The following is a 115,343-nucleotide window of genomic DNA, read 5'->3' on the forward strand; positions in this document are numbered from 1 at the left end:
ATTCAATACAGGCTACAAAGAAACGGCCCGGCCGGAGCAGCAAGCGCTCCGCCGGGCCGTTTTTGATACGCCGGTTTCTGATACTCCGGCCTCTTAAACCTACTCGAAATCCAAAAGCTTGTGATAGTTGTCCTTCAGCATCCGCTCCACGTCCGCCTGCTTCACACCCTTGTAGGTCAGGCTCTGGGCGAACATGCGGCTGGTCTCCGGGGCCATGGTCTTTCTGGGATGGCCCGTGTCGCTGGAAATGATAAAGTTCTCGCTGCCGCAGGCGTCCACTGCCTCCTTGTAGAGCTCCAGCGGAATGGGCGCGGGAATGGGGCTTAGGGCGTTTCCGGAACAGAATTCGCAGAACGCTCCCAGCTCCACCGCTTCCTTGATCTGCTCGACGGTGCAGGAGGGCGGCGCGAAGAAGGGATGGGTCAGCACCACCTTGCGGCAGCCCACCTCCCTGGCCGCGCGGATCAGCTTCAAGCCCTCCTCAGAGCCCAGATGGCTGGTTCCCAGGATAGCGTCGTGCTGTTTGACCAGCTCCAGGATGGGCCAAATCTCCGGGATCAGCTCCCCCTTCTCGTCCAGAATGGTGATGGGCTTTACCGGGTAGTTGGTGGTCACATCCGCGCCCTGGTGGCCGTAACCGCCCATTTTACCGGTGGCCTTGTAGTGGGCCAGAGAATGGTAGGAGGGCATCCACACCTCCACCGCGCCCAGCTTCAGGGCCACGTCCACGGCCGCGGGGTTGATGCCGCCTACGTTTAAGTTCAGCACGATTCCGCCGAACACCCGGATTCCGGGCACCTGGCGTTCTGTGTGCCAGGCGCGGGTCATGGTGGTGTCCGCATGGCATTTGAACACGATGGCTTTCATCCCGGCGTCCCGGCAGGCCTCCGCCGTCCTGACGTCGTCCGCGATCCGCTCAAATATATCCGGGCTTGTATGAATATGAAGGTCGCATGCGCCTTCCATTGTAATTAATCCCATTTGATTACGCCTCCTTTAACTGCTTTTTGTTGCCTGCACAGAACACGAACGCCACGATGCAGAGCGCCAGGCCGATCAGGCTGACCATCATGTGGGGCACGATCATGGCGATGCCGCCCACAAACATCAGGGCGCGGGGTATAAGACTCATCTCCCGCTTCATAAATCCGGCGATGGCAAGACCGATAAAGTACACGCCAATCGCGCTGGTGATCACGCCCAGAACAATGTCCATCAGGGAACCGCTGAGCATCAGGGCGTCATTGTAGGCAAAGGTAAAGGGCACTACAAAGGCCGGGATTGCGATCATCACCGACAGGCCGCCGGTTTTGAGCCAGTTGGATTCCGCGATGCCAGAGCTTAGGAACACCGCGGCGCACACAGGCGGCGTGATGGCCCCGAAGTTGGCAAAGTAGAATACGAACAGATGGGCGACCAGCGGATCCAGTCCCAGGGAAATCAGGGCCGGAGCCAGGATTGCCGCCGCCAGGACGTAGGCCGCCGTGGGCGGAAGGCCCATTCCCAGGATAAAGCACACCACCATGGAGAGCAGCAGGCAGAGGAACAGGTAATTGCCGCCCAGGCTCATGATCAGGCTGGAAAGCTTGACGCCGAAGCCGGTCTGGGAGATCAGGGCGATGGAAATCTGCGCGCCCGCCAGCAGTCCCGCCATGCCGAGGATGCTCTCCGCGCCGGATTTCGCCACCTTCATGCACAGCCCGCCGGCCTGCTTTGCCGTCTGGGCGGGGTTCTTTGTGGCCATTGCGAAACTGAACACGGTCACGATCACGGACACCACCGTGGCGTAGAACGCGGCCTTGGTAACGGTGTAACCCACGGCCAGGAACGCGATGAACACGGCCAGCGGGACGAAAATAATGGCAAACTCGATTACGCGGATCTTCTCTTTGCAGCCCTCGCCGAAGATCTTAAGCCGCTTGGAGAGGTAGTGCAGGGCCACGAACGCGCCCATGTAGTACAGCAGGGCCGGAACGATGGCCGCCTTGGCGATGGTCAGGTAGGAAAGTCCGATCAGCTGGGCCATGATAAAGGCGCCGGCTCCCATGATCGGGGGCATGATCTGGCCGCCGGTGGAACCCACGGCCGAGATGGCGGCGGACCACTCCTTGCTGTAACCCGCGTCCTTCATCATGGGGATGGTGAAGGTGCCGGTGGCCACCACGTTGGCCATGGCGCTTCCGGAAACCATTCCGAACAGACCGCTGGCGATCAGGGCCACCTTGCCGGGCCCGCCCACCGCTTTGCCCGTCATCTTCTGGGCCAGGCGGATAAAGGTCTGGGAACCTCCGGTCACCGACAGGATCGCCCCGAAAATGCCGAACATGGCCAGCATTCCGGCGGAGAGTCCCACCATCTGACCCCAGATTCCGTTGGTGGTGTGGTACAGGTTCTGGAAAATCTGGTTAAAGCTAAAGTTCTTGTGAGCCCACAGGCCCGGGAAAATCTGGCCGAAGGCTGCGTAGAACAGGAAAAATGCCGCCATAATGGGGAAGGTCAGGCCCACGGCCCTGCGGCTTCCCTCCAGAATCAGAATCGTCAGCAGCACGGCGCAGATCTTGTCAAAGCTGTTGATCCACTGGCTGGGATCCCAAAGGATTTTCTCGTAAATCAAAATCATGTAGCCGGTACACACCATACAGATCATGGACAGCACCACGTCGTACCACGGCACTGTGTCCGTCTTTTTCTTCTTGTTCGCCGGCATGAGCAGAAACAGCATGGTCAGCACAAAGAACAGATGCACGCTTCTCTGCACAATATCCGGAAATACGCCGAAGCCGGCGGTGTAAAGCTGGAACAGCACGAGCATAACGGACAGGGCCGTCACCACATGCCGCCAAAAGCCGGTAAGTTTTCTCATTGTTTACCCTCCTATTGTATTACAGCCCAACCGGAATCCGTTGGGCCGTAATGTGATTGATCGCTCTGTTTTACTGAACCGCTACATATTCCGGCGGAATCAGCTCTTCCGGAACTTCGATGCCCTGCTCCACGAAATACTGAACCGTGCCTGCGTGCAGCGGAACGGTGGAGGCCAGGGTCATGGCCACATAGTCGTTCTCAGCGCCGGAAGGATACGCCGCCTGCCAGATGGATTTTCCATCGTCGAACATGGCTTTCACAATATTGTAACCATCCTGCTGGGACAGCTTGGTGGTGGTCTGCGCGCCCTGGGGCGTGCCCACGGTGTTGACGTCCTGATCGATTCCGTCGTAGGTGCCCGCGGGAATGGTAACCTTGATTAAGAAGGGATACGCCTCGATGATCTTGGCGATCTCCTCGTCGCTTAAGTTGATCACGTTCACCGGAACGCTGGCGTTCAGCTGCATCACGTAGCTGTCAACCACCGGGCCCAGCTTGATGGTTCCCACGATCTCACGGTTGGAGTAAGCGTCCGCGGCGTCGGCCTGGCTGGCTACAAAATAGTCGGGGTTCACGTCGAACAGGCCCAGAATCTTGTGGCAAAGGTCCTCAGCGGAGGTTCCTGTGCCGCCGGGGTTAAATCTCTGGCCATCCAGTCCCTTTAAGTCCGTGATGCCGGAATCCTTGGTGGTGCAGAACATTTCCGCGGTTACCTCGTAGTAGAACAGCATTCTCAGATCCTTGAAGGGCTGGCCCTCAAAGGTTCCGGTTCCGTTGTAGTTCTCATAGTCGGTGGAGGACACGGAGTTGCCCACATCCGCCTCGCCGTTGCGCACGCTCTTGGTGATGGCTACCGCGCCCTGGGACTCGGAAGTGGTGATCTTATACTGTGGGAAAACGGTGGATACAGCCTGTCCCACGGACACCCAGTACGGATACAGCGCGGAACTTGCGGGCGGTGCTGCAAAGGTCCAGAACACATCCTTTGCCTCTGTTTTTGCTTCTGCCTTTGTCTCGGCGCTCCCTCCCTGGGCCGCCGCCTGAGTGGTTGCTCCGCTGTCAGAGCCGCCGGAACCTCCACAACCTGCCAAAGTGCCTGCAGCCAAAGCTGCGCTTAAGGCTAACGCTAACATTTTTTTCATTTTCTGACTCCTCTCTTCATCTACTTCATTTTATATTGCCGGAATAATATTGACCGCTCTCGGGAGAACGATGATATGCTCCGGTTTTTCTCTCTCACAGACCAGGTCCACCGCTTCCTGAAGGGACGGCACTCCGTCCAGCATCATATTCTGCAGATCCGACCGGTCCACCTGATCGCTGACGATCAGAACCTTTCCCTTCAACATGGCCCTGGCGTACATAAACGCCTTGTTATTTCCCACGTTAAAGCCCTCTTCCCGGAAACGCTCGATCACTTCCCCGGGTTCCTTGGCCTCCTCCAGCCAGGTGCGGAACAGCCCCTCGCCGATGCCCTCGTCCGCCTTGGCGCAGAGAATGAAGGTGCAGCCCTCTTTTTTGGCGAATACTTCGCCCACGGAAAGGGCCTTCTGGGCCTGGTACAAATCCTTGTCCCGGGGCGCCCCGCCGGGGCTTACGATCACCACCTCGGCCAGGCTGTCCATTTTCACGGTATTGGCCTTGCGGCAAATCTCCACTCCGGCCTGGTGGGCCTGCTCCAGATCACCCGCCACACAGGCGATGTTCTGTTTGTGGGTGTCCTGCACCAGATTGGCGATAAAGCGGACTTTGGTCATTTTGGCTGCCTCCAGCGCCGCCTGGTGGAAGAGATTCTCCTCGAAATATCCCATGGCCGGGTCAAAGGGGCGGATGGGCAGGGAATGGTGGATGTGAAGCGTCTCGATCCCCGCAACTCCCGGCACAATGCTCTTTCTGCCGCCGCTGAACCCCGCGGTGGCGTGGGGATTTATAAGCCCCGTGGTGATGATAAAGCTGGACTCCGCCACCTCCCGGTCGATCCAGACCGGCATGCCGGACTGGGTGGTTCCAATGTTCACGTGGTCGCCGTCCCGGCAGTCGTGGTTGCGGACCCGAATCCGTTTGCGGTACTTCTCTCCCAGTATCTTGTCCAGCTCCTCCGTGGTGGAAGCTCTGTGGCTTCCCGTGGCGATCACAAAACAAATCTGCTCGTCCGCCACGCCAGCGGCTTCAAGGCGTTTCATCAGCGCGTCCACCAGCTGGGCGTTGGGTCCGGGGCGGGTGTGGTCGTTTACGATAATGGCCACCTTGTCCTGCTTCGACACCATCTCTTCCAGCCTGGGCGTGCCGATCGGGTGATCCAGAGCTTCCTCAACCAGCTCCTCCACCGGAGTTTCCACCGGCTCGCAGGCCGGGTCGATCACCTGGACGGATACTCCGTCCGGAATCTGCGCCTCCTGCCATCCGTCCCCGTAGGGAACTCGTATTGTCGTCATTTTCTCCCTCCTTCAGACTACCGGCAGCCCGCTGCGCCCGGACAGGGACAGTATCGCTGCCACAATTTCCTCCGCCTGCGCTCCGCAGGTCTCCCGGACCAGGGCCGTCACCTTGCTGCGGACCTGCTCCTCGCTCAGCGGATTGTACACGCTGCCGGAAGCGTCCTCTACCTCCTGCTCCATCACACGGCCGTCCTTGCAGGTGGCAATGACCCGGCAGCCCCAGTGGTCGGGGTATTTTTCCGTAAACCGGCCGTCCGTCACCACCGTCACTTTGCGAAGCAGCTCCTGAATCTCGGGCCGGAGGATATATTCCTCCTTGAAATGTTCCAGAGTCACCTCCCCGTACAGCAGCGCCGCGGCCACGGTAAAGGGGGTGGAAAACTTGGCGTCCACCGGCTTTTTCGGATTCCGGCTTCCATCGCTCATGCCGCACTGCTTGTTGCCCACCAGGTAGGTTCGCACCTCAATGGACTCCACATCCTCCGCCCGCAGCCCCTGCCTGCGCAGGCTCAGCGTGCCGTCGATGGTGCAGTGGGTACTTCTGCAGCAGGGGTAAGGCTTGTTGTCCATCTCCATGATGTACCACTTCTCTCCCAGACCATTGGCCACCATCTCCGGCTTCGGCTCATTGGTCATGTTGTTAAACAGCCCGCCGTCCTCAGCCGTCAGAATGAACTCCGGCCCGGTCATCCCGGCCTTTGCCAGGAGCGCGGCTTCGCAACCGCTTGCCGCCGCCCTGGCCGGGTGAAGCACCTTGTTGGTGGCTCCGTCCGCCAGGAACGCCCAGGTCCCGAAGGACTGGGTTCCCGCCAGGCCCAGGGCGCTGACAGTCTGATCCTCGTCAAGGCCCAGGAGCTTGGCGCAGGCCGCCGCCGCTCCGAAGGTTCCGGCCGTGGATGTCACATGCCATCCCAGATTCCGGTGGGCTGAGACCCCCAGGGCCATTCCGATCCGGGCCATGGTCTCGTAGCCGCAGATCACGGCCAGCAGGAACTCGTCCCCGGTTTTTCCCAGGTACTCCGCCATGCTCCAGGCCGCAGGCACCACCACGGTGCCAATGTGGGTCTTGGAATCCGTGTGCACGTCGTCCAGCTCCAGGGTGTGGCCCATCATGGCGTTCATGAAAATCGCGGTGAGTAACGGCACCCGCTTCCCGGTTCCCCAGATATGGGCGCTCCCTTTATTGCCGCATATCTCCAGATAATCGCGCAGCACATTTTGGATCTGCGGGTTTTCCTTTGCGCCGATGGCTACTCCAACGGAGTCCAAAATGCACAAGTTCGCAGTTTTTTTGACAATTTTATGTATGTTTTTCAATTCTAAATTAGTCAAAAAATGTGCTAAATCCCTTAATTCCAATTTATTTCCTCCGAAATTGTCAAATTTCCGTAAAATCAAGCTTGTTTATTGGTTGTTTTTATTATATAATTGTTTTTAGTTATAAGCAAATACTAAAAAAGTATCGGCACAACAGGAAAAACCTATGGATTTTTACAGCTTCTTCTCAATACTTTGGTTATATTTTGAGTAACTTTATAAAAATGCTTTATTTATATGGGGGGATTTTTGTGACAAGTAAAGAACTGCTTTATGTAAAGACAATCGCCGAGATCGGAAACATGTCCAAGGCGGCTAAGAAACTGTTTATCGCCCAGCCCTCGCTGAGCCAGTCGCTCCAGCGGCTGGAGGACTCTCTGGGAGCTCCGCTGTTCAACCGGACGCCGGGCGGGCTGACGCTGACCTATATCGGAGAAAAGTATTACCAGGCCGCCAACCAGATTCTGAAGATTTACGGAGACCTGGAGGTGGCAGTCAGCGACCTGAACAATCTGAAAACCGGCCGGATTCATCTGGGTATCACGCCGCACCTGAGTTCCATTGTGCTGCCCAAGGTGCTGCCCAAATTCAAGGACCAGTGTCCGGCCATCGAAATCTTTATCACGGAGGCCAACTCCACCATCCTGGAGGAGAAGCTGGTCAGCGGAGACTTGGACTTCGCCGTCATCCACGTGTCCCCGGTCTGCCATAAGCCCATGTTCAAATACAATTCCCTGCGCCGGGATCCTTTTATCGTGGTGGCTTCGGAGGACAGCCATTTAAACCAGCTGGCCGTTTCGGACCCGGATTACCCGTTTCCGCTGCTGGATCTCTCCTATATAAAGGAGGAACCTCTGCTTCTGCTCCAAAAACAGCAGCGCATCCGCCAGGTATCCGAGGGAATTCTGCGAAACGCCGGGCTGAACCAGTTCAATCTGGCCCTGACCCTGGGCAACTACCGCACCGCACAGCTCCTCGCCACCGAGGGCTACGGCGTCACCCTGGTGCCCACCTCCTACTCCGTGGCCGTGTCCTACGACAAAAAGCCCGCCTTCTTCTCCATCCATGATCAGTATGATCCGTATTGGAATATGTGTATCACCACGATGCCGGAGGCTTATCTGTCGAAGGCGGATCTGCGGTTTATTGAGACGCTTAAGAGTACGCTGAGCAATGATGTGGGGAACAAAAAAACCGCTGAGAATTGATTCTCACGGTTCTTTTGTCTATTATAGGATCTATATGGGCTGAGCCGTCACATATCTTCTGCCAGCAGATATGGGCTAAGCTTTTCAATCAGCTCAAACACTTTTGTTCCGGGTGCGGATTGCGACGGTGGCTTACCTGCGTTTTCCGCATCCAACCGCTTCGCGTTGTGAATCGCAAATCCAATATAGGGACAAAGAATCGTATACATATCCTCGCGATTCTTTCTATAGCATCCGGCATCGATACGCTCCAGACACTCCGACAGTTTCGGCCAATATGCATTCCGATGCAGGTCCGAGTGCATATATCCGAAATGCAGCAAAAACCATAATTCGATGCATTGGTTGGACCAGATTGCATGATATTCCGTCTCCTCCGTGGAAATTTCCTTACAGAGAACCGCAGTCTTATCAATATGCCGGGCAGGAAAATCGTCGGTATCATATACAACCCATACGTGCTTATAAACATATGGGCTCATCCGTTTTCTTTGGCGTGCTCGTTCCAGAAGACTCAGTGTGTTATCGCCTTCCCCAAAAATATCTAGCTGAACTTTACCGCGATATCTGCGATTGACCGTGTCTCTAACTGCGCCAAAATATGCCGGTTCCGTATTCGTCCCTTCTGTCACAATCAGATGGTATTCCGGCTGGATCTTTCTGGGCTTGTCTCTTCTGGTTCTCATCCACTCTTTATTCATATCGCTCTTTTTAAGAGGCTTTAAGCTCACTTCCAATCGCCTCCATTCAGCATATTCTGGAGGTAGGGATCTGCGCCATATCTTCCTTCCAGATACTGTTTATCATAGGCGGCCGTATAATTCACCCGCTCGTTATCCTCGCGCCTGATCTCATAGAGCGAATAAAGCTCGCTGCCGTGTTCCTGGTTTTCCGCGGCAAACCATATTTCATCCCGGCGAAAGACCGTGTTTTTCATCGTACTCATATCATGGGACGTAAACAGCAACTGTGCTCCCTTCATATTAATCCCAGGATTCTTGAATAGTGAAATGACATAGCGCAAAAGCTTCGGATGTAATTTCGCGTCCAATTCATCGATGATGACCAATCGCCCTTCATACATTGCCAGCAAAATTACCGGCAAGGCGGCGATCAATTTCTTCGTTCCATCCGATTCATAATGAAAGGGCAGCTCATATCCTTTTCCATGTATCGTCCGTTTTAGATAAAGCTGCTTTTCCTCGGAGTCCAGGCGGTAATCATCGATATCAATTCCCATATCATTCAAAAAGCACAGAATTTTTTCTTTAAACGCCTCTTTTTCTGAAAGCATGATCTGAAATTCCGCCATTGGGTTTGCGTAACTGCGGATCATGCAGGACTCGAACCATTCCTGTACTTCGGAAATAACCGGCAGATTATAGTTGATTGCCAAAAAGGAAAGATATGGCATTTTCGCATTCACATCTGTATTTATGTTACTTTTGCTGATGCTTGGGCCGAGAACGATCTCCTCCCCTTCCCGCTCAAAAATACGAGCCGGTTTCTTTCCTCCGATTTTTTTCCTGTACAGTGATTCGGCCACGATCTCCTCTCTCAGAATTGCCAAATAGTAGCGGAACTCATTTTGCGCTGTGCGAAAATATATCTGAAACTCGGACGGTTCCTTAACCGAGTCTTCGTTGAATAAAAACGGAACACAAGCGACCCGTTCCTGCAAAATCACATTCAAACGATTCTTTTCCAGATCGTGAATAGGTTTTACGACTGTAGAGATCAAGCAGGACAACGCCTGTAACAGATTCGTCTTGCCGCCGCCGTTTGGACCGTAAATGACGCCTACCGGCAATAGATCGCCGCATTTTTCCATTCGGATCAGCGTATCGGCAAACTCCGGCAAGGTGGCTGCCTGAAAGTCAAATACCGTTTCATCTCTGTATGATTTGAAATTTTTAAAGGAAAACTGACACAACATTTCGATAACCTCCCTTCTGGCTTTTATTATAGCATGATTCTGTGTGCATTTCAAATTTTATATTCATTTTCGAAAAATATTTTTCTGAAAACTAATATAAAAATCATTTTCTTTAGTTTTATATAAGGCTTCTGATTTTATTAAACGAAAAAAGGCCCCGGATCTCTCCGAAACCTAAAAGATTGTGAGCAGGACGATAAGCCGGGTTATGTCGTTGAATGGCCATCTATCTAGGACTGCCGTCACCGGCAGCCTCCAGCAACCTACCCGGAAGCTGACGGGCCGCCATATGCTTCCTGTTCGGTCTTGCTTCGAGTGGGGTTTACATGTGCCCCGCCTGTTACCAGGCGGGCGGTAGTCTCTTACACTGCCCTTCCACCCTTACCGTCCGCGGACAGGCCGCGGGCGGCGGTACATTTCTGTTGCACTGTCCCTGGAGTCGCCTCCGCCAGACGTTATCTGGCACCCTGCCCTGTGAAGCCCGGACTTTCCTCTCCTGCAGCCTTTCGGTATTGCAGCAGCGGCCATTTGTCCTACTCACAACTGTTTTAGTTTAGCACAGCGGGCGGGATTTGTCCAGTCAAAACAAGCGGGCTGAAATTTACCGATTAAACATTTTCCATCCAATATAAACACAATCCTTACTTGTATGGCATTTCGCCGTAACACACAAGCTCGCCAAACAAGTCAGTGTGCGCACAGCATCAGACGTCCTCTCCTCCCTCCGCCAGCCTCAACCCCGCATACCGGCTGTAAGCCTCCCGTTTCGCGGAGCTGTACCCCCAGGAATCCCGAAACTCCCCTTCCCAGGCCCAACGTTTCCCCATCAGCACGTCCACCGCATAGCAGACCGCCCCGCGCACCTTGTACGGCTCAAATTCCGCCTCGGATATGATCCCCTGTTCCAGGTCCCGGATCAGCCTGATCAGACAGTCCGGGACACTTCGCTCCATGCCGAAAAAAGTCAGCTCAAAAGAGGGCGTCCCTCCCATCATGCCACCTCCTGCCGTTATTTTTCAACCGGTTCCGGTCCAATCTTCCGGTCCGCCCTCCACCGTCGCAGCTTCTCGTTGAGCTTTCCGTAAATCCGTTCCTTGAACCATGGCTCCGTGGAGGCTTTCACCGCCTCCTCCAGGTCGAACCAGGCCACGCCGCTGTTCTCATCCGCTTTCATGGACAGCGCGTCCCCCTCCCGGGCCTCCAGCAGGTAGGTCAGGTTCAGGTGCAGGTGGGACGGCACGTATTTCCCGCGTTTTTCATGTCCGTCCACGGTGAGAATTTCCAGGGAAAATATCTCCTCCGAAAGGGGCCTCACATGGATAACGCCGCTCTCCTCCCCCACCTCCCGCAGGGCCACGGCCAGCAAGTCCCGCTCCCCGTCCGCATGTCCGCCCAGCCAGGACCAGGAATGGTAAATGTTGTGGTAGGCCATCAATACCTTGTCCCGGGCCTCATTCACCACCCAGGCCGAAGCCGTCATGTGGGCCGTCAGGTTTTCCCTGGAATACACGTCCTCCGCCCCTGAGAGCAGCCTTAACAGCACCTCCCGGTCCCGCTCCTCCTGTTCGTTAAAGGGCTTATATTCCCTGATCTTCTGAATCATCTCATCCGCCATGGCTGCGCTTCCTCTCCGCCCCGGACCGCGTCCGAAGCTCTCGTTTCTCTTCCGTTCCAATTATTGTAACACGCCCCAAATGCCCCGTCAACGCAGACCGCTCCAAGCCTTAGCAAACGTTAGCAAACTCCGGCGCCCCCGCGCAGCTACCAAAAAGGGGCTAAAAAGGGCCGGGCATTTCACAGCCGCCCGGCCCTCTTTCCATTTATTTAAATCCAATCAGCCATTTACACGGCCCCAGACCCACTTTTAAGGATTCGACCCCTATGTTTAAGCCTCAACCTCGCCGGAAGCGATCCGTTTGGTCAGCCACTCCTTGCCCTCCACCATACGTGCGATCATCATGGAAGCGATGGCGTCGCCGCTGGCGTTTAAGCAGGTTGCAGCCGGGTCAAACAGGAAGCCCAGGGTAGCGATTAACGGAAATGCTTCCGCTGGGAAGCCGAACAGGCTGACGATCAACATCTCGCCCACCAGGCCGCCGCCCGGAGCGCCGGACAGCACGAATGCGCTGAGGATCGCCACCACAATAGCCATGGCGTAGGTGCCAACGCCCGTAAAGGGCTGGCCGAACACGCCGAACAGGAACGCGATTTTCACAATCGAGGACAGCACGGAACCGTCCATATGCATGGTTGCGCCCATGGGAAGCACGATGTTGCTGATGTCCTCGGGAACACCCATTTTTTTACAGGCCTCCATATTCACCGGGATGGTCGCAACGGAACTCTGTGTGGCAAACGCCGTGATGGCGGGGCTGAAAATGTTCTTCAGCATGCGCTTCACACCCACGGTTCCGCCTGCAAAGTAGGCGTAAGCCGGGAAGGCCACCGCCACGTAAACCAGGCACATGGGGTAATACACCAGCATGGAACGGCCGTAGTCGCCGATCAGCTCGGGTCCGAACTCGCCCACCAGGTTGGCAAAATACGCGCCCAGTCCGATGGGAGCCAGCTTCATGATCAGGCCGACGATCTTGAAAATGATGTCGTTTAAGTTGTTGAGCAGCTTACCCACCGGGCTCTCCTCGCCGCCGCAGGCGCTGACGCAGATGCCGGAAATGATCGCGAACACGATGATCGGCAGCATGTTGCTGCGGCTCATCAGGCCGGAAAAATCGTTTACGGTCAGGGAGTTTACGATCATATCCCCAACGCTGGCCGCCTCCGCCATCTCAGCGTTTGCGAACTGGATGGAGGTGTTGGCCGCCGGAGGCCAGATGTTGACCACGGTCAGCACCAACGCGGCTGCAAACAGGCCGGTTACGATAAAGGTCAGCACCAGGTTGCCCAGAATCTTGCCCAGGCGTTTCATGTTGACCATGTTTCCAACCGCCGTGGTGATGGACACAAATACCATTGGCACCACAATGGTAAACATCAGGTTCAGGAAAATATCGCCCAGCGGCTTTAATACGGTGGCCTTTTCTCCCAGGGTAACGCCCAAAAGCGCGCCCACTACAATGCCGATTACCAGAATAATCGGAAACCGGTAGCTCTTCCAAATACTTTTCTTATCCATATTCGTCCCTCCATATGTATGTTTTCCTCTGTAATTTACGCCTGCGAGCGCCCCGCGGGCCACGCGATTCCCATTTCCCGCAGCCGTGGGGGCCGCACAGTTCCCCTTGCCGTAAATTTACAGTGTCTCAACCGCTTCCTTCAGCTGTTTCATCGCCTGTTCCAGCACGCTTCTGGGGCAGGCCGCATTGAGCCGCATGTATCCGGACAGGCTGCGCCCGAAGGTATAACCCTCGTTCAATCCTAGGCCGGCTTTCTCAATCATAAAGCTTCTCAGCTGCTCGTTGTCCATACCCAGCTCACGGCAGTCCAGCCACACCAGATAGGTGGCGTCCGGAACGCTGGGTTTGATTTTGGGAATGTACTTGTCACAGTATTCCTTGATGTAATCGAAGTTCCCGGAGATGTACTCCAGAAGCTGCTCCAGCCATTCCTCGCCCTCGTTGTAGGCCGCCTCCATTGCCACGGAGCTGAAGGCGTTGTTGCGGTGAATATCCATATTCATCCAGAACCGGTCGAATTTCTTCTTCATGTCCAGGTTCGGGAAAATGGTGGTGGACGCCTGCAGTCCCGCCAGGTTGAAGGTCTTGGTGGCCGACACGCAGGAGATCACCTTGCCCGCGATCTCCGGGGAAAGGGTGGCGGTGGGGATGTGCTTCTTGCCGTGGAAGATCAGGTCGGAATGGATCTCATCGGACACCAGCAGCACGTCGTTGGCAATACAGATATCCGCCATACGCTGCAGCTCCTCGCGGCTCCAGACAATGCCCAGCGGGTTGTGGGGGCTGCACAGCAGGAAGATTTTCACTTCCTTGGCCTTTTTCTCAAAGTCCTCGAAATCGATGTGCCACGTTCCGTTCTCCTCCACCAGCTTGTTCTCCACGACCTCCCGCTCCCAGGCCTCGGTCACATCGTAGAACTCGGAGTAAACGGGCGTCTGAATCATCACCTTGTCGCCGGTGTGGGAAAAGATTTTCACCAGCACGGACAGGGCGGGCACCACGCCCAGGCTCCAGCTCATCAGAGAGGTGTCCACATCCCAGTTGTTGCGTCGTTTCTCCCACCCCTTTACAGCCTCAAAATAGCTGGCCGGTCTGGAAGTGTAGCCCCAGATCCCTTCCTCCGCCTTCTTTACGCAGGCATCGATAATGGGCTGGGCCGTCTTAAAGTCCATATCCGCCACCCAAAGCGGGATCACCTTGTCGGTGCCGAACTTCATCACCCGCTCGTCATACTTGGAGGCGCGGTTTCCGCTCCGGTCAATCACCTGATCAAAATCATATTTCATTTCTCATCCATCCTTTCCGCAGCCATTTTCGGCTGCCCGGTGTTTTATTCCTTATGCCATAATATATAGCAATTATCGTGCCAAATGCAAAAGCAAGGTGAAATAAATTAAAAACCACGATTTTGTGTACTTTTTCCAGTACATGAGACGGGGAATAATGTCTGGTAGTTTCAATTTAATTGGTTTAATTGGTTCGTTTTTTATTTTAATTGGTTATTATAATTTTAATTGGTCAATTATTTCAAAAAGAGAGAGCCAGGCGTCCCAGCCGCCCGGCCCTCTATCCCGCCCGCACTGCCAGCGGGTCCATTTTTTATGCCTCCGCCTCACCGGAGGCGATGCGTTTTGCCAGCCAGTCCCGGCCCTCCACCATGCGCGTAATCATCATGGAAGCGATGGTGTCGCCGCTGGAGTTCAGGCAGGTCGCCGCCGGGTCAAACAGAAATCCCAGGGTCGCGATCAGCGGAAATGCCTCCGCCGGGAAGCCGAACAGGCTGACGATCAGCATCTCGCCCACCAGCCCTCCTCCCGGCGCTCCGGAGAGCACAAACGCGCTCAGGATCGCAACCACCACGGACATGGCGTAGGTTCCCACTCCGGTGAACGGCTGCCCGAAGATACCGAACAAAAATGAAATCTTGATGATGGAGGAGAGCACGGAGCCGTCCATGTGCATGGTCGCGCCCATGGGTAATACGATATTGCTGATATCCTCCGGAACTCCGATCTTCCGGCAGGCCTCCATGTTGGCCGGAATCGCCGCCACGGAGCTCTGGGTGGCAAAGGCCGTGAGCGCCGGACTCAGGATGTGCTTCAGCATGCGCTTCACAGCCGTCATTCCACCTGCAAAGTACGTGTAAGCCGGAAATGCGATGACCACGTACACCAGGCACATGGGGTAATAGATCACCATGGCCCGGCCGTAATCCCCGATCAGCTCCGGCCCGAACTCGCCCACCAGATTTGCAAAGTATGCGCCCAGCCCGATAGGAGCCAGCTTCATGATCACATCCACCATTTTAAAGATGATGTCATTTAAATTGTTTAACAGACGGCCCGCCGGGCTTTCCTCGCCGCCGCAGGCGCTGACGCATACGCCGGAGAGGATGGCGAACACGATGATCGGAAGCATATTATTGCGGCTCATCAGCCCCGAGAAATCATTTACCGTCAGGGAATTTACCAGCAAATCGCCCACGCTGGCCGCCTCCTGCATCTCTGCGTTTGCCAGCTGGATGGTGGTGTTGGCCGCGGGAGGCCAGATATTGACCACCACCAGAACCAGCGCGGCCGCAAACATTCCGGTGATGATAAAGGTGACCACCAGATTGCCCAGAATCTTCCCCAGACGCTTCATATTCACCATGTTGCCCACCGCCGTGGTGATGGACACATACACCATGGGCACCACGATGGTAAACATCAGGTTCAGGAAAATATCGCCCAGCGGTTTCAGCACCGTGGCCTTCTCCCCCAGCGTCACGCCCAGCAGAGCGCCCACAATGATTCCCATCACCAGAATGATCGGAAAACGATAACTCTTCCAAATACGCTTCTTATCCATATTTTTCCCTCCAATTCTTTTTCGTTCTCAATACGGCCCCGAAATGCCGGAGTAATCCCAGCCTCCAGGCTGATCCGTTATCTGGTTAAAGCTGCGCTTCGCCCCCTTCCGTTCCGTCCCGGCGCCTTAAAATCGGCGCCTGATCTGATCGCTCCTTCTACCTTTATATAGAGCAACTTATGTGCCAAAACAAAAGGAGATTCTGAATTTTCTTCAGAACCTCCCGTTTTGCGTACCATTTCTGCTCAATTTTCTCGTTCCCGGCCAAAGCCAGGGCTATAATTGGTTGTTAACACTGCGCTAAATCCCCTGGAAAAATTGGTCTATCTGGTTATTTGCCGCTTTTTCCACAACTCCATGCCCGCCGGGGTGACCCGGCTGCCGCCTCTGCCGCGGCCGATCTTGGCCAGGCCTTCCCGCTCCATCTCCTCCAGCAGGCCGCGCACCTCCTTCTGGGATAACGGAAACACCGCCTCTCTGGCTGCCGCCAGAATGGACTCCCGGCCGATCAGCCTGCCCTCCCGGGCCGCTCTGCAAAGCTGTTCCAGCACAAACCAGAATTCCATGCTACGCTCCTTCTGTCCTTCCTGGCTACAGGCTTCGGGCTCCTCCCTCCAGGCGGCGTTGCGACCCGATTTCTGGCGGGCGGCTCCGTGCCAGTCCGGCCCTGTCATTTCCCGTCCCCTGAGAAAGGTGGGCGGAAGGTCCTCGGGCCTTATCACTTCCTGGCCCGTATAGCTGAAATATTCCGCCACATTGTGCAGCTCCCGGATATTGCCGGGCCAGCTGTATCCGGCCAAAATCTGCTTTACCTGGGGCGAAAGGCTGAATTTTCTCTGAGTCTCCCCGGCAAACCGCTCCAGCAGCAGAAAAATATCGTTTCCACGCTCCCTGAGCGGAGGAATCAGGGCGGGCAGCGTGTTGATCCGGTAATACAGGTCCCGCCGGAAGCTGCCCTCCTCCACCTTTTTCTCCAGGGATTCGTTGGTGGCGGCGATGATGCGCACATCCACGTGGATGATCTGATTTCCGCCCACCCGCATGATCTCCCGCTCCTGGAGAACCCGCAGCAGCTTGATCTGCATGGCCTGGCTCATGCCCTCCACCTCGTCCAGAAACAGGGTTCCGGTGTGGGCGAACTCGAACAGTCCCGGCCTCCCGCCCTTTTTCGCCCCCGTAAACGCTCCCTCCTCGTAGCCGAACAGCTCGCTCTCCAGCAGGTTCTCCGGCATGGCCGCCACATTGATGGCCACAAAGGGGCCGTCGCTGCGCTTGGAGGCGCTGTGCACCGCGTGGGCGAACAGCTCCTTTCCGGTTCCGGTCTCTCCGATCAGAAGCACCGGGGATTCCGTGAGAGCCATACGCTTTAAAATCTCCTTGGTGCGGCAGATTCCCGCGGACTGGCCCACGATGTCGTCGAAGGTGTATTTCGCCCGGTGCCCCTTGTGAAACAGCTGGCTGCGCAGCTCATTCTGCCGTTTCTCCACGTCGTTGAAGCGCTGCAGCGTGGCAAAGGCCCCGATGCACTCGCTCTGGCGCATCACCGGAATCACCGTCAGGTTTACGTTGGTCCCGCCCACATTGATCACCTGGGCCTGCTGGACGGTTCTGGTCTCCAGACATTTCCGGAATGGGATATAGGGAAATACCTCCTCCCCGCGCCGCCCCGCAATCAGGTTCGGGCTCACTCTGGTGATCTCCCGCGCCTTCTCATTGCAGGCGAAAATCTCCCCCTTTTCATTGATGCCGATCAGCCCCTCGTCCAGAATCTCCATTAGAATGTCGAAACGGCTCTCCACGCGGGTGGACCGCTCCAGCATGTGGCCGAAGCTGTAATCGTTGGTGGCCATGGACAGGAAATAAGCCTGAAACTCCCTGGTCTCCAAAAGCTCCTCAAAACCCAGGCGCAGCGCGATCTCGATCATCATGCCCGAGGTGCAGGACCGGTGGGGAAGCTTGATCACCTGCCGGATCCCCTTGGGCACGTACCGCTCCTCGTCCGGCGTCACCGCCAGGTCCACATTTTCCGCAAGCTCCGCCCCCGGATAATAGGCGATCAGCTCCAAATGATTGACGCCCAGGTGCTCCAGCTGGGTGATACCCTCCCGTGCCATTTTCAGGGTCATGTTCACGAACAGGGCCCTGGTGCCCTTGGGAATCTCCCGCAGCTTCTGGATGGTGGACCAGCGGTAGGAAACCTCGATTCCCATGACCTGGCAGTCCGCGGGAATGTGCTGCTGCATCTCCTCCGTGGTGTCAAAGGCGTCCGTGGACACCACAAACAGGTCCGCCTGCTCCAGATGCCCCATGGCGGAACCGTCCCGCACGCTGTACATGCGGACCGACACATATTTCCCAAACAGCGCCTGAATCTCATCCGCGTAAAAGCTGCCCGCCCTGGGGTCCAGCGCCACCACGGAAATCGTCTTTTTCATATCCTATACTCCTCTCAGGTATTCCCCGCAGGCCGCCCCGGTAACGCGCCGCATTCGCAAACCGCCCACACAGCAGGCCCGCAGCCCAGCCCATCCGCTCACGCGCCCTCTCCGCATCTAAAAAATGCGGATCCCCCGCGCAGTCCGCCGTGACTGCAACAGGGCATCCGCCCGGCGGGCTATACGTTCAGACAGCTGCCGCCGATAAACTCCCGCAGGATCGAGTTCTTCGGTATATCCTCGCTGCTCACGCCCAGGAAATAATCCAGGAACTTGAGCAGGCGCTTTGCCTCCAGGTATTCGTCGCAGTCCTTGGGGATGCCGAAAAGCAATGGCTCCGCGTACTGCTTCAAAATGGCCAGCTCATAGATCAGGGCCGAGTTGAACATGGCGTCCGCCTCCTCCTGGAAGGGGAAAATGTTCTCCTCCTCCCCCTTGCGCACCGAAGGCCACATGCGGATCGTCTCCCTCGCAGGGTTGCCCCTGGTCCTGGCGTCCCGGACCATGCGGCGCAGAAGCCGCCCGTCCGTGGTGGGAATCCGGTTGTGCTCGTCGATATTTAACTGAGTCAGCGCGCTGATGTAAATCTTGAACTTGCTCTCCTTGGGCAGGGCGTGGGACATCTTCTCATTGAGGCAGTGGATGCCCTCGATCACCAGAATGTCCGTGGGCCCCAGGCGCATGAAATCGCCCTTGTACTCCCGCACGCCCTTCTTGAAATTGTAATAGGGCAGCTCCACCTGCTCCCCTGCCAGAAGCTTCAGCATATCCCCGTTAAACTGCTCCAGATCCAGACATTCCAGGGCCTCGTAATTGTAATTGCCCTGTTCGTCCCTGGGGCTGTTCACCCGGTCCACAAAGTAATTGTCCACGGAAATGGGATGGGGCTTTAAGCCGATGGCCTCCAGCTGAACGCTGAGGCGGTGGGCAAAGGTGGTCTTGCCCGAGGAGGAGGGGCCTGCAATCATCACGAATTTGACATTTCCCCGCTCCGCGATCTTTGCCGCGATATCCGCCAGCCGCTTCTCCTGCAGCGCCTCCTGCACCAGAATTAACCGCTGCATCTGCCCCGAGGCGATGCGGTCGTTGAGCGCGCCCACATTTTCCAGGTCCATGCGCTTTCCCCAAAGGGAGGATTCCGTCAGGGTAGCGAAAAGCTTCTCCTGAGGCTCAAAGGCAGGAAGCTTTTTGGGGTCCGACATCTGGGGCATCATCAGCACAAAGCCGTAGTGGTAGGGAATCAGGTCAAAATACCGGATATACCCCGTATTCTGTACCATATACCCGTAATAGTAGTCCTCAAAGCCGCCGATGCTGTAGATATTCACCCGGGAAACCCGCCGGTAGTTAAACAGCCTGGCCTTGTCGTACATGCCGTGGCGGTGAAACAGCTCCACCGCGTCGTCCGTGTGAACGCTGCGCTTCATGATGGGGATCGCTTCCTCCACATACTCCTGCATCTTCGCCTTCACCTGATTTAACAGCTCAGGCGTCAGCTCAAAATCCCCGGAGGGCTCCACGAAAAATCCCTTGCCGATGGAAAAGTCCACGGACACCTTGCGCACCCGCTCTGCGCCCACCACGTCGTAAAACGCCTTCAACATGAGCAGCGAAGCGCTGCGCTGGTACGCGCTCATACCCGGCTTATCCCTGGCGGTGATGAAGGTCAGGTTACAGTCCCGCACGTGCTTGTGCAGCTCCTGCAGCTTGCCGTTCACCCGCACCAGCAAAATATCGTTCTCATAAAAGTGCTGGTACTCCCCGGCCACCTCCAGCCAGGTCGTTCCCTCCGGATACTCCCGCACTTCATTTCCGATTCTTACCTGCGCCATATCCATCTCCTCCAATCCAATGGACGCCTCCGTCCGCTACAGCACCACCGCCGGCCACTCCGGCAGCGCCTTCACCAGTTCCAGGTCCCGGCCGAACTGCTCCTCCAGGAATCCTGCCATATAGTCGATAAAAATATGCTCCAAGCCGTAATGGCCCGCGTCGATCACCGCCATGTTCCGGGCCACGGAGTCGATGCCCTGATGATGGCTGATATCCCCGGTCACCAGCACCTGCGCCCCTCCGGCGATGGCCCGCTCGATCTCGCTTCCGCCCGCTCCCGGGCAGATGGCGGCCCTGTGAACAGGATCTGGCACCCGGTTCTGTCCGTAGACCACCACAAAGGGCAGCCCGAAGGCCTCCTTCACCCGGCGGGCCAGCTGCTCCAGCTCCATAGGCTGCTTCAGGCTGCCGATCTTGCCGATGCCGTAGGGTTTCTCTCCCATCTCCCCCATAAGCTCTAAGGGCTCGCAGTCCCGCAGGCCCAGACGCGCCGCCGCCAGATCGGCCATACAGCCGGGCGCGGAGTCAAAATTGGTGTGCATGGCAAAATAGGAGATATCCGCCTGGATCAGCCGCAGGATGCGCCGGGTGATAAAATTCTGGTCATTGACCTGCTTCACCGCCTTAAAGATCAGCGGGTGGTGGGTCAACAGCATGTCGGCCTTCAATGCCACGGCCCGCTCCACCACCGTGTCCGTGGCGTCCAGTGCTATATATATGCGTTTTACCTCTTTGTCATGACGGCCAGCCAGAAGCCCCGGATTGTCCCAATCGCAGGCGCATGTCTCCGGCGCCAGCTCCCTCAGCCGCTCAATAATCTCACTGCATCTCATTCTGTGCCTCCTTGATCCACTGCAATTCCTCCGCCAGAAGGCGGCGCGCCGTCTCCTGTCCCCCGGTGGCCGGTCCCCCCGCCGCGTTTAAACGGTCGAGAATCCCCTCCACCCGCTTTTTTTCGCTCTGCAAATATTCCTTTAACACCGGGTTTTTATCCCGGATCAGGCAGGCCCCGTAACGGTACAGCGCCTCGCTGCCGTACTCCATGGATCCGCGGCCCACTTCCATAACGGTATAATATTTCCCCTCATCCTTTACCATGTTCTCCCCCAGGATGCAAAACCCCTCCTGAGACAAAAAATGCCGGACCTTCTGCAGCTCCGACTGAGGGGAGAGAATCAGGCGTCTGAGACTGTCCCACATATGGCGTCCCTCGTCCAGGATGCGGATCATCAGCTCGCCGCCCATTCCGGCGATCACCACCGTGTCCGCCTCCCCCGGCGAAAGCGCTTTAAGCCCGTCCGAGAGCCTGGTTTCAATCCGCTCCCGGCATCCGGGGGACAGCCTGTCCACATGGGCCCTGGCCCGCTCCAGAGGACCGGGGCGCACGTCCATGGCCAGCGCCCGGTCCGCGATCCCGGTCTGCACCAGGTAGATGGGGATGTAACCGTGGTCCGTGCCCACGTCCGCCACCCGGCTTCCCGGCTCCACCAGAGCGGCCACCGCAGCCAGGCGCGCGGATAATTTCACTGTCTTTTCCGTCGTATCATTGGTTTTTCTATTCATCCAGATAATCCTTTAACTTTTTACTTCTGCTGGGGTGGCGCAGCTTGCGCAGCGCCTTGGCCTCGATCTGCCGGATCCGCTCCCGGGTGACGTTAAACTCCCGTCCCACCTCCTCCAGGGTCCGCGGACGGCCGTCGTCCAGGCCGAACCGCAGGCGCAGCACCTTCTGCTCCCGTTCGGTCAGGGTGGTCAAAACCTCCATCAGCTGCTCGTGCAGCAGCGTGTAGGTGGCCGCGTCCTGGGGTACGGTGACGTTGTCGTCCTGAATAAAATCCCCCAGATGGCTGTCCTCCTCCTCGCCGATGGGCGTTTCCAGGGAAACCGGCTCCTGGGACATCTTGAGAATCTCGGAAACCCGCTCCACGGTCATATCCGCCCGGGCCGCGATCTCCTCGGTAGTGGGCTCTCTCCCCAGCTCCTGAAGCAGCTGGCGGGAGGTACGCACCAGGCGGTTGATATTCTCCACCATGTGCACCGGTATGCGGATGGTCCTGGCCTGGTCCGCGATGGAGCGGGTGATGGCCTGCCGGATCCACCAGGTGGCGTAGGTGCTGAATTTATAGCCCTTGCGGTAGTCGAACTTCTCCACCGCCTTGATTAATCCCAGGTTTCCCTCCTGGATCAGGTCCAGAAACTGCATGCCTCTGCCCACATAACGCTTGGCGATGCTCACCACCAGGCGCAGGTTCGACTCCGCCAGGCGTTTGGCCGCCTCCCGGTCGCCTTCCTCCATCTGTCTGGCCAGCCGTATCTCCGCCTCCATGTCCAACAGCGGAATCTTGCCGATCTCCTTTAAATACATGCGGACCGGATCCTGCAGGCTTATGCCCTCTGGCACCGAGAAGTCGATGTGCTCCACATCGATCTCCTCTTCCTCCTCCAGCTCTTCCTCCAGGAAAAGGTCCGGATCCAGATCGTCCTTTCCGTCCACCCGGAGCACGTCCACACTGTTCTGATCCAGAAATTCAAATATCCGGTCAAGCTGGTCCGCGTCCGGAGGCGGCGTGCCTAAAAAGTCCATGATTTCCTGGTACTCCAGCACATTTTTCTTTTTCTTTGCCTCCGCCAGCAACCCTGCCAGCTTTTCCTCGAGTCCAACGGTCTTTTCGTCCATAACGGTCCACCCCTCTTTGCCAAAATGCACTCCAACGGCTTTGGCCCTGGCCCCAAATACAGTCTAGTCCAGGGTGATTCGCAGTTGCTTTAACGCCGCCTGCTGCCGGATAATCTCCTGCAGTCCGGCAATGTCCTTCGCATTTTTGCTGGCCGTGTCCAGGCTATTCTTGCGCACCTTGTACACGGTCTCCGAAAACGCCTTCTTTTGTTCCTCATTACTCAGTGAGTCGCTCAGGCTTGCATTGAACAGCGCCGCAACTTCCTTGTACTGGTCCTCGTCGTTGATGTACCGGCTGAGTATGGCAGCCGGATTTAAGGTTCCCGCTGCGTGGCCCCGAAATACTTCATCCGCCACCTGGTGGTATAAATCCTCCACAAAATCATCCGCCGTTATGATTCCGTCGATCTTGTCAAACAATTCCGGGTTCTCGATCAGCCAGGTGAGGAGCAGCCGCTGTGATTTGCGGATTCCGTCCTCCTTGGCCGGGCGTTTTTCCCGTTTTGCCCCGGGCCCCCGGGCGCCGTAGCCCTCCTGGGAGTCCGGCGGCCCTCCGCTCTCCTGGGCGTATCCGCCCTGCGCGTTCCCGGCGGACTGGCCCCGCGAGGCCGCCTCCCCCCTCTCGGAGTAGGCGCCGGCCTGCCGGTTTGTCCGGCCTGCGGCCTGCTTTGAGTAGCTCTCCCCCGCCTTTAAGCCCATGGTCATCCCCAGCCGGTTCACCAGCTGGCGCAGCTCCTCGTAGGGGATCATATGTTCCCTGGATACGGCCTGGATATAGTTGTCCCGCTCCAGGGGTTCCCCGAAGCGCAGCAGCATCTTGGCCGTCTCCAGATAAAATTTCGTTTTCTGCTCCGGGTCCTCCAGCTGGTAGTCCTTCTTCAGCACGTCCACCTCGAACATAAAGCTGTTCCTGGCCTCCCCGATGCGCTCCCTGAAGGCCTCCGCGCCCATGTTCTTGATGAACTCGTCCGGGTCCTTGTAGGGGCGCATGTTCAGCACCTTGATGGACATGCCCACCTCCTTCAGAATGGGGATGGCCCGCAGGGCCGCCTTGACCCCCGCCCCGTCGCTGTCGTAGGTCAGAATCACCTGATCCGTGTAGCGCTTGAGCACATTGGCGTGCTGGACTGTGAAGGCGGTTCCCAGGGAGGCTACCGCGTTGGTGAATCCGGCCTGGTGGAGGGAGATCACGTCCAGATACCCCTCGCAGATCAGAAAAAACTTCTCCCGGGACGTCCTGGCGTAGTTCAGCCCGTAGAGGTTGCGGCTCTTGTCGAAAAGCTTGGTCTCGGGGGAGTTTAAATATTTCGGCTCCCCGTCCCCCATCACCCGTCCGCCGAAGCCGATGACCCGGTTGTTCACATCCATGATGGGGAACATCACCCGGTTCCAGAACTTGTCCCGTCCGCCCCGCTCCTCCACGGTCACCAGCCCGGTTTCCTTTAAGAAGGAATCCTCATATCCCTTCTCCTTCAGATACCGGTACAGGTCATCGCTGGTCTTGTTGGCGTACCCCAGGCCGAAATGGCGGATCGTCTCGTCCTTCAGGCCCCGCTTGTCGTGAAGGTACTGATATCCCAGCTGCCCCTGAGGCTGCTTCAGCTGATAGTAAAAATAGTTGGCCGCCAGCTTGTTGGCCTCCAACAGCCTGGCCTTAAAATCCGCCTGCTCCCTGGCCTCCTTGCTGTACTCCATCTTGGGCAGGTTCACCCCCGCCCGGTCCGCCAGGGACTGAAGCGCCTCGGGGAAGGTATAATTCTCGTATTCCATCAGAAATGTGATCACATTTCCCCCGGCCCCGCAGCCGAAGCAGTAATACATCTGCTTGCCCGGGGACACGGAAAAACTCGGAGACTTCTCATTGTGAAAGGGGCACAGTCCGAAATAGCTGGCCCCTTTCTTTTGAAGCTTCACATATCCCGAAATCACATCCACGATGTCATTCTTCATTCTCACTTCTTCAATGACTTCATCCGGATAGTACATGAAAAGTTCTCCCTCCTGGCTGCCGCAGGCCGCGCGCCGGCCTGCGGTTCCTTATGTTAAAATGCAACGGGCCGCGCAATGAAAATTCCCGCCTCACAGGATCCATGAAGGCGGGCAAAATTCACAGAACATTCCACCGCTGCGGCACGAACAGATCCTCAAACAGATCGATGGCATAGATATCGCTCATCCCGGCGATGTAATCGCATACCACCCGGCTCTTCTTCTCGCCCCGCTCCTCCATCAGGAAGAGATACTCCTGGGGAAGCCGTTCCACGTGCTTTAAATAGTAGTCGTAGAGGGAGGCGATCATCTGCTGGGCCTTGCCCTCCTCGGCCTTTGGAATGTCGTTCTTGTACACGTTCTCAAACATCCAGCGCCGCAGCCCCTGCATGGCTTCCTCCATGCCCGGGGACATCTTGATCTCCGGTTTTCCGAGGCTGTTGAGGATGATGTCGTGGATCATGGTGTTGAGCCGCTCCCGCACGCTGTGCCCCAGTATATCGGTGTAAACCGCCGGCAGCTGCTCCTCCACAAACATCCTGGCGCGGATGGCGTCGTCGATGTCGTGGTTGATGTAGGCGATCTTGTCGGAAAGCCGCACAATGGCGCCCTCCAAAGTATTGGGATGCCCGGCGGTCCGGTGGTTTAAAATCCCGTCCCGCACCTCCCAGGTCAGGTTCAGCCCTTTTCCGCCCTTCTCCAGCAGTTCCACCACCCGCACACTCTGCTCATAGTGGGCGAAACCGTCCTCACAGATCTGGTTTAAGATAAACTCGCCGGAGTGGCCGAAGGGCGTATGCCCCAGATCATGGCCCAGGGCGATGGCCTCGGTCAGGCTCTCGTTCAGACAGAGGGACTTGGCGATGGTCCGGGCGATCTGGCTGACCTCCAGAGTGTGGGTCAGGCGGGTCCGATAGTGGTCGCCCTCAGGGGCCAGAAACACCTGGGTCTTGTGCTTCAGACGGCGGAACGCCTTGCAGTGCAGAATCCGGTCCCGGTCCCGCTGGTACTCCGGCCGGATATCGCACAGCTCTTCCGGCCTGTCCCTGCCCCGCGAGCGGGCGGAAAATGAAGCGTACGGACTTAAATACTGTTCCTCAAGGGCTTCCATCGATTCGCGAATGTTCATCCACCACTCCCCCTATCTCTATTATATTGCCTATTCCCCTATTTTACTACAAAAAATTATATCTGCCTAGAGAAATGCCCCGGATTTTCAGAAAATTTTATAAATAGAGCGATAGTTGGTTGCATTCTATTCATGACTCACAAAATATATGCCTTTTGTACCCTTTTTTGCCTCGTAAAGCATGTTGTCCGCCCGCAGCAGCAGCCGGTTCACATCCTGGACGGAGGCCACGCGGCCGCAGGCGATGCCGATGGAACAGGAGATGCCGTCCCGCTCGTCGATGAGTTCTCCCGAAACATGCCGGCGCAGTGTCCCCAGGAAATACTCCCGGCGCTCCAGCTCCCCGTATATCCTCCGGGCCAGCTCCTCCAGCTCCTCCTTTTTCGCATTGGGAGCGCAGATGACAAATTCATCCCCGCCGAAGCGCACCACAGCCCCGGACTGTCCGCAGACCGCCTCAAACACCCCGGCGATCTCCCGCAGCACCGCATCCCCCACCTGATGCCCAAAGCGGTCGTTGCAGTTTTTAAAGTTGTCCAGGTCTATGTAGAGCAGGCCCATCTGCCTTCCCCCGTGGGCCAGCAGCCCCCGCAGCCTGCGGTAAAAGCCCTCCCGGTTGAGGATGCCGGTCAGCTGGTCCGTGGTGGCCGCACGCCGCAGCTCCTCCTGCACCCGCCTCAGCTCAGCGTCCTTCTCGCTGCGGCAGATCACGCTGTTGAGCTGGTAAAACAGCATCTCAAAGACGTCCAGCTGCTCCTCGCCGATGACATAGTTCCCGGCCCCGTCGACGTTGCTGTCCCGCATATAAATCACCGCAAACACCGCGCATTCCAGACGGTTGTTGTTGAAAAACGGAATCCCGGCGATGGAGCACAGCCGGTCCTCGTCAAACAGCTCCGTCACCTCCCGGTACTGCCCGAAATGGCCGGTAAAACGGGATATGGCAAATCCCTTCTGCCGCATCTCAAAGAACCGGCAGAGCGCCTGACGCTCCCGCTCCCCAACGGCGCAGTCCAGGTCGCTGTAGAACACGTCTCCGGCTCCTTTTGCCGGAAAACGGACAATCAAAAGCCCGTCAAGGTTGAAATACCGCTCAAACAGGCCGACCATCAGTTCCAGCCGGTCCCGCCTTCCAATGTCGTCCACGTTGCTCAGAATCCGGATCCAGCTGGACACAAAACGCCGGTTGTTCCTCTGCTCCCGGTACCGGCACTCCTTTTCCCAGCTTCTGACCATCCGCTCGATCTCCCGCTCCACGGCCTCCACGGTTTCGTTCTCCGGCGTTCCCGCCAGGTTCAAAGCCGTAGGGATAAGGGAATCTCCGCTTCCGGCCGGAAGCCGCCGATCCCGCTCCTCCTCCCGGCGGATGCGCCTCCGCTCGGCCTCTGCCTCCTCCATCCGCCCGGTGCGCACAAACAGCTCCAGCCGGTCCCGGCGGTACAGCCCGCCGCAGATCCGCTGGTCCGGCCTGGCCGCCCCGATCTGTTCCTCCGCGGCCTCCATGCAGTCCAGCGCCCGCTGGTAATCCCGCCCCAGCATGGCATTTAAGCCCATGGCATAGTGGTACAGAAACAGGTCCCCGCAGACGCTGGCCCGTGCGCTGCCAAAGCGCGGCAGGACGCAGCCGTCCACATGCTCCAGGAACTGTCCGGCCCGGCTTAAGTAAACCCTGGCGCTGGTGGTGTTGCGCTCATACATGGAGCAAAGCGCCATCAGGCTGTAGAACTGGGACAGGTCGCAGAACCGCTGTCCGTAAATCCCCAGCCGTCCCATGATGCCCATGGACCGCTCAAAATAGTCCAGAGCTGCGGCAAACCGCTCCTGGGCCAGGGCGTTCAACCCCATATAATAAAAGGTTCCCGCCGCCTCCCGCACCGCAGCGCCGCCCAGGCGGCAGTAGAGCTGCAGCGCGGCCGCATAGGCGTTTCCGGCTGTTTGGTACTCCCGCAGCATGGTGTAATTGAAGCCCACTCCGTTGTAAACCCTGCCCAGCTCCAGGCTGTCGGTTCCCCTCATAGCCTCAAAGCATCTGAGGTGGTAGCGGTTGGACACATGGTAACGCCCGCTGTTGGCCGCGATCATCACGTTCCGGCAGTAAGCCTTATCCACCAGCACCTCGTTCCCCACGGACTTGGCCCAGGCCAGGGCCTGTCCGAAATCCGGCAGCGCGGTCTCATCGTCCAGGAAGCGCAGCGCGCCCTCCACATCGTTGTCGCTCCCGTAGATCCGCATATAGGCCAGATGATTGTAAAATCCCAGCCGCTCCGCCCGCCGCAGAAATTCCTCCTCCACCGCCACGTCGGCCAATGGAAAATTCATGCGGTTCCAGCCTCCCATGCGAATCTCCACCTGCAGCATCCTGACCCGGAAATCCCACATCTCCCCTGTATCGTCCTTCTCCAGCCTGATCCGCCCCAGGCATTCCTGGGCCTGCCCCATACGTCCCGAGCGCATGTAGGCCAGTGCCGAAAGATAGTTCCGGTGCCGCTCGGACTGCTCCCCGCCGATATTGCCGAACAGCTGGCACAGCGACAGCGCCCTGGAATAATTTCCCTGGCAGATCATCACATAGACGTAGAGCACCAACACCTGCATCCGGTACTCCCCGGGGATCATGCTGTTCTCAACGTTCAGCCTCCGGTTCACAACGTCCAGATAATGCTCCGCCTGCCCCAGATCCAGCATTCCGGTCAGATTGCGCAGGCGTTGGATGACGTCCTCCATGTTCTCCCCGGACAGACGGATTCCCTCACGGACCGGCTTCTGATACCGTTTGAGGAAGCTTCCGAACTCCAGAAGCTGGCCCCATCTTCCGGCCGCCTCCAGCCACTCCTCCCAGTCCTCCCGGAGGTAGGACGCCGCGTTCTCCAGGGCGTCGTAGAGGATCACCATATGAACCATATGGCGGTCCGCGGTCTCCATCAGTTCCCGGACCAAACGCATGGCCGGCCCTCCGGCCCGCTGGAAGCTGTTCAGGATCAGGACAAAGGGGCGCTGCCGCGAGCACCAGACTGTCAGGTCGAAAAGCGCCTGCTCCATGCGCCTCTGCTCAAACCCGATCTCGTCCAGAATCATGTCCTCCCGGCGCTTGGCCCTCCCGTTTTTCAGATAAGTCCTGAAAATTTCCCGGTGGCTGCTGTAAACGCCGCACTGCTCAAACACCTGCTCCAGGGCCTGGCCGTCCAGCTCTCCCAGATAATCGCCCAGTACCCCCATAAACGGCATGAACGGCTCCTGAATATTTTCCTGTCCGTATTCGCAGAAAAATATTTTTGGTCCGTTCATCTGTCTCTCAAATTTCTTGATTTCTCGGTCGGTAATCTCAATATCGTCGTAGAGCCGTATCACCAGACATCTGGCCCGTTCCATATCTCCGGCCAGCTCCGCAATACGCTCTACCGCCTGCTCAACACGATAATCCATCCTCACTCCCGCTCTCTGAATTCATTTACACAGCCGCTTGTAAACGGCTGTCCAAGCCTTGCGTATATGCTATTATAGCGTAAACCCCGGACAGCTTCAATAGGAGGGCGGGGATTATTTCTCAGAATTTCATGCGGACCGTTACTGTACACTCCGTTCCCAGTAACACGTCTCGCGGGATATTGCCTGCGAACAGTAACTGCGGACCGCCTTTGCAGCCCTGTCCCGGGCGGCCCGCCGCATCCAAAAAGGAACCCGGCCCGGCCTAAGCCCAGTCAGGTTCCCTGCTTAATTCTCAATCTTTTTGGCAAATACCAGCACCCGGCCGTTGTCGATGGGCCGGTAGCAGGTGGAGAGGGTGAGAATCCTGTCCTCCGTCTCCGCCTTCACCCCAGTGTCGTACAGACTGTGCCGCGCCAGATACTCTAAAAATTTTTCCCACTGCTCCGGCTCCTCGGGGTCCCTCTCAATCATCTGGAAAATGTCCCGGTTCTCCTGCTCCGAAAGGCTGGAAAACAGCACCGCAAATATCTGATAATCCCCGCCGTTCTCATGGTCGAACCGGACAATGGGATGCTCCTCAAAATACTCCCGCTCCTGATAAAACCGCAGGCAGCTGAACATCTTGGTATTGCGTGTGTTGTGCCCGTAGACGATCAGATTGTCCGAAGGCTTTTCAATGTCGCAGCGCATGTCCAGAAAGGGCGTGCCGTTGCCGTGATAGGACCGGTCAAAGGCGTGGGTCAGGTAAAACATCCCGCCCTCCTCGTCCGTCTGCATCACCGGATAACTCAAAGGGGTGTCCTTGATGCTGATATAACCCACGCACTGGGGGTTCAGAGCCCGCAGCGCGTCCAGATCCACTCCCCCCGCCTCATCCCGGTTCCGCTTTGCCTCCTTTGGCATGCGGTAGGCCTGCCGCCAGATCTCGTCGAAGGCCTTCTCCTCCCGGTACAGCGAAACTGTATCCGCCGCCGCGATCACAAGACACACGAAAATCACCGCAAGGCAAATCCTGCGTATCCATTTTCTCACCATCTACTTCACCCGGATGTCCTGAATATTGACGAAAAAGTCGTCGTAGCGGGTGATCCGGTAGCCGGACAGGTCCGCGGACACGGCCAGAAACTGCTTTGGCCGGGCCAAAGGAATCACAGGCACCTGGCGTCCGGCCGCATCCGCGGCCTTCTTCCAGGCGGCGGTCAGAGCCTTCTCGCTGTATGCGGTGTTAAGCTCCCCCAGCGCCTCGTTCAGCTCATTGCTGTTGCACGCCGTGGGCAGACCCTGCATATCCTCCGCCAGACCGTCCCAGGCCGACGGGTAGTCCCAGCCGCCTGTGCCGGACAGAATCAGGTCGAAGTCCTGCAGCATATACACCTGCTGCAGATAGGCCGCCTGGTCCAGCAGCTCGATGTCCACATCAAACCCAATGTCCTTTAAATCGCTCTTTACGGCCTTGGCCAGAGCTTCCTGGTTTTTGCTTCCGGCTAACACCGGGAGTCTTAGGCGGCCTTTTAAACTGCCGTACTTCCCGCCGGCCTCCTCCATCAGTTTCTTCGCTTCTTCCTTGTTCAAAGCCATGTTCACGCTGCCCGCGTAGATACTGTCCTCAGGCCCGATGGCCTCGGCCTTTACCATGTACGCGGAGAGATTCCCTCCCGCGAACCGGTCCCGGTCAATGGATAGGGCGATGGCGCGGCGGACCGCCGGGATATAGAGCTGCCGGTTGTTCCGGTTCAGGGCCATATAATAAAGTCCCGCCCCCGGCTTTTCATAGATTGTAAACTGCTTTGCAGAGAAAAAACGGTCGAACAGCGCGGACTCGGCGGAAAAAAACGCTGCGTCGATCCTCTGTTCATCGATGACCGCTCCCATCTCATAGGTGCCGTAGGTGACGAACTCCACAGCTTTAATATCGCGGATTTTACCGCGGTAGTATTCATTTGCCTCCAGGCGGATTCCGCTGCCGTCCCGGATCCGGACCTTCTGATAAGCGCCGGTCCCCGTGCCGTCCATGGACAACTGCTGTAAAACAGGCAGGAAACCGCTGGTCAGGTTCTCCGGCCGCTCCTGGATTTTCGTCTCCAGAATCCGCAGATTGTCCGGGGAAGGGGTTTCAAAGGCCAGCTCCACCGTCAGTTCATCCGTCACCCGGATCCCTTCCGGCAGTTCGCCCGCTCCCTCCCGAAACGCTCTCACGCCCTGGATATTCCCATAAGGGCCGCCGCCCTCCTCCTCCGTGACGCACATGGCTGCAATGGAAAATGCCGCGTCCCGGGCGGTCAGAGCCTGCCCGTCGCTGAACCGGACATTTTTCTTCAGCTGGATGGTACATGTGGCGCCATCCTCAGCCATCCGGACCTGCCGTGCCAGCACCGGTTCCAGCTTCCCATCCACATTTTTGCGCATCAGGGGTTCAAAGATCACCGCGCTGACCGCTCTGTCTCCGGCGGAGCTGGCGTAGGCGGGATTGATCACACCGGTGGCGTCGTTGGTATAGACCCGCAGCACCTGCCTGCGCTCCTCATCCTTTTGCACCGCGTTCTCCCTGCCCTCCTGCACCATGGCCAGGCCCGTCTGATCCCGGAATATTCCGGAGAAAATCTGCGGGGGGCCCATGACGAAGAACAGTACCGCCGCCAGGACAACCGCGGCCGCAGCGATGGCTGCGGCGTACGGCTTTTTACGGACGGAGGCGGCAAAAGCCGCCATCCGTTCTTTTAACTGATTGTTTTTCATGCTCAATTCCTCTGTTTTTTATTCCTCGTCCTCTTTTTTGCGCTTTGTCAGCAGGAGAACGACTCCGGCGATTGCTGCGATTCCCAGGGCTGTCAGGCCTGCCGGCACCACGCCGGTCTTGGGGATCACAAACAGCGGCGGCACGTCCTCCGGATTCTCTCCGTTAACGATTGCCTGGATGATCTTAGGCACGTTGGGTACCCCGCCTCCACCGCCGCCTCCGGAAGGTCTGTGGTCGGGCGTGGGTTCCTTCTCCTTCTCAGGCGCCGTAAGTCCGGCATCCTGATCCAGATCGTCCTTGATCTTACGCATGTCGATGGTCCATCCGGGTTCTTCCGGTATCTTGCCGTCGTAGATGGTAAATTCCGCCGACACGCCCGCCCGGTACACACCGTAAGCCGGCATACCGCTCACAGCTCCCACCGGTGAAAGCCGGCTGTTGCCGTCATCCGCCGGATCGTAGATTCCAGCCACCGTAAGCTCTGCGCCCTCCGGCAGGGAACCGTTCTCAAGCAGCTCCGGGAACTGTTGATCCATGGACTGTTTGGTCAGATCCATAAACGCGTTGGCCGGAATCACATTGCTGTCCAGCGCTCCGTTTTTCGATCCGCCTATTCCGGTCCATTTCCAGGTCTCCACGCCGTCCGGCTGGTAGACCTGTACCCGATAGCGGTACACCTTGTTCATGGCGCTGTCCGGACTCATATCTGCAATCGGAACCCGGAACTGGTAATGTCCGTCCTCATCCGTATATCGCAGGCTTACTCCGTCCAGATCGCTGCAGGGTTCCCAGGTTCCTTTGCGGACCACAGTTCCCGTTACCCGAATCTTAGTCGTTCCTGCCGCCGTCACATCCGTTCCACCCGTGAGCCATGCGTTTCCGGACGCCTTTATGGTGCTGTAGGCTACATCCGGCGTTGCCACCGCGTTGGAGGCTGTCGCCGTGCCTGGCTCCATATCCGCCAGCTCGTAGGTATAGTAAGTCTCTTCTCCCTCAGGATTGTAGCGGAACAGTATAACGGCCGCTCCCTTCACTCCTCTCTCATCTTTGTCCTGGATGCCGTTTCCGTTAGCATCCTCCCAGACGTAATCTCCGATTGTTACGCGGTTCTCAAATGCCAGCACTCCGGCATCCCGCAGTATGTGGCGTTTCGAGCGCACCTGCTCCGGCACATCGCCGTCCTGACGCAGGTGGTATCTGCCGTCGTAAGCGTTGACGTCCTCATCCATCTTCTCCATCAGCGCAAAGCTGTCGCTGACGCCCAGGCTGCCGCGGCCCACTCCGTACCGCTCCATGTTGCCGTTCTCGTAGTCGTATCCGGTCAGGAGACCCACGTCGGAATCATTGTCGTCGTTGGCTCCCGCCGTCTGTACCTTTAAGTCGGTAAAGCTCAGCCCCGCCGCCTTCTCCACCAGGATCCGGTAACGGTACGGCTCAGGCTGGACAAACGTCTCTCTGGTCCTGCCCGGCTTCACCGGCTGCTCCTCGTCGAACAGAGGAAGCGCCGGGAAGGTATAATAGCCGTCTTTGTCCGTGCGGACGCTGACCGTCTCTACATAGACCTCCTCACTCTGACTGCGCTTCTCTTCGATCTCCACGGACAGTTTCTCAAGCGCCTCCTTCTCAAGGCTGATCTGCCGCTTCAGGGCGCTGATATCCAGCTCGGAGCTTTCCATCTTTGCAAGCAGCTCCCGGATCTCGTTTCCGATCTCCCAAATCTGCTCGTTGAGCTTCAGGTACGTTGCTTCGGCCTCGTTTTTCTCTTTCACGTAACCGGCCGTCTCCGCTTCCAGCGCCGCGATCTCGCTGTTGATCTCCTCGAGCTCTTCCGGCGTGTGATCCTGCTTCAGCTCCTCCTTCAGGTCCTTGATCGACTTCTGACGCACGTCGATTAAAACTTCCAGACGCGCTTTGCGGCCTTCCACATTCGCCCGTTCGCGCTCATAGCCGCCCTGCTTCTCATACTTCTCATCCAGCAGAGCCTGATCAGCCGCTTTGGCGTTCTCCGCGTTCCCAAGGCGGGTCTGCAGGCTGCTCAGCCCGTTAACCGCGCCAGTCTGCTGTCGGATCAGTTCCTCCAGCTCCTTCTTCAGTTCTTCGATCCGCTTCTCTTCCAGCTTCACATCCTCTAAGAACCGTTCTTCCGCCTCCAGGGTGCGCGGCAGTATATACGGTCCGCTGATCCAGTAGGCTTCCCCGGTCTCGTCCTCCCACGGCCGGTACTCATCCGGGTTATAGGTAAACAGATCCACATAGGTTCCGTCCGGAATCATTGTCCCGGTGCGGCTGTAATCCGTATCCTTATCCCCGATGTAGTCCGCTTCCGATTTGGACGCATAGTCCACGTCGCCGATCCGGTACTGCAAGGTGACGCGCACATCCTCGATTCCCTTGTCGCCGTTCTTGCGGATTCCGTCGTAGTCCGCCTTTCCGTTCACCATCTGCGCATCGTTCCACACGATACCGTCCACAGAGCCCTTGGCGTAAGGCGTAAGGCCCGCGTCCACATGTTCGATGGTCCTCTGGGCGTCATAGTCGTAATAAACATCGCCCAGCCTGATGGTGTGCAGGTTGGCATCCGGCAGTCCGTCCTCATTGGTTTCCGCCTTCTCATAAGGCAGATACATGCTTGCGGTCATGGGATCCTTCTCATCGAATACATCCGTCTCCAGATTCAGCCACTGTCCCGGCTCCCTTCTGGCGTACAGCCAGCTGTTGCCAGACAGATCGCTGTCGATCTCCTCCAGATCCTTCTTCCCGCTGATCTCCTTGTGCATCGACGTCACGGTGTATCCCTTCGGCAGATCCGGTATCTCTACGCGGTAACCCACCAGGTAATACTGCCGGTCGCCTTCCACACCGGTTTCCAGCACAGGTTTCAGTTTGAACTGCCATTCGCCGCCGGCCGTGGTCAATGTGGTATCTACCGGTTTGGCCTGAGACGGAGTCGCCTCCGACAAAGCCACCGCCACAGGCGTTGCTTCCGTCGGCGTGGCAACCTTTGGCTCGTCCACAAACTTCAGATCCCCGTCCTCTTTCTTCAGGGGCAGCCATCCCTGGCCTTCCACCCATCCGTATGCGTACAGGTTCACCCTTACGTTCTCAATTCCGGCGTAGCCGTCCTTACGGATTCCGTCGTACTCAGCGTAGGTGCCGTCCGGCAGCTCATCCCGGTCCGTGTCGTCATCCCACACAATACCGGACAGCATGGTGTTGTCAATGGACACCAGGCCAAAATCAATCAGTCTCTGATCCTGGTAATGGAGCACCTGGCCCGACTTGTTGGTCACGACCTGAACCTTGCCGCTGTTATCCTGCGGAATGGCTGCGGTAAACTCCTTGGTCCATCCGTTGTAGCGGCCGTCATTCTCATAACGTCCAGCCAAAGGATCGCCGGAGATCGTCTTGGACATCTTGTAAATCTTCTTGCCCGTGCCGTTCTCAACCGGCGGGATTGCGTAGAATACATACTGTTTGCCCGGGATCATGTACTTAAACTCATAGGTTCCCACAAAGGGCGCCAGTATTGCCTCCAACTGCTCCTCAGACAGCGTCTCACCGTCTCCCGGCAGATCCGGATAGCGGGTGGGATACTTCTTGTTCAGCACCTCGTAATCCGCTCTCAGTCTGGAGAGTTCGGACTCCGTGCCGCCCGCGTTTCGTATTTCCTCGTCCGCCTCTTTCAGCAGCCGGTACTCTTCTTTCAGGATTTCCATGGTACGGGTGGTGTTGTACCCCGGCAGCGGCCGTACAATCAGAGGCCTACCGTGCATATCCAGCGCGGGCACCACATTACCCTGCTCGTCCATTTCCTGTCCCTTGATGCATGCGATTATCGTCACGCCTTCTTCCAGCTTCGCTCCATCCCCATCCTCGTAGGTATAGCGGAAGCCGGATTCAGCGTAGGGGTTGGTCTGGTGATCATCATGAGGATTCTCCACGCTGTCGTAATAACCGTCGTAACCGTGTTCTGACAGCTCATCCTCTTTCTCATCCAGCCAGGCCACGCCGCCGTAGCGGACCGGAAGGCCCACGCCCACGTCGTAGCTCACCCGTTTCTCATCCTTGATCCCGCTGGCCGCGTGAATCACATCCGCGGTTACGAAGGTCAGGTTTTTAGCGGTAAAGCTTCCCACACCACCGGCCTGCCCGCTGGGAGACCAGGTCTCGCCGGGCTCCACCACTTCCATGGTGATGAGATCTCCGTCGTTTCCGATCTCCCAGGTGGTGAGACCGTACTCGTTGTATTCCACCGGCATGGTAAATCTCAGCCGGTACTCCCCGTCCTTGATGTTCGGGAAAATGTAGTAGCCCTGGTTGCCGTAGTTGTCCGACTTGGTGATGCAGCTCAACGGGCCGTAAGGCGTTGTACTGGTAGCTCCGGAAGCGTCCAGCAGGCGTTCTCCCTGATCGTTCAGCTTGTAATACAGGGGTCTGCCAAACTCATCCAAACCGCCATCCGGCTCAAGCTCCACCGCTTCACCGTCGTAGTTGCAGGGCTGTCCAAGACCGTTTAAGAGTTCCACTTTCACGCCGTTGATTCCGGGATCAGGCTTTAAGACGTCTCCGTCCTTGCCCCAATCCGGCACGTACGTGATATTTCCGTACTCGTCCACCTCTTTGACCCGCTTTGGAAGCTTCCGGTCAAAGTCCGTGCCCGTCTCCGGCACCTCGTAGGCGACTTCATCCTGTTTACCATTGATATTGGTATCCAGCCACACATAGTCGCCGATCTGGGTGCGGTCCACCGGGTTGTGCACATAGACCTCCAGCACAGCGGATTCCGACGTATACACGTCCTTGGCGGTTCCCACAAAGCTGTTTCCGGCCTTGTAGCGGCCGATCTGGGTCTTCAGCGCATCGTCCGACACGGCGCTTCTGTCCGCCGAGTAAACCGGCAGGTTAAGCGGTGTCTCCACCTTAAAGGACAGCCAGAAATCGGAGGATGCGTACATCCTGTACAGCTCGTTCTTTGTGCCCTCCCAGTTGTTAAAGGTCACGGCGATGGCGCGCATTTCTTTGCGGATTTCCTCGTACTGAGCCTGGGTCATGCCGCTGCTTTCCCGGTACTCCTTCAGTTCCGCCAGGGTCACATGGTGTTTCTTCACATTCGCTTCTTCCAGCCCGTTTACGGTCCAGTTCAGCTCCTGCTCTTCATCCAGGGCGGTCAGTCCCAGCGCCTGGAAGAAGTTGTCCACGTTGTCCTTGATGCGGCTTCTGTCCTTCACGGAATACATGGCCTCCAGTCCGGCCGGCTTCAGCTCTGTGATTGCTCCGTTCTCATCTCTGGTCACATCCACCGGTCCCACCCAGATCTTGTAGGTATCCTCGGGGAACGTGATAATTCCGTCCTCTCCGGCCTCGCCCTGCGGGTCGGCGTTGCTGGTAGCGTTGAGCTCAAAGTTCTCCTCATCCAGCTCCAGCCACGGGTTCCACTTGGAACCTCTTGCAGGCGCGTTCCACGTTCCTCCGGACTCGGTTCCCGTGATCTTCGTATCTCCCTCGTATGGCAGGATATCGTAGAAGATCGGGTTCACCTTCATGCCGGCCGCGGCATCGCCGGGCGTAAATGTCTGGCTGTTTCTCATATTCAGCCTGTACCTGTAATATTCTCCCTCCAGCACGGGAACGGGTTTGCCGTTGGTAGTCGAGACCTCGCCCGGCTCCAGCACCGTCGTTACCGCCTTGAACTTCGGGAAGGACATTACGGTGTCAAATGAAATAATATCGTTCTTGATCTCCAGCAGGGTATCGGAGGAGGAATCGTCCTCGTCATAGTTCTTGCCGTCCTTCACCTGATGGGATCCCACATCCTGAGCCTCGTCGTCCCCTGCGATCCACTTCACCCATTTGGGCTGTCCCACATCGTCCGTGGCGTAACCGTAGGTCACCTTATTCTCGCCCTTAGCCAGCGGGTCTGCTTCATTGGTGGTGGTAACGCGGGCCATATACTGAATCACAATGCTGTCGCCCGGCATCAGTCTGCCTTTGAAGAAGAATTTCAGCAGCTTTTCATTTCCTATCTGTTTAAGGGGTTGGATGTCCTTCGTATCTAACGTCACGTCTGTAAAGTCCGAAGGCTCTGTTTCAGTGGTAAAATGTCCGTTCTTGTCGTAATCCCGATGCACCACCTTAAAGGTCCAGTATAAAGGCTCCGTCTCACTGTAAGAGCTCTTCCGCTGGTATGCCGGATTCAGCGGCATGGATAAATCGTCTGTCACCTCGTCATATGGCACGTAGGTCAGCGTGTTGGGATTGATCGTCAACAGCGGCGGCACCCGGATCACAATGGTCGGGTTGACGAAAATATCTTCCCGGTCCTCGGAATCCGTGTACTTCTCCAGTCGTTCGTTTTCAATGTTGTCCAGCGTGCAGATGTAGGAAACCACCTTACTGCTGTCCTTTAGTTTGATCTGGTCTTTCCATTTATAATGGCATTCATCCTGAGGCAGCGGTTCTCCATCGGCCGCCCGCTGGATATACTCCAGATACTTACCCTCGATCTTCATCTCGCCCACCGGCGTGTACAGCACCAGGATCATGCCGGACCGTGCGAACAGCTCTGGGTACGGCACCTTGGAACTTCCCTCCACCCGCTTGTCGTTGCTCACCAGACGGCAGTATTTGCCGTCGCTGTAATTCACGTAGATGTCGGTGTAGTTGGCCGTGTAGCTGTCGCTCTTGATGGCCTGGCCATCGGTACCGTAAGCCCCCAGGCGCATGGTGATCAGACCGCCGTTGGTGGGCACGTCGTCCCGCTCTGCTTCGCTGGGCGATGCCTCTCCTGGCGTGGCCGCGTCAGGCTCTGCCTCGCTGGGCGACGCCGTTGCAAAATACTGGTAATGGTTGGGATAGTGGCCGTTGTTCATGCCCGTTCCCTTGTTCTCCAGCTCGTGGGCATCCTGCTTGCCTTCCTCGTCGTAGTCCACATCCACATCCAGACGGAAGCCCGCCGGTATGGGGTATTTCTCCGGATTCTCCGAGGTCACCATCCACATAATCTGGTTGATGTCGTCCCGGATATCCTTGGACACCGTGATGGACTGCTGTTCCCGCAGGGTTGCGCCGTCCGGATACTGCCCGTCCTTTGCTTCCAGGCGGTGCCAGATCAGGGGCTTCTCCTCATCGCCGTCGTAACGGGCTTCGATGTCGAATTCATCCTCAATAGTCTGGCGAATATCCTTGCTCTCGCTGCGCAGCGTATAGTAAACCTGTATCCGAAGCTTTTCTTCCAGCAGCTTCTGATATGCCTCCTTCTCTTCCTTCGTGTTGCCGCAGAGCTCGCTGAGCGGCACATACCAGCGTCCGGTCTTAACCTTGGTTACCGTGGTGGTCACCTTGTAAGCGTCGTACTGCTTGTAGTTTTCCGCCGTCAGATCCGGCCGGTTGATATCGCGGCCCACGCCGTATAACGGCAGGTTGGCGATGGTATAGATCTCTCCCACCGCTCCGCGCACCAGGCTTGTTTCCGCCAGGTACATGGCAATGTCGTCGGTGGATCTGTAAGCCGGGTCCTGAGCCTTTCCGTTACGGTTTTCCATGGGCCGGCTGGTGCTGACTCTTCCGTAGCCCATGGGGCTTACGACCTTCAGCCCTGCCGCCGTGTCGTAGGCGTAGCGGTCCTTGCCTTCCTTTTCTTTCTGGTTCCAGTTGCCGCCGTACACCTTCTCAATGGACACGCCCTTCACATCCGTCACCGAAGTGGGCACTGGAAGCTTCCCGCCGTCCTTGATCACCACCTTTTCGTCCGTATTCTTACCGGCCGTCCCGCTGTAGTAGGACACGGCATCCTTCTTCTGGTCGCCGAACCAGGGCTTTCCGCCCGCTTCGTAATGCACGCCCTTGTAATCCTTAAGCTTCCCATAATTTCCATCCAGGCAGTCCAGGTTCACAAACACCCGGTTGTAGAAGCTATCCGTGCTCATTCCGTCCTTGTCGTAGTTTTCCGCCTTGTTCACATCGGGGATATCCGACACGCGGGTCCGGATTTTCAGCGTAAATTTACCGCCGTTCTCCAGATAACCCGCAGGCCGTTTTCCGTTTCCGATGCTCTCGTAAGCGGACTGCCGGTCGCCGAAGGCGGCTTGGTCTGCCGGAGGAATCACGGTGATGCTGATGAACTTGCGGTTGTCCCGCTCGTCCTTCTTGGGCTTGGGCGTATTGTCGATAATGGTCCATCCCTTGGCTCTGGCCTCGTTGAGGTCCAGAAGTTCATCGGGATTCCCATCGCTGTCATACGTCTGGATGCAGATGCCCGGGTCCTCCTCGGTGCCCTCGTCGTAGGCCAGCACCCATGGCAGGTAATCGGAGAATATAAAGGCTCCGTGAGCCACGTCTCCGCTCTCCGCCAGCTTGCGCCTGCGCACCTCAAGCTGATCCTCATACTCCCGTAAATCCGAGGCCGAGGGCTTTTTATCCTTGCTTCCCTCCGCGGTCAGATCCTGAATCTTCTGCCGGTTACCGGACTCATCGATCAGATACTCGTTGGGCTGGTCCAGACGGGCAAAGGCCCCGGGATCCTGTTCCCCTGTAACAGAAGAGTCCGCTTCGCCGTGCATAGGCGAATCCACATGTTTGTTCATCACCGTCACGCCGTACCACACTCTTCCGCCGTATCCGAAGGTCACGCCCTCCTTCAGCAGAATATTGGGATTCTCCGTGTAGTCGTCAAGGCATGCCGCCTCAATATCCTCCACTCCGTCAGCATTGGTACAGCCGTCGGTTCTCACCAGCTTTCCGTCTTCGTCGATCTTGTATTCATGTACATCGCGGCCCTTGTAATCCGGCGATCCGTTGTTGTCCCCCAGGCCGGCCTCGGTGACGCTGAGCGCCACCCGCTTATCCAGCATGATATTGGGGTTCTTCACGTAAATCTTCGTGGTGTTGGCCACAAACCGGTCGCCCATCATCAGGTCGCCCTGCATCGTGTAGCCGCTTCCGCTGCCGTTTACATCCAGGCGGTCGTAGGTCACGTTCAGAGGCGCCCGCAGTCCGCCCTTCATGGCGTTCGTCAGGGTCAGATCGCTCTGTTTTCTGATATTTTCGGGCGAGTAGTCCTCAATGTCCACAACGTTACCAGCGCCGTCCGCGCCTGTCTCCGCCCCCCGGATCATATCGCCCAGGAGTCTGCGGTCCTTAATACGGCCGTCCGGTCCCGTACTGTCCAGCCGGGTATCGTCAAAGGCATGATAGTGCCCGTTGTAGCAGCCATACCAGTTGCAGTATTTCCCGTCCATGTAGTAGCCGCTGTACTCCTGGCCCACGCTGAACGGATTAAACATCAACTTCATGGACAGGCCGTTGTCCTCCTCCACGCTCCGGTCGTCGGTCAGGAACCTAAAGCCCCGCACCAGACTGGAGGCAAAGCTGCGGTTCTGCTGCCAGCGGTTCAGCATGATGTTGGAATCTTCCGCTCCCCGTTTTGCCCAGGCGGCTTCCTGGCTTACGCCGTCCAGATTCACCCGGTCCTCGGGTGCCTCCACCGCCATTACCTTTACATTGATGTCCAGACTCTGGTTCCAGTCCAAGCGCGGTGCGTTTAGCACCTCCACCACGTCACCATGGTTTTGGGGATCAGTAAGCGGATTGTAGTCCATCCCCTCTGCGTTGGCCGCCACCGGTACGACGCGCACCATATAACGGCGCGCCTCCTCAATGTAGCTGACGGAAACGCGGTAATGGTCCTTGGTCACATTGGTTCCGGAGGTTATCTCCCGATTGGCTGTTCCGTCCTGAAGCGTGCTTACATTGCGCACCGTCAAGTCAAAGTCCGCCTGACCGTTAGCCCAGGCATCCCGCTCCTCTTTGGGCACGCTGGGTCCGGGCCAGGGTTTCCCCTGCTCGTCCACCGGCACGATACCTTCCGGCAGCAGCGTGGACAGCACAGGCAGCGGGTATTTGGCTCCGCTCTTGGTTACCTGCCCATCCCCCGTAATCCAACCGCCTCCGATGTCGTCAAAGGACGGCGAAGTCTGATAATAGCTGGTTCCGTTATTTGCTTCAAATGGGTTGATAAAGCTCAAATAATTGCCTGTAACCGGATCCTGATAGTGCACCGTACCGGCACTGCTGGCACCATTGTTCTGTACGTTTCTGCCCGCTGTGATATTCTTCATCACAACCTGGTTCTCCGCGAACAGACTGATCTTAAAGGGTTCTTCCATATTCTGGTAGAACTCATCCAGCTTCTTCTCGTCCTCAATGGCATGGCCCGGTTCTCCGGCCCGTTCGTCCGCAACCTCGCTCCAGTGGCGTACCACCGGCACAAGCAGTCTGGCCTGGCTGCCGCTGACCGCCGTATACACGGTGTCTCTGCCGCTGCCCTCCACAGCGTTATAGTCGGTAACCGCTGCCGGAATCTCCCCGTCTGCCGCCGAATACATGGCGCAGAACAGGTTTCGTCCGTTTGCGTAGGCCGTGAACGCCGGGAACATCCAGAAGTTGCTGGTGCTGACACCCCAGTAGCCGATCTTGGCCTGGTAAACCTTGTTCATTCCGTAAATCTGCTGGTAGCTGTTGCGGTCCAGCCATCCTGTCACAAGATAGGAGGTGTTGCCATTATTGGTATTCGGGTAAGCTCCGTTCTGGCGCACCGTCAGATCACCGCTGCGGTGGGACTCGTCGTAAATCTGACAGTAATCGGAATCCGGCTGCATCTCGCCGTCCTTCACATAGATCCCGTCGTCCCACGGCTCTGTGTAAACCATGTCGTAAAACCGCTCGCTGTCCGGCTGGGCGTAGACCACGGACTTTAAGTCCACCGTGATCTGATATCCCTTGTCCTTCTGTGTCAAATTGTCCGTAATATTGCGGCCCCACCAGCCGTTAAGCGGCTGTTTCACCGTGATTCTCACCACCCAGGGCAGATCTTCCCTGCCGTAGGTCTCCATAGTGTTGTTGTAGTAATCGTCCGCCAGCACCGGATCCGCTGCTGTTTTTGCCGCCGGATAATAGTCCGTGCCCACGATATCCCACGGACGCTGGATCGCCTCGGCAGTCACATACTGATCGGCGATGGCTTCCGGAGCCAGATAACCGTCGTCGCTGGCCGGAGCGCCGCCGTAAAATGCTTTCAGATCCGGCGTACCGTCCTCGTTCAGATTCGGCATCACGCCCAGAGGCAGCACATAGGTGAACGTCACGCCGTCCAGCGCCCAATCACCGTAGTTGATCGCGCTGAGCCGGGCAGTGTACTCATCCCCGTACTGGATCCCAGGAGTGTAAACTCTGAGCTTTTCATCTGCGAAATAGACAGAGCGTCCCTGCATGCTTTCCAGGGCGCTTCCCGTCAGTCTGGTGTCGTACTGGTCATAATCCCCGTTGATATCGCCGGCATAATAGCGTTCCGTCACGAAACGGGTGGCGGTGTACAGCCAAGGCATCCGCAGATGGAGGGAATCCTCCGCCCAGAGAATGTTTTCCTTCAGTCCCACACCGGCGTCCTCATCCGTCACAGGAAGCCAGTCTCCGACATCGCCCGTCTCGTCCCAGTGCATACTGGTCTCCACGCCCTTATTCACATACTCCCCGGCCTCCGGTTTAACGCCCGCAGGCGCCACCTGGCCGTAGGTGCGGTCCTTGGCCAGCATACTGTACCAGTCGCGGCCATAGGTCAGCTCCGTCACCCGATCCGGCTGGTTTCCGACCAGCGGCGCGCCCACCAGCACCTGCTGGCGGCTGCGGCTGTCCAGATCGCCGTCAAAAAACTTGCTGTTGTCTCCGGCATCCATGCTGGTGTAGCTGCTGACCTTGGAGCCCGGGATCACAGTCTTACTCTGATCCAGGAACTCATAGCGCTGCTGTCCCGTGCTGTCCGGGTAAAGCCGGTCGCTGCCGTCGGCGTTCTTCACCGTCTCGTAAACAGTTGTTCCGTTCTTCACCACCGGCGTCAGGGCCGCCTTACGGCCGGTCCGGCTGCCGGTAAAGCCCACGTCGTGGATCAGATTGCTCATATCCATCAGCTTGTCGCCGGTCTTATCCACCGCCGGGTCGAATGTGTTCAGCCCGTAATAATAGTAGTTGTAATTCATGCTGTGGCTGTATTCGCCAAACCGCGGCAAATACGCCACCCTCCCGCCGGTTCTCGCATCCTCCGACTGGTAGGTCGTCACCGGCAGCCCTTCCCGCTTGGCAGTGGTCCGGTACACAATCTCGATCTTTTCTCCCGGCGCCAGCGCGGTGCGAAGCTTCTGATCCTTGAAGGTGTAGGTGTAGACAAAGTACCTTGTATCCGCAGCTCTGGTCCTGTCGGGATCTGCGTCGTTGGGCGCGATCTCCGCATCCACTTTGTTGAGCAGCGTCCGGTCGTAGGACTGCATACCGCCGATATCCCCCGCGGTCATGGCGTAAACCGTGATCTGGGGAGGCTCGTAATCCGTTCCCATAGTCTTTAAGGTTCCGTCCGCGTTCCACCACCGGATCTGGATGGGTCCGTTGTTCCAGTCGCTTATGACGACCTCCCTCACGTTTCCATCCACCGCTGACTCGCCTCCTGCCGGAAGCATCCGCGGGTCAATGTCCACGAACTGGGCCGGCACCTTGTCGATGATAACCGGCTGGTAGATCTCGCCCGTGCCCAGCACATCTTCCTTTGCCGCCAGGCCAGGCGCAGCTCCGGCAGGCTTCGCAGGATCCTCCATCCAGTGGTAGGGGTTGTCTCCCTGCTCCGTTCCGTCGTACTGGATGCGCAGGACGCCGGAGGAATCCCGGCTTACCGGCTGCTTTTGCGCTCTGCCGATGTTCTCGGCCGTGATCCGGCTCCATAGCTCCTGTCCCGGGCGGTAACCGTCCATAGGCGTTGCATCGGAAGCCGTGGCTTTCTCCACCGACTCATAGGTTTCCGCGTTCAGGCTCACGTTGGCCATCCGGCGGAGCACCGGGTAGGTCACGGAGGTTCCGATCCCATACCGGTAAGTATTTTTCTCAATCTCCGTGGACTGGTCGTCCGCGGTGGAAGTGCTGGCGATGCCGTTAGCGTCCTTATACTCCTGTTCCATCTCATCCGCCGTCTTGCCCTCGCTCCCCTCGGTCGTCTCTCCTGGCTGGGGCGTGGTATAGTTGTCGGCCATGGAACTGTCGCGGTACCACTCCTGGGTCACCTGCACCGTATAGTTGTAGCTGTAGTCCTTTTGCGCCTTACCGGGTTTGATATCCGCCCAGCGGCTGATTCCGTAAAGCTTCACGGCCGGCAGCGTCAGATAATCGTCCACCTCATCCGCCTTGGCGCTGTCCGAGGCGGACAGTGCTGCGTACTCCAGCCTGAATCTCGCCACATCCCGCGGATCCAGAAGCTGGTAAGTGCCGTCGCTCTCCCGGTAATAGGACCAACCGTCCGGGTTGTAGCCAGCCCGCTTGGGATATACCTTGCGGTAGCCGTTTCTGGCCCATCGGTCAGCATTGGGACGGGAGGGATCATAGGGCACGTTTAACCCGTTCAAATCTGCCCGGATCTGCCCCGACTCATTCAAGTCGCTGCGCAGCTGGACGTACATGGTGGCCATCATATTCCGGTCGCCGCCATAGCTGGTCTGGTTGTAGGACAGCTCGTCCTCGTCCGGCATCCGGTTCAGGTAGAAGCCCTGAAGCTTCCGTACATCGCCGGTTTCACCGGCGCTGTAAGTATTTCCGGTGATAAAGTCCACAGTCAGATCCATGTATGCCAGATCCTTGTGTACCTCGTTGCGGATCATACCCTCGCTTCCCTGCTTTGCCGCCTGGGGCTCGCCGATCGTCAGCACCGCCTCCTTGCTGTCCACATGGTCCTCCATGGAAACCGCCACGTCGGGCGGAAACTGTTCCGTGTAAATGTGCATTCCGCCGGACAGCACCTGGGCGTGGACGCCGTTCACCATGGTTTCCGTATCGCCCTCGAATGTGTCCTCCGCTCCCGCCTGCACCCGCTTGTAGATCACGGTGTCCTTATTGCCGATCTGTTCCTGTCTGGCCTCATCCGCTCCCAGATGGGCTGCAGGCGAAGCCGTGGTGTGCAGAGCGCCGGCCTGGTAGCTGTTGCCGTCCGGATCTGTCAGGGTAATGTGATTGTAAACCTGCTCCGTAAAGCTGCCCGCCTGGCTCTGGGGATTGGCGCTGGTAAAGTAGAACGGCTCATAGCCGTGAGCTTCCAGTCCCCCCACCGCCACAAGGGATTCCGCGATGAAATTCCCCTTCATGTTGCTGCCGCCGTTGTTGTCCGGGTCCTCCACCTCCAAAACCACCAGCAGGCGGATGCCCTTGTTTACCGGGATATCCCCGTTAATCTTCCAGACGATGCTTCTGACCACATCCTCCGCTTCCGGGGTCCCGCTTCTGGCAGATCGGAAAAAGCGGGCGAAAATATTGGGTTTCTCCATCTCCATGCCGCTGTACAAATCCTTTAGCTCCTGATCGGCCGGAACACTGTAATACCCGCCGCCGTCCATAGGTTGTCTCGGATCGTAAGCTTCAATATCCTCCAGCTCGATGGACTTATATCCGTCCACGCCTCCATCCGGATCGGTGATCGCCAGGGGCTGAGTGACGATCAGACTGTTCTTCCCGTCCGTGATAGGTTTGCCGTCGGCATCCAAAATCTCATTGCCGTCGGCGTCCAGATAGTGTCCGTTGGCATCCACCCGCTTGCCCTCGCCCAGCGGATAATTGGCCGGCATATAGGTCCAGCGGGCGATTCTGGTCCCCTCGGGTGCCTCAAAGCGCAGCACTGGATTGTTCCAGGTGATGCTCTCGCGCATCTCCCCGCTCTCTGTGGGATACTCGTCCTTGTCGTTGACCGCAGTCACGTAATAGGAGATGCGGTCCCCGGGCACCAGGTGTTCCATGTCTGCCAGATCCCGGGGCGGATTCTTCATGCCGTCCGGATCGGCCTTTCCATAATCGTTGCCGTTGTAGTTCATTCCCAGAGGCCGGTTGTTAAAGGCATCCCCATTCTCCGGCAGCGGCGTCAGATCCGGAACCTGGATAATCTGTCCGGCGTTGGACGCGGTGGCCAGATTGTTCTTGTAGGGCAGCCGGTTTACCGACAGGTTGATCTTGGCCGCACGGTTTACAAAGCGCAGCTTCTTATAGTTATCAATATCCCAGAAACGGTTATTGTTGACGACGCTGTTCACGCCCGCCATGTGCAGGCGCAGACCGATGCGGTTGGTGATAATCTTGGACAGCACCAGCGGGTCCGTATCAACGGTGGGCCGGCTGTTCAGATCCCATTCCTTCTCCCGGGTGGAATCGTGCGCCTCTCCCGCCGCATATTTGCGGTCGGCAAATATACCCTCGAACAGGAGCTCCGCCGGATCTTCCGTAAACTGATCCGATGCCGGCTGCCCCTCCGGAACACGTTCCCGGACACCGGTCAGCGTGGCATTGCCCTCCTTGTTAGGCCCGAAGAAACGCATCAGGTTCTGGTGGTAGTCGATGCGCCACGGCGTGCGCACCTTTAAACTGTAGTCAAAGGCCAGCAGATTGTGCTGGAGGAAATAACCCCCGTCCTCAGTATCAAGCTGCACCGGCTCCAGCACACCGTCCAGGAACATGGCCTCCAGATCCACGCAGTAATAACGCGCCTCGTCGATCTCTTCCGTGGCCGTTCCGTCGGCGGTCTCATACGTCATGTATTTGGATACCAGCGGATTGGAGGTACCGCTTAACAGGCCGTCGGCTTCCGTCAGGTCGTCCAGCATTTCCTTTTTCAGGTCGAATACATTGGTATTGCTGTAATCCGATCCGACTACATTGGGATCGCTGCGCGTGAGCTCAGATGATTTCTGGTCCAAATCCCTGGCCGTATAGAGCTTGAATGTGGACACTTCAAAACGGTTTTCCTTCAACACCTTCAGCTCATCCGAGTCCAGATCCGTCTGGGCGGCTCTGGCTGTCTTGCTGATAAACTGCACCGGAATCCACAGCTTCTGGGTGCGCAGGCCCTCCGGCAGCACATCCTGGTAATTCAGCTCCCGGAAATAAACGCCGGTGAGATCCAGATTTTCAACCTCTCTGCCGCTCTCATCCTTCTTTTGCTTGGTCCCGTTCACCGCCCAGATGCGGTATTTTACCTTGTTGGGCTCCTTATTGTCGGAATCGTAATCATAGATATCCTGCAGCGGCTGGGCCGTGTTGGAGTCCAGGCCGTCGTCTCTGGTGGTGTTGGCCACCGCCGTATTGATCTCTACGCCGGCAGGTTTCGTTGCCGCCTTGCCGTCCACGCCGTTAATCGTCTCCGTGTTAGTACTGCCGTTCGGCGCGATATTAGCCGCGTACCAGATCGCCAGGTTGGCCTGCTTCACTTCGGACTGCGAGCTCTCCGGGATACCGTAGGTAGCCTCCTTGTCGACCACCTGCTCCTCGGAAATCTTCCGGTCCGCCTCAAAGCTGTCCACCAGTTCTCTGGTCTGCATATAGCCGATTTTTCCAGTGCTGTAGTTGGACTGCTTGTTGTCGTACTGGTCCTTGCTGTAATTTGCGTGATTGTCCTTGGGCTTGCGGTAGGCCAGGTTGCTGGTCCACACGCCGATGCCAAAGGGATCGTTGGCATTGTAATCCAAAAGGTCGCACACATTGCCCATGAGATAGAAATCCGGGTCCGTGTTGTTCGTCTGCTTTGGGTCCGGCGTCACACCGGTATACTCGTCGGTCATATCGCCATTGCCTGAAAGGTTCACCAGCGTAACTGCGATCTCGGCGGGATACTCGTTCTTCTCCAGCTGCACCACATTGTCAAAATCTGTCCACCGCTGCATCTGATCATTGAGCGGGTCGCCCGGCTGGTGGTCGCTGGCGGAATCCAGCGAGGAAAGCTCTCCGTTGGAATGGTCCGTCAAATGGTCGTTCCCCAGCAGACTGTCCACTGTATTTGGCGTATAGCGGAACAGAATACGCCCGTCAAGCTCCGCAGGAAGTCCGTTTTCGTACTCTTTGAGCAGCTTTTCATAGGGCACCTCCACGACTCTGGTCCCCGCGATCACCGGCTGTCCGTCCACAAGTTCTGTGTTACCGTCCTTATCCTGAGCGTACTCGTTGATCGTCACCTTCACACTCATCAGATTGGGTCTTATGCTGTCTGAAATTTCCACATAGCGTGAGAAAAATCCCTTGTAAAACCCGTCCTTGCGGGTGATTTCCGGCATGATATCCGTCAGATCAACATAGTCCACGTGGGTAAAACGGTTGTACCACTCGGAATACAGGTAGTCATAAATATAATATCCACTATACGTCCCCGTGCTGACCCAGGTGCGCGGGGTACTCTTCTCCGTGCTGGTATCAACTAGCTGGTTAATGCCGATTCCGTAGGCTCTCAGCTGGCCGTAATAGGGCACTCCCAGGGTCTGGAATCCGGCGATGCCGGGGATCAGGAACTGCAGGCCATCCGTAGGCTGGTCATACTGGATATTGCCGCCTGCGGCCGCAAAAGCCTTTCCTCCCGCCGTCATGCCCAGTCCCTTTTGCTGCTGTACCTGGCTGGGCAGCACACGGATCTCCGCTCCATCTTCCAAATGTCCGGCATGCCATTCGCTGTAATTGGTATTGCCATAGTAGGAATAATCCATATACACATAGTGCCAGTTCCGGTACGACCAGGTGCTCTTGGTCTGTGCGCCGCCGCTGTTCACTACGGTCACATTGTCTCCCGACTCCGAACCGGCGCTGGCGTCGCTCACCGCAGATTTCTGCACGCGGATCCGGCTGACCTTGTCCTCAGGGCGCACTTTGCCCGCATACCGGAGGTCCCGGGAGAGGTTTTTCGATCCGCCGTCGTCGATGTTGAACTGGCTGCCCAACTCCAGTCGCACGCCTACCTGAGCGGTCTGGCTTCCGGTGCGGATCACGCGCCCCGCAATCTCCAGGGAATGACGCGTCCTCTGGTTGGGTATCTGATTGGCCCGGTTGTAGGGCTCGTGCTGGGTCTCCGGATTATAAGCTTCCTCATACCAGGTTCCCTCGTCGGCGTTGATCGCCTCCCAAAGGTTCCCCATGGTTCCGTTCGCAGCCTGCGCGTTGACGGACATGTTGACCACCACTTTGGCGATGCCGCCCTTCTCCATCACTGCGGACGGCGTCTTATAATAGCGGTGCGCGTTAGAGGCGGAACCTACCAGGTCCCTGGCGTCGTATTTGTCCGGCATTGTGGAATCCTGCCACAGGCTGCCGTCCCCGTCCGGATTAGAACGGTCCGGATCCGCCAGCAGATTGATTCTCCACCACTGGTCCATATCCTCGCCGTTCAGCAGGTCCGCCGGGCTCATGTTTACGTTGCTGGCATTATCCCGCCAGGTCGTCACGGTATAGGGGTCGCCCTTTACCGGATAAACGGTGACGGAGTTCACAAACGGACGCAGTTTGGGCCTGAGTTTGATAAAATACGCATCAAAATTATCCGAGGGCAGCGTCACCACCATCTCCACATTGGCAGCAGCGTTGTAGTCCTGGGGTACCGTACCATTTCCGTAAAGGCTGTAACCGCTCTTGTTTTTCGCCACCCCCGCCGACGAGATTCCCAGCTGCCGGAAATCCACCGTATAGCTGGCCAGAGACTTATAGCCCACAGTCAGCCAGTTATTGTCCATGTAGTGCGGATAATAGGCCCAGAGCTGGCTGTCCCGGTTCTGATAATTGCCGGTGGTCTCGTCCGTAAAACGCCAGTCTCCCGCGGCCGCCTCCGAGCCTGTCAGGTGATCGCGGAACACCGCGCTGATGGTGGTGTCAAAATACATCTGCGGCGTCTTAATATAAGCCGCATCCGTGTCATTGCGGCGGTGGTCCATGGTGGCCACCTCCTCAAAGTTGTTGCCCGCCTCATCCTGAACTCCGTCCGGTTTGGCCGCAAGCAGCTCGTAGGCCGACTTCCATTGCTCATAGGTGTGGCCGTACAGATACGTGTCAAAGGAACCCTGGTTTCTGGTTTCTCTGGCGCTTTCGATCTCCTGTACGTTCTCGATCTTCGTGTCGCTGATTCCCACGAACACAATGGTCTCCGCTTTGTCCGTGGTCTGATCCGTGTTGACCACACGGGTTGTGTTCCACTTCTCAGCATCCGCTTTGTACTCCGGGTTGCGCATAGGCAGGAAATCGGAGCCCTCCACCAGCACCTGGCTGACGGTGGACATACCCGCATTGGCAATTATAGTAGTTCTGGGGATCACCAGATCCCCCTTATAGGTCTTGTACAGGCCCTTGGCCAGAGAGGCTACCTGATCGTACTCCGTATCGTGGTCCTCCCGGCCGATCTCACCGTAATCGGAGATCAGGCTGCCGGACAGGTTGTACAGTCTGGCAGAGTATTTCACATTTGCGTTGACAGTTTCGGGCTGCTCCTTGCCCTCGGTGGAAGGCAGAAGTTTTCCATATGGATCCCGGTCGCCGGATTTCTGGGGCTGAGGCATGGTGTAGCCGACCCGCTCCAGCACCAGTTTCTTTCCGCTGTTTTCATCCACAATGGTGATGCGGTCGATCACCGCCTGGTTAAACAGCTCTGACCGCACAATGAGATCCATGGTGTGGAAGCCGCGGTTTTTCTCAGAATCGTCCACCGTGGTATCCCACACATTTCCGGTATTCAGGCCCGGAGTCATCTCAAAGCGGAAGTTTTCCATACGTGAGATACTGTCGTTGGTCAGACCAAACACGGACAGATATTCCCGGGCGTAGGGCACCACGTTCCACTCGGTATTGCCATCCACCGAGGTGGTGATCGCGGTTTGATCGTTTCGCTTGCCTCCGGTGCTGTTTGAGGGCGCAAAATTCCTGTAAATGCTGTCGTTTTTGTGGCTCTCGTTCAGCTGCTGCCGGTTGTAATACTGGTTCTGTGCGGAAAGCTTTGGCAAGGGCTCCTTCACATCAAAGGCCGCCCAATCCAGGGCATCCTTCTTGTCCTTGGACTCCACCTTGGTATCCGTCCCGGACACATAGTCGATAAAGGAGGCCTTGGCCATAATCTGGTTGCCGCAGTACGCCACGGTCTTTCCGTTGGCGTCCGTAAACTGGTTGAAGCTGTTCACCACATTGTCCTGCTGATAATTTCGCCGGTAGGTGGACACATCGCCGTAGCGGTTGATCTCGCCGCGCAGCTCCACGATTCCCCGGTGGTCCTCGTGAGTCTTTTCGTCCTTGACCACGCTGCCCTCAAAGGTGTCGAACACAATCTCCACCTTGCCCGGATACTTGACGCAGCGGCTGCTGTCTCCCTCCTGGTACCAGACGGTGTGCGGGATTACAGCCCCATTGCCGCTTGTCCGCTCCTCTAACAGGTCCTTTAACTCTTTATCCTGAATCACATAGCAGACCGGTTCCCCTGTCTCCTCCTCCACAGCCAGGCGGTCGTAGACGCGGATCTCAAAAACCTTGGTCACGCCGTCGTCGTAAACCGGCTGCCAACCGGCGTCCTCAGGATCCGCCGGAACTTCCGGGTCGTCCTTTTCATAATATTCGCCGGTAAGATCGCTGTACCCCAGCAGTTCACCGTTTCCGATCAGCTTCTTGTCCAGATAGATATCCGTCATCTGGAAACCTCTCCTGCTCTCCTCCTGCTCGCCGGTAACCGGTGAATCGTCGTACAGAGGCAGCTCCACCGCCAAAATAGGCTGGGACATACCGCTCTCACAGCTGTTTCCCAGATAGAAGCGGTATGAGGTTCCATCTTTGTATTCGTAAGAGACCGGCAGAATCTCCGCCTCCCCGTCATAGGCGGCGGCAGGGGCATTTTTCTTGACCGCATAGGTTTCTAGCGTCGGCTCGGAGGGGTCAATGTGCAGGATACCGAAGCTGTTCGCAGTCCTGGTAAGAATGTTGCCGTACTCGCTGTTGCTCTCATAGGTATTGATCCAGACGGCCTTCATCTTCAGATCCTGCACCGGCTTCAGCTCCGCTAACTCGCCGCTGCCGTCCAGCTCGTAGATATACCCGGTGGGCGTGCCCTTCACGAGCAGCATGCTCTCGTTGTTTTTCACCAGGTCGTTGGCGTTGTAGGTAGCCGTGTCCTCCTTGTAGCTGGTGTAGCTACCGATCGCCACCGCAATATTCTTCGGATGTTCGAACGGACAATCCTTGGTATTCCACAGGCTCTTGGTCACGGACAGCAGATAAGCGCTGCCCTGCTTTTTGATTATCTCCGAGGCCTTCACCGGATCGCGCTTTATCTCCTGATTGTCGCGGTCCACATAGACGATATCGTAGTAAGTCTCGTCCAGCTTGTCGAGCTCCGGATAAATGTAACCCTTCTCATTTTTTTGCAGCTCAATCAGGACCTTGGCAGGGCTGCCGGGGTCACATTCCTCATCGTATTTATTTTCGTCGTCCACCTTTAAGGGCGGATGCTCCACCAGAGTGATGGACTCCAAGTACACCCGGTTATCCCGTGTGATATTGGGGATAAATTTCTCGTCGGACACAATGGAGGTAGTCTCAAAGCCATTGATGTACTGTTTTCCCTGGGCGTTCACCGGCCCCGATGTGATAGGCAGCTCAAACCGGACGATGCCCTGGTAGATACGGCTGGCGCCGGTATTCCCCAGCTTTACGCCATACCAGGCGTTCTTGCCGCCGATGCTGGCGTTCAAGCTGCCCTGGTTGCCGCCGTATTTGAGCTTGCCGTTGGCATCCATACCGTACGGCCGCACCTCAAGGGTGGGAACCGCCTTCAGAGCCTCAAAGGATGTGCTTCCCTGATAAGTAGCGTCCTGAACTGCAACGGCCTCCTTCAATCCGTTCTGGATATTCCACTGGTAAATCTCCCCTGTCTTGAACACAGAATTTCCCTTGGACTGTGCGCTCACCAGATCTCCCACTGTGGAGCCGATGGATACGCCCTGCTGATTCTGGGCGTCCTCAGCGCTGGTCTGGGTGTCGTGGAAGGAGGTCGGTTTTCCGTAAATGCGCAGCCAGTTCTGCTTGCTGACCTCATGGATCACGTCCGCAGGGCTGGTCTGAGCGTTGGAGAGCACCTGGCCATCGTAGGGGTACAGCGCGGTTTGATCGTCATCGCTTTTCTTAATATGATCGTTTCCTTCATAATTTTCGAACACGATCTTGACGGATCCGACTACCGCGTCCTTATCCAGATCATAGGCCTCTTTTCCGCCAACGGTGATAACAAGATCCTTTTCATCAATTTTAGCTCCTGCGCCTGTGGTCTGGCCCAGGCTGTCCAGATCCTCGCGGCCGTCAAACAGAGTTTTCACCTCGTCGGCTTTATAGGTCCGGATCACAGTCTGATAGTCTTTGTCATAGATGATGATGCTGGGCTTTTCGCCGTACTTTAACAAGTCCCTGTCGATGACGATCTTCGTCACCAGGAATCCTTTCTCTTTCTCATAATTTGAATAAATCGGCACATCCACCCGGAATTCCGCCTGCGGGATATCCGAAAAGCTTCCATCCGAAAGGCTGTTGTTCTGCCCCGTGTGGGAGCGGATCAGCTGGTTTCCGAAGGTAAACAGATAGCTGTGCTGATACCGGTCATACTCCGGAAGCTTAAACAGATCGCCCAACGGAGCCTGCGCAAGCATCGGATTTTTCGGCATGCTGCTGTACCAGCGGTTGGCATCGATGGATTTCGCCGTATACAGGTTGGCATCGGGCAGCTTCTTAGCGTTTAACGCATCGTCGTCAAAAATCGACTGTAAAAACGCGTAAGGATGGGGCTTCTGGACGCTGATATAACCATACTTCGGATCAATCCGGATCGGCTGGTCCGTTTTTCTCCCCTTAACGCCGTCGCCGTGCTGCTCAAAGTTGTACCGCTCCGGCCGGAAGAAGTCCGCCCGGCTCTGGAGAGTGGGATCCTCCGCGTAAACGTTGGTCGTGCCGCTCACCCGAACCTGTAATGCGCTGGCAGCAGAGCCTGTATTGGCATCTACATCCGCAAAACGGATGCGGATATAGCGCACGCCCGTCATATTCTTGTTGATTTGCTGCAATTTCTCCATGGATACCACAAAATTGCCATCTTCGTCATACCACTCGCTGATCGGATTTTTATCTTCTGTCCCGCCCAATACAACGGAATCCAACGCAGCGATACCCTTGTGCACGTCCATGGACTGCTGGTTGGAAAGGCCGCCAAATTCCACGCTAAAAATACGGTCTGCCTTGTCCAGCATTTTTTTCTCAATCATTAACTGGTCAAATACAAAACCTTTTACCGGATCCTCTGTGTCCTCGGCTGCCTCAGCAACGGGCAGCTCGATAAACAGAGTTCCCTCCGTTAACACACGATAACCGTTTTCAGGGCTTGACCAGCGATCCGCCTGATATATATCAAATCGGCCCCCATAGCTGCAATATCCGCAGCCAGGTATGTAAGAGCCATCCTCCAGCTTTACCTGATTCAGTCCCTTTCCTGCGCCGACATAATATATAAACTCCTTTTCATGCCCATTATATGGCACGTAAACCGTCTCCGCCAGCTGATCATATCCCATCAGCGCGCGGCTGGAGAGTTCCTCTTTGAAAGCGTCTTCCTGGTACGCCTGATAGCTGGCCGCCACAGACAGCCAGGGCGCCGTAGAATCGTTTACCTTCAGAATGTGCTGATCCCGGTCCTCCGCGTAATATTCATCCGCAGGGCGCAGATTAGCCGGTTTATCCTCACGGTTATGCACCGCTTCCAGGCGTTTGTCCGCAGTGTGGAAACTGGCTTTAAAACGGTAAGCGATTCCATAAGTAGCCTTTCCGTCCAGATCCACATAGAATGCCTTATCCTTTACGGTTCCGGCAAAATGTTCAAATTCAACCGTAAACTTGTTGACCAGAATCAGGCCTTCTTTTTCCCAGCTTTCACTGGGGATTACATACACCCCATCTGTTACCGCCAGATCCTCACCCTTGATCTGAACTTCTTTTTCGCTTCCGTCGGCCGACCACCCACGGATGGTAACCTGTACAATCTTTCCGGATAATTCCTCCTTATCAAGAATGCGAAGCTCCGAAGACACGAATCCCTCCGGCCGGTTTAACAGCACATGGTTCACGCTGGCATCGCTTGCAGCACCGGTGGCGTCTGAAGTTCCGTCATTCAGGCGGCAGGGAATTTCCAGCTCCAGAACACCGGTGATCAAACTGGAGGCCTCCTGGCTCTCACCGCTGTTTTTGTTATCATAATAGTTGGACAGCCAGGCCCTGACCGTCTCAGGTTTGCCTGCCGTACCGTTCTCAAAGTAAACATCGCTCGTAAACGTTGTTCCATCCGGACAGATCTCATCGAACACTACATCGGGGTTGCGCTCACCGCCGTTCCAGTAACCATGGTCGTGGCTCCACTTATTTTCATGGTAGCCCGGCTGAGTATATATATCCAGATTGACAACGGGATTGGGATCCACATAAAGCTTCTTGATTCCAATGGGCTTATCGTCCTTTTTCCCACCATCGTCCGTGGCTGTGGTCTGGAATTTTTTGCCCTCGAAATTCTTCTGGGTTTCCGCAGTAAACGCATTCCCCAATTCCAGATCCCGCTCATACACGTTGGCATGGCCGATCACCTGCATGTGCAGCAGTTTTTCCGGAACCAGCTTGTCCGGATTGCCATCGCCGTTGGAATCCACCATATGCTCCGGAACCATCTCGCCGTCCATCTCATTGAGAATGATCACAATCCTGCCGGGAATCCACTCCTCATCAAATCCGCCCTTTTCGCGGACTTTGTCCACTGGCAGTACCAGACGTTTGTTTCCATTGACGAAGCCAGTCAGTTCTTCCATCTTAAATGTGACGGCGGGCAGATCCTTCTCCCCTCTGTGGTCCACGTCGAAGAATTGGATCTCCTCCATCTCCGCCCAGTTATTCTTGCTCTCCGGGTCGAGCATTTTGCTCATATCAAATTCCAGGCTCTCTGCGGCAAAGCCCTTATAGCGTAGCTCTTCCACTGGATAATCTCCGTCGAACACATCCAGATTCAGATCGATGATCCCCTTGTACATCACCGCCGTGGAATCGTTGCCCAGGGCCAGATCGTAGGAAAACTGGTTCCGGTAGGGTACAGGCTGTTGTTTAGCGCTGAACTTTTTATCCAGGGCTTTATCCGTCCATGAGACATAGGCATCGATGGTTGGCTTGGCCATCACGAACTTAAGCTTTGCCTCGTCCTCATTTTTGTACCGGTACTGCTCTTCCTCCATGATCTCACCGTTAAAACGGTTCTTCCAGCCGTTCACCTGGCAGGTCACCTTGCCGGGAGCGGTACAGATATTCATGGAGGTTCCGTAAATACGCACCCACTGATCCGCCTGGAGGTCTTCCACAGGAGCGGGTTCTTCCTCTGGGGCTTCCAAGGTTTCCACCCCGCCCTCTTCCCCTTCTTCCTCCTCGTCTGGCTTTTCCAATTCATATTTACCCTTGAAGGAATCAAAATCCAGCCGGAATTCAATAATCTGAATGGGATGCGGCGCCTCGTCCGGATCCGTGGAGAGTTCCCGCAGATCCAGATATACCGAATTGTCTGTGTACTCGGGAAGCGGATTGACTCCTCCTCCCTCCGGATCGGTCACAATGTGCTCCATCAGCTCCGAGCGGGTGTATTGAATCGTCCGCTTGCCTCCGGGCGCGTTTTCATCCACCACGGTCATGGTCAGCATGGGGGCGGGTTCTTTGGTGATTCTTCCCTTCTCGTCCCGTTTATGCGGCTCGTCGCCTGCCTTCAGCAGCGCTTTGCTGATGCGGATGCCTGAGGTCAGGAACGCGTCTACCATATCGCCTTCTTTTGCGTCCTGCTGTTCATCCTGCACCTTTTCGTCCAACTTGAAGGTGAAACTGACGTTATACCCCTCTCCGTCGGATTCATTGCGGATCTTCCACAGATAATTGCCGAAATCCATGATGGCCGGCGTCGCCAGTTCATCCTGATCGATTTTAGTTTCTTCTTTAATAAAAGTTTCCGCCAGAACGTCCCCGGAAATGTCGGAGGGATTGACCATCTTCTCTGGCTTGGATTCCGGTGTTTGCCGCTTGTAAACTTCATTCTCCACGTCAAACTCACCACAGGGGTCCTTTAACAGACCCGCCTGCAATGCCGCCGGATCCGCTTTCTCCAGGAAATTCAGAATCGAAAACGTGAACTGGGCCGTGTTGGTCCGGGGGCCTGCCACTCTGGAAACACCAACCAAGCGGACGTTTCCGGGACAGGCAATCAAAGGAACCCAGGTGCAGCGGTAATTGATCCGTATCACCTGGTTGTAGTCTTCAACTTCCTCGAAAAACTCTTTGACATCACAGGTATAGACGACTCCGGGAACCGTCTCGCCTGCTCCGTTTTTTATCATGACCTTGTCTTTTTCTATGTAATAATTCTCCTCCGGGATCGTCACCGGCAGCCACTTGCCGTCTGTGTTCTGGTACTCCAGAATCGGATATTCCTCGCGGAAATTTTCTGACAGCCGGACGCCATACCCAGCCAGTTGGTCCTTTCCTCCCAACCAGAAATGTAAGGGGTCCTGCCCATCCTTTGAATACTCTTCCACTTCGCTTTCAGGCAACACAAATTGAAGCTTTTGCAGATCAAAAGCCTCTGGCAGCTGGTCGGTCACCTGCGGACGGTACATAGGCGCGTTATAATCGCCTTTTGTATTTTCTTCATCTCCGGCCCCAATGCCATCCAGTGTATAAATCAGCTCTTTTCCGACAAACGCCTCCTCGGTCTGTACAAGCTTTTCGCCGTTGGCGTCAAAACTTGACACCTGCAAAACAGTGCCGGCTTTTTCACGTTTATACCAGCGGTAGCCCAGATTCTCGTTGTCGTCCCCCTGGGGCTCCGGTTCATTTTTATCCTTATTCCCACCAAAATAAACCACGCCGTTGGTATTCACCGTCGCCTGGGCTCGCCGCTGCGAATCCAGCTTCAGGCTGTTTCCAAACGGCGCAAAAATACGGTAAACGCGCTTCGTTGGGCACTCTTTCTCTTTTTCCGGATCTGCATTTACATTGTACTCCTTTGAAAACTGCGGCGGGTACAATTTGAAATCTCTTGAAACAAAGTCAAAATTACAGCCTGCGTTCCAGTTGTATCCCACAACTGTTCCGCCTTCTTCCACCAGTTTGTTGGGATCCTCCACCTCCCAAAACTCTTTTTTCACATCTGTCACATCCACGATCACCACGCCGCCGCTTTCGTCGTACGCGGAAGCGTCATGCTCCACATTGGATAGGTCGTTGGCAATCCAGGTTCCGCCAAAGAGCCTGGTTACATCGGTACCGGTCTGATCCGCGTAAGCCGGATTCTCCTCCAAAGCTCCCGTATCCGGATCCATATAATATTTCCGGTACTGATATGGGTTGGCGTAAGCCGCGCTCTGGGAATTTGACGGCACCTCCATCGTAATATCGAAATCCTTGAAGGTGGTCTCATCCGGCACCCAGTCTTCTTCATTCGGTGGAAGATACAGCGTTCCGTCCTCCTCCTCAATCAATCCGGAGGTATTCTCCACGGACAACAGATAGGAAGCGTAGTTGTTTTTCTGCCACGCGTGTACCGGATTATCCTCCGCACCGCGGATTGTTTTAAAGTTCAGTTTCCAATCGATGTTGGTGTAGAGCAGGTTCAATATGGAGTTGACGTTTCTGGGCTCCTCAGGTATAAAGCCGACTACCTTCGCGTCCTCAGGCAGGACTTTATTGGGCTGATCCGCATACTGATAGCCATAGTAGTTGACCCAGGTCCAACAACTGGCCAGGAGTCCTTCCGGTATAAACCGGCTCTCAACGCTGGAGTCATCCGTAATCCAAAATTTGAAATACACTTTCACAATCCGCGCCTGCTCCGGCTTATAGCCGGTTTTGCTGGCAATCATGTTCAGGCGCACATTGCCGCGGTAATACTGAAGGTTCTCAATATTCGACCCTTCCTCCATCTGGTCTGCAGTCGGGCAGAATACATAATTGTAACTGCTGCTGTCCGAAGCGGTAAAGCTGGACATCTGGTAAACGCTTCCCTGATCCATCACAGCTTCAGGCTTAACTGGCAGCGTCTGATCCGTTGTTTCCTGCTTGCCGCCCTCTGTGGTCTGATCTTTAGAGGGATTCTCCGGCGCCGGCTCTGCTTCGCCGCCATTCTCCGGCGTATCGCCTTCCGGCTTACCGCTTGTTCCTTCGTCCCCCTTATCTCCGGCGGTCTCGCCGTCCGGTTCCTCTGTCTCCTCCTCGTTCGCATCCGGTTTATCTTCCGCCGTGTGATCCCAATCTGCCGTGGAGCCGCTGGCCACCGGTGCGGTCATCAACCGCGCCCGGTCCCGGACGGAGATGGAAGCGGTGGTGCTTCCGGCATCCGAATGGCTGTCGGAGTTGCTTGTGCTGCTCCCGGAGCCACTGTCACTATTCTCGCTTTCGTTTCCGGAACCGCTTCCGTTTTCGGTACCGCTTCCACTGTTCTCGTTTCCACTTTCGGAGCCGCTTCCGTTTTCGGTTCCGCTTCCGTTTTCGCTTCCGCTGTTCTCGTTTCCACTTCCGGAACCGCCTCCGTTTTCAGTGCCGCTTCCGTTGTTCTCGTTTCCGTTTCCGGAGCCATTCCCGTTCTCCCCGGAACCGTTTCCGCCATTTTCGTTTCCGCTTCCGGAGCCGCTTCCGTTCTCAGAACCGCTTCCGCCATTCTCGTTTCCGCTTCCGGAGCCGCTTCCATTCTCAGAACCGTTTCCGCCGTTTTCATTTCCGCTTCCGGAGCCGCCTCCATTCTCAGAACCGCTCCCGCCGTTCTCATTTCCGCTTCCGGAGCCATTCCCGTTCTCCCCGGAGCCGTTTCCGCTTTCGGAGCCGTTTCCACCATTTTCTGTTCCACTGCCGGAACCATTCTCAGAATTGTTTCCGCCATTCTCTGTTCCGCTGCCGGGACCATTCTCATCGTTTCCGGAACCGCTTCCGTTCTCCCCGCTTCCGCCGGTCTCCTGATCCTTGCCGCTGTTGTCCGTCTGATTTTGATCCGTGCTGTCGGAAGAACCCTGACCGGAACCGCCTCCCTGTACGGAGCCTCCCGTCTGACCGGGAACCATCTCCTCCATAAACAGAATATCATCCATAAGCTGGCTGGCGTTGTCAGTATTCCAAATCTGCCAGTCGTCGTCGCTTAACCCCGGGAATGCAACCTCCACACCACCGATAATCTCCAGATCGTTGCTAAGAGCATACTGTTCCGGGCCAAAGGCGTTCCCGTCCCGGTCGGTTTCTCCCACGATAGCGGCGAACACCTCGCCGTCGCGATTCCGGAAAATCGTAGGCGTATCAATATGCAGGGCCAGGTCATAGATGGTGCTGTCCGCAGCCGCCGAGTTGGCAACCAGCTGGATCTCGCCCTCCGCCCTGGTCTTTTTTGACAGAGTGATCGTGCCTTTCTCCAGCTGGATGCCGCTGTCGTCGGTCTTCATATTGAAGGCGCCCTTGATATCCGGCGGATCATGCTCCACCGCCGCCTTTGCCCAAATAGGCAGCGCCGGGTTCCATGGAACCTGTTCTACCACCATAATGAGCGCGATCAACAGCGCCGTCATACGTTTTGCCGCTCTAAGCACTAATTGTTTCTTCTCCTCTGTCATGCCCTTCATCCTCTGTTTCATTCGTTTTTTCTATTAACGTTTTTTTTAACACGAGATATAAAAATTTTTAAACGAACAATGCCCTTCAACCCCCATATATGGATTGAAGAGCTCTTGCATAATAAATATTTATTTGATTGAACCCATTATATACTACATAATATTTATTATGTAGTAATATTTACCCCTATTATAGCACCTTTTTTATATTTTAAAAGCCCCTTTTTAAGAAAATCTTAAAAAAGATTACAAAATACCACATCATTTTTATTATTGTTGCATATTTACGCCTAAATTCATTTTTATATTCCATAATTTTTTATATTTATTCAACCGCACCTCTGCGCCCTATATCGTTCCCGCATTATCCATCTGCAGATTTACCCCGGCAGGCTGTCCCGCACGCACAGCGCCCCATACCCTACCGTGGGGTTGGGAAACTCCTCGAAGCCGGGAAGCTGCCTTGCGCCGCGGATCAGGTAGGCTTTCACCTTCTCACCATACAGAAACGGATCATTTCCCCGCACAATGCCCCACTCCATGAGCAGCGCGGCGCTGCCGCTGACAAAGGGGGTTGCGAAGGAGGTACCCGTCACCGCGGCGTACCCGCCTCCCTTTTGAACCGTGACGATATCCACACCGGGCGCAACCAGGTCCGGCTTGATCTGATTGTCCGTGCGGGTGTACCCTCTTCCGGAGAAATCGGCATAGGATAAATAGGAATCGTTGTACGCCCCCACGGAAATAACCCCGGCGGCAGTGGATGGAATTGTCAGGGTGGTGTCGGCCGTGGGCAGTAAAAAGCGGGTGGCCGGGTTCAGCGCGGCCTGAGCCGGCAGCCACAGGTCGTAGCGCCCGGTCACCAGGCGCACCGGCGTCAGGCGGATGGTCCAGATCCCGCTGTCAACGTAATTCTCCCTTGGCAGAAAATCCATGTAAATCTCCTGGGCGCGGCTGTAGGGACTGGGTTCCCCGTAGTAGAGAAGGACCTTGGTATCCCGATAACGAAAGGTCTGGGCGCCCATGCGGCGGCTGATGGGACCGCTGCTCTCGCCGGAAGGCGCAATGAGTGCGATCTCAAATTCGTCCGCGTAGGATTTCCACAGCTGCACGCTGAAGCCCGTCTCGAAGGGCGCTACGGACAGCTCCACATTCTCTGTCCTTCCCATGACCAGCCGCCCTGAGGTGTGGCCTCCCCCGGCCCCCTCATTGCCCGTCCCGGCTGCCAGTACGGTCCGGCCGAAATTGGAAATGCTGTCGATGTAGGTTTCCAGCAGGCTGGTGCCGTCGTGGGAGCCGTAGGTATTTCCAAAGCTTAAATTGACGGCGGTGGGAAGCCTCAGCTCCATGGCCGTGCGCACCACCGCGTCCAATCCGCGCATAAGCTGAGTAGTTCTTGGAAAGCCGTCGGCCAGGGACGTGCCCAGCCGCACGGCCATGATGGCGCTCTCATAGGCCACGCCGCGGTAGCGCCCGCCGCTCTCCCGTCCATTTCCGGCCGCGATGCCCGCCACCGCGGTGCCGTGGCCGCTGGTATCCACGGAGTTTACGAAACGAAGCGCCTCGGACCTGCTGCCCGCGGCCAGCGCTTCGTTGATTTCCGCTTCCGTGTAGACGCGGTTCTGGACCTGATCCCACAGCCGGATGATCCGCGTTGTGCCGTCCTCATTTCGAAAATCCGAATGAAAATAGTCGATGCCCGAATCGATCACCGCCACCGCCGTGCCAGCGCCCGTAAGACCGCTTGGTCCCGCCTGCACCTGAATCAAACAAGAGGCCGATCTCGCCGCGTTAACGGCAAAGAACAGCCTCTTTGGTTTCTCGATATATTCAATTTGCGGCATCTCACTGACCGCCTGGATCTGACTTTCCGGCACAATTAATATCGCGTAACCGTTTAGCAGAATGTCTGTCTGCACGCCCAACGCCTCCAGGCCAGACAGATCGCCTGAGTAGCGCACAATCAGCTCCCAGGTCCGTTCATTCGGGTTGTAACCCACCTCCAGGCTGCCCGATTTTTCACGCTCCTCAGGCGTGGCGTCCAATGCCAGGTTCAGCAGATTCTCCCTCTTTTGATTCTCCATAACGCACCTCCCGGTTCCGCGCTGCCGCGCCCGGGGGATTTCCCGGTCCGCACAGCTCTCTGCCCATTATATGCGCCGGGACGACGCGGCATGACTCAGCCGCGCACGATGGAATAAATGCTGTAGAAACCGGTTACCGTCACTACGCCCACCAGAATGGGGGTGAGGAAACGGATGAAGAAAATCCAGACTTTTTTCAGCTTGAAGGGAATGCCGTCCCGCTCCACCTCGTCCACCAGGTACTCCGGATTCCATTTCCAGCCGATGTAATAGCACATGGTGATGCCGCCAAAGGGCAGCAGAATATTGTCCGTAATCATTCCCACAAAGTCGAACACGCTGTAATTTAAGATCGTCACCTGTCCCAGGGTGCCGAAGGACAGGGCGCTAGGCACACCCGCCAAAAAACACAGAAGGCCCAGGATCACGGTGGCCTTTTTCCGGGACCAGCGCAGGGTGTCCACTGCAAAGGAGATGGTGACCTCCAAAAGCGCGATGGCGCTGGTCACTGCGGCAAATAATACCAGGGCAAAGAACACCAGGGCGAAGAACGGTCCGCCTTTGATCGCGGAAAATACCTTGGGCAGGGTTCCGAAGATCAGACCCGGCCCCTGTCCCGGCTCCAGGCCGAAGGAGAACACGGCCGGGAAGATGGCGATTCCGGCCATCAGGGCGATCAATGTGTCCAGTCCCGCCACGCTGAGACAGCTTTTGGGAATATTTTCCTTTTCGCTGAGATAACTTCCGTAGGTGATGGTGATTCCCATGCACAGGCTCAGGGAATAAAACACCTGGCCCAGAGCGGCGTTGACCGCGCTCAGCGTGAACGCGCTGGCGTGGGGGATAAAGACGAATTTTAGTCCCTCCACAGCGCCGGGGAGGGTCACGCTGCGCACGATCACCACGATGAGCAGCACAAACAGCAGCGGCATCATGGCTTTACTGGCCCGCTCAATGCCGCTGATCCCGCAGTAGCAGATCAGGGTGGTCACGCCCAGGAACAGGAAATGCCAGAATACCGGCTCCACCGGCCGGCTGATGAATTCTGAGAAATCTGCCGGTGCCGCCAGCGTGGTGGCGTAATTGACAATGTACTTTAAAATCCAGCCGCCGATCACGCTGTAATACGACAAAATCAGGAACGCGGCCGCCACGCCGAACACGCCCACGATCCTGGCGTGCGGGTGGATATCCCCGTAAGCCTGAACGGGGTCGTGCCGGGTCTTGCGCCCCAGAGACATTTCCACCATCATCACCGGTACGCCCAGGATGCAGATAAACAGCAGATATACCGCCAGAAACGCGCCGCCGCCGTTCCGGCCCATGAGATAGGGGAACTTCCAGAGATTTCCAAGTCCGATGGCCGCTCCCGCCGTAGCCATGATAAAGCCCAGTTTGCTTGCCCATTGATTATTTGTTTTCATGCCATTGCCCATCCTAATCGTTTATTTTCTCTTCTTAATAAATATAAATACCAGGCCGCTGAGTCCCATAAGCAGCGGATAGAAACAGTACGGTATAATCTCAAAGGGCGTCAATCCGGTCAGGGAAGCCGCCGCCAGGAGCTGGGCCCCGTAAGGGATCAGGCCCTGGCCCATGGAGCTGAACATGTCAAGCAGGGAGGCCGACCGCCTGGGCGTCACCCCGAAATCGTCGCTGATCTCCTTGGCGATGGGGCCGGACATGACGATGGCCACCGTGTTGTTAGCCGTACACATATCCACCAGCAGCGCCAGCGCCGCGATTCCCAGCTCGCCGCCGCGCTCGCCGTTTATGCGTTTTCGGATGAAGGTGAGAATGAAATCAATTCCCCCGTACTCCTTCACCAGGGCAACGATACAGGCCACGATGATGGAGATCACCGTGATGTCGTACATTCCCATAATGCCCGCGCCCACATGGGTGAACATTTCTCCCAGGGCAAAGGCTCCGGTGGCCACGCCAACCACCAGGGACAGGACCGTGCCCGCGATGAGGATCACAAAGACGTTGACGCCCGCTAAGGCGCCGATCAGCACCACCAGGTATGGCAGCACCCGGAATATATTGTAGTCCAGATTCCCGGTTACCTGGAAATCCGCTTCCCTGCCAAGGAACAGAAACAGAAGGATGGTGGCTACCGCCGCCGGGAGGACGATGAGAAAATTCTCCCGGAACTTGTCCTTCATATCGCAGCCCTGGGTTTTGACCGCCGCAATGGTGGTGTCGGAGATCATGGACAGGTTGTCGCCGAACATGGCGCCTCCGACCACCGCCCCGGCGCAGACCGCCAGGGAAAAACCAGTCTTCTCGCTTATTCCCACCGCAATGGACGAGAGCGCCGTGATGGTGCCCACGCTGGTTCCCATGGAAATGGAAATAAAGCAGCCGATCAGAAACAGCCCGGCCACTGCCACCTTGGAGGGCAGAATGGACAGCCCCAGGTTGACCGTGCTCTCCACGCCTCCGGCCGCCTTAACCGCGCCGGTAAACGCCCCGGCCACCAAAAAGATCAGGCACATGGTGATGATATTCTCATCCCCCACGCCCTTGGCCGCCAGGCGGATCTTGTCCGCAAATTTTACCTTTGGATTTTGAATGAACGCCACCAGAAGGGCCAGCAAAAACGCCACGATGGCAGGCATACTGTAGAAATCTCCCGTGATGAATCCCGCTCCCAGAAAGATCAACAGAAACACCAGAATTGGCAGAAGGGCCACTGCCCTTCCCGAATTATTTTCCCCCATTATCGCTATCTCCCGTAAAATTTTTTCTTGCGGCCATCAGAAGCCGCATTGTTTATTATATCTGATATGAGCGCAGCTTTCAACTGGAATTTTTATGGGGAGGAATGGAGGGAAGGCGGGATCAGGACAAGGGATTTCCCCTTCCCGCGGGCCGTCGGCCGCCGGACCGTGGGAACCGCTGTCCGGGGCGGGCGGTAAACTCTGTGCTCGTACTGCGTTCCGTAATTCCTCGTGCACAGAGCGCCTGATATCCGCACCTGAAGTATGCCTGCGAATCGACGGCGTAGTGGGGCCTACGGCCAGATTCGCAGGCATACTTCAGGTGCGGATAGCGGCGCTATATACACGAGGACTTGCAATACGCTGTGCTAGGATACTACAACGGTCCCGTCAACTACCACATACTTTACCTGGGTGTCCAGATCGAAGGGGCTGCCGTCTGTGATCACCAAATCCCCGTCCTTGCCGGGTTCCAGGCTGCCCACCCGGCGGTCGATGCCGATGTGGCGGGCCGGGTTGATGGTGATGGCTTTCAGGGCGTCAAAGGGCTTCATGCCCGATTTCACGGCCAGACCCGCGCACAGCGGCAGGTACTGCTGGGGGATCACCGGGGAGTCTGTGATAATGGACACGGAGCAGCCCGCGTCTGCCAGAATTCCGGGCGTCTCGAAGGTCTTGTTGCGCAGCTCGAACTTGGTGGCGTGGCCGAAGGACGGGCCCACGGCCACCGGGAAACCCTCCCTGGCCAGCTCGCCTGCGATCAGATGCCCCTCGGTGCAGTGTTCCAGCGTCAGCTTCACGCCGAATTCCCTAGCGATACGGATGGCGGTGAAAATGTCGTTGGCCTGATGGGCGTGGGCCTTTAGGGGGATTTCGCCCTTTAAAACCGGGATCAGCGCCTCCATTTTCATGTCAAAGGCCGGTTTGCGGAACACATCCCCGGCGGCGGCCTCCTTTTTCTCCATGTACTCCGAGGCTTTGAACAGCAGCTCACGCAGCTTGGCAGCCGTGGTCATACGGGTGCAGTTGCCTTCCTCCCGGTAGCAGCGCTTGGGGTTCTCGCCAAAGGCGCATTTCATGGCAATGGGGTCCTTCACCACCATGTGATCCACCCGCGTCCCCACTGTTTTCAGCGCAAGAAAGGTGCCGCCCAGCACGTTGGCGCTTCCGGGGCCGGTGGCCACGCAGGTGACGCCAGACTCAACTGCCTGCCGGAAGGTGGGGTCCATGGGATTGATGGCGTCCAGGCCGCGCAGATGGGCCGCTACAACATCCCCCCGCTCGTTGACGTCGTCGCCCTCGAACCCGATTCCGTAGCCGTCCACGCCCAGATGGCAGTGGGCTTCCACAAAACCAGGGTAGACCGAAAGTCCGGAGGCGTCGATCACCTGAGCGTCCCCGGCGGGCCCCGGGAAAGACCCGATGGCCGTGATTTTTCCATTCTCAATCCATATGTCCGCGATTTTGGGCTCCTCTGTCACCGCGTCGTGGACCAGTCCGTTTTTGATACAAAGCATATTTAGTTCCTCCTCCTGATTGTGCCGGGTTCATTTCCCCGGAACTTTAAATATTTGTCTCGTAGGTGCCTTTGACCAGCAGCTGTCCATTTTCCAGCATCATTTTGCCGCGGGCGATCACGGTGTCCAGCTCCAAATCCGGGCCCAACAGTAGCAGATCGGCGTCCGCCCCCGGGGCCACATGGCCCTTGGCCGGGTACAGTTCCAGGGCGCGGGCGGCGTTGGAGGTGAAGTACGTCAGCGCTTCGGACAGATCCATGTTCCCGTCCCGGACCAGATTGACCAGCTGGGCGTACATCGTCCCCACGTCCGTGACGCCGATCTCGGCCAGATTGCCGTAAGCGTCGTAGTTGGACCAGCTGCCCTGTCCGTCGGAGCTGAAGGTCAGCCGCTCCATTGGGACGCCCTGATCCCTGGCTTCCTTGAGCAAAGCGGGCATGCGGCCGGGGTCGCTTAAGTCGCAGGTGATGTCCATATACCCGCCCAGCTTCGCCAGCCTAAAGCCCTCCTGCGGCAGTTCTTCGGTGCGGGCCATGTGGGTGGGGTGAAAGGTCTTGGCCGGGATGTTCGTGCGCGCCAGGGCTTCGAACACCGAGTCCAGCCTGCCCGCTCCGTCCCCCATGTGGATCACAATGATGCCCGCCTTGCCGCCGATCATTCCCGCCACCCGCACGTCGCTGGCCAGGCGGATCAGCTCGTCCACGGAAATGTTGGGCGCCCGGTGGTCGGAGATCGCCAGCTTTAAGCCGATGATCTCGTTGATGAACGCGATGTCCTTTTTGATGCTTCCCGTGATGGTGAGGGAGGGCACGCCGTAAGCTCCGCAGAGTGCGTAGGCCGTGATTCCCTCCTCGGTCAGCGCTTTGGCCTTGGCTACCAGGTTTTCCACACTGCGGGTCATGTCGTCGGTGCCCAGCAGCCCCAGCACCGTGGTGATTCCCGACCGGATCAGGGCTGAAAGGCAGATTTCCGGCGTCCGGGTATGGAAACTCCCCTCTCCTCCGCCACCAACAAGGTGCACGTGCTGGTCAATGAGGCCGGGCGTGAGCATTTTCCCGCGCGCCTCAATTACCCGGCAGCCGCAGAGGGCGGGCAGGTTCTCTCCCACCGCCTCGACGCGCTCTCCGCAGATCAACACGTCCCGGATTCCCAGGTGCTCGGGTGCATAAATATCCGCTTCCTTAATTAATATCATGGTGTTTGCTCCTTTGTGGGTTATTTTTTAATGTGTGATTGATGTGGCGTTATGTATGTTATGATTGTAGCACATTGGGTGGTAAAATGAAACTGTGTGGGGGCGTACTGTGGTGGGGAGAAGGGGGATATGTGAATGGGAGGCGCAACGGGATGGGTGGCGGGGCGCAATGGGATGGGTGGTGAGGGGCGCAACGGGATGGGCGGCGGGGCGCAACGGGATGGGTGGCGGAGCACAACGGGATTGGGGGCGAGGGGCGCGGAATAAAAAAGGCGGTTCCGCCGCCGGATGGAAACCACCGCTGCGGGAGAGCCGTCTTTCTTGTTATCGTTTCATCTGTGTTCTTTCTTATTTTAAGAAGCCGTTTACGATCTGGGCTTCCGCCTCTTCCTCGGTCAGGCCCAGGGTCATCAGCTTTACGATCTGTTCGCCTGCAATCTTGCCGATGGCGGCCTCGTGGATCAGTGCGGCGTCGATGTTGTTGGCGGTCAGGCCGGGCACTGCGATAATCTTGGCGTCGTCCATGATAATGGCGTCGCATTCCGAGTGGCCGGAACATTTTGCGTTGCCGTTGATCTTGGAGTTGAAGGTCTGAATGGATTGGTCCTTGGCCACGGAACGGGATACCAGGTCCGTGCTGGCGTCATCTCCATTCAAATCCACCACATAGGTGCTGACGGCGCTCTGAGTGCCGTGAGTCAGCAGGCGCTCCCGCACGATCAGCTTGGCCCCCGCGGCCAGCTCGGCGTTGGTAACACGGTCCGTGGAATCCACGCCCTTGATCTGAACCATTTCCATCTCCACGTAGCTGTTCTCTTCCATATGAACCTCGGTCAGGGGATTCAAAATCCGCTTTCCGCGGCCGTCACCCTCGCCGTAGTGCTTCTCCACGTATTTTACCTTAGCGTTTTTGCCCACATAGAAGCGGTGGATGCCGTCGTGCTCCGCGTCCTGGTCGCCGCAGTTGTGGATGCCGCAGCCGGCCACGATGACCACATCGCAGTCCTCGCCGATGTAAAAATCGTTGTAAACCATATCCTTCAGCCCGCTCTCGCTGACCACTACCGGAATGTGCACGCTCTCATGCTTTGTGCCGGGCTTTATGCGGATGTCGATTCCGCTCACATCCTCCTTGGTGGTGATATCAATATTTGCGGTGGTGCTGCGGCTGGCCAGCTTGCCGTTGGCGCGGATATTGTAAGCGCCCTCCGGAACCCCGTGCAGGTCCGCAACTTCCATCAATATTCTCTCTTGAATTTCATCCATTTTCGATTCATCTCCTTTTCCGTACGGCGATTTAATCCTGATTGTAAAACTTGCTGCAGGCATCCACCGCGGAGGCGGTGCCCATAATCTGGGGCATAATCTCGTCCCTGGAACCGTGGTTGACAATCTTTCCGTCCGCGATCACCACGATTTCGTCCGCTATATTTAAAATCCGCTCCTGATGGGAAATGATCAGGATGGACCCGTTTGTATTTTTGCGCATACGCTCGAACACCTGGATCAGATTCTGAAAGCTCCAGAGGTCGATTCCCGCTTCCGGCTCGTCAAAAACTGAGAGCTTGGAAGCCCGGGCCAGCACCGAAGCGATCTCGATGCGCTTCAGTTCGCCGCCGGACAGGCTGGCGTTCACCTCGCGGTTGATGTAATCCTTGGCGCAAAGCCCCACCTCGGACAGGTATTGACAGGCGTCGGTTACGGACAGCTTTTTCTTCGCCGCCAGACGGATCAGATCCAGGACCTGTACGCCCTTAAAACGCACGGGCTGCTGGAACGCAAAACTGATTCCAAGATTCGCCCGGTCGGTAATATTCATATCTGTGATATCCTGGCCGTCGAACAGAATCCTTCCGCTGGTGGGCTTCTCGATGCCCATGATCAGCTTGGCCGTGGTGGACTTTCCGCCTCCGTTGGGGCCTGTGATCACCACAAATTTTCCGTCTCCGATGGTCAGGTTCAAATCCTTTATAATCCCTTTTCCTCCCTCGTCGTCATTGACGTCGAAGGTAAGATTCTCTAATGTAAGCATAGCCTTCTCCTGCCTCTCTGTTTTTTAACACTCTGGATCGCTGCAAATGCAGCCACAACCTACAGTATACACTATTTTTCCTTTTTTTACTATCCTTATTTTACCTGGGCTTCCAGGAAATGTCTGTTGCATTTGCAACAGTTTTACGGATTATAAAAGGCGGAAAGCTCTGATGAACTTTCCGCCTTTTCTGCGCCTGCAGAAGATGGGAGTCGAACCCACAAGGTATTACTACCACACGGACCTGAACCGTGCGCGTCTGCCAATTCCGCCACTTCTGCATTTCGCGCCTGTTATCACAGGCGACGAAGGTTATTATAAGGGAATATGGGGGATTTGTCAATTACTTTTGAGGAAAAAATGAATTTTTCGTTCTGTACCTTCCCCCGCCTGTATCATCCTTTCAGTGTCACGAACATTAAAACGCAGGTCACAAAAATCAGTCCCACCACCAACAGCACTCCCATGTTGTGCTGCTTGACGTTGTGCACCGACGGCGGAACGAGGCCCGCCTTGCGCAGAGCTGTTACAATGGGCTTGTAAAGTAAAAGGACGAAGGCCGTGTTCAGGCCGCCCTTAAACAGGTTGAAGGGAAGAAATACCGGCACCAGCAGCGCTTCCACCGCATCTCTGGGATATCCCATGTAGATAGGGGTGAGTAAGTAATTCCATAGAAGCATGGCGATTGTTGCCAGCACGATTCCCGACACAAGGCCGATGGCCGCGCCTTTTAACGTGTGGTCGCGTTTGTAGAGATAGGCGGCCGGGCAGGCGAAGCAGCAGCTGGCCAGAATATTCATCACACAGCCGATGATTCCGGTGCTGCTGATGGTAGCCATCTCGATAAAGGAGACGATCACGGAGATCACCATGGCCGTCCAGGGGCCGAACATAAAGCCGCCGATCGTAATCATCACGTCCTTGGGTTCATAGCTCAGAAACAGAACTACCGGGATGCGGAAAAACAGCACCATGAGAAAGGCGATGGCACAGAGCATTCCCACCGTTGTGATCCGTTTTGTCCTGGCGTCCGTGCCGGACTTTGTGTTTGCAGTTACGTTTGCGTTGCTGTTCATAGTTTCTACCTCCGAATGAATTATTTGCCGGATTCCGCCGGTCCGGTACCGCCGGTCAGACGGTTGAAACCGCCTGGCTGACAGAAAAACACCTGAAAAGCAATATGCCTTTCAGGTGTCAAATAATATCCGGTGCATCATTTGGCCGCTGCAAAATGCAGCCGCCCCGTCTATGCTGACACATCTTCTTTCATCCAGACTATACTGTTGGTCCCGGAGTTTCACCGGGTCAACGCTCGCGCGCTCGCGGACTGTACCGCCAATCGGGAATTTCACCCTGCCCTGAAGACATAATCTTATTCAGTTGTGGTTATTATAACGCTTTTGGGTTATTTATGCAAGTGTGTTTGAGCATAATTCTTTTATATATTCTCTGCCTGCAATTACATTGATCCATTCTTCCGGTATTTGGTCGGCTCCGTAAAAACTTGACGCCAAACCTCCGGCCACAGCTCCAACCGTATCCGTATCGTCTCCCAAATTAACTGCTTTTAGTACGCATTCCTGATAGGACGACGAATTTAACAGACACCACAATGCAGCCTCCAGAGTGTGAACCACATATCCGCTGCTTTGGATTTGTTCCTCCGGCAACCGTTTGAATTCATCCAGCCTCTTAAGCCGATTATAACTCCTTATTTCTATTTCACCGATTCTGTCATAATAATCAAAGGCAGTCTGTATTCCATTTCGAACACACTCCGCTATCGGATCAGTCCCGCCAATTAAACTGATTGCAACCATCACATAAATCCCACAACCAACCTGGCTCCTGCTATGTCCGTGGGTCAGAGACGATAGATTGTGTATTAACTCCATTTGGACATCAATGCTGAGTTCCTGATGGTTGTATAGATAATAGGCGATTGGAAGAATTCGCATGAGCGAGCCATTTCCGTTTTCATATTCTGATTTACCACCACATTCCAATGGGGCAATTCCGCGCCCATAATTCATTATGGCTTTGCTGGTGGCATTTCCAACGTCAAAGACCTCTCCTAAGGCAGTGTATTCTCCATACAATAACCATGCCGAGAATTTGTCCATGATATCTGTATAATTAATTGCTTTACATTGAACCATGCTATCTAACAGCGCTAGTGTTAAGCTTGTATCATCAGACCATACCCCCATAGGCTGATGATGTGTCCCGTATTCCCGCATCGATTTAACCGGATTCCTTGCTATACATTCGCGGGACATAAACTCAACCGGGACCCCCAGGGCATCGCCTGTGGCAAGTCCAATTATACCATCGTATATGTTTCTCAAATTGTCTCCCTCTGGCTTGGTACTTTTTATTAGCCATGGCTTTTCATTTCAGCAAACCCATATCATGCTATGCGATATCCAAGCGGTCTTTCATCTTATTGATTTCCATCCGATGATTGATCAGCTCCAATTCCATACCTTCGCGCTTCTTCTCAAACTGAAGAGCCTCGTCAAGACGCTGTTTGAGGAAGTCGTGGCCTTCACCGATAATATCGATTTTTTTGGAAATGTCGTTTTCGATGGTGAGCTCCATGCGTGTGACACGGTTTTCTATACCGGTGACCCGGTCCTCGATCACTGCGACCTTGTCCTCGATTCCGGTCACACGGTCCTCAATCACTGCGACCTTATTCTCGATTCCGGTGACTCGGTCCTCGATCACCACGACCTTATTCTCGATTCCGGTCACACGGTCCTCGATCACTGCGACCTTGTCCTCGATTCCGGTGACCCGGTCCTCGATCACTGCGACCTTATCCTTGATTCCGGTGACCCGGTCCTCGATCACTGCGACCTTATTCTCGATTCCGGTGACTCGGTCCTCAATGCCCTCGACCTTATTCTCAATACCGGTAACCCGGTCCTCGATCACTGCGACCTTATCCTCGATCCCAGTAACCCTGTCCTCAATACGCGCTGTTTTGTCTTTTACTTCCCTCAAGTCCACGCTCATGCTTTCCAGCTTATCCAGTATCAACTTCTCTGTTTCCGTCATAATTTATCCTCCCCTTTTCTTAATTAATCCTAGTGCCGTATCCATTTTTATATGGTTTTTGTCTGATTTTGTTTTCAAAGCCATTAGGTAACGGATCGCCGGAGCTCCCCTCTCTCCCACACCCATCCCCGTGATTATTTCTATCATACCACAACGCCTGACACAAAGTCTATATCATTTAGAACCCCCATTTTTCTCCAAATCCTCCACCATATACCGATAATTCTCCCTCTGATCCGCCAGATATTCATCGTGCCTCTGCGCGAAGGACGTCAACCACGCTTCTAGGTCCATCTCGTGTTTGCACGAGTACGCGGCCATGGCCAGGAGTGACAGACGGTTTGCGGGGGCAAGGAGTTTGGAGTTGTCCTTGATTGCGACGGCTTCCAGATCGTCCAGGAGCTGGCTGTAGAACTCGATGTCCTTTTTGACCTCCCCAGGTGTCAGACCGGTGCACGCTGCGATGAACTGCTCCGGGGTTGCGGGGGGTTGTGCGGCGCCGGATTGGATGTGAAGAAATTCCATCATCAGATGTTCCAGAATATGTAACTTACGGCTAATGACATTCTTGTCTTTTGTGGCCCGGTTGGCGTTCACATCGTCGAAGGACATGTCCAGCCCGGGCACGGTTCTGGCGTGTAATTCTTCCTGGAACGCGTCGAGGAAGGCCGCATACCTGGAATCGTCGCCGCACAGCAGGGTGAACCTGTGAAACAACGCAAAGAACAGGAACGAGTCTTTGCTGGTGAAAATGGCGGGGTACTCGTCCCCCACCGCCGCCTCCAGACGGTCCAGCTCCTGCCTGAGCGTCTGAAACTCGCGGTCGGACGCGTTCTGGTTCAGATAGGTTCCCAATTTTTTTGAGTTTTTCTGCCAGTTTTCCAGATGGAACATGGCCATCAGAGACTCGCACACCACCCGCTCGCAGGTTCCGTTGTTCAGCTCCGTGGCGGAAAAGCTGCCGCAATCCTTGAAAAAGCGGTGGGACTGGGAGATTTCCTTCACGTTTTTGGCGATGGCGTCCATGTAGGTGATGCTGTTTTCGTTGTGGTTCATGGAGGTCTGGCGGTTATAGCGGCGAATATGGTAGCCGATCTCCTCATCCGTACAGTCCAGATGCTTGACCACGTCGATCTGGTAATTGTCGAACTTTTCCTTCAACTCCATAGGGAGATCAGCGTAGCCCTTTTCGCGCAGGTCAAACTCCACGTCCTCCATGACCGGCGCGCCGTACTCGTCGATGGTTTTGCCGGGCCTCTGGTAATAGACGATGGGCAGCTCCACATTTTTGCCCAGCTTGAAGATACCCTTCTTGTATTTTTCAAGAACGGTCAGCCTCTGCAACCCGTCAATGAGCCAGAGAATCACCTTACCGTCCACCAGCTGTTCGCATATCTTGATGGAATCCACGTCTTCATGCTTAATGGCGGTTGCGATAAAACCGTCCCTGGCATCGCTCTTCCACTTGTCCGCTTTTCTCTGCTGCAGATGATTTTTCCGCAATTCCCTGCGGCTGAACATATTGAGCAGCGTAGCGCACATGTAGGTGTCCTTTTTGGTTTTATCCCGCCCCATCATTCCCATATTGATTGTACCTCCTGCTAAAATAACACTGAAACATTTTCATATGACCTGAGCATGGCCATGTGATTCGAATATTCCTTTTCTGACAGATGTAATTGCTCCCGGATTTCGGAGGGCTTGTACCCCTCCGACAACAGCGCGGCGATCTCCCGCTGTTTCCGGGAAAGTCTTTCCAGATATTGTTCCATCCGGCTGCCGGAGGGCGCACCGGTCTCTATGAGAAGCTCTGTCTCCAGGTCAAAGGGAGACAAAAGCACGTCCTCAAGTGTCGCTCCGCCCTCTTCCTCCACGGGCGCATCCAGGGAAAGACACATCCTGTCCGCAATCCGTTTCACCCTGTTCCGGCTTGTCATCAGGGACTTGAACTTCCGTGAAAGGCAGCTTTTAAGAAACGCTTCGAATTCATCGCCCCTGGAATCGTCAAAGGACGCGGCGGCGCTCCAGACGGTCCGGTTGGCCTCGCTGTAAAATTCGTCGTAATCCTTCGCTGAGATTCCGCCGAAGCGGGTGAAAATCGGGTAGGCAATCTGCCTGAGCCGGGCCATGTTGTTGCCACAATAGTAATCAAGCGTCTCCTGTTGGCGCTTACCATCCATAAATAATACCCCCTCTTTCTGATGCTCATTATAATTCGAACATATGTTCGTGTCAAGCCCAAATAGAACATTTGTTCGATATAATATCAAAAAATTAAGAGGCATTAACCGTTACGTCAACGCCTCCCGCATTCGCTTATGGATTTCTTACATAAAGTACCTGCATTTTTCGGAATAAAAAAACGGCTCCTTTGTGAAAAGCCTGATCATCGGTTTCAGATCTTCTGTTTCTCTGTATGCTTTCAGCGCCTCCAGATACTCGTTCCGATTCTCCCGTTTCCATTCGCCCATTGTGTACTCCTTCCAAACTGCTGTTTGAATTGATTACAACCTGTACCGATGACGTTTTTCATTCATTTTGTCAACTTCCCGCCACAAAACAGAGAATCTATCAACAGAACCATTTTTGAAAAGGAGGGAATCAATGTTTGATCCGCAATCGAACGCCGTCTATTTCGCACGGTACAACGCCATCTGCACGCGCTACGCGCTGCTCACGGATCAGGCTCTGATCGACCGGTGGAAGTACCATCAGCTCCGGTCACGGCGCAGGGAGGACGGAGACTGGATCGCGTTCTCCGTGTGCGAGGACCTGCTCCGGCAAAGGGGGAATCCCTATCTGGACAACCATTACCCAAAGGATTGAATATTTTAGTAGAAAGGAAGTTGATTGAAAATGAATGATCTGTTGAAACAAAACTGCACCTTCGGAGGGCTGATTTTTGAGTCCGATTTCAATACGGAATACAGCGGCCGGCGTGAAAAAGAGTCCCCCGCCGCCCTTCGGATTGTGGCGGCGAGGAGATTTGACGAGCAGTGCCGGCTGAACGCGCAGGCCAGAGACAGAGGGCTTGCAGGGAAGGAGGCGGACGTATGAACCAGGCAATGTATACCCTTGTGAAGCTCCCTCTCCGGGAATTGATCCGCCATGATTTTGATTTACAGCTGTCGGAGGAAGAGGAAATAAACCGGGAATACCTGGTGGCCCAGGGGGACTCCCTCCTGTTTGACCAGATTGAGCGGCTGCGTGGTTACCCTTCGGAGCGAATTCAGGAGGTAATTCTGGTGACCGCGCGGAAGAACCCCAACCAGGAAACCGCGCTGCGCACTGTTTTGCGCCATGGTTTTACCTACAACGGGGTGCATTTTTCCCGGTTCGGGAAATCGGCATCCCAGGGCAAGGACGGAATCACCGCCTTTGTGTGCGATTCCATGTTTGATGAATTATACCGGATTACGCAGATGGATATTCCCGTCGACCACTGCGTCATCGCAAAGTACGAGGCCCAGAGGTGCCTGGCCTTCAGCGCCTGCACCCTGATCCGGGACTACATGCCCAATATTGTGATCCTCGGCGAATATGAAAAGACGATTCCGGGCCAGCTCATCAAATATGTGGCGGAGCGGGAACAGGAGCTGGTGGATCAGGAGACGGGAAAAACCGTGATCTACCAGGCCAGGGAGGTGCGGGAGGGCCTGGCGGATATCCGGCTGTCCCCATTTGACGGGTGCGGCTGCCATGAGCGGGAATTTATGGAGCAGGTCAGCGCCCAGCTGGGGCTGGATTACAACGCCGTCGGGGTTCAGGTGCGGATGCCGTTCATGAAGGGCTACTCGGTCTACGTTCCGTTCCGGGACATTTTAAAGGAATGGGGCGTTGAAACGATTACCGACGTCTACGGCCGCGCGCATCCGGTGGATACCATCGACTGCATCTGGAATATTTCCATGTTCAAAGGCCACAAATTGTTTCAATCGGCCTACGGAGACAGGGCGTGGGACGAATACCGGAACACGGTGGAAAAATACCGGTTCAAGCTGGGGATCAGCAAATACAGCCATCACATCCGAAACCTCAACAAATACACCCGCATGAATTTCCAGTATCTGCAATGCCTGGATTTGTGGAACCCCAAATATATCAGGCGGTACGAGGAGCGGGATTTCCAGTATGATATTCTCGACCCGGAAAACGACGGCAAAATCATCAAAATCGCCAAATATACCACCGCGCTTCTGGAAAAGATTCTGAAGGGCGACCGGTTCTATACATACAAATTCATGGGGATTGCGGACACCGGCGATTATGAACCGGAAAGCCGGTATCTGGAGGCGGCGCTGATTCACGACGGGATGTTAAAGGACCCGGCGGTCAAACAGTTCCTTTACCGGAAGCTGAAGAAACTGATCGACGAGGCCAAGGTGGGTAAGATTTATTGTTCCGGGTTTTACCACACCGGCGTGGGCGATATGATCGGATATTTGCAGTACGCCGCCGGAATGGAGCCGGTGGGCTGCCTGGGGGAACGGGAGCTGTACAGCGCCAATTTTGAGTGCGGGGAAGTTCTCTCCTTCCGCTCGCCCCTGGTCGATCCGTCGGAGGTCAACCGGGTTCGGATCGCCCGCAACGATCTGATCCAGAAATGGTTCGGTCATTTCAAGGATCAGGACGTGGTCATGTTCAATCTCCACGATATCTCGGCTCCCCAGCAGGGCGGGGCAGATTTTGACGGGGATATTTTCTTTCTGTGCGACGACCCGGTAATCGTGGCTTCCAAAATCGAGAAGCCGGTGATCCTGGACATTGAGGACAAGCAGACCGCCCGGTCACGGGCCTACACGGCCGAAAATCTTGTGGAATACGAGGTAATGACCCGAGACAACCGGATCGGAGAGATCACAAATGTGGCGACCAGCATCGAAAACCGGTACACAACGGATGAGGATTTGAAGAAACGCTATTCCGACTACTGCTCTCTCCTGCGCATTTTCCAGGGAAAGGAAATCGATTTTTTGAAAACCGGCTTTCGCTGGCACATGAACCGGGGGCTGCAAAAGCATTTGAAGCAACTGCCCTATTTCCTTCTTTACAATTATCCCCAGAAACGGGCCCTCTACGAGAAGCTCCAGGAGAAGAACAAGGGACTTGGGGAGGGTGAGGAACGCATGAAGCTGAACGCATACCACTCTCCCTCTCCTATGAACGAGCTGTGCGACTATATTTGCGCCTGGGAGAAGAAACGGATTTTGTGGGACCGATGTGTGGACGATCTGGCGGACACCCGTTCCCTGATCCTGAAGCCGGGGCTGGACCTGACGGACCGGGCCAAACTCCGAATATGCCGGAGCTATATCAATGATTACGCCGCCGCCATCAAGCTGCATTTTTCGCAAAACAGCGGCGTGGCCCCCCATTCCGACCCCGGACAGCGCAGATTCAGCTTCGATTTGATCGTGGAGCATTTCAAGGGCAGACTGAGGGATGAGCTGAAAATGGACGAGATGCTGATTGCGAATTATGTGATCGCCGCCTCCTACCGCTCCCTGTCCGTCAGCAAGGCATTTGCCTGGTCGGCTTACGGGGATTATATCATTGCGAACCTGAAGCAAAACGCCGGTCCCAGGTCGGAAGCGGAGATCCGGGAGGTTCCCGCCGGGACTAAGGGCGCTTACGAGTATCTGGGGAAATATTTTGTGTTTGAGGGGGATGATTCCGATTTATCAGTGTGAGGATTTGTATTTGTATGAGATTGTGGAGGATTTCAAGTGGGCGGAAACTGAGGAGGAACGGGCGGACATTTTAAACGCCTTCTGCGCTTCCATCTGGTCTTGTGCCAACAAGCGCAGGACCTGGACCCGAACGATCCGCTACCGGGTAAACCGGACGGCGGCGGACAGCGAACTGGGGCGGATTTTCGCGGGCTGGACAAGAGTCGAATATCTGGCCTGTAAATCCACCACAAAGGAGGAAAACTGGCGGCCCCTTCTCCGGCAGAAGATCAACAACCTGTATACCAGGTATTTTGACCCGGAAATCATTCTGGACAAGGCGTACCTGGATTTGCTGAAAACGCCCAAGCGCCTGTATTACGAGTGGACCGCCGGGGCGGAAATGGACCCGGCGGACGTGGAGGCGCAAATCAGCCGGGCCATGGAGGAGGCCGGGGCGGTAAAAGAAGCCCTTCAGCGCGGGAAAATGGCACTGCCGTGGAACGATTATAAGCGGCTGGTTGAGACATTTTTGTACCGGTGCTTTCAAAACTGCAAGCTGGCCGACCAGTATGAGGGGAAGGCCTGCGTGCTTGGCCGGGTGGATTTCCTGACTGAGGATCATTTCTATGTAAAATATATGAGCCGGTGTCTGGACGGGGAGCTTCGGAAGTGGCAGAAACAGTATTACGGGGTTCCAAAAAGTTCGCGCAAAGGATATAAACGGTGCGCGGTCTGTGCAGCTTTGATTGAAAAGGGCGGAAACCGGAAAACGCTGTGCCGGGCCTGCCGGGCGGACAACGATTTGATGCGGTACCGGCGGTACAACGGGAAGCGAACCACAAATAGAAAAACGGTGTTTTGACCGCGCTGCCGGGGTTTTCCGCTGTTTTCCCGCGTGTATATATCATATATGGAAACTGACGGCAGTATGGCCCAGACGCCCGGGCGGCCGGTATTTTCAGGGCCCGATTTCAATGTAAAGCAGGTGATCCTATCAACCGTTACTCGTCTTACGACTATTTGTGGAATGAACCCTACGCGGTGGACGGAATTGGCAAAATCCGCTGTCCCACCCTGTTGGAGATCCGCCGAATGACCTATCACATTTTCTGCACGTTTCTCAATCTGACTCTGATCTCAAGGGATGAGTTCATCTCAAAATTCAATCTGGATGAATTAAAATCCGATCCCATTTCCCTCTATGAGCTCGTGCTCGCAATGACTTCCCAGCTCCTGTTTCAGTACATCCGCGTGTTTATTGCCAACGATGAGGTGCGGTTTCTGGAACGGGTCGGGGCCTTTGAGATCGTGGATTTGACCGACGGCGGGGAACAGACTGCCGGGCGGATCGACGGCCGGAATTTCGACCGGTTCCGGGAGAGCGTGGCCTCGGTTTTGGGACTTAAAAAGCCGGTGGATAAGCCGGTCCGCTTCAAAAGCGAACGCGCGCGGAAATTGATGGAGAAAATCCGCAACAACAAAAGCAGCGTCAAAAAGCAGGACGAGGCTTACGAATTCGACAACATGGTCTTAAAATACTGCACCCACAACAAGGTCGGAATCAACCTTTTAAATGTGGGAGGGCTGACCTATTATCAGTTCATCCGGCTGTTCTACGAGTATATCCACGCAAGGCAGTCCGACTACGGCGACGCGCTGGCCGCCAACACATTTTCCTATAAAGATCCTAAGGACTATAGCCCCATGCAGTGGATCGAAAAACTGAAGGATGGTAACTTTTAACCACGATTGCGATCGTGAGCATTTTATTTAAAAAGGAGAAAAAACTATGTCATTTAATCCCAACATGTCCAACAAGGATGTCGCCGATCTCATTTTCCTGGACTACAAGAGCAAAAAGCCCTGGTTGAACCTGGATTTCGCCAATGTGACCACCACCGGACTGGAGGCGACCCGCGATTTCGCCACCGGCGGACAGGGCGCGCCCAACCGGGTGGCTTTTGACAGCAACCGGACCGGCACGCTGGAAATTCAGACCCAGATTGCGACCATGAAGCTGTTCAGCCTAATTTCCGGTACGGAGATCGAAGATCATTTTGAGTATCTGAAGAGAATGGTGCTGACCGCTTCCGGCACAACCCTCACCATTCCTACCGACGTGGAGCTGGTTTCGGGTTCCATTTACGTGTACCCGGCTGACGACGATTGCGGAAAATCCCTGGAAATCACGGTTTCCGATCACGCGATCACACTGCCCGAGGGCTCTGCCGGCGATTTTGTGGTGTACGGCATGGTGAAAGTTGACTCCGGGGCCCAGGTGGTGAAGTTCAATTCCAAATCCTTCCCCAAGGCATTTGTCATCTACGGCGAGACGCCCTGGAAGACCGAGGACGACGAGATCGCGGACATGCACCTCACCTATTATAAGGCCCAGCCCCAGGCTGCCATGAACCTGGCCCTGAGCAATACCGGCATCATCGAGATGACCATCACCTGCAACCTGCTGGCGGACGATGAAGACCGCATCTATGACATGGCCATTATCGGCTGATGCCGACGGGAAAATGCCGACGGTGTTGTGTAGTGTTGTAGATTGATTGGAGAAGTAGAAATGGGGAACGACAAACGGAGGAAATGCAGTTCGTTGTTCCCTGTTTTTACGGAAATGGGGGCAAATTGGAGTTTTTGAATGAATTTATGCTGCCTGTTGTGGTGGGAATCTGCCTCTGCACAGGTTTTATTGTAAAAAAATGGGTGCGCGATGTGGATAACAAGTATATCCCTACCATCGTGGCTGTTTTGGGCGTGGTCACCGCCTCGTGGATCAGTGGCTGGATCTTCACGCCGCAGGTTGTGCTGTCCAGGCTGATCAGCGGTTTGGCGTCCACCGGAATGCATCAACTGCTGAAACAATACATTGAAGGAAATCATGGGAGGAATGCAGGATATGATCACACTGATTCGGATGAAGTATAAGGAATGGAAACTGAAACTGGCGCTGTATACGGTCCTTGAGGCGGTTGCCGCCGAGCAGAAGGACATCGCCGCGCTTTTGTCCAGGCTCTACGCCGCTTTGAAGGACGTGCCTTTGGATGAGCTGAGAGGGGAATTTCTGGGGAAGCTGGCGGAGGTGATTCATGAGCGGGGGGATGGGGGGAGGAACGGCAAGGGGATGGAGTAAATGGCGGAGAGGACGGATTGGGGCGCAAAAAAGGATGTGCTTGTGATTGGGACACATCCTTTTTGGGTTTGAGATATGGGATTTTTAGGTTTGCAGTTTGAGGCGGAATGGTTTGATTACCATGTGTGTTTACAGTTTAGGCACTTGTAGGTTTTGTTAATTTTCTTTGAGAAGATTCCGAGGCCAATCAGGGAGGCGGCTCTTTCGGTTGATGTGATCGGCTTGATGTTGGGGGAGCCGCAGGTGGGACATTTGGGGGTATGGCTGCTTCTGTCCTTCTCTAGCTGCTCCTGTAGTTGAGCTTGTGACCTGAACTGGCACATACGGGATTCATATTCGATTATATTATCTTGTTTAAGCTTTATCATAGCTTGGATGAACGTGATATCATTTGATACTTTTTTAATAATCGAAAACTCTTCATATGAAATATTAATATCCGTTAAATCACCTTTACAATATGGACATGTATTATTTGCTGGTAAAAATCCTTCGAAAAAGCCAGCAATAGTACCAGCAGTCCATTCAGAATTATTTTTCATACAGCATTTACATACTTTTATTGGAAACATTTATTTTCTCCTCTATCAAAATTAAATGCTTTACTCTATCATTTATGGACAGCCATTCCAAACAACTGACCCTCAACAAAAAATAATGATGACTACCATTCACTACCGCAGTTATTGCAGTGCCATTGCTTATGGACTTTTCGTGAAAGGACTCCCCATAACGCAACTGACCCAACCTTTGATAAACCTGTTATTTTCTTTATATTTATTGAACCACAGGTTGGACATCTGGGAATATTACATTGATGATTATTATTTATTTGAGTTGCTTGCTTGAGTGTAACATTTTTTTTCCGTTCAATAAACCCTGGCTCAGCTACATTTCCACATTCACATACAATCTTTTTTTGGGAAACGCAATAATCAGACTGTATATTGCGGAACAAAGTCATATTCTTCAATATTAATGTACTTCCACATCTATTGCATATTAAATCAACTTCTACTGCATTACTGTTTTCATCAAAATAGGATTTATCAAAATACATTCGTTGTACCTCCACTCATTTACAAATACTGCACCAAACCTGTTTTGGAATGGCAATAAATCATCATATATTAATGCATTTCAATTTTCTAGGTACGACTTATAATGCCTAGTAACCCTTTTTACATTATGTAAAGCCAAAAACATTGAATCAATTTTTTTCATTAGCTGTTCCATCACCTTTACATTATATCTTTATTGTATCACAAGCACTTTTTGCATACAACATAAATCCATGTCACATATCCAAAGAATAATGATATATCATTAAAAGCAAAGCCTTAATCGAGAGTGTAAAAAAATAAAAGTGGGTATTAGAATGGATATGGGAATGCGTTCTTTGACCAAGCCTTCCCTATATGGATGCACAGCTCTTCCAATTCTCCACACCACTATAATATATTCATTTTATTAAACTGTAAGCTAAATTTGTTCAAAAATTGGTTCTGGTTATCTATTGCTTGTGGGAGGCAGTATACGACGCAGAGGCATTTCCCAAATAGGGAGAAAAATAATCCCAATGTCATGAAAGGAGTTCTTCAATGAATAACGATTACAAAATACGTCTACAAGCAATGATCGACGAAAGTAGTTTGTCGGACATACAGAAAAAACTGGCGAAGGAGCGCTTAAAGATTGGCGCGGATATTGTCCTGGATCAGTTTGGAAAAAACAAGGCGGAAATCGAAAAGCAGTCCAAAGCGTTATCTAACATGATCAAAGGCACCCTTGGAGATGCAGTTCCCGACAAACTGGCCGCGCAGTGGGCAAAGCAGTTCTACAAAGAGATTGAATCCGGGGCAAAAAAGGCCGCCGGGGAGCAGGAAAAGCTGAATGAAAATGTCTCCGAGCAGTCTCTTTCCCAGGTTTTCAATAAGTTTAAAAACAGCAAAATCGGTTCAAGCGCGATCAATGAATTGTGGAACCAATTAAAGAAAATTCCCGAAGAGGTCTACAAAATCGATACTGCAATGACCAAGCTGTACCGCGTAACGGACGAAACGGATTGGAAGTATTCGCAGTTTCTTGATCAGGCCGCTTCCAAAGCTCAGGGACTGGGGCGCTCAATATCGGGCCTGATCGATCAGACCGCCGCCTGGGCAGGACTTGGATTCAGTCTGGACGAGGCGGACAAGCTGGCGGAGATATCTTCCGTTTACGCGAATATCGGAAATGTAGATGATCAGACCGCCATATCGGAACTGGCGGCCGCTATGAAAGCATTTAATATCGAAGCCTCCGACAGCATTTCCATTGTAGATCAGCTTAATGCACTGGGAAGCGAGTATTCCATATCCGCCGCCGATCTGGGGGACGGACTCAGAAAGAGCGCGGACGCAATGGCATTGGCCAACAATGACATTGAGCAGACCCTCGCCATGATCGCTGGCGGCGCGGAAATCACAAGAGACGCAGGCGGAATGGGAAATTCATTGAAAGTTCTGGCTTTGAGACTTCGGGGGATGAAAGGGGAACTTGAGGCGTTCGGCGAAGATGCTTCTGATGTGCTGCCGGTGGACAAACTTCAAAGCCGCATCTCGGAGTACACGAAAGGCGCCGTCAATCTATTCGATGATTTTGATCCGTCGAAATTTAAATCCACCTATGATATTCTTTTGAGTATATCCAGGGTTTGGAATGATATCAGTGCGACGGACCAGGCTGAGCTTTTGGAAGTAATTGCGGGCAAACAGGATGCCGGTAACGTTTCAGCGTTATTAAAAGCGTTCCAAAAAGGACAGGTACAGCAGGCATACGGTGATGCGCTGAACTCGGATGGCTATGCTATGCAGGAACAGGCGCGGTGGCTGGACAGCCTGGAGGCGAAGACGCAGCAGTTGGAAGCGGCGTTTCAATCTTTGTCCAATACTGTGCTGGGATCGGATGTGTTGAAGGTGTTGGCGGATGGCGGCGTCGGCGTAATCAATACGCTGGATTCTATCATCGATAAGTTGGGACTGTTGGGAACTCTGTCGGTGGGTGCAAGCGCTATACTGGGCGCTAATGGATTAGGGTTAACGTAGAGTTACTTGTCATAGTTTACAAGCCCCCTACTACAAAATAGTGGGTGTTCTACGATTTGGTCGTTCATCGAGTAGACTAATCCTTGGATTAAAATCCTAAATATGTCGAATATCGGGGGAAGCCGTAAGCCTATTGAGATAGGTACTGATAATACTGCAACAAAAGCTCCATGTGGGTGTATTACAGCTAAGTACAAAAGTACGAAAATGGTAATCCCGACGCGATATATGCATTACGTGTAGAATGTATATATCCACAATATACCGCGCGAGAGGCTGACAAGACACGGCCTGATTTTTGATCGGGCTGCAACATACATGATCCGTTACCGTGGCGAAAGGCTGCGTGAAGCGAACAGGGGAACGAACGGTAGTGTTCACTACTGCCCTGCTTAGTACAAATTATACAAATCCATTTCTGGCTTGGAAACGGAAATGGAAGGTTCTTTTATACAAAAAATGATGCGAATATGAACTCACATCATTTTGGAATATCGTGATTTAATTACCATGTGTGCTTACAGTTTAAGCATTTATAGGTTTTGTTTATCTTTTTTGAAAAGAGGCCCAGTCCGATGACGGATACTGCTCTCTCCGTTCCTGAGATCGGCCTTATGTTGGTTGAGCCACAGGTGGGGCATTTAGGAATATTATTACTCCTCTTTTGCTCTAATTGTTCTTGCTGTTGCACCTGTATCCTAAACTGACTCATGCGGGATTCATATTCAATTATATTATCTTGTCTAAGCTTTATCATAGCTTCGATAAAGTTTACATCCTGTGATACTTGCGTTAACACCTTTAAATCAAGTGCAGGAAAATCAATATTTTCAAAACTAGAACCACATACATCACAAACAGTTGTCGTATCTAAATAGACCCAATAGTACCCGCCTACTCCAGTAAACTTTACAATATTACGGTCTTTACAGCATTGACAGAATTTTATCATACAATACCTCCAGTATCTAATAATTGCTCCAAGCTCTTGTTATATAATAACATTATAAGCAAACGTTGTAAACTATGATAATAATAATGGATGGACTACGTTGCTAGATAAAGTTCTCAAACCTTCACCAATCCCCCTAAAAGTTGAACAGGCTCTTGAAATGCTGAACGGCAAAAATATAAGTACTATCAAAACTGTTGAAGAATTAGGTAACACAGTTGGTTACACCAACGAACAATTTTTCAATTTCGCCAAACAAGCCGACTTATCCGGTGACTTATTACAGCAATACAAAGATTACATCGGTCCTGCCACCTCTCTAACCGCTAAATTTGGTGCTACTCTCAAATCAGCCGTGGCAAATATTGGTATAATGCTGGCGGTCAATACCCTTATATGGGCCGTAAGTAAGGCATGGGATCATTTTGCAAACCGTGTAGAAAATGTAAAAGAAAACGCCGCGGCCTCTGCTCAGAATTATAGAGATCTAACTTCAGAAATTGAATCAACCAATGCCAAGTTAGAGGCGACTGGCAGAAGAATTGATGAGCTCAATGCCAAAAAAAAATCTTTCTCTGGTCGAACAAAATGAGTTATCGAAACTACAGGATACAAACGAAGAACTACAACGTCATCTTGATATTAAAAATGCAATAAAAAATTCCGAATTTAATAAAGCCCGAAACGATGCCAAAAAGTATTTCGACACCTTTGAGACTTACAGTTCATCTGATTATAAAATAGACCCCAGATTAATTGCTTATAAGTTTGGCAAAACGATAAGTCAGCCATATCTTGACTATGGAAATCAAATTGATAAGGCAAACGAGTATACAACACTCCTGGATAATCTCCAAAAGGATATACAAATACGGGAGAAATTAATAGCTGATTTAGTTACAGATGACCCTGAGCACTATCAAAAGGATTCAAAATATAAAAATGCAGTAAAAGAGTTGGAAGATCTTGAAGAAAACGCAACTCAAACTCAAGCGGTTCTCGAAGACCTGTATAAAAATTTTGATGAATTCGACGACTACCTTTTACCTGATGAAGATGCTGACCTAATAAATTCCATTAACACATTTTATGATAATTACTTTAAAGCACTCCATAAACAAGAAGTAAATTATGAAAAAGCAATTCAGGGTGTACTGAAAAAAGAACAGTTTGTAACTTTATCAGATGAATTAATTACATTAGGAAAAGATGGATCTTTATCTATCGATATTTTAAATTCAAATTTTCCTGAATTAGTTGGCTGGCTAAATAAAGCGGGTATTAGTGCAGAACAATTATACCAATATATCATGGCTCTCTCCGATCCCAATGCTGTTAATCGCGCAGCATTAAGCGAACAATTAAAAGAAGGTTTTATTAAAAATAAAACCATTGGAGATTCTGGAAGCTCAAAGGCTTTTTTCGAGTGGTATAATGAAAAGTCCGATGAAGAGATCCAAATATTATACGGGATAAAGAAAGATAATGACACCTCCACTTGGAATTTTCAGGATTTTGATGCACAAATAGCCAAACGCCTACAGACCGAGCTTACAGTAGAGGCAAATTTCGATACAAAATTTACTGGTCCTGAATATCGGGAAACGCGTGATGAACTGATTGAATTAGCTCAGTCCGGTGAACTCTCAGAAGAAACGTTATCCTCAGGAGTGCGATTTAAAAATATCTTACAATATCTTGGAGTGAGTGCTAAAGATGCTGCTGAATCTATAAACGAATATGCTAAAAGCACCACAACAGTCTCATCCGCAATCGACCGTCTTTCAGATATATCATCGCTTATCAGCTCTGCAAATAAAGATATAGAAGAAAATGGTACTATTCAAACAGACACGCTTCAAAAAATCATCAGTAAGTACCCTGAATTAGATTTAGTAGTATCGCAATACTTAGCTGGGCTATCGAATGAAAAAGAACTTATCTCCAGTCTGACATCCGTTTATAATCAAGATGTTAGCGATTATAAATCTGCAATGGTATATAAGCTAAGTGATGATGAAACATTTTGGCAAAATATTGTAGCTAATAACAAAACCTTGTTCGAAACACTTTCTGAAGGTTACGGACAAGATATTTCAAACTATCAATCATTGGCTATTGCTAAGGCAAAAATCGATGCTGAATTAATTAAGAGTTTGCAAGGGGCCTGGAGTAAATATTATAACATCATATATGATCCCATTAATGGCCTGGCAGAGCTCAGTGGCGGTCCCGATCTAAGCAAAGCAAGTAGTCATGGTACAACTGCCACTCCTGAGCAACAAGCCGCATGGTCAGCTGCTACAAAACAAATCAATCAGTATAATGCCCTTATAAGACAATTAAATGAAGCCGCAAATGTAGAGATTTCCGTTGATCTCCCTTCTTTTGCTGATCTAGGTGGAAATAAAGCCGCAGGTAGCTCGGCTTCAAATTTTTCAAATACTACTGAGCTTGATTTTGCGGCTGAATCGATCAAAAATCTTAAGTACCAGCTTGATTCGCTGAATACGGATTTGGATAACACCGACCCCTATTCTGAAAAAGTACCAATTCTTCAGGAACTGATTAAAAAGCAAGAAGAGTACAGCGCTGCGCTACAGTCTCAGGCTGATTTATATTATGATGAATATCAGCTTTCTCTCTCTGACTTACCCAAAGACCTTGGTGACAAAATTACTGGTTTTGACAGCTTCAGCATTGAAACCATCCCCGAAACCCTAAAAGACGCCGTCTCCAAAGCCCAATCCTACCGGGATAAGTGGAATTCTACCACGATCTCCATCAAGCAGGCCGAGAAGGAGTTGGAAAATCTCCGGTTGAAGCAGATGGATCTGGCTCAGGCCCGCCTGGACGACAAGATCGGTGTAGTCCAGAATAAGGCCGCCGACATTCAGAATCAAATGGACGAGGCTGAGGCTATGGGGCTCAACGCCACTTCGAAACAGTACAAGTCCCTGATCCGCCTGTCGCGGCAGGAAGAAAAATATAACCAGAACAAGCTGACCGGCCTTCAGGCGGAACTGTTGCTGTTGGATGAGGACGAGGACGCCTATTACGATTGCCTGGGAGCCATACAGGATTGTGAAAATGCCATCTCCAAGTGCGCTCAGAACCAGGCGGCCTACAATAAGGCTATTCTGGAGCTGCCCATTCAATACCTGGAAAAAGCAAATGACAGCCTGAACGATGAACTGGATGAGCTCCAGGATAAGCAGGACGATCTGGACAGCGCCATCGCCGGAGTGACCGGGCACCTGCAGGATCAGATCGAGGCGCAGCAAACGCTTCGAGACGAGGCCGAGGAAACGGCCAAAAAGCAGATCGATGCAATTCAGAATGAGATCGACGGGCTGCAAAAGGCCAACGACGAGCGCAAACAGCAGCTCGACTTAGAGGAAAAGCTTTATAATCTGGAGCGGGCGAAGAATCAGAAGACCACCCGGATCTTCCGGGAATCCGAGGGCGGCTTTGTCTACGAGGCCGATTCGGAGGCGGTCCGAAACGCCCAGAGCGAATATGAGGACGCGCTCTTTGAACAGACCATTTCCGATATGGAAGACAAAATCCGGGATATCGAGGAGTCCCGGGACGCGCTGCTTGAGAGCTATGATCTGGAAATTGACCGCCTCCAGAAGATTGTGGAATCCTGGGACGGCATCACTGAGGCCATACAGAGGGCCAAGGATATGACCATGGCCGGGACGATCCTGGGGTCCGGCTGGCAGGACCGGGTGACGTCCGGGGATACCGGCGATTTTGAGAATGTGTCCGGCCAGTACGAGAAAAATGACCGGGAACAGACCTGGACAGAGCGCCAGATCGAGGAAAATGAACGGCTGATCCGGCAGGTGGAGGACTATATCGAAGCCTGGCAGATGGGGCAGATTACCATCCGGGAAGCCCGGGAGGAAATCAATGATATCGTCAGCGACGTCATGCCGGAGATTGAGGCCAACGACGAGCGCGTCTCAAGCCTCTCCACCTACACATCCGCCTGGTCAAATGCGCAGGTCAATGTTGCCGATAGCGTGGCTGCCACTACCGCGGCGGCGGCCAACAACGTGGATGAACTCCTTGCCACGGACGCCAGACGCCAGGCCGTCTTTGATTACGCGGCGGAGTGGTCTAATTCCGCTCTTGCCGTGGGCGGGGCTCTGGGCAGCATCAATGAGGCCAATGCGGCGGCTGTTCTGACCGAGGGGACATATCTGGGCCAGCGGCTGTTAAATCTGGGCGCGTTTCAGGAAACCTACCGCTCCATGGCCAGCTCCATTTCCACAATGTGCAACAGTATTGTGGATTCCTGCCGGGAAGCCGAAAAGGCCATGCGAGAACTGTCCAATGCCGAGGACCGCTATGGCTACGGCCAGGGAACCACCCACGCCAGGCCCGGACTTCACCGGGTGGCGGAGGGCAACCGGCCGGAAATCATTATCCGAAACAGCGGCGCGGCGTTTTTGGCAAAGCGTGAAACCCACTACCCCTTCGCCGGGGGCGAGACGGTTCTGAACCCTTCGGACACAAGACATGTCCTGCGCGGCGATCACCTGGAACAGATCGACGACGGTCTGCCGGTTCTTAAGGACCAACAGACCCGGTCCTTGATCGACACATTGGGACAGAACATACCCTTAAGTATTTCCGGGATGCCGGAGGCATTTTCCCCCTCCGCTGGTCTCACTGCCGGTAATGTGCGGCAGGAAAATGTGGTGGTCAACTTCGGGGACGTGAATCTGCCTCAGGTGAAGGACGTGGATACGTTCACCCGGGCGATTGCGGACGGAACACTGAAATCCGCCCTGCAGCAGCGCCTGATGAGAAACAAATAGAACCAGACACCGGGCGGCGGCTCTTTTACAGGGGCCGCCGCCTTTTATGGAGATCATATGACCGATACGAAAATTTTAAAGGAATTATCAAACCTGATTGGCGACTTTGTCGAGGTTTTAATCCGGGACTCCGGCTTTCCCAAGGTTAAGAGCTGTATTGTGAAGTCGGAAACAGGCCATGAAACATGCATTGTCTCCTGCAACGATACGCTTCACCAGGTCAGAAGCCGGGGTGGCCATTCAGAAGGCGATATTGTCGAAGTCATGCTTCCAAATGGAAATTGGAATCGTGCATTCATTGTTTATTAAATTCGAGGTGAATCATGAACGGTGTACCCGTATTATACAACAGCAACAGAAATTCAAAGGATGCCGGTCTGGATTTTAAGATCACTTATATCTGGGACGGGAACAATCCGCAACAGACCGGAAATATTGTTCACATATATAACAATGAGACCAATGAGACCGTCTATACCGCAACGCAGACCAATTTTTACAAACAGGAATGCACGGTTCCGGCCAATACCCTTGTCAACGGGACTCTTTATAAGGTTACCGTCAATGTGATGTGCGCGGAGGGCGTCTCGTCCCCGTCCGAACCTTTACTCTTCTACTGCTACACGACCCCGGATTTTGTTTTTACGAATCTGGTGCAGGACCAGCTGATCCAGAACGATTCCTATCAGGTGCGGCTGTCCTACAGCCAGCCGGAGGGGGAGGAGCTGGAGGATTATTATATTTCCCTGTATTCCAGTGATAAGACGGTGATCCATACATCGCCGGTCCACTATCGCACGGAGGAACTTTCCCTGACGGTTACGGGGATGGAAAATAACGCGCAGTATTACATCAAGGCCTTTGGGCAGACTGTGACCGGAATGCAGGTTGAGACGGATTTTTTTCTTGTCTCCGTCCGGTATTTGCAGCCCACGATCTACAGCCTGATCGAGCTGGCCAACAACGCCAGGGGCGGTTATACCACAGTCAAATCCAATATCATTTCCCTCCGGGCCTATGTGTACCGGGATGGGGTTGAGATTGATCCCACCTATGTGAACGGGGAAATGATCGATTTGCGGGACAGCTCCCAGGTGCTGAGATTCGAGGACAGCTTCGGCGTGCCGGACGATTTTACAATCGAGCTGAAGGGATGTAGCTTTGCGCCCAATTCGGCTCCTATGGTGCTCTCCAACGGGAAATACGCCATTTCCGTGTATTACAGGACGGGGGCGTACGAAGGCACGGGAGGCGTACCGAAGGCTTATTTTGACGTAAGGGCCGCCGGGGAGCTGACGTATGTGGGAATCAGCAACTATATCGAGCTTCCGGCTGACAACCGGCTGATCGGATTTATGCTCACACGGCGGAACAATCTGTATGAAATCGTCGCGTTTGATTATGGGGAGGAGGTGGAACCGTTATGATTATTTTGGGAAAAACAGCCTGTGGGGATTCTGATTCCATGATGGCTACCGCCACAAATGTGGAGGACATTAACATGATCCAGCTGTCCAGCGGCGTGTTTGACGAGTTTTTTGTGACCACCAGGGTTTATACGACCTGGGACGGGAGTATTCCCGAAGAGTGGGATTTTGACACGAAAATACACGCGTTGTTTCAGGAAAGCCTTTTTGGCGGAAATGTGGAGTTTACCGCGGAGTCGGTCTCCTCCATCCTGGTTAAGAAGCGGCGGGTGGGCGATCTTCACTGGAAGACATTTTTTGAGATTCCGATCCATTCCAACGAGGATTTTAATTTTATGCGCAACGACTTTTACAACCGGTCGGGGGAGGAATATCAGTACAGCATCGTGCCCACCTTAAACGGGGTGGAGGGACGGTATTCCAGCAATCACAATACCAGCCGGGTCCATTCGAAATTCGACGGGATTGTGCTGGTTGAGAAGGATGTGGCCTACCGGGCGATTCTGGACGTGCGCCTTTCGGAGCGGCGTAATTTTGCTGTTTCCGTGCTGGAGCCCAAGGGCCGGAAAAAATCCATCGCCGTCTACAATGGGGACGCCAATTACCGGGAATACGACGTGGAGGGGACGTTTATCCCCTTTGACGACGGAACCGGGGACTTCGACCTGGAACACAGCCGCGCTTACCGCGAGGAGGTGGATGATTTTCTCACGAACAGGAGGCCGAAAATCCTGAAGTATGCCGACGGGCGCATGGCCATGGTCTGCATCGTGGACTCGCCGGTCTCCCACTCCTCCCACAACCACATTTCCAATGTATCCACAAGCTTTACCGCGGTTGAGACCGGTGATTGTGAATCTGTAAACGATCTTTATGACAACAACTTTATCGACACCGACCACGATGTGGATCGCAGCATTTGAAAAGGGGGATTTTATGACAGATATTACCCAGATGCAGCGGGACATCCTTTACCAGTCGGATTGGATTCTGCATTCGAGGATTGAAATTTTGAACCGGAATTTCAAGATCATCCACTATGTCGAGGGAAATTTACTTGACGACAGCTTTTCGGTGGACGCGGACTCGGATATGCGCAGGACCTACAACGCCACCCTGGCCGTCACGGACGCCTCCTTTTTATTGGGGCCGGACAGCTGGGTGTGGATCGACACCTATGTGCGGCCTTACGTGGGGATCGAACATCTGAGAACCGGGGAAATCGTCTGGACCCTGATGGGTACATTTTCCGTGCAGAGCGCTTCCTACAGCGACGACGGCAGCTATACCCTGAGCATCGACTGCGAGGACCTGGTCACCACATTAAATGGGGACCGGGGCGGCCATTTCGAGGGGCTGAATACCAAAATCGAGGCCGGGACGGAGGCGTACAAGGCCATCGCCGGAACCTTAAAGGAGGCCGGTATCGCCAAATATATCATCCAGGACGTCGGGTTTGAAATTCCGTATGATCTTGAATTTTCCGCAAATGTGACGGCTTATGAGATACTGGATGAAATTCGGAATCTGTATGCGGGATATGAAATGGGATTTGACGTTTACGGAACCTTTTTCCTGCGAAAGATTCCCCAGCGGTTTGAGGACAATGTGATTCTCGATTACGGGCAGCTGCGGCCGCTGGTTCTCAGCGAGAGCCGTTCCACCGGGCTGTCCGGGATTTACAACCACGTTCAGGTCTGGGGACAGGTGATCGACGCGGACCGGTATGCGGGCGCTTCCACGCTCTCCGGCGCGGTCTACGGCATTTCCCTGGATGGAATCTCGTCCTTGGGGGATGTGGACAATTTTGAGAAAATCGCGTTTAGGATAAGTGTCACGAACCCGATAAATGCCAAGGTATCCATCAATGGATTATCCGCGCTGCCGGTTGTGGACGACGCCGGAGTCCCGCTGGCCCCCGGGACGCTGCCGGTTGGGGTGGACGGCGTGTTTAAATACCGCCGCCGGGAGCAGGCGTTTTATTATCTGGGACAATACCAGGTGTTCGGGGAGGCGTATGACGAGAACCCCGACAGTCCGTTTACCATAACGCGGCTGGGGCGGGAGCTGCTCTACGTGTTTGAGGGGGATGATTATGATTCCATCTACAGCAACGATCTGGCCGGGCAGAGGGCCCGCTATGAGATTTATAACCACACGGTGCTCTCCAGCTCTCTTGATCTGGATCTCGTTGCGGTGCCGTGGCTGGACGTCAACCAGAAGATTTCCTATGTGTTACAGGGCGAAGGGGAGGAAAAACAGTATATCATCAAGTCCATTTCCGGGAGCACCACCGAAGCAACCATGTCAATCAGCTGCGTCTCATTTTATCCGGCGTACCAGTACAAAATTTAAAAGGAGTATCGTATGTCACAAACCTATACAGATTTGACTGAAACTATGTTTCCCGATTCCATGGATCAATGGGATCGATACCTGGACCCGACGATCCAGACCATTTCACTGATCACGCAATATCAGAATTTCTACAATCAGGGCAAGTTCGAGGAAGCTAACGGGGTGATTGAAAATAATCCGATTCTGAAACGGATCATCGTCAACGCCAGCACGATGAACAAAACCCTGGATGCCATCATGGCGCTGCAGCGGTTTTATTTCAGCGATTTCCAGGCGTATTTGCAAAATATTATCCAGCTCAAGGGCGAGTACGCTTCCACTGTGAAGTATCCCAAGTATTCCGTGGTCACGTATATTGTCCACGACAATACGGAGGCGTTTTTGTGCCTGTCGGGCAACTGCCCCATCGGCACGCCGCCAACGAACACGAATTTCTGGACACCCTGGACCGCGCGGGGCGAGAAGGGCGATTCCGGCACCGGGCTGACGCCAAGGGGGACCTACAGCATTACGAAGGACTATTATGTCAATGATATGGTTTCCTACAACAATGTCTGGTGGTACGCCACAAGGGACAATGTGGAGGTGACGCCCTCGGAGTCGGACCGCACCTGGGTGGCGCTGCTTAAATTCAGCGCCGATCTGCTCACCTTCGACAATCATGAGACCACGCTTCGGTCCAGCACCTTTCAGAATGCGCTGGCGGAGCTGGCAAAACGCGGGGAGCATGTGACGCCGGTGACGCTGACCGCGGCCGGATGGAGCGAAACGCTTCCCTATGAGCAGACGGTGGATGTGCCGGGCGGATCGGCTGAGCTTTCGCCGATTATGGTGAGTATGCTGCCGGACGGGGCGGAGCTGGCTGCGCAGAAGGCGTATAACAAGGCGTTTGGGATTCTCTCTTCGGGCACCGCTTTTTTGAATGACGGGAGCGCGACGTTTAAAGTTTATAAAAAGCCCACGGTTGATATTACGGTTGGGCTGAAAGGAGTGTAAGAGTGAAAAATAAAGTGGATTTTTGGGCGCACTTATATAAGGGTTCATAAAACCCCTGATTTTGCGATTGTTTGACAATAGAATAAAGATTAGTTATCGTTGCGCTTCACTAACTTAGAACTATCGTAACCAAGACTTTCAAGATAGGCAAAAACATTGTTTTCATTCAGAACAACACGCTCTACATGGTTTTGAGGCTTCATCAATTCCTCATAGTCAGCAGGGGTAAAAGGTTTCTTTTCCGAGACCATATGGTAAATACAGACCATCATCATTCTTGCGATGGCAATGATTGCTTTCTTATGGCCACGACGCTTTTTGATTCGCCCATATTTGATTGCAAAATAAGGCTGCTTTTTGTTTTTGATTGCGGCAAGGGCACACTGTACCATCATCGGTTTCAAGTAAGCGCCTGCTTTGGCAATTCGGACAGATTTTTTCTTACCTGCGGATTCATTGTTGGAAGGAGAAAGTCCACACCAGGAACAGAGATGTTTGGCATCATCAAAAATGTTCATGTCAACGCCTGTTTCTGCGAGAACAATGGTGGAACTTAACTCTGTCATGCCGGGCATGGTGCTGACAAATTCCACAAACTCATAATAAGGTTTGATACGGACATAGAGTTCCACTTCGGTCTGGGTAATCATACCGTCAAGATATTCCAGATGGCCAAGGGCCAGTTCCAGTTTTTTTGCCTGGTCTGTTTCAATGTTGCAGCCTCTGATTGCTTCGATGATTTCATCAGACTTGGCTTTGGCCCCTTTTTTTATCAGTTTTCGGACAGCCTTTTCGTCAATGGAATCAGCGGTATGCTCCAGCAGATAAGACATGATTTCGGTTGCTGTTTTGCCGAAAGGGTCAGAAAGCACGCTGGCAATGCCGACATTGGAAACGGTCATACAGTTCTGGATGCGGTTCTTCTCAGAGGATTTCATGCAGACCAGCTTAAAGCGGTATCTGGCAAGTTCCCGGAGCTGGCGGAAATCCTTGGGAGGGATAAAGGAACATCTGACAAGGTCAAATTTGTAGAGGTCGGCAATCCATTTTGAATCCTTTTTGTCCGTTTTCTTGCCTTTGATAGCTTTGACATATTTGGGATGTGTAAGGCAGACCTCTATGTCCTTTTCGAGATAATTAAAAATAGGAATCCAATACTTTCCTGTGGATTCCATACAAACGTGATAACAATTATTCTCGATAAGCCAGTTGTGAAACTTTTGAATATCCGAGTTGATGGTTGAAAAGGATTTTTGCCTGTATTCGGATACTCCGTCCCTGTTAGTGATTACGATGGTTGCAACGATAACATTTTTGTGGACGTCAAGCCCACAGCAGATGGGGTATTTTAACTTCATCATAAGTATCACCACCTTATAAAAAGGAATAGCAACAGTGACTGTCATCCTGTGACTGAATAAACATGGTTTATTACCAATGATAAGAGTCCGGGCTCAAAGTCCCACTTGTTTGTGCTTGAAAGGATGACGGCACATATAATGATACGGGGTCGGAATAAATTCGCCACTCCTCCTTCCGTGCTCTGTAGTGTATTGCTATTCCCTACAGGGATTATAAATCAAATAGTGGAGAGGTACAACATTTTTTCATAACTTGTTTGTGCCTTGAGCGAAGCGAAAGGAATGACAAAAATGATGGGAAATATTTATTTTGCAGGCGGAAGCGGCGGCGGGGTGGATCCGGATGATTGCACCGCTACCCCGGCACAGGTATTGGAAGGACATACGGCAGGAGTGAACGGGTATGACGACCCGGTTGAGGGAACCATGCCGTACCAGAAACAGGAAGGAACGTTAAATTGCGGACAGAGCTCGATCATTCTGCCCGGCTATCACGATGGAACCAGAAGCATCACGGCAAACAGCCTGGCAAGCCAGACCCCGGGTACCGCCTCTGCGGCGAATATTTATCCGGGGCAGACCGCCTGGGTCAATGGGAACAAGATTACAGGAACTATGGCCACGCAGGGCGGAGGTACATATACCGCGGGAACCGCAGATAAAACGGTGGTGGCCGCGAACCGGTTTGTGACGGGGAATGTCGTGGTGAAGGGGGATGCGAACCTGACGGCGGGGAATATTAAGAAGGGGGTTAAGATAATGGGTATTACGGGAACTAAAATATCAAACATTAAGTTACCTTTTATTCCCTCTTTTCTTAACGGAAAGGAGGCTTTTTTATGTCCGTGATAAATATGACAGGTACTGGTGCCGGAGGTATCGATCCGGATGAACTGACAGCTCATCAGAAAGATGTTGTTAAAGGAAAAATCGCAGGTGTTTCTGGTTTTGATGAACCTGTCGAGGGCACACTTGAGTTAACAGGAAATACAGATGAATCTGATGTGGTTTCTGGTAAGACATTTTATTCGGATAACCCTTACCTTCGAAAAACAGGTTCATTAAGCTTGACCGGAAATGCTCAGATTGGACATGTGTTGGCTGGCGAGACATTCTATACCAATAATTGTAAGACCAAGCTGACTGGAACCATGACGGTCAATAGTCTGCTGTCTTTTAGTGTTGCCGCCTATTCGGGACGCCGCGTATTGGCGAAATGGCAGAATCCGAATCAGGCGGCAGGGAAACCCTTCAGCGGTGTGATCATTCGATATTCTACCAGTGGATATCCCGGAGTGACTGGCGGGACACAGGTCTACAAGGGAGCTGGGAACAACACGGCAGCAGGAGGATGGTCACAGACATATCTTGACATGCCTGCGTTGAATACAACTTATTATTTTAGCTGCTACCCCTATATGATATGTAGCGCAGGGGAAAAAACTGGTACCGCGCTTAATGCAGTCGCAATTACGTCGGCAGTGATCAACATAACCTTTACATCATCAGGATCCTATACGATTTCCGCAGGGTATACAAAAGTGGATCTGTTTGTGGTTGGCGGAGGAGGAAAGGCTTGGTCTGGAAATACTGGGGCGTATGGAGTTGGTGGGGCCGGAAGTGGAAGAACCGCAACTAAAATAGGACTGGCTATATCTGTAGGTCAGAAAGCGACAATTACAATAGGCGCTGGTGGAACGACAGCTAGCAATAAAGTAGCCTCTGGCGGAACTACATCTGTTGTATTTCCTAATTTAACGTTAAGTGCGTTAGGGGGAGATTCCCAAAATTTTAGCGAAAGCTATACAAGCGGAGGTGGAGGTGGCTCAGGCGGTGGCGGTGCATCCTATTACAGGTATGGTCACCAATATGACCCGGGGGGAGTTGGAGGAACGAATGGTGGAAATGGTGCAAATGTAACTGGTAATTATGCAACCACTTTAGGTGGAAAAGGTCAGGGTACAACTACACGGGCATTTGGATCATCTTCAGGTACACTCTATGCTGGAGGCGGAGGTGGTTCGGGCGGCTGTAGTGGGGCCTATAGTTATACTTTTAGTAATGGAGGGGCTGGAGGAGCCGGTGGCGGAGGTCGTGGTGGAAACGGTGCAGGATACAACCATCGGGGTGAAAATGGCGTAGCAGGTGCAGCCAATACCGGTGGCGGAGGAGGTGGCGGTGGCTCAGGTGATGGTGGGAGAGGCGATGGAGGTAACGGGGGATCAGGCATTGCGCTGATAAAATTATATTAAGGAGGCATGAAAGATGGCAGAAATAAGCTATGCATACATACAAGTGGACAGTGACGGTGCTGTGCAGAACATTGCAATGTTCGAGAACTACGAGGACGCGAATCGAATCACCCGAGCGGTATATGGAGACCAGGCATTTGCGGCGGAATACCGCTATGCGGTAAGGCCGGGTGGAGTCGACCGCTTTCATAGTGGCCGGTTCTGGCACATGAACGAAGACGGGACAGAGACAGAGGCCGAGTACATCCCGACTGAACAGGACAAGATCAATGCGTTACAGAAGGAAAACGCGCAGTTGAAAGCCGAGAGCAATGACCTTACCCTAGCAATGGCTGAAGTGATTGGAGGTGACGGATATGTTGAGTAATATCCAGAAGAATATTATCATCCGGGCATTGAGAATCCGGCAGCAAAACGGGGAAAATCCAGAAGAAGCTATTAAAGATTATTATCGGCTATCATCAGAAGAACAGATTGAAGTGTTACATGAAGTAAAACAATAAGCCAATTTTTTTCAAGAGGCTAATCATTTGAAAAATAAGCGCTATTAATTCTTATAAAATAATCATAATCATAACTAGTATCATGTCTAGCAACTTTAAAATACATAGTAGTCCCATTAAGATTGCTTACATTAAAAGTGTGATTGTCTGTATATTCGCGATTAGATGCTCCATATACACTCAGGTACACACTTGAATAAGTCCCAACTTCCGTGGTATTGGATAAACCTATGGAACCAGCTTTAGAATAACTATTGGGAATATTGACGGTATAACTGAATTTTATGTAATTAGCTCCATTTGGAATAGCAATTTGGACATAAGCGCCTTTGTTTCCATACCCATTTGCCATAATTGGCAAACCGTTTATTACTTGAGTGGCATTTGTTGTAGCTGATACATTGTAGGAATTTCCCCATCCAAGTGCATTAACATATGATGTACATGTAAAATAATATGTTGTTCCCAGAGCCAATCCGCTAATAATGACTTCATTCCAGTTTTTTGCTGCTGTATTACTACCGGTTCCAGTATAGACACGGGAACCGCCCGTAGCTCCGGGATAGCCGCCCGTGCTCATTTGAATAAACACGCCTTCCCAAGGACCAATAGAAGGGTTCTGCCAACTGATTCGAATTTGCGTTGCAGAAACGGCGGCTGCACTAAAATTTATTGCGCTCTGAATGCTCAATGTTCCCCATATTAGCTGACCATTCACCCAAGCGGAATATCCACTCCTGATTTGTGCAGCTGTTGCTGTGGCGGATGTTTGAGCAGATAAACTTTTCGCAGTGACTCTTCCATTACCTGAGTGTCGACCAGCAGGGATCGAAACAGAAGCTCCCGCAGCTAAATCTCCAGAATTCCAACTACCACGATCTGGCATAGTTCCGATTCCAATCTCGTCATTACTATCAGCTGTTACTGCTTTTAAACCAGCAGGAATATCACTTAGTTTGGCTGTACATTCATCAGAACCAGCGCTTCCTGAACCAGCGCCTTGTATACAAATTACTGACATAAAAATTCCTCCTTTACAATCATCGATAGGAGGAATTTTTTCGCTTCAGTATAGTATTTTTTAGTACCTGTAATACCCAAAAAAAAAAGTGATGACGTATTAACTAAGCCAGATACGAAATATATATCCTGTCCAGCTTGCAATACCAGATGTGTCGTTATAATCTGTATAAAGTCCCTGTAGTACAATCCTAAGCCCTTGAGTATTATAGTTCACGTTGCCTATGTCGAGTGATATTGTATATTCGACATTTGTTGTCGATGGCAATTTTGATTTTTCTGTATAACCTATTTCGTCTTTTGAAGTTGTCCCACCATTTTTGTACACAGAGAGAGAAATCTTTTGCCACGTTGATATTGTTCCCCATGAAATCACTTTGAATAATACGTTTATTTTATTATATGGTGTTAAGTTATAAGATTTAGTTGTGTTTACACTCAACGCGCTTCTTTTTGTCACCATTATTCCACCACTTTCAAATGTAGCTGAAGAATTCGGAGATGTCCATGCTGCGATATTATTCCCTCTCAAATATAAATCTGTGGGGCTAGGAACCCATCCTTCCCATGTTCCTGTAATACCCAAAAAAAAAATTTTTAGTGATAGTATTAATTAGTTAAACCATATTCGATAGATATAAACCGTCGCACTTACGGAACAAATATGAATATATTTATTCGCATTAATCGCAGATATATTGAGTCGAGCTGTAAAATTTTGATTCTCTTTTATGAGGGTAGTAGCATGAGTCACTTCAGCATTTTGTCCAAAATCGCCATTTTCAGTATTAATATATATTGAAATGTCAGTACCTCTCAAAGAATACCCTTCACACCCTATACCATTATATCCGGTCAAATTATGTGTTGTGCTTGTTGCAAGGTAACCACTCATTCCACTAAAATTTGCGGTTATTTGACCACTCTCAAAAACTAAATTAAATTGCGCATTTTTCCAGCTTTTACCAACTTTCCATAGTTTTTTCCTCTTAAATATAAATCAGTCTCCATAGGAACGTATCCCTCCCACGTTCCCGTAATACCCAAAAAAAAAAGAACGCTCCCTCTCTCCCCTATACCTACATAATCCCACTCCCCACCCCTCTTTCAATTATATCCCACCCCATCCCCTTCTACAACCCCCGTTTATTTCAAACCTTCACCCCCTCCCATCAACCCCTCCGCCCCCATCCCCACTCCCCCCACCACACTCACCCAAAAGGACTCTCAACTATGGACAATGCACACGCAAAAGGAAAAGCCCTCTTCTGGGGCGACTATTTCCAGTACACACCTACCGGCGTAAGCCTCGCCAGGAAAGCCGGTCGCTATATCACCGATGGATCAAAGGTCCGGCGAGGCGATCTGGCCTTCTTCTACTACGACTCTCTCGGCCGGGTCGGTCATGTTCTGGCCGCTTATGTTGTCTCGGTAAATCATTCCCTGGAAACCATCCACATCAAATCAATCGAAGGAAACACCTCCGGAGCCGCCTATGAGCGCGCCGGCGGCATGGTGGCGGCAAAAGAATACACCATCTGTTTCAACGAAATTGGCGGAAGGAACAAATGGAACGGTTTTGCCCGCCCGATGTACGGGGATGACACCTATACTGCCGATGAGTTGATCGAAGTTTTGGAAGCAGAGATCGGCTACATTGAAAAAAAATCCAACAGCCAGCTGGACAACAAAACGGCCAATGCCGGAAATAACAATTATACAAAATATGGAAAATGGTATGGCTGCAACGGCGTTGCCTGGTGCGCGCAATTCCAGTCCTGGTGCGGCTATATGGCCTGCAAAAGACATATGGAGCGCTCCAAAACCGGTTGGGAACGTCAGACGGACGGATCATGGCGCTATCGCGTAAACGGAGTTCCGGTTAAAAACGCCTGGAAGGAAATCAATACCGTTTCCGGTTTGCAGTGGTTCGTTTTCTCCGGAGACGGAACCATGATCACCGGCTGGTTTGGAAACGAGGCTGGCGACTGGTACTACCTGAATCCCGACGACGGGGCCATGCTGGCAGCCCAATGGTTCGAAGTGAATGGAAAATGGTATTACGCCACAAAGTCCGGCCAGACCGCAAAAAATACCTATGTAAAATCCACCGCTCCGGACCTGTACTGCTGGGTTGGGGCCGACGGATCCTGGGAGCCACAGCGGGATACCAAAACACCCGATCTGATGGAGTACGAGCTGGCCGAATAACGTGAAAGGTATTTTGTAATGGACACACTGACCGCTTTGACTGACTTATATACGGTATGGGGCAATATCGACAAATGGCTGTTGATTACCTGTTTTATACTGGGCTTTAATCTCCTCAGGATCATCGCCCGACACCTGCACAAAGCAGGCTTGTACAGCTTCCATTTTTTAGAAAAATACCGTGATTATATGAATCGCCGGGAACACAATCAAAAGAACATCGAGATGATTGACGAACTAAAATCTGAAATCAGAAAATGCAACGACAAGATGAACGTGATTTCCACTATGATGGTTGAACTTAAAACAATCATCGAGCAAAATGACAAAAAGAACAGCGCTGAACACATGGAAATGGAACGCCAGCGCAATAACGCCCGCAGAGAAAATCTAAAGCAGGAGCTTTATGCCGCCTACTACAAATACAGAGACCGGGCCGAGCGCGAAGGGAAACGGGAACTGTCGTCTGTGGAGTACGAAGGCTTTTGGTCGATGTTCCATGAGTATGAATCGCCGCCTTTAAACGGCAATGGACAGGTACATTCGGTTATCGAGGTATATATGAGAGGATTTGCCGAAAATCCAAGCCGGGAATCATGACCACCCGTCAAACGGGTGGTTTGCTCGCCCCTATAAGGGGCAGTTACCGGCCAGAGCCTAAAGACGCTGGCTTTTACTACGTTCAAGCCACTATGCCCTTGACTCGTTGCCGCCCTTTAAAGGGCGTTCGTATTACCGGCTACCCCTTAAAGGGGTCCTCATACTCCTTTACACTCAGCTTATCCATTGCTATATCATATTTCTCCTGCTCCTGAATGTACTTCCTAATCGTTGCCTCATTTAGGCCTACTGTACTGACATAATAACCTTCTGCCCAAAAGTGGCGATTTCCGTACTTATACTTTAAATTTGCATGCTTATCGAAAATCATCAGCGCACTCTTTCCCTTTAAGTATCCCATAAAGCTGGATACACTGTATTTCGGCGGAATACTGACCAGCATATGGATATGATCCGGCATTAAGTGACCCTCTAATATTTCTACTCCTTTGTATCCACACAATGTCTTTAATATATCTCATATACTTTCTTTATATTGATTATAAATCACTTTTCGTCTATACTTAGGAGTGAACACTATGTGGTATTTGCACATCCACTTTGTATGTGCCATATCATGATTCTTGCGTGCCATTAAAATCACCTTTCCTTTCTTAGATAGTAGCTTGAACAACTCTATTCTAACGGAAAGGTGATTTTTGTGCTATAAGCACTTGCTGCACCACCCGCGAAGCAGGTGGTTTTCTGTTTCGCACGTCTCCGTTCCTGGCCTCAGGAACTCCAACGCACTCAACTGGCTAAAGCCATAATAAAAATGGGGACATTTCGTCCCCATTTTTTTACGCCGCTACCACGTCACCACCCGGTCAATCAACGCCCGCTGTTCGCCGGACGATTTTGTCAGATATATTTTCGTGGTCTCAATACTGTCATGGCCCATCAAATCGGCCAACAGCGATATGTCGTTAAACCGGCTAAGAAAATTCAGGGCGAAACGATGCCGGAAGGAGTGGGGGTAAACTGTTTCCTCCGGTATTTTGTATTTTACCGCAAAACGCTTCAGCTGCATCCGGATTCCCCTTGGCGTGATCTGCTGCCCTCTCCGGTTGCAGAAGATGTATCCGCTGTTTATATTCTGGCTGTTCAGCCATTCCAGCGTCTCCTCACAGAGTGCAGCCGGGAAAAATATCCTTCGGACTTTTCTCCCCTTTGAACATAAATCCATACATCCCTGCACCACATGTTCCGCTTTGATTTTGGTCAGTTCACTCACCCGCACTCCGGTTGCCCCCAGAAATCTGACGATAAAATACCATTTCAGATTATGGTCCTTTTTAAGCCGTCTTTTTAACTTTTCGAAATCCTTTTTGGAGATAACTTTATCCAGATAGTTGCCACTTTGATGCCGGACAGAGGACAGCCTGTAGCCCTCGCAACCGGTTTCCGGCTGTTCTGATTCTTCCAGGAATTTCAGGTAGCGGTTCAGTCCGTAAACACGGGCGTTCACCGTGTTCACCGCGTAATGCTCCAACAGATACGCTTTGTAAGTCAGCAGATGATCAACCGTCACCTCATCGTACTGCGAATAAAATAATTCAACGCTTTTACAGTATGAACAAACCGTCTCTTTGCTGGCTCCCTGGCGGGCCAGGCTGTCCGCAAATGTATTGGCTGTGGATTTCATTTTCATCACCAATTCACCACCTTATTGACGATTTGGTACTGTTCGTTACTGCTTCTCCTCAGATAGATTCTGGTGGTTTCCAGGTTTTCATGACCTAAAAGGTTGGACAGCAGCGTGATATCCCCGCATGCCTCCAAAAATGTTTTCGCAAAATAATGCCGGAACGAGTGCGGATACATCCGCTCCGGATCGATCTGGTACAGGCCTGAGAATACTTTTAATTGTCTGCGGACCGCGGACGTGCTCATGGGATCGCCCAGATTGTTTAAAAAGAGCCTGCCGTGGTCCCTTCTCTCCTCTTCCAGCCAGCCAAGCAGCTCTGTTCGCAGGGTCTTGGGAATATAGATTCTGCGGACCTTATCGCCTTTGGAATGGATGTCTTTGTACCCGAGTCTGACATCCGCAACCAGGACTCCCACCAGCTCGCTGACCCGGACTCCCGTCGCCGCCATAAACCGGATTGCGTAATAATAATTATAGATCTCGTCCTCTTTTAACCGGCGTTTCAGGTATTCGTAATCCGCCTGGCTGATCACCCGGTCCAACTGCATCCGGCGCGTTACTTTGATTGTTTTCGACATCAGATCGATTTCCAGGAACTTAAAATAATTATTCAACGCCCGAATACTGATATTGACGGTCTGGGGACTGTAGTGATCGATCAGCTTTGCCCGGTATAACTGTAGATTTTCAGCAGTGATTTTTCGGTGCTGTTTGAAATACTGCCTCACGGCATGCAAATAGGACCGGACTGTATTGTCCGATAAATTTTTCCGGTACAGGTATTCCTGATACTGTTCCAAATCCCTGTACAATTTACTTCGTTTGTCTACGTTTGACGGAATACAATTTTTCATTTAGCGGCCTCCTGTGTTTTGATTCTATTAAGTAAGAATACACCAGAAAGTCCGCCAAATGTTTATCTTTTTCGTCCGTAAATTTAAGAAACAGGAGCAGAGAGCCAATGAACTCTCCGCCCTGTTCACAACCAGGCCGCTCCTTGACCTGCTTTTTATGCATTTATTTCAAAAGATCCATCAAATCATTGAGCGTATACGCTCTGCCCTTCTCGTCCTCCACCTGATACCGCTCCTGGCGCTCTTTCCTGGAAAAGAATACGATCAGATCCTCCAGACTGTTGACCGAACGGTCCCCGATCACACACTTTCGCCAGAATACACCGGCGTGGTTGACCGTAACCAGAGGGGTCTTATAAGTAGTCTCACTTAAGGGGACGCAGGAATAGCCGCACAGATGATCCTCGGCGATCTCCTCGGCCAGATCCTTGTTGACGATTCTGCCGCCGGTTTCCTGGCAGTAGCCGTACAGTTTTTTGATAAATTCCGGGAAGAGCTCATCCTCCCAGAACTTCTGGAATGCTTCGTATTCCGCTTTTATATGTTTATCCGCAATATAATAATCGACAGCCATTCTATCCTCCACAAATCTCCGGCCGGGATCACCCTCGGCCGTCTCCGGACTCCTTGACGCGTTCAGCACAAATGTTGTATAAAGATTCATTTGCTGCTATTATATCATAGATTGCGGATTTTTTGTGACTTTTATTTCCCATCAAAATGAACGCAGCAGCCCGATCACCTTTCCCTGTATCTCCACCTGGTCCACAATGATGGGCTGCATAGCATCATTTTCCGGCTGAAGGCGGTAGTGGCCGTTCTCCTTAAAGAAGCGCTTTACGGTGGCGGAGTCCTCCACTAGGGCCACCACGATATCGCCATTCTCAGCGGTATCGCATTGCTCCACGATGATCTTGTCGCCGTGGTATATCCCGGCGTTGATCATACTGTCGCCTTTCACCCGGAGCATGAAGACAGACCCGCCGCACCCTCGGTGGAGGGCTCCGGCCGGAAAGGAGACGTAATCGTCAATATTCTGATCTGCCAGCAGAGGCAAACCGGCGGCCACGGTTCCCACTATGGGAATCCTCAACAGGTCGCTCTCCTGATCGGCAGCGCTCTCCATCAGCTCGATGGTGCGCGGTTTTAACGGGTTCCGCCGGATATATCCCTTGCGCTCCAGGGTGTTCAGATGCGCGTGCACGCTGGACGTGGAGGTCAGGCCCACCGCCAGGCAGATCTCACGCACGGTCGGACAGTATCCCTTCTCACGCATAGCCGCTTTCACGTAATCGTACACTTCGCTCTGTTTGGGGGTGAGATTATCATTCATCCGCAGCTCCTCCTGTGATCCGAACATTTGTTCTTGAATTATTTTTATCATATCATGAACGTATGTTCGTGTCAACAACAAGTTGCCGGGACGCTTCCTCCAGCAATGAAGCCCGCTCATTGTGAAGGCGGCCGTCCTCCACCATAGCGGCCAATCGCCGGAGGGCTTCTCCCAGTCCCCGCCCCGGCGTATAACCGATTTTAATCAAATCGGCGCCGGACACCGCAAGATCCCGCACCCGAAAGTGCGTATCTTCCGCCGCCACCTCCTCCAAAATGGAGGCGTAGCGGCTGATCTTTTCGGTCCGTTCCCGGATCAGCTGTGGATTCTGCCCGCAGATGTCGCACCGCCGGACTTCCAGCAGCCGTCTCATCTGTTCCGGGCCCAGACGGTTTAACCACCGCCTCATGCTTCTGTGGCTTTCCTTAAAGTCCACATCGTGGTATTTCACCAGCTCTGTGATCTTCGCCCGGGTTTCTACGTCGAATCCCAGCCTGCCTAATACCTGGTCCGTGATATTTGCGGAGACGGCTCCATGGCCGTAAAAATGGCCGGTTCCATCCCCGTCCTCCGTGTAACAATACGGCTTGCCGATATCGTGAAACAGTACGGCGAACCGCACGATCTCATCGCAACCCGCCGCTTCCAGCGCTGCCAGGGTGTGCTGCCACACATCGTGAACGTGATACCGGTTGTTCTGCTGAAACCCAACCATGGGAATCAGCTCCGGCAAAATGGTCAAAAGGAGCTCCTGAGTCTGCCGTACCAGCCTGGCCAGTCCATGCCCACAGCCCGAAAAAATCTGCCGCAGTTCGCAGCCCACGTAGTCCGCAGGCACTGCCACCAGCGTTTCCCGATGCTCGATTGCCGCCCGCAGCAGCCGCGCATCCGGCTGAAATCCCAGCAAAGCCGCTGTGCGCACGGCTCTGAGAATGGCCTGTCCGTTTCCCGCAAAATACCGGTTCGGATCGCCCACACAGCAAATTGTTCCGTTCTCCAAATCCGCGCGGCCCAGAAAGGGATCCACTAGGCCGTCCTTCAGGCTGTACGCCATGGCGTTCACCGTAAAATCCCGTCCTCCCAGCTCCTCCTCCAGACAGCGCATAAAATCACACTCCCCTTCCGGGCGGCCACCTGAAAGGGAAACGATTTCACAAGAATAATGCCGGCTTTTCAGCCCCACCGCCCCGCCTTGGGCGCTGATGGAAAACTTTCCCAGTCCCGCGCCGGCAAACAGTCCTGCGATCTCCCCGGGAAGCGCCAAGGAAAGGATCTCCCAAATCTCCGGAACGTCGCCCAGAAGCCAGTCCCGCACGCAGGCCCCGGCCAGATACGCCCGGTGCCCGGAGTCCTCCAGCCGTCTCAGAACCGGCTCCACCGGAAGGGGAAACTCAATTTCCAATCTCACCTCTGACCACCCTCTCGTTCACACTGGCCACGAAATCGCGGATTTCCTCCTCGTCCGGCTGCTCCGGCAGGGAGGTGTTCTCGCCTGCGTATTCGAGGCGCCGCTCATACTCGTCCACCATCTCGAAAAATTCCGGGATAGGCTGTCCTGCCCCGTCCAGGTATTTTCCGGCGCGGATTTCCATCAATAGGTCGTGCTCCTTCTCCCGGTAGGTCACGATCCGCTCCTGTTCCAGGATATCCAGACACATCATGTACAGGCGGATCAGGTGCATCATGTGCTTGCCCAGCTTCCCGTGGCCGATGGCGTTCTGGTTGCGCTTGCCGGTCCTGGCGTAGGACCTGACCACACTCTGCATCTCCGACCACAGGCCCGCGTAATCCCGCAGGGGATAGTGCCTCAGCGTAATGTCCATAAATATTTCCGATTCCAGCTCCTCACAGACCGCCCGGTCGGTATAGAGCCTGACAGCGTCCTCCGGCATGGGGAAATACCGCGCCTTCCAGTCATAACACGCGTGCTCGATGGTTTTTAAAATATGCTGTTCGTTCTCAGCCTGCCCCACCAGGCGCGCGGACTTGTTCTCCAGCCTGCGAAGCTGCTGGTTGGCGTAACCGCCGAAGGTATACACCGCCCGTTTGGACAAAAACATGTGGGCCTTGTCCAACAGCTCCCGCCCCGCCTCCGACAGATACAGATAGTGCTCCGGCCTGTTTCCAAGCAGCTCAATGGTATTGGGGTTGCAGCCGGAAAGCAGGCCGATCAGCTTGTTGAAGGAATAGATGACGGTGTCGGTCTGTTCGTCGGATACCTGCTCAAATTTCTCCCCGGTGAGTATTTCCCGCTTGCGGTTTAAGGCGCAGCCCCGGATGTCCAGGTCGCTGGTGTCTGTGCTGGTTCCGTAGGCGTGGCTGCCTCCCAGGGTGAGGATCATGATATTTTCGCCCAGATGCCCGTCGGTTCCCAGGAAATCGTAATCCGGCCCTTTCAGTGTTTCTTTGATCTGATCCAATGTCACGGTTTGTCCCTCCTTATGGCCTGCGGACACAAAGGCCCGTTTTATTTTCCCTCTGCGCCAAAGACCGAGGCCTCCTTGATATCCAGCTTTTTACACCAGGCCCTCAGCTTCCCCTCGTCGTAATGGGACAGTTTGAAATCGTCCAGAGTGTAATCCAGCTCAATGTCCGTCTTGATGGTGGCCAGCTCCTTGGAAAGCAGGGCCGCAGCCTCCCCGCACAGCTCCCCCTGCTCCCCGGTTTTCGTCAGGGCCTTGTAGGGGGAACGGCTGATCCCCAGGTTCTGTTTCCAGAAATCCTGAAGCTCCTTCAGAGACTTTTTGTCCCGCTCCGCCTCGCGCACAGCGGCATAAACCGCCTCTACGGTGCCGTACTCGTTCAGCAGCAGGGGCGCCGCGCTGGCCACGCCCTTCACACCGGGAATGTTGTCCGAGCTGTCGCCCTGAATCCCCTTTAAATCCGTGATCTGACAGGGCCGGACGCCCTCCTCGGCAAAAACATGCTCCGCGGTAAATTCAAAGGTTTTCTCCGGCAGGTTGATGCTCTTTTTATCCAGACCGTAGGGCGCGTAGTATTTCTCGTAGAGCTCGTCGGCCTTCTCCTGCCGCGCCTGCACCATCCAGGCCCGGACGTTGTGCTCATCGTCCACCAGCTGCAGGTAGTCGTGGTCCTTGGTCATCACCACCATGGGAATCTGATCCCGGAACTTCATCACCAGGCTGCCCGCATAGTCGTCCGCCTCGTACCGGTCGCTGTAGAGCACCTTGAAGCCCACGTCCGCAAGAATCTGCTCCAACAGCACAAACTGCTGCTTTAACGGCTCCGGCGTGGACGTTCTGGTGCCCTTATAATCGGGGTAGAGCTCCCGGCGGAAGGTATCCCTCGTCTTGTCAAACACAAAGGCCACATGGTCCGGCTGCTGTCGCTTCACCAGGGACGCCACGGCCTTTAAAACGCCGAAAATGCCGTTGGTGTAGGTTCCGTCCGCTGCGTGCAGAATCTTATCGTAGTGCCGCATTTTCTCCTCATCGGTCTTGGCAAACAGGATTTCCCGCGGCAGCACCGCGTAGTAACAGGTTGACAGAAGGGACGATCCGTCCACAATCACAAATTTTCGAACTGACATATCTGATCCATCTCTTTTCTTTTAATTTAACCGGGAGCTTCGTTCCCGCGGCATTTGGCGTGGTCAAACGTATTTGTGGTACACCTGGTACCAGCCGGGCGTCTCCCCGTAATGTTCCAAAAGCACCGGCTCCGCCCGCTCCTGCAAAAACATGGTCTGCGCTCTCAGATTTTCAAGATTCATCCGGCATTCCTCCTGACTCTGAGGGCTGAGTCCATCCACCCGCAGCAGCTGTCTGTCAAAATTGATCCCGGACACTTCCAGAATAAAGGTGTGGCGGTGCCAGATATGGCCTCCATAATCAATACTGATCCGGTACACATAGCCATGTCCGCTCTTCATTTGCGCCTTAAAGCAAAAATTCCTGGAATCCAGAAACTCAAATCCAGTGCCCTTAAATGCGCGGTTAAACGCCTGCTTTACTGAACAGCCCTTCTTAGTGGGGCTGAGGTTTCTGCTAAACTGGGGCGGCAGTGTCAACGCCTTAAGTTCCTGATTCAGCCGCTCCAACTCCCGGTCTGCGCGCTGCCCGCAAAGCTGCGCCTCCTCCAGCTCCTCCACCGCAAGCGCTTCCACATACCGGCTATCCGTAAGCGTCCCCATCTGCTTCTGAAAAAGCTCCTCCAGTCCTGTAAAAGGAATCGAAAGGTTCCCTTGCCGGTCCACCTCCAGGCGCAGTACGACCCGGAAAAAGGACACTCCGGCGTTTCGGGTGATTACCACCATATTCTCAAAATAATTGCCCGGGTACCCTGGAGCCTCGCGGGAAAAACAAGCTGATTCCGCCGTGCTCCCGGAGTCTGCTGTCGCTCCGGCTTGCGCGGCACAATGCACGTTCAGCCCCACCGCGAGCTCCCGGGGACACAGGGCGTTTGTCAGCTTCTGCATAAACAACACCATCTCCTCAGAGCCCGGCTGACCCTCCGGCCCCCCAAACTCCGAAAGATTGGTAAACAGACGGACTTTTTCGGACTCTCCCGGCTCCCCAGCACGCACAACCTCGTACGCCTTCAGCCAGGGAAAGAAACCTACGAGACGCCCGGCATGCGCCTCGGCCTCCGCCGGGTCTGAAAACGGCCATTCCGGCTGCATATAGAAACGGATTTTGCTGTAAGAGAGCCCCGCCTGTTCCAGAAGCCCGCCCACCGTCTCCAGGGAATCCTTGTATTTCATATCCTGCCTCACCTTCTGAATCCGTTCTGACCCAACGTAACAGTTCTGCGGATGCGCCCTGCGTAACGTCCAGGCGCCAAACAGATACAAATACTTTTCCGGACAGTTATCAACATTCTACCATATCCGCCGCCGGTTTTACAGCCCAACCTAATGTCCAGCGGTGAAAAATAAAATCTATCATCTCCTCAAGGTTCCCGGCTGTCGGTTCTATCTTCGTGACTCATTGGAATTTACACCTTTTAACTGGTTCTACCCAACAAAAAGAGGCTGCCTTTGCTAAATTAAACAGCAAAGAACAACCTCTTTTTTTCCATTATCTTTAACCTATCACAATTTCCACCCGCGGCGATCCGGCCTCCTGATCCGCAGGGGCTATTGCTACCCTTTCCTGCGTTTCCGGAAGTCCTCCTTCACCTGATCGAATACAGCGCCGTTTTCCGCCAGTTCTATTGACGCAGCTGCCAGAATCGCAGCGCCGCATAATACGGCCTCGTGCGCTTTTTGGCTCTTACCCGCCTCCAGATATTCCTGAGAATGCGAGGAAGTCCCCTCCGGCACGAACGCCACCCGGATACAGGAGCCTGGAATCCGGTGCATGACATTGGCGAAATCTGTGGACCCGGTCTTTTCCCGGGGCGGCTTCCGGTCCGGTGCATCAAAAAGTTCCGCCATTTCCATCAGAAGATCATTCAGAGCGATGGCCGGAATCTTCCCCTCGATTCTCTGTCCGTACGCAATCGAGACCTGGGTCTGCGTCATCAGAGCTGCTCCCTTCACAATATTCTCAAACCGCGCGATCAACTGATCCAGATATGCGGAATCATAGGAACGGAGGCCAAACTCCCCCGCCGCCACCGCGGGCACCATGTTACATGGTCCTCCGGCGTCGGCCACCGTATAGTGGATTCTGGTGTCCTCTTTCACGTGTTCCCGCAGAAACTCGATTCCCTGGAAGGATAAAAGCAAGGCGTCCAGGGCGCTGCGGCCCGCCTCCGGCTTCAATGCCGCGTGGGCGCTGCGCCCGTGAAAGGTTACTGTGGAGGAAATCTTGGCCATGGACCGTATATCCGTTTGAGTGGCCGGCCCACCGTGCATCATCAGGGCCACATCCATATCGCCAAGATAACCCTCGTCCAGCAGGATTACCTTTCCGCCCTTCCCTTCTTCTGCGGGCGTGCCGTAAACCACCAGCGTAAACGCCTCCGCCCGGCAGAGCTTCCTCACCGCCACCGCCGCTCCTGCCACGGCAGGTCCCTGAAGCTGGTGGCCGCAAGCGTGGCCCGAGGGCAGGGCGTCATACTCGCAGAGCAGTCCGATCCTGGGACCGGCCTCCCCCCGCTTAAAGACCGCCCGGAAGGCGGTGGGAAGGCTTCCCAGCCCCCGCTCCACCTCAAACCCGCTGCGCTCCAGATAGTCCTCCAAAAGCCCGGAGGCGAACATTTCTTTAAAAGCCATTTCAGGATGATCAAAAATCTGGTCCGACATGGCGGTCAACTCCCGCTCTTCCCGCCGAATCACCGACATGACCTCCGTTTTTCTGTCAAATTTTCCCATATCGTTTCTCCTTACATCGGTCCCAGATGGATCATCTGCGCCACCGACAGCAGCGCGCAGCCCGTGACCACCCAGATGAGGAACAGCTTCCACATAAACCGCATCCAACGGTCATACGGTACGTTCGCCGCTCCGATAATTCCCATGAGCGCGGAGGAATGGGGCAGAACGTAGTTACAGAACCCATCCCCGAAGGTAAACGCCAGCACCGCCGTCTGCCGGGTCAGCCCCAGCAGGTCCGCCAGCGGCGCCATAATGGGCATGACCGCGGTGGCCTGTCCGCTGCCGGACACGATCACCATATTCACCAGAATATTGGCGATAAACATGGCCGGCCCCAATAAAAACCGCGGCATATGGGACAATAGCTGGCCCGCGCCGTACACGATAGTGTCCGTAATATTTCCCGCCGACATCACGCCGGCAATCGCTCCCGCCAGACCGATGAGAAGGGCCGCGCCCAGCATGGATTTACAGCCGTTCACGATCTCCGAGGCAATCTTCGAGGGATTCATGGCCAGCAGAAAACCGATCACCACGGCCAGCACCAGAAAGAGCGCCGCATCCTCCTCCAAATCCCATCCCAGCTTGATATTTCCATACATCAACAGCACCAGAGAGCCAACCAGAGATACCAGAACGCCGGTTTTCCGCCAATCCATCCGCCCAAATGCGGAGAGATCGGCCTCCTTCTCCTCCCGCTGCAGATCCAGCTCATACATCGGGGAAG

76 protein-coding genes, 1 tRNA gene, 1 other RNA gene, 1 pseudogene and 1 riboswitch (1 of these 80 cut by a window edge) are annotated in these 115,343 nt (G+C 53.9%); of the genes and pseudogenes, 23 read left to right on the forward strand and 56 right to left on the reverse strand.

Going from position 1 to position 115,343, the window contains the following annotated elements; all coding sequences use genetic code 11:
- Positions 1–99 precede the first annotated feature (99 nt).
- The 5 genes from ACK2JC_RS01570 to ACK2JC_RS01590 all read right to left on the reverse strand — a co-directional run bounded on the left by ACK2JC_RS01570 (position 100) and on the right by ACK2JC_RS01590 (position 6,701).
- Complete coding sequence (locus tag ACK2JC_RS01570; protein WP_092360306.1) at positions 100–981, reverse strand: DUF6282 family protein; 882 nt, start codon at positions 979–981, stop codon at positions 100–102.
- A 4-nt stretch (positions 982–985) separates the two neighbouring features.
- Positions 986–2,863, reverse strand: coding sequence for a TRAP transporter permease (locus ACK2JC_RS01575; protein WP_368271093.1), 1,878 nt, complete (start codon positions 2,861–2,863; stop codon positions 986–988).
- A 70-nt stretch (positions 2,864–2,933) separates the two neighbouring features.
- A complete protein-coding gene (locus ACK2JC_RS01580; RefSeq protein WP_024734329.1) occupies positions 2,934–4,007 on the reverse strand; it encodes a TAXI family TRAP transporter solute-binding subunit in 1,074 nt (357 codons plus the stop codon).
- Between the two features lie 30 nt (positions 4,008–4,037).
- Positions 4,038–5,300, reverse strand: a complete 1,263-nt coding sequence (larA, locus tag ACK2JC_RS01585) for a nickel-dependent lactate racemase (RefSeq protein WP_320938190.1) — start codon at positions 5,298–5,300, stop codon at positions 4,038–4,040.
- Positions 5,301–5,312: 12 nt separating this feature from the next.
- Positions 5,313–6,701, reverse strand: a complete 1,389-nt coding sequence (locus tag ACK2JC_RS01590) for an MmgE/PrpD family protein (RefSeq protein WP_320938191.1) — start codon at positions 6,699–6,701, stop codon at positions 5,313–5,315.
- 170 nt (positions 6,702–6,871) lie between these two features.
- Between ACK2JC_RS01590 and ACK2JC_RS01595 the strand changes: the two genes are divergently transcribed.
- Positions 6,872–7,828 carry a LysR family transcriptional regulator gene (locus ACK2JC_RS01595; protein ID WP_092360628.1) on the forward strand — a complete coding sequence of 319 codons (957 nt, stop codon included), beginning with the start codon at positions 6,872–6,874 and terminating at the stop codon, positions 7,826–7,828.
- Positions 7,829–7,875: 47 nt separating this feature from the next.
- Here ACK2JC_RS01595 and ACK2JC_RS01600 read toward each other — a convergent pair whose 3' ends face one another.
- The 34 genes from ACK2JC_RS01600 to ACK2JC_RS01765 form a co-directional block, all read right to left on the reverse strand.
- Positions 7,876–8,559 carry an RloB family protein gene (locus tag ACK2JC_RS01600; RefSeq protein WP_320938221.1) on the reverse strand — a complete coding sequence of 228 codons (684 nt, stop codon included), beginning with the start codon at positions 8,557–8,559 and terminating at the stop codon, positions 7,876–7,878.
- Positions 8,556–9,764, reverse strand: coding sequence for an AAA family ATPase (locus tag ACK2JC_RS01605; protein WP_276854847.1), 1,209 nt, complete (start codon positions 9,762–9,764; stop codon positions 8,556–8,558). The genes ACK2JC_RS01600 and ACK2JC_RS01605 overlap by 4 nt, the downstream gene beginning before the upstream one ends.
- A 181-nt stretch (positions 9,765–9,945) precedes the next feature.
- Positions 9,946–10,304: RNase P RNA component class A (gene rnpB / locus ACK2JC_RS01610), an RNA gene on the reverse strand.
- Between the two features lie 164 nt (positions 10,305–10,468).
- Positions 10,469–10,759 carry a hypothetical protein gene (locus tag ACK2JC_RS01615; RefSeq protein WP_320938192.1) on the reverse strand — a complete coding sequence of 97 codons (291 nt, stop codon included), beginning with the start codon at positions 10,757–10,759 and terminating at the stop codon, positions 10,469–10,471.
- 14 nt (positions 10,760–10,773) lie between these two features.
- Positions 10,774–11,379, reverse strand: coding sequence for an NUDIX hydrolase (locus ACK2JC_RS01620; RefSeq protein WP_368271094.1), 606 nt, complete (start codon positions 11,377–11,379; stop codon positions 10,774–10,776).
- A gap of 270 nt (positions 11,380–11,649) precedes the next feature.
- The gene (locus tag ACK2JC_RS01625) at positions 11,650–12,900 is read right to left on the reverse strand and encodes a dicarboxylate/amino acid:cation symporter (RefSeq protein ID WP_092360297.1); all 1,251 of its coding nucleotides are present in this window, start codon (positions 12,898–12,900) and stop codon (positions 11,650–11,652) included.
- A 117-nt stretch (positions 12,901–13,017) separates the two neighbouring features.
- Entirely contained in the window at positions 13,018–14,187 is a 1,170-nt protein-coding gene (locus ACK2JC_RS01630; protein ID WP_320938194.1) for a PatB family C-S lyase, read from the reverse strand.
- 313 nt (positions 14,188–14,500) lie between these two features.
- The gene (locus ACK2JC_RS01635) at positions 14,501–15,751 is read right to left on the reverse strand and encodes a dicarboxylate/amino acid:cation symporter (protein ID WP_092360295.1); all 1,251 of its coding nucleotides are present in this window, start codon (positions 15,749–15,751) and stop codon (positions 14,501–14,503) included.
- Positions 15,752–16,074: 323 nt separating this feature from the next.
- The gene (locus tag ACK2JC_RS01640; protein WP_227169329.1) at positions 16,075–18,186 is read right to left on the reverse strand and encodes a sigma-54 interaction domain-containing protein; all 2,112 of its coding nucleotides are present in this window, start codon (positions 18,184–18,186) and stop codon (positions 16,075–16,077) included.
- Positions 18,187–18,365: 179 nt separating this feature from the next.
- Complete coding sequence (locus tag ACK2JC_RS01645; protein ID WP_320938195.1) at positions 18,366–20,018, reverse strand: nucleoside kinase; 1,653 nt, start codon at positions 20,016–20,018, stop codon at positions 18,366–18,368.
- A 36-nt stretch (positions 20,019–20,054) separates the two neighbouring features.
- A complete protein-coding gene (locus ACK2JC_RS01650) occupies positions 20,055–20,852 on the reverse strand; it encodes a Nif3-like dinuclear metal center hexameric protein (protein ID WP_092360293.1) in 798 nt (265 codons plus the stop codon).
- Positions 20,839–21,582 (reverse strand): tRNA (adenine(22)-N(1))-methyltransferase, encoded by a 744-nt coding sequence (locus tag ACK2JC_RS01655; protein WP_227169328.1) that lies wholly within the window; start codon positions 21,580–21,582, stop codon positions 20,839–20,841. The genes ACK2JC_RS01650 and ACK2JC_RS01655 overlap by 14 nt, the downstream gene beginning before the upstream one ends.
- Complete coding sequence (rpoD, locus tag ACK2JC_RS01660; protein ID WP_320938196.1) at positions 21,575–22,696, reverse strand: RNA polymerase sigma factor RpoD; 1,122 nt, start codon at positions 22,694–22,696, stop codon at positions 21,575–21,577. The genes ACK2JC_RS01655 and rpoD overlap by 8 nt, the downstream gene beginning before the upstream one ends.
- 63 nt (positions 22,697–22,759) lie before the next feature.
- Positions 22,760–24,682: a DNA primase gene (gene dnaG / locus ACK2JC_RS01665; RefSeq protein ID WP_092360291.1), complete on the reverse strand. Its 1,923-nt coding sequence runs from the start codon at positions 24,680–24,682 to the stop codon at positions 22,760–22,762.
- Positions 24,683–24,803: 121 nt separating this feature from the next.
- Positions 24,804–25,814 (reverse strand): deoxyguanosinetriphosphate triphosphohydrolase, encoded by a 1,011-nt coding sequence (locus ACK2JC_RS01670; RefSeq protein WP_092360290.1) that lies wholly within the window; start codon positions 25,812–25,814, stop codon positions 24,804–24,806.
- Between the two features lie 126 nt (positions 25,815–25,940).
- A complete protein-coding gene (locus tag ACK2JC_RS01675) occupies positions 25,941–29,237 on the reverse strand; it encodes a tetratricopeptide repeat-containing diguanylate cyclase (RefSeq protein ID WP_320938197.1) in 3,297 nt (1,098 codons plus the stop codon).
- 288 nt (positions 29,238–29,525) lie between these two features.
- Positions 29,526–30,275, reverse strand: a complete 750-nt coding sequence (gene srtB, locus ACK2JC_RS01680) for a class B sortase (RefSeq protein WP_320938198.1) — start codon at positions 30,273–30,275, stop codon at positions 29,526–29,528.
- A complete protein-coding gene (locus ACK2JC_RS01685) occupies positions 30,276–31,976 on the reverse strand; it encodes an ABC transporter substrate-binding protein (RefSeq protein ID WP_320938199.1) in 1,701 nt (566 codons plus the stop codon).
- Positions 31,977–31,994: 18 nt separating this feature from the next.
- Positions 31,995–61,493, reverse strand: a complete 29,499-nt coding sequence (locus ACK2JC_RS01690) for an SdrD B-like domain-containing protein (RefSeq protein ID WP_411338392.1) — start codon at positions 61,491–61,493, stop codon at positions 31,995–31,997.
- Between the two features lie 359 nt (positions 61,494–61,852).
- A complete protein-coding gene (locus tag ACK2JC_RS01695) occupies positions 61,853–63,556 on the reverse strand; it encodes a S8 family peptidase (protein ID WP_320938201.1) in 1,704 nt (567 codons plus the stop codon).
- 95 nt (positions 63,557–63,651) lie between these two features.
- Positions 63,652–64,980, reverse strand: coding sequence for a sodium-dependent transporter (locus ACK2JC_RS01700; protein ID WP_320938202.1), 1,329 nt, complete (start codon positions 64,978–64,980; stop codon positions 63,652–63,654).
- Positions 64,981–65,001: 21 nt separating this feature from the next.
- A complete protein-coding gene (locus ACK2JC_RS01705) occupies positions 65,002–66,282 on the reverse strand; it encodes a Na+/H+ antiporter NhaC family protein (protein WP_007715782.1) in 1,281 nt (426 codons plus the stop codon).
- Between the two features lie 368 nt (positions 66,283–66,650).
- Positions 66,651–67,799 carry an amidohydrolase gene (locus ACK2JC_RS01710; RefSeq protein ID WP_320938203.1) on the reverse strand — a complete coding sequence of 383 codons (1,149 nt, stop codon included), beginning with the start codon at positions 67,797–67,799 and terminating at the stop codon, positions 66,651–66,653.
- Between the two features lie 46 nt (positions 67,800–67,845).
- Entirely contained in the window at positions 67,846–68,994 is a 1,149-nt protein-coding gene (iadA, locus tag ACK2JC_RS01715) for a beta-aspartyl-peptidase (protein ID WP_320938204.1), read from the reverse strand.
- Between the two features lie 348 nt (positions 68,995–69,342).
- On the reverse strand, positions 69,343–70,260 hold the full coding sequence (locus ACK2JC_RS01720; protein ID WP_092369920.1) for a SufB/SufD family protein: 918 nt from the start codon (positions 70,258–70,260) through the stop codon (positions 69,343–69,345).
- Between the two features lie 31 nt (positions 70,261–70,291).
- Entirely contained in the window at positions 70,292–71,026 is a 735-nt protein-coding gene (locus ACK2JC_RS01725; RefSeq protein ID WP_024734301.1) for an ABC transporter ATP-binding protein, read from the reverse strand.
- A gap of 197 nt (positions 71,027–71,223) precedes the next feature.
- Positions 71,224–71,307: transfer RNA gene (locus tag ACK2JC_RS01730), tRNA-Leu, on the reverse strand.
- A 114-nt stretch (positions 71,308–71,421) separates the two neighbouring features.
- Positions 71,422–72,102, reverse strand: a complete 681-nt coding sequence (locus ACK2JC_RS01735; protein WP_118755344.1) for an ECF transporter S component — start codon at positions 72,100–72,102, stop codon at positions 71,422–71,424.
- A gap of 178 nt (positions 72,103–72,280) precedes the next feature.
- Positions 72,281–72,396, reverse strand: a riboswitch (FMN riboswitch).
- 39 nt (positions 72,397–72,435) lie between these two features.
- Complete coding sequence (locus ACK2JC_RS01740) at positions 72,436–73,374, reverse strand: ADP-ribosylglycohydrolase family protein (RefSeq protein ID WP_276854880.1); 939 nt, start codon at positions 73,372–73,374, stop codon at positions 72,436–72,438.
- Positions 73,375–73,441: 67 nt separating this feature from the next.
- Positions 73,442–74,089 (reverse strand): hypothetical protein, encoded by a 648-nt coding sequence (locus ACK2JC_RS01745; RefSeq protein WP_320938205.1) that lies wholly within the window; start codon positions 74,087–74,089, stop codon positions 73,442–73,444.
- Positions 74,090–74,092: 3 nt separating this feature from the next.
- Positions 74,093–74,236, reverse strand: coding sequence for a hypothetical protein (locus tag ACK2JC_RS01750; protein WP_320938206.1), 144 nt, complete (start codon positions 74,234–74,236; stop codon positions 74,093–74,095).
- 27 nt (positions 74,237–74,263) lie between these two features.
- Positions 74,264–75,673 (reverse strand): hypothetical protein, encoded by a 1,410-nt coding sequence (locus ACK2JC_RS01755; protein WP_411338397.1) that lies wholly within the window; start codon positions 75,671–75,673, stop codon positions 74,264–74,266.
- 17 nt (positions 75,674–75,690) lie between these two features.
- Positions 75,691–76,269: a sigma factor gene (locus ACK2JC_RS01760; RefSeq protein ID WP_320938208.1), complete on the reverse strand. Its 579-nt coding sequence runs from the start codon at positions 76,267–76,269 to the stop codon at positions 75,691–75,693.
- Positions 76,270–76,416: 147 nt separating this feature from the next.
- A complete protein-coding gene (locus tag ACK2JC_RS01765) occupies positions 76,417–76,560 on the reverse strand; it encodes a hypothetical protein (protein WP_302325873.1) in 144 nt (47 codons plus the stop codon).
- A 133-nt stretch (positions 76,561–76,693) separates the two neighbouring features.
- On the opposite strand from ACK2JC_RS01765, the gene ACK2JC_RS01770 reads away from it, so the two are divergent.
- From ACK2JC_RS01770 to ACK2JC_RS01805, 8 genes are all read left to right on the forward strand, one after another.
- Positions 76,694–76,915, forward strand: a complete 222-nt coding sequence (locus ACK2JC_RS01770; protein ID WP_320938209.1) for a hypothetical protein — start codon at positions 76,694–76,696, stop codon at positions 76,913–76,915.
- A gap of 30 nt (positions 76,916–76,945) precedes the next feature.
- On the forward strand, positions 76,946–77,146 hold the full coding sequence (locus tag ACK2JC_RS01775) for a hypothetical protein (protein WP_276953682.1): 201 nt from the start codon (positions 76,946–76,948) through the stop codon (positions 77,144–77,146).
- Entirely contained in the window at positions 77,143–79,779 is a 2,637-nt protein-coding gene (locus ACK2JC_RS01780) for an RNA dependent RNA polymerase (protein WP_320938210.1), read from the forward strand. Before ACK2JC_RS01775 ends, ACK2JC_RS01780 begins: the two co-directional genes overlap by 4 nt.
- Positions 79,757–80,623, forward strand: coding sequence for a hypothetical protein (locus ACK2JC_RS01785; protein ID WP_320938211.1), 867 nt, complete (start codon positions 79,757–79,759; stop codon positions 80,621–80,623). Before ACK2JC_RS01780 ends, ACK2JC_RS01785 begins: the two co-directional genes overlap by 23 nt.
- 230 nt (positions 80,624–80,853) lie before the next feature.
- A complete protein-coding gene (locus ACK2JC_RS01790) occupies positions 80,854–81,504 on the forward strand; it encodes a hypothetical protein (RefSeq protein WP_320938212.1) in 651 nt (216 codons plus the stop codon).
- A 46-nt stretch (positions 81,505–81,550) separates the two neighbouring features.
- Entirely contained in the window at positions 81,551–82,273 is a 723-nt protein-coding gene (locus ACK2JC_RS01795) for a hypothetical protein (protein WP_320938213.1), read from the forward strand.
- 125 nt (positions 82,274–82,398) lie between these two features.
- A complete protein-coding gene (locus tag ACK2JC_RS01800) occupies positions 82,399–82,698 on the forward strand; it encodes a phage holin family protein (RefSeq protein ID WP_368271367.1) in 300 nt (99 codons plus the stop codon).
- On the forward strand, positions 82,670–82,903 hold the full coding sequence (locus tag ACK2JC_RS01805) for a hypothetical protein (RefSeq protein ID WP_320938215.1): 234 nt from the start codon (positions 82,670–82,672) through the stop codon (positions 82,901–82,903). The genes ACK2JC_RS01800 and ACK2JC_RS01805 overlap by 29 nt, the downstream gene beginning before the upstream one ends.
- Positions 82,904–83,019: 116 nt before the next feature.
- Here ACK2JC_RS01805 and ACK2JC_RS01810 read toward each other — a convergent pair whose 3' ends face one another.
- Positions 83,020–83,475 (reverse strand): hypothetical protein, encoded by a 456-nt coding sequence (locus tag ACK2JC_RS01810; protein ID WP_320938216.1) that lies wholly within the window; start codon positions 83,473–83,475, stop codon positions 83,020–83,022.
- A 92-nt stretch (positions 83,476–83,567) separates the two neighbouring features.
- Positions 83,568–83,963 carry a hypothetical protein gene (locus ACK2JC_RS01815; RefSeq protein WP_302325880.1) on the reverse strand — a complete coding sequence of 132 codons (396 nt, stop codon included), beginning with the start codon at positions 83,961–83,963 and terminating at the stop codon, positions 83,568–83,570.
- Between the two features lie 541 nt (positions 83,964–84,504).
- Here ACK2JC_RS01815 and ACK2JC_RS01820 point away from each other — a divergent pair.
- On the forward strand, positions 84,505–85,986 hold the full coding sequence (locus ACK2JC_RS01820) for a phage tail tape measure protein (RefSeq protein WP_302325881.1): 1,482 nt from the start codon (positions 84,505–84,507) through the stop codon (positions 85,984–85,986).
- Positions 85,987–86,491: 505 nt separating this feature from the next.
- On the opposite strand, the gene ACK2JC_RS01825 is transcribed toward ACK2JC_RS01820, so the two are convergent.
- A complete protein-coding gene (locus ACK2JC_RS01825; RefSeq protein ID WP_302325882.1) occupies positions 86,492–86,938 on the reverse strand; it encodes a hypothetical protein in 447 nt (148 codons plus the stop codon).
- Between the two features lie 100 nt (positions 86,939–87,038).
- Between ACK2JC_RS01825 and ACK2JC_RS01830 the strand changes: the two genes are divergently transcribed.
- From ACK2JC_RS01830 to ACK2JC_RS01860, 7 genes are read left to right on the forward strand one after another with little or no spacing between them, the layout of a single operon-like run.
- Positions 87,039–87,530, forward strand: coding sequence for a hypothetical protein (locus ACK2JC_RS01830; protein ID WP_368271368.1), 492 nt, complete (start codon positions 87,039–87,041; stop codon positions 87,528–87,530).
- Positions 87,493–91,770 (forward strand): hypothetical protein, encoded by a 4,278-nt coding sequence (locus ACK2JC_RS01835; RefSeq protein WP_411338402.1) that lies wholly within the window; start codon positions 87,493–87,495, stop codon positions 91,768–91,770. The genes ACK2JC_RS01830 and ACK2JC_RS01835 overlap by 38 nt, the downstream gene beginning before the upstream one ends.
- 57 nt (positions 91,771–91,827) lie before the next feature.
- Complete coding sequence (locus ACK2JC_RS01840; protein WP_320938218.1) at positions 91,828–92,079, forward strand: hypothetical protein; 252 nt, start codon at positions 91,828–91,830, stop codon at positions 92,077–92,079.
- Between the two features lie 14 nt (positions 92,080–92,093).
- Positions 92,094–93,197: a hypothetical protein gene (locus ACK2JC_RS01845; protein ID WP_320938219.1), complete on the forward strand. Its 1,104-nt coding sequence runs from the start codon at positions 92,094–92,096 to the stop codon at positions 93,195–93,197.
- Positions 93,194–94,120: a hypothetical protein gene (locus ACK2JC_RS01850; RefSeq protein WP_227169307.1), complete on the forward strand. Its 927-nt coding sequence runs from the start codon at positions 93,194–93,196 to the stop codon at positions 94,118–94,120. The genes ACK2JC_RS01845 and ACK2JC_RS01850 overlap by 4 nt, the downstream gene beginning before the upstream one ends.
- A gap of 13 nt (positions 94,121–94,133) precedes the next feature.
- Positions 94,134–95,552 carry a DUF5048 domain-containing protein gene (locus ACK2JC_RS01855; RefSeq protein ID WP_320938220.1) on the forward strand — a complete coding sequence of 473 codons (1,419 nt, stop codon included), beginning with the start codon at positions 94,134–94,136 and terminating at the stop codon, positions 95,550–95,552.
- A 12-nt stretch (positions 95,553–95,564) separates the two neighbouring features.
- The gene (locus ACK2JC_RS01860; protein WP_227169305.1) at positions 95,565–96,551 is read left to right on the forward strand and encodes a hypothetical protein; all 987 of its coding nucleotides are present in this window, start codon (positions 95,565–95,567) and stop codon (positions 96,549–96,551) included.
- 89 nt (positions 96,552–96,640) lie between these two features.
- Here the strand turns inward: ACK2JC_RS01860 and ACK2JC_RS01865 are convergent, their stop codons facing one another.
- Positions 96,641–97,912, reverse strand: coding sequence for an IS110 family transposase (locus tag ACK2JC_RS01865; RefSeq protein WP_022512864.1), 1,272 nt, complete (start codon positions 97,910–97,912; stop codon positions 96,641–96,643).
- 291 nt (positions 97,913–98,203) lie between these two features.
- Here ACK2JC_RS01865 and ACK2JC_RS01870 point away from each other — a divergent pair, with 291 nt between their 5' ends.
- The 4 genes from ACK2JC_RS01870 to ACK2JC_RS01885 are packed head-to-tail and all read left to right on the forward strand — an operon-like array spanning position 98,204 to position 100,667.
- Entirely contained in the window at positions 98,204–98,761 is a 558-nt protein-coding gene (locus tag ACK2JC_RS01870; RefSeq protein ID WP_368272668.1) for a hypothetical protein, read from the forward strand.
- The gene (locus ACK2JC_RS01875; protein ID WP_411338405.1) at positions 98,752–100,164 is read left to right on the forward strand and encodes a glycine-rich domain-containing protein; all 1,413 of its coding nucleotides are present in this window, start codon (positions 98,752–98,754) and stop codon (positions 100,162–100,164) included. Before ACK2JC_RS01870 ends, ACK2JC_RS01875 begins: the two co-directional genes overlap by 10 nt.
- A 13-nt stretch (positions 100,165–100,177) precedes the next feature.
- Complete coding sequence (locus ACK2JC_RS01880; RefSeq protein WP_368272666.1) at positions 100,178–100,531, forward strand: hypothetical protein; 354 nt, start codon at positions 100,178–100,180, stop codon at positions 100,529–100,531.
- On the forward strand, positions 100,521–100,667 hold the full coding sequence (locus ACK2JC_RS01885; RefSeq protein ID WP_368272665.1) for a hypothetical protein: 147 nt from the start codon (positions 100,521–100,523) through the stop codon (positions 100,665–100,667). The genes ACK2JC_RS01880 and ACK2JC_RS01885 overlap by 11 nt, the downstream gene beginning before the upstream one ends.
- A 19-nt stretch (positions 100,668–100,686) precedes the next feature.
- On the opposite strand, the gene ACK2JC_RS01890 is transcribed toward ACK2JC_RS01885, so the two are convergent.
- Both ACK2JC_RS01890 and ACK2JC_RS01895 read right to left on the reverse strand, forming a co-directional pair.
- Positions 100,687–101,688 carry a fibronectin type III domain-containing protein gene (locus tag ACK2JC_RS01890; RefSeq protein ID WP_368272664.1) on the reverse strand — a complete coding sequence of 334 codons (1,002 nt, stop codon included), beginning with the start codon at positions 101,686–101,688 and terminating at the stop codon, positions 100,687–100,689.
- A 99-nt stretch (positions 101,689–101,787) separates the two neighbouring features.
- Positions 101,788–102,273, reverse strand: a complete 486-nt coding sequence (locus ACK2JC_RS01895; protein ID WP_368272663.1) for a hypothetical protein — start codon at positions 102,271–102,273, stop codon at positions 101,788–101,790.
- A 647-nt stretch (positions 102,274–102,920) separates the two neighbouring features.
- Between ACK2JC_RS01895 and ACK2JC_RS01900 the strand changes: the two genes are divergently transcribed.
- Complete coding sequence (locus tag ACK2JC_RS01900) at positions 102,921–103,898, forward strand: CHAP domain-containing protein (RefSeq protein WP_320936012.1); 978 nt, start codon at positions 102,921–102,923, stop codon at positions 103,896–103,898.
- 18 nt (positions 103,899–103,916) lie between these two features.
- On the forward strand, positions 103,917–104,498 hold the full coding sequence (locus ACK2JC_RS01905; RefSeq protein ID WP_320936013.1) for a hypothetical protein: 582 nt from the start codon (positions 103,917–103,919) through the stop codon (positions 104,496–104,498).
- A gap of 139 nt (positions 104,499–104,637) precedes the next feature.
- Here ACK2JC_RS01905 and tnpA read toward each other — a convergent pair.
- The 11 genes and pseudogenes from tnpA to ACK2JC_RS01960 form a co-directional block, all read right to left on the reverse strand.
- Positions 104,638–105,093 (reverse strand): annotated as a pseudogene (tnpA, locus tag ACK2JC_RS01910) (IS200/IS605 family transposase).
- Positions 105,094–105,306: 213 nt separating this feature from the next.
- The gene (locus tag ACK2JC_RS01915) at positions 105,307–106,149 is read right to left on the reverse strand and encodes a tyrosine-type recombinase/integrase (protein WP_320936030.1); all 843 of its coding nucleotides are present in this window, start codon (positions 106,147–106,149) and stop codon (positions 105,307–105,309) included.
- Positions 106,149–107,000 carry a tyrosine-type recombinase/integrase gene (locus ACK2JC_RS01920; protein ID WP_166445665.1) on the reverse strand — a complete coding sequence of 284 codons (852 nt, stop codon included), beginning with the start codon at positions 106,998–107,000 and terminating at the stop codon, positions 106,149–106,151. Before ACK2JC_RS01920 ends, ACK2JC_RS01915 begins: the two co-directional genes overlap by 1 nt.
- A gap of 163 nt (positions 107,001–107,163) precedes the next feature.
- On the reverse strand, positions 107,164–107,574 hold the full coding sequence (locus ACK2JC_RS01925) for a hypothetical protein (protein ID WP_320936014.1): 411 nt from the start codon (positions 107,572–107,574) through the stop codon (positions 107,164–107,166).
- Between the two features lie 141 nt (positions 107,575–107,715).
- On the reverse strand, positions 107,716–108,333 hold the full coding sequence (gene lexA / locus ACK2JC_RS01930) for a transcriptional repressor LexA (RefSeq protein WP_320936015.1): 618 nt from the start codon (positions 108,331–108,333) through the stop codon (positions 107,716–107,718).
- A gap of 52 nt (positions 108,334–108,385) precedes the next feature.
- A complete protein-coding gene (locus tag ACK2JC_RS01935) occupies positions 108,386–109,741 on the reverse strand; it encodes an HD domain-containing protein (RefSeq protein WP_320936016.1) in 1,356 nt (451 codons plus the stop codon).
- Positions 109,725–110,759 (reverse strand): DNA polymerase beta superfamily protein, encoded by a 1,035-nt coding sequence (locus ACK2JC_RS01940; protein ID WP_092370943.1) that lies wholly within the window; start codon positions 110,757–110,759, stop codon positions 109,725–109,727. The genes ACK2JC_RS01935 and ACK2JC_RS01940 overlap by 17 nt, the downstream gene beginning before the upstream one ends.
- 41 nt (positions 110,760–110,800) lie before the next feature.
- Positions 110,801–111,883, reverse strand: coding sequence for a 5'-3' exonuclease H3TH domain-containing protein (locus tag ACK2JC_RS01945; RefSeq protein WP_320936017.1), 1,083 nt, complete (start codon positions 111,881–111,883; stop codon positions 110,801–110,803).
- 63 nt (positions 111,884–111,946) lie between these two features.
- The gene (locus ACK2JC_RS01950; protein WP_320936018.1) at positions 111,947–113,056 is read right to left on the reverse strand and encodes a hypothetical protein; all 1,110 of its coding nucleotides are present in this window, start codon (positions 113,054–113,056) and stop codon (positions 111,947–111,949) included.
- Between the two features lie 381 nt (positions 113,057–113,437).
- Positions 113,438–114,613 (reverse strand): M20 family metallopeptidase, encoded by a 1,176-nt coding sequence (locus tag ACK2JC_RS01955; protein ID WP_320936019.1) that lies wholly within the window; start codon positions 114,611–114,613, stop codon positions 113,438–113,440.
- An 11-nt stretch (positions 114,614–114,624) separates the two neighbouring features.
- Positions 114,625–115,343 carry the 3' portion of a YfcC family protein gene (locus ACK2JC_RS01960; protein ID WP_320936020.1) on the reverse strand. It continues 679 nt past the right edge of the window, so the window shows 719 of its 1,398 coding nt (coding positions 680–1,398); its start codon lies off the right edge, out of view — the gene reads right to left on this strand; the stop codon is at positions 114,625–114,627.

The organism is Enterocloster lavalensis (genome assembly GCF_046603895.1).
In the GTDB taxonomy this organism is placed as follows: Bacteria; Bacillota; Clostridia; order Lachnospirales; family Lachnospiraceae; genus Enterocloster; species Enterocloster lavalensis.

What these genes read in the sequence shown, in the direction of transcription:
- ACK2JC_RS01570 (WP_092360306.1), bottom strand. Translation starts at nt 981, where the DNA reads ATGGGATTAATTACAATGGAAGGCGCATGCGACCTTCATATTCATACA.
- ACK2JC_RS01575 (WP_368271093.1), bottom strand. Translation starts at nt 2,863, where the DNA reads ATGAGAAAACTTACCGGCTTTTGGCGGCATGTGGTGACGGCCCTGTCC.
- ACK2JC_RS01580 (WP_024734329.1), bottom strand. Translation starts at nt 4,007, where the DNA reads ATGAAAAAAATGTTAGCGTTAGCCTTAAGCGCAGCTTTGGCTGCAGGC.
- larA (WP_320938190.1), bottom strand. Translation starts at nt 5,300, where the DNA reads ATGACGACAATACGAGTTCCCTACGGGGACGGATGGCAGGAGGCGCAG.
- ACK2JC_RS01605 (WP_276854847.1), bottom strand. Translation starts at nt 9,764, where the DNA reads ATGTTGTGTCAGTTTTCCTTTAAAAATTTCAAATCATACAGAGATGAA.
- ACK2JC_RS01615 (WP_320938192.1), bottom strand. Translation starts at nt 10,759, where the DNA reads ATGATGGGAGGGACGCCCTCTTTTGAGCTGACTTTTTTCGGCATGGAG.
- ACK2JC_RS01620 (WP_368271094.1), bottom strand. Translation starts at nt 11,379, where the DNA reads ATGGCGGATGAGATGATTCAGAAGATCAGGGAATATAAGCCCTTTAAC.
- ACK2JC_RS01625 (WP_092360297.1), bottom strand. Translation starts at nt 12,900, where the DNA reads ATGGATAAGAAAAGTATTTGGAAGAGCTACCGGTTTCCGATTATTCTG.
- ACK2JC_RS01630 (WP_320938194.1), bottom strand. Translation starts at nt 14,187, where the DNA reads ATGAAATATGATTTTGATCAGGTGATTGACCGGAGCGGAAACCGCGCC.
- ACK2JC_RS01635 (WP_092360295.1), bottom strand. Translation starts at nt 15,751, where the DNA reads ATGGATAAGAAGCGTATTTGGAAGAGTTATCGTTTTCCGATCATTCTG.
- ACK2JC_RS01640 (WP_227169329.1), bottom strand. Translation starts at nt 18,186, where the DNA reads ATGAAAAAGACGATTTCCGTGGTGGCGCTGGACCCCAGGGCGGGCAGC.
- ACK2JC_RS01645 (WP_320938195.1), bottom strand. Translation starts at nt 20,018, where the DNA reads ATGGCGCAGGTAAGAATCGGAAATGAAGTGCGGGAGTATCCGGAGGGA.
- ACK2JC_RS01650 (WP_092360293.1), bottom strand. Translation starts at nt 20,852, where the DNA reads ATGAGATGCAGTGAGATTATTGAGCGGCTGAGGGAGCTGGCGCCGGAG.
- ACK2JC_RS01655 (WP_227169328.1), bottom strand. Translation starts at nt 21,582, where the DNA reads ATGAATAGAAAAACCAATGATACGACGGAAAAGACAGTGAAATTATCC.
- rpoD (WP_320938196.1), bottom strand. Translation starts at nt 22,696, where the DNA reads ATGGACGAAAAGACCGTTGGACTCGAGGAAAAGCTGGCAGGGTTGCTG.
- dnaG (WP_092360291.1), bottom strand. Translation starts at nt 24,682, where the DNA reads ATGTACTATCCGGATGAAGTCATTGAAGAAGTGAGAATGAAGAATGAC.
- ACK2JC_RS01670 (WP_092360290.1), bottom strand. Translation starts at nt 25,814, where the DNA reads ATGAACATTCGCGAATCGATGGAAGCCCTTGAGGAACAGTATTTAAGT.
- ACK2JC_RS01675 (WP_320938197.1), bottom strand. Translation starts at nt 29,237, where the DNA reads ATGGATTATCGTGTTGAGCAGGCGGTAGAGCGTATTGCGGAGCTGGCC.
- srtB (WP_320938198.1), bottom strand. Translation starts at nt 30,275, where the DNA reads ATGGTGAGAAAATGGATACGCAGGATTTGCCTTGCGGTGATTTTCGTG.
- ACK2JC_RS01685 (WP_320938199.1), bottom strand. Translation starts at nt 31,976, where the DNA reads ATGAAAAACAATCAGTTAAAAGAACGGATGGCGGCTTTTGCCGCCTCC.
- ACK2JC_RS01690 (WP_411338392.1), bottom strand. Translation starts at nt 61,493, where the DNA reads ATGAAACAGAGGATGAAGGGCATGACAGAGGAGAAGAAACAATTAGTG.
- ACK2JC_RS01695 (WP_320938201.1), bottom strand. Translation starts at nt 63,556, where the DNA reads ATGGAGAATCAAAAGAGGGAGAATCTGCTGAACCTGGCATTGGACGCC.
- ACK2JC_RS01700 (WP_320938202.1), bottom strand. Translation starts at nt 64,980, where the DNA reads ATGAAAACAAATAATCAATGGGCAAGCAAACTGGGCTTTATCATGGCT.
- ACK2JC_RS01705 (WP_007715782.1), bottom strand. Translation starts at nt 66,282, where the DNA reads ATGGGGGAAAATAATTCGGGAAGGGCAGTGGCCCTTCTGCCAATTCTG.
- ACK2JC_RS01710 (WP_320938203.1), bottom strand. Translation starts at nt 67,799, where the DNA reads ATGCTTTGTATCAAAAACGGACTGGTCCACGACGCGGTGACAGAGGAG.
- iadA (WP_320938204.1), bottom strand. Translation starts at nt 68,994, where the DNA reads ATGATATTAATTAAGGAAGCGGATATTTATGCACCCGAGCACCTGGGA.
- ACK2JC_RS01720 (WP_092369920.1), bottom strand. Translation starts at nt 70,260, where the DNA reads ATGGATGAAATTCAAGAGAGAATATTGATGGAAGTTGCGGACCTGCAC.
- ACK2JC_RS01725 (WP_024734301.1), bottom strand. Translation starts at nt 71,026, where the DNA reads ATGCTTACATTAGAGAATCTTACCTTCGACGTCAATGACGACGAGGGA.
- ACK2JC_RS01735 (WP_118755344.1), bottom strand. Translation starts at nt 72,102, where the DNA reads ATGAACAGCAACGCAAACGTAACTGCAAACACAAAGTCCGGCACGGAC.
- ACK2JC_RS01745 (WP_320938205.1), bottom strand. Translation starts at nt 74,089, where the DNA reads ATGACGGAAACAGAGAAGTTGATACTGGATAAGCTGGAAAGCATGAGC.
- ACK2JC_RS01750 (WP_320938206.1), bottom strand. Translation starts at nt 74,236, where the DNA reads ATGATAGAAATAATCACGGGGATGGGTGTGGGAGAGAGGGGAGCTCCG.
- ACK2JC_RS01755 (WP_411338397.1), bottom strand. Translation starts at nt 75,673, where the DNA reads ATGGGAATGATGGGGCGGGATAAAACCAAAAAGGACACCTACATGTGC.
- ACK2JC_RS01760 (WP_320938208.1), bottom strand. Translation starts at nt 76,269, where the DNA reads ATGGATGGTAAGCGCCAACAGGAGACGCTTGATTACTATTGTGGCAAC.
- ACK2JC_RS01765 (WP_302325873.1), bottom strand. Translation starts at nt 76,560, where the DNA reads ATGGGCGAATGGAAACGGGAGAATCGGAACGAGTATCTGGAGGCGCTG.
- ACK2JC_RS01770 (WP_320938209.1), top strand. Translation starts at nt 76,694, where the DNA reads ATGTTTGATCCGCAATCGAACGCCGTCTATTTCGCACGGTACAACGCC.
- ACK2JC_RS01775 (WP_276953682.1), top strand. Translation starts at nt 76,946, where the DNA reads ATGAATGATCTGTTGAAACAAAACTGCACCTTCGGAGGGCTGATTTTT.
- ACK2JC_RS01780 (WP_320938210.1), top strand. Translation starts at nt 77,143, where the DNA reads ATGAACCAGGCAATGTATACCCTTGTGAAGCTCCCTCTCCGGGAATTG.
- ACK2JC_RS01785 (WP_320938211.1), top strand. Translation starts at nt 79,757, where the DNA reads ATGATTCCGATTTATCAGTGTGAGGATTTGTATTTGTATGAGATTGTG.
- ACK2JC_RS01790 (WP_320938212.1), top strand. Translation starts at nt 80,854, where the DNA reads ATGACCTATCACATTTTCTGCACGTTTCTCAATCTGACTCTGATCTCA.
- ACK2JC_RS01795 (WP_320938213.1), top strand. Translation starts at nt 81,551, where the DNA reads ATGTCATTTAATCCCAACATGTCCAACAAGGATGTCGCCGATCTCATT.
- ACK2JC_RS01805 (WP_320938215.1), top strand. Translation starts at nt 82,670, where the DNA reads ATGATCACACTGATTCGGATGAAGTATAAGGAATGGAAACTGAAACTG.
- ACK2JC_RS01810 (WP_320938216.1), bottom strand. Translation starts at nt 83,475, where the DNA reads ATGTTTCCAATAAAAGTATGTAAATGCTGTATGAAAAATAATTCTGAA.
- ACK2JC_RS01815 (WP_302325880.1), bottom strand. Translation starts at nt 83,963, where the DNA reads ATGTATTTTGATAAATCCTATTTTGATGAAAACAGTAATGCAGTAGAA.
- ACK2JC_RS01820 (WP_302325881.1), top strand. Translation starts at nt 84,505, where the DNA reads ATGAATAACGATTACAAAATACGTCTACAAGCAATGATCGACGAAAGT.
- ACK2JC_RS01825 (WP_302325882.1), bottom strand. Translation starts at nt 86,938, where the DNA reads ATGATAAAATTCTGTCAATGCTGTAAAGACCGTAATATTGTAAAGTTT.
- ACK2JC_RS01835 (WP_411338402.1), top strand. Translation starts at nt 87,493, where the DNA reads ATGCCAAAAAAAAATCTTTCTCTGGTCGAACAAAATGAGTTATCGAAA.
- ACK2JC_RS01840 (WP_320938218.1), top strand. Translation starts at nt 91,828, where the DNA reads ATGACCGATACGAAAATTTTAAAGGAATTATCAAACCTGATTGGCGAC.
- ACK2JC_RS01845 (WP_320938219.1), top strand. Translation starts at nt 92,094, where the DNA reads ATGAACGGTGTACCCGTATTATACAACAGCAACAGAAATTCAAAGGAT.
- ACK2JC_RS01850 (WP_227169307.1), top strand. Translation starts at nt 93,194, where the DNA reads ATGATTATTTTGGGAAAAACAGCCTGTGGGGATTCTGATTCCATGATG.
- ACK2JC_RS01855 (WP_320938220.1), top strand. Translation starts at nt 94,134, where the DNA reads ATGACAGATATTACCCAGATGCAGCGGGACATCCTTTACCAGTCGGAT.
- ACK2JC_RS01860 (WP_227169305.1), top strand. Translation starts at nt 95,565, where the DNA reads ATGTCACAAACCTATACAGATTTGACTGAAACTATGTTTCCCGATTCC.
- ACK2JC_RS01865 (WP_022512864.1), bottom strand. Translation starts at nt 97,912, where the DNA reads ATGATGAAGTTAAAATACCCCATCTGCTGTGGGCTTGACGTCCACAAA.
- ACK2JC_RS01870 (WP_368272668.1), top strand. Translation starts at nt 98,204, where the DNA reads ATGATGGGAAATATTTATTTTGCAGGCGGAAGCGGCGGCGGGGTGGAT.
- ACK2JC_RS01875 (WP_411338405.1), top strand. Translation starts at nt 98,752, where the DNA reads ATGTCCGTGATAAATATGACAGGTACTGGTGCCGGAGGTATCGATCCG.
- ACK2JC_RS01880 (WP_368272666.1), top strand. Translation starts at nt 100,178, where the DNA reads ATGGCAGAAATAAGCTATGCATACATACAAGTGGACAGTGACGGTGCT.
- ACK2JC_RS01885 (WP_368272665.1), top strand. Translation starts at nt 100,521, where the DNA reads ATGTTGAGTAATATCCAGAAGAATATTATCATCCGGGCATTGAGAATC.
- ACK2JC_RS01890 (WP_368272664.1), bottom strand. Translation starts at nt 101,688, where the DNA reads ATGTCAGTAATTTGTATACAAGGCGCTGGTTCAGGAAGCGCTGGTTCT.
- ACK2JC_RS01900 (WP_320936012.1), top strand. Translation starts at nt 102,921, where the DNA reads ATGGACAATGCACACGCAAAAGGAAAAGCCCTCTTCTGGGGCGACTAT.
- ACK2JC_RS01905 (WP_320936013.1), top strand. Translation starts at nt 103,917, where the DNA reads ATGGACACACTGACCGCTTTGACTGACTTATATACGGTATGGGGCAAT.
- ACK2JC_RS01915 (WP_320936030.1), bottom strand. Translation starts at nt 106,149, where the DNA reads ATGAAAATGAAATCCACAGCCAATACATTTGCGGACAGCCTGGCCCGC.
- ACK2JC_RS01920 (WP_166445665.1), bottom strand. Translation starts at nt 107,000, where the DNA reads ATGAAAAATTGTATTCCGTCAAACGTAGACAAACGAAGTAAATTGTAC.
- ACK2JC_RS01925 (WP_320936014.1), bottom strand. Translation starts at nt 107,574, where the DNA reads ATGGCTGTCGATTATTATATTGCGGATAAACATATAAAAGCGGAATAC.
- lexA (WP_320936015.1), bottom strand. Translation starts at nt 108,333, where the DNA reads ATGAATGATAATCTCACCCCCAAACAGAGCGAAGTGTACGATTACGTG.
- ACK2JC_RS01945 (WP_320936017.1), bottom strand. Translation starts at nt 111,883, where the DNA reads ATGTCAGTTCGAAAATTTGTGATTGTGGACGGATCGTCCCTTCTGTCA.
- ACK2JC_RS01950 (WP_320936018.1), bottom strand. Translation starts at nt 113,056, where the DNA reads ATGAAATACAAGGATTCCCTGGAGACGGTGGGCGGGCTTCTGGAACAG.
- ACK2JC_RS01955 (WP_320936019.1), bottom strand. Translation starts at nt 114,613, where the DNA reads ATGGGAAAATTTGACAGAAAAACGGAGGTCATGTCGGTGATTCGGCGG.